At 67.6% G+C, this 101,978-nt stretch carries 59 protein-coding genes; 36 read left to right on the top strand and 23 right to left on the bottom strand.

Features of this window, described 5'->3' with window-relative positions; translation table 11 throughout:
- Positions 1–37 precede the first annotated feature (37 nt).
- A complete protein-coding gene (locus MT490_RS02260; protein WP_297383892.1) occupies positions 38–5,401 on the top strand; it encodes a LysM peptidoglycan-binding domain-containing protein in 5,364 nt (1,787 codons plus the stop codon).
- A 352-nt stretch (positions 5,402–5,753) separates the two neighbouring features.
- Here MT490_RS02260 and MT490_RS02255 read toward each other — a convergent pair whose 3' ends face one another.
- Together MT490_RS02255 and MT490_RS02250 are read right to left on the bottom strand one after the other, a co-directional pair.
- Positions 5,754–7,748 carry a sensor histidine kinase gene (locus MT490_RS02255; protein WP_297383890.1) on the bottom strand — a complete coding sequence of 665 codons (1,995 nt, stop codon included), beginning with the start codon at positions 7,746–7,748 and terminating at the stop codon, positions 5,754–5,756.
- Positions 7,749–7,750: 2 nt separating this feature from the next.
- Positions 7,751–8,419 carry a response regulator transcription factor gene (locus MT490_RS02250; RefSeq protein ID WP_297383888.1) on the bottom strand — a complete coding sequence of 223 codons (669 nt, stop codon included), beginning with the start codon at positions 8,417–8,419 and terminating at the stop codon, positions 7,751–7,753.
- 244 nt (positions 8,420–8,663) lie between these two features.
- On the opposite strand from MT490_RS02250, the gene MT490_RS02245 reads away from it, so the two are divergent.
- From MT490_RS02245 to MT490_RS02215, 7 genes are all read left to right on the top strand, one after another.
- A complete protein-coding gene (locus MT490_RS02245) occupies positions 8,664–9,797 on the top strand; it encodes a hypothetical protein (RefSeq protein ID WP_297383887.1) in 1,134 nt (377 codons plus the stop codon).
- Positions 9,798–10,308: 511 nt separating this feature from the next.
- On the top strand, positions 10,309–12,018 hold the full coding sequence (locus MT490_RS02240) for a ShlB/FhaC/HecB family hemolysin secretion/activation protein (protein ID WP_297383885.1): 1,710 nt from the start codon (positions 10,309–10,311) through the stop codon (positions 12,016–12,018).
- 11 nt (positions 12,019–12,029) lie between these two features.
- Complete coding sequence (locus MT490_RS02235) at positions 12,030–27,410, top strand: YDG domain-containing protein (RefSeq protein ID WP_297383883.1); 15,381 nt, start codon at positions 12,030–12,032, stop codon at positions 27,408–27,410.
- Between the two features lie 465 nt (positions 27,411–27,875).
- Complete coding sequence (locus MT490_RS02230) at positions 27,876–28,274, top strand: hypothetical protein (protein WP_297383881.1); 399 nt, start codon at positions 27,876–27,878, stop codon at positions 28,272–28,274.
- Complete coding sequence (locus MT490_RS02225; RefSeq protein WP_297383879.1) at positions 28,271–29,545, top strand: efflux RND transporter periplasmic adaptor subunit; 1,275 nt, start codon at positions 28,271–28,273, stop codon at positions 29,543–29,545. Before MT490_RS02230 ends, MT490_RS02225 begins: the two co-directional genes overlap by 4 nt.
- 169 nt (positions 29,546–29,714) lie before the next feature.
- Complete coding sequence (locus MT490_RS02220) at positions 29,715–32,897, top strand: multidrug efflux RND transporter permease subunit (RefSeq protein ID WP_297383877.1); 3,183 nt, start codon at positions 29,715–29,717, stop codon at positions 32,895–32,897.
- A 129-nt stretch (positions 32,898–33,026) separates the two neighbouring features.
- Positions 33,027–34,427, top strand: a complete 1,401-nt coding sequence (locus tag MT490_RS02215) for a TolC family protein (protein ID WP_297383876.1) — start codon at positions 33,027–33,029, stop codon at positions 34,425–34,427.
- A 130-nt stretch (positions 34,428–34,557) separates the two neighbouring features.
- Here MT490_RS02215 and MT490_RS02210 read toward each other — a convergent pair whose 3' ends face one another.
- On the bottom strand, positions 34,558–35,748 hold the full coding sequence (locus MT490_RS02210; protein ID WP_297383875.1) for a dipeptidase: 1,191 nt from the start codon (positions 35,746–35,748) through the stop codon (positions 34,558–34,560).
- Positions 35,749–36,057: 309 nt separating this feature from the next.
- On the opposite strand from MT490_RS02210, the gene MT490_RS02205 reads away from it, so the two are divergent.
- From MT490_RS02205 to MT490_RS02190, 4 genes are all read left to right on the top strand, one after another.
- Positions 36,058–39,090, top strand: a complete 3,033-nt coding sequence (locus MT490_RS02205) for a TonB-dependent receptor (RefSeq protein WP_297383873.1) — start codon at positions 36,058–36,060, stop codon at positions 39,088–39,090.
- 80 nt (positions 39,091–39,170) lie between these two features.
- Entirely contained in the window at positions 39,171–40,682 is a 1,512-nt protein-coding gene (locus MT490_RS02200; protein WP_297383872.1) for a tryptophan halogenase family protein, read from the top strand.
- Entirely contained in the window at positions 40,679–42,214 is a 1,536-nt protein-coding gene (locus tag MT490_RS02195) for a tryptophan halogenase family protein (protein WP_297383871.1), read from the top strand. The genes MT490_RS02200 and MT490_RS02195 overlap by 4 nt, the downstream gene beginning before the upstream one ends.
- Positions 42,215–42,225: 11 nt before the next feature.
- Positions 42,226–42,885 (top strand): hypothetical protein, encoded by a 660-nt coding sequence (locus tag MT490_RS02190; RefSeq protein WP_297383870.1) that lies wholly within the window; start codon positions 42,226–42,228, stop codon positions 42,883–42,885.
- Between the two features lie 142 nt (positions 42,886–43,027).
- Here the strand turns inward: MT490_RS02190 and MT490_RS02185 are convergent, their stop codons facing one another.
- Positions 43,028–44,632 carry a DUF5597 domain-containing protein gene (locus MT490_RS02185; RefSeq protein ID WP_297383868.1) on the bottom strand — a complete coding sequence of 535 codons (1,605 nt, stop codon included), beginning with the start codon at positions 44,630–44,632 and terminating at the stop codon, positions 43,028–43,030.
- Between the two features lie 14 nt (positions 44,633–44,646).
- Complete coding sequence (locus MT490_RS02180) at positions 44,647–45,963, bottom strand: L-fuconate dehydratase (protein WP_297383866.1); 1,317 nt, start codon at positions 45,961–45,963, stop codon at positions 44,647–44,649.
- A 257-nt stretch (positions 45,964–46,220) separates the two neighbouring features.
- Here MT490_RS02180 and MT490_RS02175 point away from each other — a divergent pair, with 257 nt between their 5' ends.
- The 3 genes from MT490_RS02175 to MT490_RS02165 are packed head-to-tail and all read left to right on the top strand — an operon-like array spanning position 46,221 to position 48,327.
- On the top strand, positions 46,221–46,556 hold the full coding sequence (locus MT490_RS02175) for an L-rhamnose mutarotase (protein WP_297383864.1): 336 nt from the start codon (positions 46,221–46,223) through the stop codon (positions 46,554–46,556).
- A complete protein-coding gene (locus MT490_RS02170; protein ID WP_297383862.1) occupies positions 46,553–47,599 on the top strand; it encodes an aldo/keto reductase in 1,047 nt (348 codons plus the stop codon). The genes MT490_RS02175 and MT490_RS02170 overlap by 4 nt, the downstream gene beginning before the upstream one ends.
- Positions 47,596–48,327 (top strand): SDR family oxidoreductase, encoded by a 732-nt coding sequence (locus tag MT490_RS02165; protein ID WP_297383860.1) that lies wholly within the window; start codon positions 47,596–47,598, stop codon positions 48,325–48,327. The genes MT490_RS02170 and MT490_RS02165 overlap by 4 nt, the downstream gene beginning before the upstream one ends.
- A gap of 165 nt (positions 48,328–48,492) precedes the next feature.
- Here the strand turns inward: MT490_RS02165 and MT490_RS02160 are convergent, their stop codons facing one another.
- Positions 48,493–49,281: an IclR family transcriptional regulator gene (locus MT490_RS02160; RefSeq protein WP_297383859.1), complete on the bottom strand. Its 789-nt coding sequence runs from the start codon at positions 49,279–49,281 to the stop codon at positions 48,493–48,495.
- Positions 49,282–49,518: 237 nt separating this feature from the next.
- On the opposite strand from MT490_RS02160, the gene fucP reads away from it, so the two are divergent.
- Both fucP and MT490_RS02150 read left to right on the top strand, forming a co-directional pair.
- A complete protein-coding gene (fucP, locus tag MT490_RS02155; RefSeq protein WP_297383899.1) occupies positions 49,519–50,742 on the top strand; it encodes an L-fucose:H+ symporter permease in 1,224 nt (407 codons plus the stop codon).
- Positions 50,739–51,515 (top strand): amidohydrolase family protein, encoded by a 777-nt coding sequence (locus tag MT490_RS02150; RefSeq protein ID WP_297383857.1) that lies wholly within the window; start codon positions 50,739–50,741, stop codon positions 51,513–51,515. The genes fucP and MT490_RS02150 overlap by 4 nt, the downstream gene beginning before the upstream one ends.
- Before the next feature lie 204 nt (positions 51,516–51,719).
- Here MT490_RS02150 and MT490_RS02145 read toward each other — a convergent pair whose 3' ends face one another.
- From MT490_RS02145 to lldD, 3 genes are all read right to left on the bottom strand, one after another.
- On the bottom strand, positions 51,720–53,927 hold the full coding sequence (locus tag MT490_RS02145; protein ID WP_297383856.1) for a hypothetical protein: 2,208 nt from the start codon (positions 53,925–53,927) through the stop codon (positions 51,720–51,722).
- 128 nt (positions 53,928–54,055) lie between these two features.
- A complete protein-coding gene (locus tag MT490_RS02140; RefSeq protein WP_297383854.1) occupies positions 54,056–55,510 on the bottom strand; it encodes a Gfo/Idh/MocA family oxidoreductase in 1,455 nt (484 codons plus the stop codon).
- A gap of 51 nt (positions 55,511–55,561) precedes the next feature.
- The gene (gene lldD / locus MT490_RS02135) at positions 55,562–56,719 is read right to left on the bottom strand and encodes an FMN-dependent L-lactate dehydrogenase LldD (RefSeq protein ID WP_297383853.1); all 1,158 of its coding nucleotides are present in this window, start codon (positions 56,717–56,719) and stop codon (positions 55,562–55,564) included.
- A 381-nt stretch (positions 56,720–57,100) separates the two neighbouring features.
- Between lldD and MT490_RS02130 the strand changes: the two genes are divergently transcribed.
- The 4 genes from MT490_RS02130 to MT490_RS02115 all read left to right on the top strand — a co-directional run bounded on the left by MT490_RS02130 (position 57,101) and on the right by MT490_RS02115 (position 63,606).
- On the top strand, positions 57,101–60,250 hold the full coding sequence (locus tag MT490_RS02130) for a TonB-dependent receptor (RefSeq protein ID WP_297383851.1): 3,150 nt from the start codon (positions 57,101–57,103) through the stop codon (positions 60,248–60,250).
- Between the two features lie 124 nt (positions 60,251–60,374).
- Complete coding sequence (locus MT490_RS02125; RefSeq protein ID WP_297383849.1) at positions 60,375–61,091, top strand: SapC family protein; 717 nt, start codon at positions 60,375–60,377, stop codon at positions 61,089–61,091.
- Positions 61,092–61,096: 5 nt separating this feature from the next.
- Entirely contained in the window at positions 61,097–62,116 is a 1,020-nt protein-coding gene (locus MT490_RS02120; protein ID WP_297383897.1) for a cupin-like domain-containing protein, read from the top strand.
- Entirely contained in the window at positions 62,113–63,606 is a 1,494-nt protein-coding gene (locus tag MT490_RS02115; protein ID WP_297383847.1) for a tryptophan halogenase family protein, read from the top strand. The genes MT490_RS02120 and MT490_RS02115 overlap by 4 nt, the downstream gene beginning before the upstream one ends.
- Before the next feature lie 23 nt (positions 63,607–63,629).
- On the opposite strand, the gene MT490_RS02110 is transcribed toward MT490_RS02115, so the two are convergent.
- Both MT490_RS02110 and MT490_RS02105 read right to left on the bottom strand, forming a co-directional pair.
- Positions 63,630–63,953, bottom strand: coding sequence for a hypothetical protein (locus MT490_RS02110; protein WP_297383845.1), 324 nt, complete (start codon positions 63,951–63,953; stop codon positions 63,630–63,632).
- Positions 63,954–63,967: 14 nt separating this feature from the next.
- Positions 63,968–65,437, bottom strand: a complete 1,470-nt coding sequence (locus MT490_RS02105; protein WP_297383895.1) for a L,D-transpeptidase family protein — start codon at positions 65,435–65,437, stop codon at positions 63,968–63,970.
- Positions 65,438–65,773: 336 nt separating this feature from the next.
- On the opposite strand from MT490_RS02105, the gene MT490_RS02100 reads away from it, so the two are divergent.
- The 7 genes from MT490_RS02100 (at position 65,774) to MT490_RS02070 (ending at position 74,780) form a co-directional block, all read left to right on the top strand.
- Positions 65,774–66,496: a GDSL-type esterase/lipase family protein gene (locus MT490_RS02100; RefSeq protein ID WP_297383843.1), complete on the top strand. Its 723-nt coding sequence runs from the start codon at positions 65,774–65,776 to the stop codon at positions 66,494–66,496.
- 68 nt (positions 66,497–66,564) lie between these two features.
- The gene (locus MT490_RS02095; RefSeq protein ID WP_297383841.1) at positions 66,565–68,595 is read left to right on the top strand and encodes a glycoside hydrolase family 97 protein; all 2,031 of its coding nucleotides are present in this window, start codon (positions 66,565–66,567) and stop codon (positions 68,593–68,595) included.
- A 207-nt stretch (positions 68,596–68,802) separates the two neighbouring features.
- Positions 68,803–69,249, top strand: coding sequence for a cupin domain-containing protein (locus MT490_RS02090; RefSeq protein ID WP_297383839.1), 447 nt, complete (start codon positions 68,803–68,805; stop codon positions 69,247–69,249).
- 10 nt (positions 69,250–69,259) lie between these two features.
- Entirely contained in the window at positions 69,260–70,417 is a 1,158-nt protein-coding gene (locus MT490_RS02085; protein WP_297383837.1) for a Gfo/Idh/MocA family oxidoreductase, read from the top strand.
- 157 nt (positions 70,418–70,574) lie between these two features.
- Complete coding sequence (locus tag MT490_RS02080; RefSeq protein ID WP_297383835.1) at positions 70,575–71,924, top strand: Gfo/Idh/MocA family oxidoreductase; 1,350 nt, start codon at positions 70,575–70,577, stop codon at positions 71,922–71,924.
- A gap of 130 nt (positions 71,925–72,054) precedes the next feature.
- Entirely contained in the window at positions 72,055–73,080 is a 1,026-nt protein-coding gene (locus tag MT490_RS02075; protein WP_297383833.1) for an oxidoreductase, read from the top strand.
- Positions 73,081–73,178: 98 nt separating this feature from the next.
- Positions 73,179–74,780, top strand: coding sequence for a response regulator (locus tag MT490_RS02070; protein ID WP_297383831.1), 1,602 nt, complete (start codon positions 73,179–73,181; stop codon positions 74,778–74,780).
- Here MT490_RS02070 and MT490_RS02065 read toward each other — a convergent pair.
- The 3 genes from MT490_RS02065 to MT490_RS02055 form a co-directional block, all read right to left on the bottom strand.
- On the bottom strand, positions 74,777–76,828 hold the full coding sequence (locus MT490_RS02065) for an NAD(+) synthase (protein ID WP_297383829.1): 2,052 nt from the start codon (positions 76,826–76,828) through the stop codon (positions 74,777–74,779). The two genes, MT490_RS02070 and MT490_RS02065, sit on opposite strands and share 4 nt — an antisense overlap.
- Entirely contained in the window at positions 76,828–77,331 is a 504-nt protein-coding gene (locus MT490_RS02060) for a CinA family protein (RefSeq protein WP_297383828.1), read from the bottom strand. Before MT490_RS02060 ends, MT490_RS02065 begins: the two co-directional genes overlap by 1 nt.
- Positions 77,332–77,393: 62 nt before the next feature.
- On the bottom strand, positions 77,394–78,050 hold the full coding sequence (locus MT490_RS02055; RefSeq protein WP_297383894.1) for a murein L,D-transpeptidase catalytic domain family protein: 657 nt from the start codon (positions 78,048–78,050) through the stop codon (positions 77,394–77,396).
- Positions 78,051–78,371: 321 nt separating this feature from the next.
- Here MT490_RS02055 and MT490_RS02050 point away from each other — a divergent pair, with 321 nt between their 5' ends.
- On the top strand, positions 78,372–79,079 hold the full coding sequence (locus MT490_RS02050) for a L,D-transpeptidase family protein (RefSeq protein ID WP_297383827.1): 708 nt from the start codon (positions 78,372–78,374) through the stop codon (positions 79,077–79,079).
- Between the two features lie 71 nt (positions 79,080–79,150).
- Here MT490_RS02050 and MT490_RS02045 read toward each other — a convergent pair whose 3' ends face one another.
- Together MT490_RS02045 and MT490_RS02040 are read right to left on the bottom strand one after the other, a co-directional pair.
- Positions 79,151–79,816, bottom strand: coding sequence for a hypothetical protein (locus tag MT490_RS02045; RefSeq protein WP_297383825.1), 666 nt, complete (start codon positions 79,814–79,816; stop codon positions 79,151–79,153).
- An 88-nt stretch (positions 79,817–79,904) separates the two neighbouring features.
- The gene (locus MT490_RS02040) at positions 79,905–81,053 is read right to left on the bottom strand and encodes an aminotransferase (RefSeq protein ID WP_297383823.1); all 1,149 of its coding nucleotides are present in this window, start codon (positions 81,051–81,053) and stop codon (positions 79,905–79,907) included.
- 84 nt (positions 81,054–81,137) lie between these two features.
- Here MT490_RS02040 and MT490_RS02035 point away from each other — a divergent pair, with 84 nt between their 5' ends.
- The gene (locus MT490_RS02035) at positions 81,138–81,377 is read left to right on the top strand and encodes a hypothetical protein (protein ID WP_297383821.1); all 240 of its coding nucleotides are present in this window, start codon (positions 81,138–81,140) and stop codon (positions 81,375–81,377) included.
- Between the two features lie 9 nt (positions 81,378–81,386).
- Complete coding sequence (locus tag MT490_RS02030) at positions 81,387–82,049, top strand: sulfite oxidase-like oxidoreductase (protein WP_297383819.1); 663 nt, start codon at positions 81,387–81,389, stop codon at positions 82,047–82,049.
- A 6-nt stretch (positions 82,050–82,055) separates the two neighbouring features.
- Here MT490_RS02030 and MT490_RS02025 read toward each other — a convergent pair whose 3' ends face one another.
- Both MT490_RS02025 and MT490_RS02020 read right to left on the bottom strand, forming a co-directional pair.
- On the bottom strand, positions 82,056–83,162 hold the full coding sequence (locus tag MT490_RS02025; protein WP_297383817.1) for a trypsin-like peptidase domain-containing protein: 1,107 nt from the start codon (positions 83,160–83,162) through the stop codon (positions 82,056–82,058).
- A 44-nt stretch (positions 83,163–83,206) separates the two neighbouring features.
- Positions 83,207–83,974, bottom strand: a complete 768-nt coding sequence (locus MT490_RS02020) for an HdeD family acid-resistance protein (RefSeq protein ID WP_297383815.1) — start codon at positions 83,972–83,974, stop codon at positions 83,207–83,209.
- Between the two features lie 122 nt (positions 83,975–84,096).
- Here MT490_RS02020 and MT490_RS02015 point away from each other — a divergent pair, with 122 nt between their 5' ends.
- The gene (locus tag MT490_RS02015) at positions 84,097–84,477 is read left to right on the top strand and encodes a hypothetical protein (protein WP_297383814.1); all 381 of its coding nucleotides are present in this window, start codon (positions 84,097–84,099) and stop codon (positions 84,475–84,477) included.
- A gap of 33 nt (positions 84,478–84,510) precedes the next feature.
- Here the strand turns inward: MT490_RS02015 and MT490_RS02010 are convergent, their stop codons facing one another.
- The 4 genes from MT490_RS02010 to MT490_RS01995 all read right to left on the bottom strand — a co-directional run bounded on the left by MT490_RS02010 (position 84,511) and on the right by MT490_RS01995 (position 90,404).
- Positions 84,511–85,461, bottom strand: a complete 951-nt coding sequence (locus MT490_RS02010; RefSeq protein ID WP_297383813.1) for an aldo/keto reductase — start codon at positions 85,459–85,461, stop codon at positions 84,511–84,513.
- Positions 85,461–86,180 (bottom strand): hypothetical protein, encoded by a 720-nt coding sequence (locus MT490_RS02005; protein ID WP_297383812.1) that lies wholly within the window; start codon positions 86,178–86,180, stop codon positions 85,461–85,463. Before MT490_RS02005 ends, MT490_RS02010 begins: the two co-directional genes overlap by 1 nt.
- A 56-nt stretch (positions 86,181–86,236) precedes the next feature.
- Complete coding sequence (locus MT490_RS02000; protein WP_297383811.1) at positions 86,237–86,629, bottom strand: DUF6491 family protein; 393 nt, start codon at positions 86,627–86,629, stop codon at positions 86,237–86,239.
- A 118-nt stretch (positions 86,630–86,747) separates the two neighbouring features.
- Positions 86,748–90,404: a TonB-dependent receptor gene (locus MT490_RS01995; protein WP_297383809.1), complete on the bottom strand. Its 3,657-nt coding sequence runs from the start codon at positions 90,402–90,404 to the stop codon at positions 86,748–86,750.
- Positions 90,405–90,832: 428 nt separating this feature from the next.
- Here MT490_RS01995 and MT490_RS01990 point away from each other — a divergent pair, with 428 nt between their 5' ends.
- On the top strand, positions 90,833–93,901 hold the full coding sequence (locus tag MT490_RS01990) for a sugar-binding domain-containing protein (protein WP_297383807.1): 3,069 nt from the start codon (positions 90,833–90,835) through the stop codon (positions 93,899–93,901).
- A 21-nt stretch (positions 93,902–93,922) separates the two neighbouring features.
- On the opposite strand, the gene MT490_RS01985 is transcribed toward MT490_RS01990, so the two are convergent.
- Positions 93,923–94,645: a FadR/GntR family transcriptional regulator gene (locus MT490_RS01985; protein WP_297383805.1), complete on the bottom strand. Its 723-nt coding sequence runs from the start codon at positions 94,643–94,645 to the stop codon at positions 93,923–93,925.
- A gap of 155 nt (positions 94,646–94,800) precedes the next feature.
- Here MT490_RS01985 and MT490_RS01980 point away from each other — a divergent pair, with 155 nt between their 5' ends.
- The 3 genes from MT490_RS01980 to MT490_RS01970 are packed head-to-tail and all read left to right on the top strand — an operon-like array spanning position 94,801 to position 101,863.
- Positions 94,801–97,188: a DPP IV N-terminal domain-containing protein gene (locus MT490_RS01980; RefSeq protein WP_297383804.1), complete on the top strand. Its 2,388-nt coding sequence runs from the start codon at positions 94,801–94,803 to the stop codon at positions 97,186–97,188.
- An 8-nt stretch (positions 97,189–97,196) separates the two neighbouring features.
- Positions 97,197–99,935, top strand: coding sequence for a DUF5695 domain-containing protein (locus tag MT490_RS01975; protein ID WP_297383802.1), 2,739 nt, complete (start codon positions 97,197–97,199; stop codon positions 99,933–99,935).
- Positions 99,936–99,952: 17 nt separating this feature from the next.
- On the top strand, positions 99,953–101,863 hold the full coding sequence (locus MT490_RS01970) for an Svx/AvrXca family virulence/avirulence protein (RefSeq protein WP_297383800.1): 1,911 nt from the start codon (positions 99,953–99,955) through the stop codon (positions 101,861–101,863).
- Positions 101,864–101,978: the final 115 nt, after the last annotated feature.

Raw genomic sequence — 101,978 nt, 5'->3', positions numbered from 1 at the left:
CGGCGGCTATTCGGCATCGACTTCAGCCTCGGATCGGGTGACCGAGTTCGAATATGACAAGATGGGCCGGCGGCGGAAGGAGAAGCGGCTCGCTGTCGAGGCCTGGTCGCTCAATACCGCGAACGGGCAGCTCGCCTCGGCGACCGGCACTTCGATCGTCCAGTACAGCTACAATGCGCTCGGCCAGGTCACGCAGAAGATCGAGGCGACCGGCGAGGCGATCAGCTACCTCTACGACAGCGCCGGGCGATTGACGGCGGAGCATCGCGCCAGCTTCGTCGACTTCCTGGGCAGCACGGTCACGCCGTCGGTCCGCTATTATTACAACAGCCTCGATGGCCTGGTGCGCACCGAGCAGGGCGGCTCGGCCGCCAGCTCCGCCGATCGCGTCACGATGAACGTCTATGGGGCAGGCGGACGGCTGCTCTCCACGACCGACGCGGCCGGCAATGTGCGCAGCTACATCTACGATGCCGCGGGACGGAAGGCGGGTGAATACTATACCCGCGATCTCGGGCGTGACCTGGCCGCGTCGGGCGGGTTGGTCACCGAAGGCCTGGGGTTCGAATATGATCGCGCGGGCAACCTGACGCGCCAGTCGGTCAACACGATCGCCTCCGGCACGTGGAGCGAGATCAGCTACACCAAATCGGCCTACAACGCCCATGGCGAGGTCACCGATCGCGGCGTCAATGGCTGGCAGGAGCAGTTCGCCTATGACGGCGCCGGCCGGCTGATCCGCAGCAATTCCGGCGACGGGATCTGGCGCCATTATGTCTACGACGCCGCCGGCCGCCAGACGCTGGTGATCGAGAGCGAGGGCGCCGCCGTCTCGGGATGGAGCCAGGCGACCGCGGTCGCCAATGCCGCTGCCTCGGACGTCAACGCGACCGTCACGCGCTACGACGCGCGCGGGCAGGCGCTGGAGATCATCCAGCGGCTGCGCGAGACCGGGGTCGGCAGCGCGCGCCAGGACATCGTCATCGATCGCGACTACAACGCGTTCGGCGAAATGGTGCGGGAGGAGGACCCCTACAACCGGCGGACCGACTATAGCTACAACAGCATGGGCCGGGTGACGCAGATCCAGCGGCCGACCGTCACCGTCACTGCCGAGAACGGCACCCAGTCGACCGTCCGCCCGACCGAGAAGCTCTTCTACGACATCTCGGGCCGCCTGATCGGCACCCAGGACGCCAACAGCGTCGCCGCCGGCGCATCGTACAAGACCACGCGCCAATTGCTCGCCGGCACCGGCTATGGCGACGGCGAGGCGATCGTCGTCAAGGAATGGCACCCCGACGGCGGTTCGCCGGTCAACAAGTACGACGTGTTCGGCGATCTCCGGACGGCGATCGACGAGGTCGGCCGCACCACTTGGATGAACTATGACAAGCTCGGTCGCCTCCTCCAGCAGACCGACCCCGAGAGCCGCACCCAATATTACGCCTATGACCTGCTCGGCAACCGCACCGGGCATTGGAACAATGTGGTGGGCTATGCCGGGCGCGAGCGCACCGAATATGACGCGCTCGGCCGCGTCACGCTCCAGGTCGGCTATGGCGACGACAATGTCGGTCGCGACACCATCACCACCAGCTATGCCTGGGAAACGGGGTTGGCCACGTCGGGCATGGGGACGTTCGGCGGCTGGCTCGCCACCACCACCTATGTGAATGGCCTCTACAGCCAGGAGCGCACCGACATGTTCGGGCGCGAGACCTGGAAGCGCGATCTGGGCGGGCACATCACCACCACGGCCTATGATCTCGCCGGGCGCATCGCGAGCAAGACGGTCACCGATCCGGCCAACGGCGCGACCGACACGATCAGCTATACCTGGCTCAACACCGGCCAGGTCGGCCAGGTCACGATCGGCGTCGACACGTCCGCCTCGCAGGGCAATTTCACCCAGGACCGGACGAGCTACACCTACGATCTGTCCGGCAACCGGCTGACCGAGGTGTTTACGCGGCTCACCGGTGCGATGGTCGACTACGGCTATTGGGAATACGACTATAGCTACGGCTATCCGGACCAATATTGGGTCTCGGACTGGCAGTACGAGACCTCGCTGGTCACCATCTCGAGCCAGTCCGCCAGCTATGACGAGCTGGGCCGGCTGACCTATTGGTCCGCCGCGGCCACGAGCACCATGCCGGCGGCGAGCACCAATTATTATTACGACGCCAATTCCAACATCCGGCGCAGCCTGGCGAGCTTCAGCTGGCTCGACCAGAACGGCACCGCCTATTCGTCATCGGGCTCGCAGGATTACTGGTACCGCTATGACAGCATGAACCGGGTGGTGACCGCCAAGGGCGTCCAGACCGGGAGCGGCATCGTGCGCGGCGGCCAAGGCCTCGACATCGCCTATGACGCCGCCGGGCAGCGGACCCAGGCGCTCAGCACGACCACGGCCTGGGGGCAGGTCTATGTCGAGGTCTACGATCCCGACATGTATGACGGCTGGGGCGGCTATACCTGGCAGTATCAGGACGTTTCCTACGAGGCCGACAACCGCGAGGACTATACCTATTGGGGCGACGGCCAGCTCAAGGACGTCCGCGTCGCGCAGAGCGGCTACACCGACAATGGCGACGGCACGATCACGGTGACTGCGCCCGCGGCGACCGGGCTGCGCAAGGCGGACTATTGGTACGACGCGCAGGGCCGGCTCGAACGTCAGATCGACTGGGGCAGCGTCGATCCGGACATCTATGGCAACGGGGCGGTCGATTCGGCGCTCTACGACCGGAGCCTCACATACAATGCCAAGGGGCAGGTGACGTTCGAGCGACTGTTCCAGCGCCAGGGCGGGATCACCCAGACCAACGATACCACCAGTCTCTACGGCTCGGGCTCCAGCTATGCGCTCGGCGCGGTGGTCAGCGTCACCACCCAGGCCTGGCGGAGCGACGTGCCCTATTCGGTCTCGACCACCAACAACACGTACAAATGGTATGACGGCGCCGCTTTGGCCTCGACGCAGGTCACCGGCACCACCAGCGGCACGACCACCTACAATTACAACAGCTTCGGCCAGCTGGTCAGCGCGTGGATCTCGGACGGGCGCTCGCGCAGCATCTTCTTCACCAACGACGCCAACGGCCAGGCGATCCGCCGCGACGAGCAGGACTATGTCGGCCAGGGCGACCCGCACGAGGTCTGGTACCGCTTCGCCGGCCGCGAGATGGGCTATACCGGCAACAACGGCACGCTCGAGACCGATTATGTGAGCTCGGTCGCCAGCCGCCCGCTGACCCCGGGCAACGGCGCGTTCCGGGGCGGGGCGACCTACGGCGCGGCCCACGCCGATTTCGACCAATTCTACAATCCGGTCACGTCCCACGAGCAGGGCGGGGCGGGCGGCAGCTACACCGTCCAGGGCGGCGAGAGCCTGTCCTCGATCGCCGCCCAGCTCTGGGGCGATTCGAACCTCTGGTACCGCCTCGCCGAAGCCAACGGCCTCTCCGCCGGCTCGGCGCTCGCCGAGGGCCAGCGCCTGACCATCCCCGCGGGCGTGATGCGCTCGTCGTACAACGCCTCGACCTTCGCCCCCTACGACCCAACCGCGGCACTCGGCGACACCAGCCCGACCACGCCGACTCCCCAGGCGCCGCGCAAGGCTAAGGGGAATAATTGCGGGGTGTTTGGGGCGATCCTCATGGTCGCGGTCGCGGTGGCGGTGACGGCCGTGACTGCCGGAGCCGCTGTAGCTGCGATGACGCCGGGCCTTTCGTTGGGGCAGGGGATCGCTGTCGCCTTCGGTAGTTCGGTGACGATCGGTGCAGGCGCCAGCGCCACCGTTGTTAGCGCCACGACAGTCGGCCTCGCGGGATTCGGCGCTCTAGGCGCAGCGGCGGGGAGCCTCGCCAGCCAAGGCGTGGGTATTGCGTTGGGAATACAGGATCGGATCAACTGGAAGGGCGTGGCGCTGGCTGGTCTCTCGGGCGGGATAAGCGGCGGCCTTGCCGGAACCGGCGCGTTCAGCGGTCTCGGCAAGGTTGCAGGTGCGGGTCTCCGCGGCGCGCTTGCCAACGCTGCCACACAAGGGATCGGCGTTGCGACCAAGCTCCAGTCCAAATTCGACTTCGCTGGCGTCGCCGCAGCTGGTGCGGGAGCAGTGGCGGGGGCCTGGACCGGGGGCAAGCTCAATGCGGGCTCGCTGAGCGACTTGTCTGCGCGCAATATCGCCGCCAACGTCATGACGAGCGCCGCCGCTGGCCTCGCCAATGCCGCCAGCCGAAGCCTCATCGAAGGTTCCGATTTCGGTGACAACCTGTTGGCCGCTTTGCCGGATGTGATCGGGGGCACGATCGGGAATCTGGTAGCTGATAGGCTTGTCAGCGCTGGGAGAAGAACCGGAAAGCCGATCAATGCGTTGGCGGAAACTAAAGTACAAGAAGTTCTGGTCGGTGGCCCCGTCGCCGCAATGGCTTTCCAACAAGAGATACCCGTGGTCTCAGGTGGTGAAACTCCGAAGAGTGTTGCTGAGGCCGAGCGGATGATGGCTGAGGACCTTCAGCAAGTGCGTGGTTCAAATGCAAGTGCTTCAGAGAAAGCTATTGCTGAAGCTAAAGTAAGAGCTGCGTATATTCCTTATTTAGCAGCAGGAAGCGCTAATGGCGGTATCGATAGCTCGCTAAACCTACTCAATGGCACCGTATCAGCGCTGGATTATGCGGTTGATTATTGGGGTAATCAAATAAATTATTTGGCAAATGATTCCTTGTATGGGCAATATATTGGACGCCCTTTCGCTGAGCTCGCAGAGCCGGTGGTCGATTTCATTGGTGGCGCCTTAAGTGATCCGGAAGTTGGCCGCCAAATGATAGCAAGCGGCAATCCGCCGATCGAACTGGGTGGTCTTGCATTTTACACAATTGCTGAATTGTCTCAGGGCGCGAAGGCTGCTTGGGGTGTGCTGGCGAGATCGTTCACCGCAGGGGGAGTGAATGGCACTTCTTCCACCGTCGTAGCGGCGAGGGCGCGGCAATGGACCATGTTGCAGGATAATGTCGGATTCAACATTAGCCCCATAGCATGGGACCAATACCCTACCATTGGCCGATCTGGCACGTTCGTCACTGACCGCGCCGGCGCCATGGGATATTTTGGAGACGTTTCGGGCGTATCCAAAATTACCGTATCGCCAGCAGTTGTGGGTCGGATTGAAGCCGATATGGGTTTGGTGCCCGGCGCACTTCAGGGCGGTTTCAAAGTCCGCCAAGTGACTGGCCTTCAGGCTAGCAATCCCTATAGTCCCATGACTGGCAATCAATATTTCTTAGGGGCGGGCAACCACCTTCCCGGCGGAGCGCCGGAGATGGTGATAAACTCCATTCCGACGGTCGATAGCGGAGCGGTGACCACGGTTCTGCACGTAAAGGTTAAATGATGAAAATGCCGTCTGAAGAGATCGTTGTGGTTGACCTCGCAGGGGACGTTGTGAAGCTGTATTCAGCTTCTTATGCTCGTGATGATGAATTGTGTAAGGAGGGGTTTCGCAGGTCTGGTAGTTATTTGAATCGTGCAATTGCAAATGACGTAGATCGTAGGTGCATTGTAAAATTTCTTATAGGAATAGATGCATTATTTTCTTCTGGGCGTGATTGGAGTCCCGAGGAAATTGTCGATATGTACAATGAGCATGGCTTCGTTGATCAGGGATATCGTATCATATCGTGGATAGAGCCAGACAGGTATGTGATTTCTGCAAGGCGGTTGCCGCAGAGCGGTGGTTCTTATAATTAGGAACTATGACGACAGTTTGCTGGATCCACTAAATTCTTGTCCGCCATGTCCGCCGGCGCTCGGTCGGCCTCGGCCCGGGCTTCTCCGTCGCCATAGCCCTGGATCGGCATCAGCAAGGTGAAGCTGGTTCCGGCCGCTCCGGAGAGGAGCTCGACCCTGCCGCCGATTGCCTCCGCCCGCCGTGCCTGGTTGCCGAGGCCGCGGCCCTCGGTGGCTGCCGCGGCATCGAAACCGCGGCCATTGTCGATGATGCTGACCCGGACGAAGCCGTCGCGCGTCTCGGTCGTGACACGGATCTCGCTCGCGCCGGCATGCTTGATCACGTTGGTGAAAGCCTCCTGCAGGATGCGCAGGATATGGAGCGAATGGCGCTGGTCGAGCCAGGCGAGCGGCGGCACGTCGCGCACGTCCCAGCGCAGCCTTATGCCGGTCGCCTCGAGCCGGGGCTGGAGGCGGAAGCGCAGCGTTCCGAGCAGCAGCAGCAGGTCGGTCTCGGTCGGCTCCATCGAGTCGATCGTGAGCTTGAGGTCGTCGATGCAGCTCTTGAGCAGCTGTGCGATCTCGCTTTCGTCGATCCGGCCGTGTTCGACCACGCGCAGCGCGCTCACGAGCGACGAGCCGAGCCCGTCGTGCATGTCCTGCATCAGCCGCTGGCGCTCCTGGTGGAGCACCTCGCGCCGCTCGATCTCGCGCAGCTTCTCGTGGCTCGCGTTGAGCTCGGCCTCGCGCTCGGCCAATCGCTCGGCGAGCACGGCATTGGCACGCTCCACTTCGCTCACCGCACGCGTGTAGCGGCTCAGCATGATCTGCCAGAACGCCAGGATCAGGCCGATCGAGGCATAGATGTTGAGGAACATGCTCTCGATATCGACCAGGTTCCTCTGGAGCAGGATGTCGTAGCCGCCGAGCGACACGCTGAGCAGGCCCCAGGCGGCGAGCACCGCGCCTTCGCGCGATCCCGCCCGCCAGCTCCGGTAGAGGCCGAGGCCGAAGGCGAGGGCGCCGAGGATCGCCACGACGACATACATGATCGGCGCCAGGAGCGTGGCGTCGAACGTCCCGGCGAAGAGGGGCAGGGTCAGCAGGCCGAACACCAGGCACGTCGCGGCGATCGCGATGGTGAGCAGCGGCTGGCGATGATGGTGGAGGCGGACCAGGAACAGCTGGACGATCAGGACCATCCATCCGATCGAATTGACCGTGAACCAGCCGAACCAGGCATCCGATATCGGCAGCCGGTCCATGCCCAGATAGCTGTGCATCACGCGGAGGAAGGTCACGACGGTCATCGCCGCGAAGAGCAGGTAGAGCGTCTCGTGCCGTCGCCGGAGCCAGACGAAGAAGGCGAAGACCCCCGTCGCGAGGAACATCGCCGAGCTGATGTACGGCAACTCGGTCTGCAGGAAGGTGCGCAACATCTGTGCCGCGCCGAGCTGGCCATAGTCGCCGATCCACATCGTCGAGAGCGCGCCGCCGATGCCGCGGACGTGGCGCATGCGGACCAATATCTCCCTGGGCGGCGTGGTTTCCGCAGCGTCCTCGAGCGGAATCCACAGCGGACGGTTCGATCCGTTCCACTGCAGATTGGCGTGCGACTGGTAGAAGAGCCGGCCGTCGACATAGATCGCGATCTCGCCGTCGGTCTTCCAGCGCGGGACGTAGAGATAGGAATCGGGCGGCGCCGGATGTGCGGGATCGAGGCGGAAATGATACCAGGTCGTCCGCGTGGGCAGCGCGCCCGCATCGCCCGGCGTGGTCGGGATGCCGGGCCGCGGCGCATGGGGCAGGGCGACCGTCTGCCATTGCCCCCGCAGCGTGCGCCAGTCGACATGGCGGGGCGGGGGCGGATAGCCCTCGCCGTCCTGGGCAAGCAGGTCGGCCTGGACGAGGTGGATGCCCTGCGGCCGGCTGAGCAGGTAGATGCCGGTCAGGAGCAGCGCCGCCGCGATCGCAGTGAGGAGAGGGGTGCGCAGCGCCCGGTGCAATGCCATGTCTACAGGATTCCGTGGCTGCGGGCCTCGTAGATCGCCTCGGCCTTCGAGCGCACTTCGAGCTTCTGGTAGATCCGCCGGACGAAGGTCATCACCGTGTTCCGCGAGACCTGCATCAGCTCGGCGATCTCGTCATAGCTGAAGCCTTTGGTGATGAGCTCGAGCGCCTCGCGCTCGCGCGGCGACAGCGGCGAGGTGAGCGGAGGCTCGGGCAGTTGCCGGACAGGCTCCGCGGGGCGGAAGCGCAACAGGATCTGGCGCGCGATCCGCGGGCTGATCGGGCTGCCGCCGGCATGGAGCGCGCGGATCTCGTCGACGATCTTCTCGGGCGAGCTGTCCTTGAGCAGATAGCCGGCCGCGCCCGCCTCGATCGAGGCGATGACGTGCTTCTCGTCGGCGAAGGTGGTGCTCACCATGATCCCGCATTCGGGCCAGGCCGCGTGCGCGGCGCGGATCACGTCGATGCCCGATCCGTCTGGCAGGCCGAGATCGATCACCAGCACGTCCAGCGGGTCGTTCCGGAGCATCGCGCTGGCCTGGGCGACATTGTGCGCCATGCCGATGAGCACCATGTCGCTCGCGCTTTCCAGCGCGGCGGCGAAGCTGTTCTGGAAGGCGATGTCGTCCTCGACCAGCGCGACCTTGAGCAGCGGCGGTACGGAATCGGGCATCGGGACATCCTGGAGCGGCCCGCGCGCCGGGGCGCGGCCGGATCGGCGATCGGACGAGCGTCCGGCGACGCCCCTGTTCCGCCCTTCTACCATCGGTCCCGCCAGCCGCCTGTCGCTAATAATAGCGACATACGCATGATTTCGCCAACGTTACAATTGTTCAGAAGCTATGCAGGCATTAGCCTTTCGAGCTGGTCCAGCGGAGATGAGTCGCGTAATGCCCCGCCCGGAACCCCTCACTCCCATGCTCGTGGCGGACCTGGTGGGGAGCATCTACGAGGCGGCGCTCGATCCGAACCTCTGGCGTCCGTTCGTCGAGCGGATCGAGGCGGTCTATCCGGACCTGACCATCATGCTCTTCAGCCACGAGAGCAGGGACACCGCTGCCGAGCTCAACGTCGTGGTCAATTATCCCGAGGCGGCGCTTCGCGACTATGCCGCGTATTATTTCTCGAACAGCCCATTCGTGGATTTCGTGCCGCGCAACCGGATCGGCCTGCCCACGCGCACCGAGACGATCATCAGCGAGGCCGAGCTGTTCCGGACCGAGCATTACAACGACTTCATGCGCCCGCATCGGCTCGGCCATCACGGCACCGGGATGGTGCTCGAACGCGAGCCGCAGGGCTGGACTTCGCTGTCTTTCGCCGACCGCGTGAACGACGAGGCGCGGCGCGATCACCAGATGGTGCTGCTCGGCCTGCTCGCGCCGCATCTGCGCCGCGCGCTCAAGCTCCGGCGGACGTTGATCGAGGCGCAGTCGGCGGCGATGGCGCCGCGGGCGGTCTTCGACGGGTGGACGCATGCTGCCTTCGTGCTCGATCGCGACGGCCGCGTCGCGACGATGAACCGCCGAGCCGAGCTGCTGGTCGCGCAGGATGACGGAATCACGCTCAACCGCTTCGGCCGGCCGCAAAGCTTCGACGACAAGAGCAGCCGCGCGCTCGACGATGCCATTGCCGCGTGCCGGGCGCTGCCGGACGGTGTGGTGCATAAGGATACCGGTCCCGTGGGCGTGATGCTGCCGCGGCGCCGGCGCGGCTCGCCGTTCCACGCGATGCTGTGGCCGGTCGCGAGTGCCGAGTTCGGATTGCCTGCCGCGGTGGGGCAAGTGCTGCTCGTCCTCTCGGACCCGGACGACACGCCGCCGGATGCGGTGGCCTGGATCGCGCGTCGTTTCGGCCTCTCGCCGGCCGAGGAGCGGCTGGCTGGCGAAATCGTCGCCGGCGTGCCGCTGAACGAGGCGGCGGAGAGACTGGGCATCCAGCTTTCGACGGCACGGACCCGGCTCAAGACGGTCCAGGCCAAGACCGGCTGCCGCCGCCAGCTCGATCTCGTCCGCCTGGCCATGTCGGTACCTTCGATCCGGCGGAGCTAGGTCGTATCGATATTCGGCCTTCTTGATCCTCCCCCGCAAGGGGGAGGTGGCGCGCGCAGCGCGACGGAGGGGGAGGAATCACGCCGATAGTGAGTCGCCGTCCTCCCCCTCCGTCAGCCTGCGGCTGACACCTCCCCCTGGCGGGGGAGGATTTGAATGTCGATGCGACCTGCCGTCGGTCGGCACCCCCTCCCATATGGGAGCTATCCGCTCCTTCCGCCCCTGCCTAGGCATCCAGGTCCGCGCGGCGCTGCAACGACCGACGCGGCGAAGGGAAGGGGTCGATGACACGTCGAAACATGCGGGGGAGCGCCCATGGCGCTCCTCCGAAGGACTGCGCTTGCGCGCATGAGAATCGCGCTTTCCGTAACGTCATGTCGCTGCTGTCACTATTAGTAGCGACAGACGCCCGGTTTCGCCGTCGATACAAGCCACGCGCAGGATCGCCGGCTCCGGTTCAGAGCGCGCATGGCCTTCCGCTCCCGTGTTTCCTCAGGACGAAAGCCTTTCGATGACGCGTTCCGGTCACGCCGTTTGCGGGCGAAGGCCCATTGCGGTCGCGCTGCTGCTGGCGGGTGCGGCGATCGCCGTGCAGGCCCAGGCGCAGCAGACCTTGCCTTCGCGGCAGGAACTCAATCCCGCGCGCCAGGCGCCGGTCCCCGCCGCGCCGCGCGGCGAGCTGTTCCGCGACATGGAAACGGGGCCATGCCCCTTCGCCGGCAGCGACCTGAAGTTCACGCTCGAGGGCGTCGATTTCCGCGGCGGCAACGGCAAGCTCGCTTTGGCCGACGACCGGCTGGCGCTCGCCTGGAACGATCTTGCCGGGCAGGAGCTGCCGGTGAGCGCGATCTGCACGATCCGCGACCGGGTGGCGGCTTTGTACCTGCGCCGTGGGATCCTTGCGGCGGTCAACATCCCCGAGCAGCGCATCGGCGAGGGCCGCCTGACGCTCGAAGTGACCGAGGCGCACATCGCTTCGGTCAACTATCATGGCGACGCGGGCCCTGCGCAGCGTCAGGTCACGCGCTACTTCGACAAGCTCAGGGGCCTCGCGCCGTTCGACCTCAACGTCGCCCAGCGCTATCTGCTGCTCGCCTCGGACATTCCGGGCGTGCGCGTCCAGGCCTCGCTCCGCCAGGCGGCGGCGGGCAATGGCGCGGTCGACCTCGACATCGCGATCTCGCGCATCCCCGTCACCGCGAGCTTCAGCGTCAACGACCATGGCTCGATCTCGATCGGCCGCGAGCTCGCCACCGCGCGGGTCGATTACAACAGCTTCACGCCGCTCGGCGAACGTACCTCGATCATAGGCTATGGCACGCTCGGCAGCACCGAGCAGCGCGTGCTCCAGGTCACCGAAAGCGTGAAGCTGGGCGGCGAGGGGCTTTCGCTCGACCTGTCGGGCTCGCTGGCCCGGACCAGGCCGGGCGGGGCAGTCGCCGCGCTCGATCTCCTCGGCAACAGCTTCGCCGGCAGCGCGCGGCTCAATTACCCGCTGGTGCGGCATCGCCGACACAACCTCACGCTGTCGGGCGGGCTCGAATGGATCGACCAGAAGGTCGAGTTCGGCGGCGGCATCGCGACGCTGACCGACGACAAGCTGCGTGTCCTGTTCCTCCATCTCGACGGGCATTGGGCACCGCGCGAGTTGGCCGGCCATTCGGTGGCGGCCACCGGCTCGATCGAGCTGCGCAAGGGACTGAACGGCCTCGGCGCCACACCCTTCGGCAATCCGGTCGCGTCGCGGTTCGGGGGGCACCCGGACGCGGGCGTGTTCCGCGCCGAGCTGTCGGTCGCCGGGCGGATCGCGGGGCCGCTGGTCGGCACCGTGTCGGGCAGCTGGCAATATACCGACACGCCGCTCCTCTCGTACGAGGAGTTCTCGGCCGGCAACCTGTCGATCGGCCGCGGCTATGATCCGTCCGCCGCATCGGGCGATCGCGCGCTGGGCGCGACCTTCGAACTCAGCAGCGTGGCCGTAGCACTCGGCAAGCAGGCCGCGGCCCGCCCCTATGCTTTCGTCGACGCGGTGCGGCTCACCAATATCGGTCCCGGCGCGGGCGTGGCCACGCTGCGCTCGGCGGGCCTTGGCGTGCGCGCCCAGCTTGGGCCGTGGATCGCGCTCGACGCCGCATGGGCGCACCCGTTCGACCGGCTCGCGCCCGCCACCCCGCGCCCTGCCGATCGCTTCCTCGTCAGCCTTTCCGCTTCGATCTTCTGAGGGAATCCAGCATGTCCGCTCCCCGCCGCCGCAGCCGCCTCTTCGCCACTTCGGCGATCGGCGCCATCGCGCTCGCCGCGCTCTGGGCCGCGCCTTCGCATGCGCAGCTCGTTCAGGGCGCCGCGCCCGCGCAGAGCAACGGCGCCGCGCCGGTGATCAACCAGGCGAGCGGCAACACCACGGTGACGCTCAACGGCTCGCGCACGGTGATCGACTGGGACCAGTTCGACATCAACGGCGGAGATACCGCCGACTTCGTCTTCGCCAGCCGCAGCGACATCGTGCTCAACCGCGTCGGGGGCGCGGCGAGCACGATCAACGGCAACCTCAACGGCATGATCGGTGCGGGCGGCCCCGCCGGCGGCAACATCTGGATCTACAACGCCAATGGCGTGGTGATCGGCGCCAATGCCCGGATCAGCACCGGCGGCCTGCTCGTCACTACCGCCGCGCTCGACCGCGCGACCGACAGCAGCGCGGGCGGCTTCCTCGACGGCAGCTCGACCAGCTTCGGTTTTTCGGGCGCTGCCGACGGGACCGGGATCGATGTACGTGCCGGCGCGCAGGTCAACGCGCATGGCGGCGCGATCGCGCTGATCGCGCCGATCGTCACAGCCGCCAGCGGATCGAGCGTGACGGCAAACGGCAACGGCAACGTCCTTGTCGGTTCGGCATCGAGCTACAGGGTGACCTTCCGCCCGACCGGTACCGACGATTTCGACCTGCTCAGCTTCGAAGTGGCGAACGGGGCGGACGGCGCGGGGAGCGCTGCGGAAGCGATCAACCTGGGCGGCGACATCAGCGGCAACCGCGTCCTCGTCGCGGCGGTCTCGAAGTCTGGCCTCGCCGCCAGCATCCTGAATACCGGCACGATAACCGCCACTACGGCGGCGACCGACGAGACCGGTGCGATCGTGCTCAGCGCGAACCACAATATCGTCAACGGCGCGGTGGAGGCGGCTCCGGTCGCCGGAAGCATCGGCACGGGGTTCGTCACGACGGTCGGCGGCGCGCTTGCCGGGCCGTCGGTCACCGCCGCCGCCACCGAAGGCTTGATGCTCCGGAGCGATGTGAACGCCGCCGGCGGCACCGTCGATCTGCGCAGCGACAATGGCGATATCAGGCAATTCGCCGGCGTGATCACGGCGGACACGGTCACCGCCGCCGCGCATACCGGCCTCAACTTCAACTCGTTCAGCGCCAACCGGGTCACCAGGCTGGGTGCCCTCACCACCGACACGGGCGATATCGCCTATATCGGTGACGAAGACACGCTCGAACTGACCGGCATGATCAGCGCGCCCGGCAAGGTAACACTCGGCGCGCGTGACTACATCAACACCACCACCGGCTTGATCACCGCCGGCAGCCTGGAGCTGTTCCTGGGCGGTGGCGGCGCGTTCAAGGTCAATGGCGACGCCAATCTCGGCAGCGGGCTGTCCAACGGCGCGGTGACGATTCAGGCGACCGGCAACATCACGCTGGCGAATGAGTTCAACCTGGCCCTGGGCGACCAGCTCACGCTGACCGCGGGCAATGCGATCAACGAGACCACGGGCTTCATCAGCGGCGGCGGGTCCGTTACCGCGACTGCCGTCAATGCACTCAATCTCGGCCAGGCCAATCAAGTCTCCAGCTTCACGGCGACTTCGAGCAGCGGCGGCGGCGTCAATCTGCGCGCGGGCGGCACGTTCAGCATCGTGGGCGGCGGCACCAGTGGCACCCTGGATGCGACTTCGGACACAGGCAACATCTCGGGCACCGGAGTCGACGTTTCCAGGCTCACTGCCTCGGCGGCGGCAGGCAGTATCGACTTCAGCGCCAACACGAACGCCGTCCGGGCGCTCGGCAATGTGACCGCCGGAGGTTCGGTCTGGATCTCTTCCAGCCACGGGCTCTCGCTGACGGGCAATATCAGCGGCGCCGATGTGAACCTGTCCGCACAGTCGCTCACGCAGGCCGCAGGCACGTCGATCTCGGCCGGCCATGACATCACACTCAACGCGACGGCCGGCGCGATCGACCAGGACGCGACCGCGAGCCTCCATGCGAGCAACTGGCTCGAGGCGCACGCGAACACCGACGTGCTGCTCCGCGGCACCAACGATCTGGGCTATAATGATCCGTACATCACCGCGGGGGCGGGCGCGGACGTCACCATCCGTTCGGTCGGCGGCTTCGTCTACCACTCCTACGGCACCAATGTCGGCACGTTGACGCTGATCTCCGACGCGGGCGACATCCGCCAGTTCGGCGGGCTCACGGCGACCACGCTGGTCGCCCGGGCCGCGACGGGCATCAATCTCAACGCGCCGGGCGGCGCCAGCAATGCCGTGACCACGGTGAACGAGCTGACCACCGCCAGCGGCGACATCACCTTCCTCGAAGGCAATGGCTTCGACATCGCCGGCAACATCGGCGCGCCGACCGGCACCGTCTCGCTCGGCACCAACGGCACCATCACCACCAGCGCCGGCAAGATCGATGCGGATACGCTGACGGTGACCGCCGGCGGCGGCGCCGTGCTTCGGGCCGCGGGCGACATCAAGCTCGGCGCGGTGAACACGAACAGCGGCGGGGATTTCTCGCTGACCGCCGATGGCGGGATCGACGCGACCGGCTATGTCAATGCCGGCACCTCGAACGTGACCCTGGGATCTGGCGGTGCGATCACGCGAACCGGCGGCACCTTCTCGGCCGGCAAGATCACCGCCAATGCCGTGGGCGGCATCGATATCGACAATATCGGCAACGCGCTGATCTGGGCGGCATCGACTGGCGGCGGGGATATCAACCTCAGCGGCGATTCGGATGTCTACGTCAAGATCGACACGGCGGGCGATCTCACCATCGACGCGGGCGGCTATTCCGGCAACAACGACAGCGTGACCGCGCGTTCGGTCGGGATCAACGCGGCGAACGGAATCTATCTATTCGACCAGACCGGCACGGTCGGCAGCTATCGCTATCTCACCTCGAGCGGCGGCGCGATCGACGTCGAGAACAAGGGCGACATCGTCCTCGCGGGAGATGTCACCGCGAACACCCCGGGCAACTATGTCCGCCTGAATTCGAGCCAGAACTCGCTCTTGCAGAACAGCGGCACGATCAGCAGCTATAGCGTCGAGCTGAAGGCGGCCGGGGCGGTCACCCAGTCCGCCGATGCCAGGGTTGTGACCGGCGACGCTGGTCTGAGCTTCACCGGCACGGACGTGACGCTGGCCGGCGCGAACGAGTTCCCCTGGCTCAGCCTCTATTCGGTCAGCCGCGATCTGACGCTGCGCGCGGTCGGCAATCTCGACATGAGCGGGGCCAGCAACATGGTCTCCGGCGGCCGCGACCTCACGCTGATCTCGGATACCGGCAACATCATCGGCGGCTATGTCGACGCCGACAAGCTGACCGCCACTGCCACCAACGGCAGCCTCACCTTCACCTACGGCTACAACCAGATCCGCTCGCTCGGCACGCTGACCGCGAAGAGCACCGCCGGCACCGACATCAACATCTTCACCGACACGCTGCTCGGCCTGACGGGCGACATCGCCGGCGGCGGCGTCAACATCTACGCCACGCAGGGGATCAACCAGACCGCCGGCGCGATCACCGCCGACCGGCTCGCGACCGGCACCAGCGGCAACCTGCTGCTCGGCGGCGCGAACGACTTCGGCGCGCTGACGGATTTCGGCCATGGCAACGGCACGAACGTCACGATCCGCAACCTCGGCAGCATCGTGCTGCCGACCACCCCGAACACGTTCGGCACGCTCACGCTGACCTCGGATACGGGCAGCATCAGCCAGACGGGCGGCCTGACCGCGAACACGCTCGTCGCGCACGCCGCCACCGGCATCGGCTTGAACAGCACGGCGAACGATTTCACCCGTCTAGCCGGCATCGCCACGGGTGCCGGCGACGTCCGGATCAGGGATACCGGCAGCCTCGCCGTCGACGGCAACATCACGGCGCCTGGCACGGTGCTGCTCAGCACCACGGGTGCGATCACCACCACCAGCGGCAAGATCGACGCGGACACGCTCACCGTCGTCGGCACCAACGCCACGCTGGCGACGGCGGGTGACATCAAGCTCGGCGGCGTGGGGGTCAATAGCGGATTCACCCTGACCGCCGATGGCGGCATCGAGCTCACCGACAATCTCACCGCGATCGGGGTGAGCCTGAGCGCGGTGGCCGGCGCGATCACCCAGAGCGGCGGAACCATCAGCGCCACCACCGGCGGCTTCTCGGCAGCGGGCGATGTGACGCTCGGCGCGGGCAACCACTTCACCAACTTCTTCGGCACCTCGACCGGCGGCGGCAATATCACCCTCAACAATGCCGGCGCGGGGGGCATCGTCGTCGGGCTCAACACTACCGGCAGCGCCACCGTCACCGCCGGCGGGAACCTTTCCTCGGGCGGGATCACCGTCGACAGCCTGTCGGTGAGCGCCGGGCATATCGACCTGACGAACAGCGTCGACGTGAACAGCTTCACCAACTTGGTGGCCGCCTATGGCGACGTCCTCGTCACCAACAATGGCAGCTTCACCATCGCGGGCGACGTCAGCGCCAGCAAGGCGGGCCTGCGCACGGTCGATCTTCGGGCTACTGGCGGAGCGATCTCGCAGATTGCGGGCACGATATCGAGTCACGACCTTCAGCTCCGCGCCGCCGGCGATGTGACGCAGAGCGGCACTGGACGCATCGATGCCAACGCATCGTACTTCCAGGGCGCCAATCTCGACCTGATGGGCGCCAACAGCTTCGGCACCGCCACGCCCACCGGCATCAATGTCGGCGGCACCGTGCGACTGAATGGCAGCGCGCTGCGCCTGAATTTCATGACTCCCGCGGGCGATGTTACCCTGACGTCCTCGGGCGACATCTCCACCAGCGGCGGCATCCAGGCCAGTTCGCTGACCGCCACTGCCGGCGGGCAGATCTCGCTCGAGGACCCCGCCAACCAGATCGGAACCGTGCACGGCCTGCGCGGCACCCGCGTCGCACTCGGCAGCAGCACCGGCTTCACGGTGGACGGCGACGTCACCGCCACCGCCGGCAATGTGATCCTCCAGGCGACGAGCGGCAATCTCAGCCAGACCGCGGGCACGATCTCGGGCGTCGGTGTCAGCCTGCGGGCCGATGCCGGTGCGATCCTGCAGAGCGGGACCGGCAAGGTGCTGGCGACCGCGTTCCTCACCGCCATCGCGCAGGACGACATCCTGCTCGGCGGTGCGAACGACTTCGACTACGCCGCCTCCGGCTTCAGCTATGGTGCCGGCAGCGACGTCACCATCCGCAACCGGGGCGGCATCAACTTCACGGGCGGCACCGTCGGCGCGCTCTCGTTGACTTCCGATACCGGCGCGATCACCCAGACCGGCGCGATCACCGCCGACTCGCTCGCCGCCAGCGGCGGGACGGGCGTCACCCTGGCCAACGCCGCCAACGCGTTCGCAACCATCGGCGCGATCGCCAACACCGGCAGCGGCGGCGTCAGCCTGGTCACCACCACCGGCCTGAACCTCCACGGCAACATCGCCGCCGGCGGCCAGACGGTCTCGCTCAAATCCGGCGGCGCGATCAACCAGACCGGCGGCGCGATCACCGCCGGCACGCTGAGCCTCAATGCCGCGGGCAGCATCGACCTGATCCAGAATTACGTGTCCAGGCTCGGCAAAGTGACCGCGGGCGGCACGTTCCAGACCGGCCAGATGTCGAGCGGCGTCCTCGAACTGACCGACGACATCACCGCCGGAAGCCAGATCGTCCTGACCAACAGCGCCGGGATAAATCAGACCGGCGGCAAGATCACCTCCGGCGGCAACCTGTTCCTGAATGCCGGCACGCTCACTGCGAACGGGGACAATTTCGCTTCCGGCTTCACGCGCCTCAACATCGGGAGCGGCAGCTATCGCTCGGCGGGCGATGCCCTGCTCTGGCTCGCCGCCACCGGCAACGTCTCGATCGTCTCGACCGGCAGCATCACCTTCAGCGCCAACGGCGCATCGGTCGGCGACACGCTGAATCTGGACGCGGCCAACGGCATCGGCATGGCGGGCCCGGGCGCCAGCGTCGACTTCAATCATCTCGGTACGATCATCAACCGGAGCACGGGCGGCATCACGCTCACCAGCACCGGCGCGATGGACCTGACCGGCAACGTCACCGCGGCGGGCCAGGCGGTGTCGCTCACCGCCGCCGGCGCGATCACGCAGGATGTCGTTCATTCCGCCATCACCACCGATAGCCTGCAGGCGATCGGCACCGCGGGCATTTCGCTGCTCGGCGCGAACGACGTCGGTTCGATCAATCTCGATGCGGGCGGGAACGACCTGCGCTTCCGCAACCTCGGCGACATCGTGATCGGCGTGGTCAATGCAGCGGGGCACGCGATCGAGCTGGCCTCCGATACCGGATCGGTCACGCAGGATTGGACGACCGGCGCGCTGATCGGCTCGCTGACCGTCCGCGCGGCCGGTGCCGTCAACCTGCTGGCGACGAACAACCAGATCGAGCACCTCGACGTGACTAGCGGCGGAAACGTCGGGATCGCCACCGGCGGCAGCGGCTATGGCGGTATCATGACCGTCGACCGGATCGACGCCGCGGGTCATCAGGTGTCGCTCAACAATAGCGCTGGCGCGATCAACGGCGGCAACATCACTGCGGACCTCCTCTATTTCTTCGCGCTCGGTGCCGATCTCACCACCGCCAACAACGTCCGCACGCTCAATGCGCATACGTCCAGCCTGGACCTCGCCTTCACCAATACGGGCGACCTCCTGATCGACATGATCGTGTCCCCCGGTGCCGACGTCTCGCTCCGCAGCGAGCAGGGCGCGATCACGCAGAACAGCAACGCGCTGGTCGCGCTCGGCGGGCTCACTGCCTATGGCCGCGACGGCATCGCGCTGGCCGGCACCATCGAGCGGATCGACGGGCTCTCGGCGGGCCCCGGCGCCGATATCAGCCTGTCGTCCGACCATGCGCTCGACATCGCGGGCGACATCACCGCGCGCAACGTGGAGCTCCTGTCCAACGCCGCCCCCAGCGTCACCAACCCGACCGGCGGCATGATCACGCAATCGGGCGGCGCCATCACCGCCGACCGGCTCATCGCGCGCGCGCGCGGCGATGTCGCGCTCGACGGCAGTAACGCGATCGCCGGGCTGGGCTGGACCGTTTCCACCACCGGCAATGTCCATGTGAAGACCGGCGGCGCGCTCGATCTCGGCGATCTCGTCCAGGCGAGCAACGGCACCGTCACGTTCGAGGCCGGTTCGCTCAACCAGAGCGGCGGCCATATCGAGACGGGCTCGCTCGACGTCGCCGCCACCGGCGCCGTTTCGCTCGGCATGACCAACCTGGTGGCGGCCGGCGGCACGGTGTCGCTGTCGGGCTCGGATATCGAGTTCCGGAACGACAGCAGCGTCAGGCTCGGCACGATCGCCCAGAGCGGCACGGCCGGCGGGATCGATCTGACCTCGGTCAACGGATCGATCACGCAGGTGAACGGCGGCAGCATCACCGGCGCGTTCCTGACCGCCCGGGGGATCAACCAGCTCGAACTCGCCGGGAACAACCATGTCGCTCGGATCGGGGACCTGATCGCGCAGGGCGGCGTCGTGAACTTTCTCGGTCACGGCGACTTCGCGCTCACCGGCGACATCGTCGCCGCTGCGGTGGTTCAGCTGGCCTCGGATGCCGGCACCATCACGCAGACCGGCGGCTCGATCCGGACGGGCACGCTCAACCTCAGCGCGGACAATGCGTATCTCGACCAGGCGAATGCGGTCGACGTGCTGGGCGGCATCAGCGTGGCCGGCGACTTCACGTTCCGCAATGCCGGCGACATCCAGGTCTTCAGCGACATCACGGGCCAATATGCCGGGCTGCATTCGGATACCGGCAGCATCACCCAATATGGCGGCCGGATACTGACCTCCCGGGTCGATCTCTCCGCCGACGGCAGCATCGCCCTGACCAGCAGCGGCAATGCGTTCAACTATATCGACAATGTGGTTTCGGCCCATGGCGACGTCACGCTGGTCACCAACTCGGACATCTACAGCGCCAATCTGATCTCGGCCGCGAACGGCACGGCGGACCTCACCGTCGGCCGCATCACCGCCGATGCGGTGGTGGCGAACCTGCTCAACGTCGATGCGGCGGGCGATGTCGAGATGACCGGCGACAATGTCATCGCGCATCTCGGCAATATCTCCGGCGACAACATCTCGCTGGCGGTCGGCGAGACCGACATCACCGGTTGGCTGCAAGGCACCAACAGCATTGCTTTCGTTCGCTCGGGGCTTGCGAGCGACTTCGCGCTCACCATGGTTTCCGGCGGCTTGATCACCACGCCGATGATCAGCCTCAGCAACACCGGCACCGCCGGCACGGCGACGCTGGACAACATCGCCACGCCCTCGGGCACGCTCGAGCTCAACCTCAACTTCAACGGCGATGCGTCGATCTCGGCGTTCGGCAGCGCGCTCAGCCTGAACAATGCGATCGTGGACGGCGACCTGCTTATCCGCGGCGGCAACGGCATCACCAACACCGGCGCCGGCGCCAATATCAGCGGCACGCTCGATGCCACGGCCCTTTCGGGCAATATCAGCCTGTTGTTCGGCGCCGATCGCGTCGGCCATTTCGGCAACATCACGGCGGGACCTGGCACCGTCTCGCTCAGCGCCGAAAATGTGAGCCTGGCCGGCAACGTGGTCGCGCTGGGCGGCTTCCGCGCCGATGCGACGGGCGGGTCGGTCACGCAGTCCGCCGGCTCGGTCATCACCGCCGCCAGCGTTGCGGGCTCGGCGACGGGCGGCGACATGCTGCTGGGCGGCAACAACTTGGTCGGCACGATCAACGGGCTGTCCGCGACGGGCAACCTGGCCTTCAAGACCAGTGGCGCCCTCGACATTGCCGGCGCGCTCGCCGCCGGCACTGGTTCGACCATGACGCTGACCGCGGGTGGAAACATCGGCGCCAGCGGCGGCGGGCTCTCCGGCGGCACGCTGAGCGTGACGGCGGCGGGCAGTGTCGATCTGTCGGGCGTGAACAGCAATTTCGGGTATCTCGGAGACGTTTCCGCCACCAGCTTCGCCCTCCACAACACCGCCTATCTCACCCTGAGCGGCATCCAGAACGTCAGCGGCACGATGTCGCTCGTGGTGGACAGCGCCCTCATGCAGAACAGCGGCCATGTGGTCGCCGACACGCTGAACCTGACCACGATCGGCAGCGTGTGGATGACCAATGACAACCGGGTCAACACGCTCGGCGTCTCGGCCATCCCCTCCGGCGGGTTCGTCTTCAACAACGAACAGAACCTGACCCTCAGCGGCCTGCTCGACGCGGCCAGCACGGTGATGCTGTGGGTCGATGGCGATCTCACCGCCGCGACCGGCATTCGTGCGGGCGCCGGGCTGGCGATCACCGCGAACGGCATCGACGCCGGTGCGCTCGAGGCGGGCGGCAGGCTCGAGCTCTATGGCGGCACGCATGCCGTGAACCTCGGCCACCTCACGTCAAGTGGCGACCTCTGGGTTCTCGGCTCCGGCCCCGTCACCATCGGCGCGATCGACATGCTGGGCATGGACGGTGCCGGCAACGGGTTCAATGTGCGGGTGACGGGCAGCGACATCACGCTGGGCGCCGTGGGTGCCATCACGAGCGCGAACTACCTCACCTACGCCGCGGGCATCACCCCGGGCTCGGTTTCGATCGAGGCGACCGGCAATGCGCGTGTCGCGCTCAACGATCTCAATGCGGTGACCAGCATCACCGCTTCGGGCGACGTCGACGCGCGCTCGCTCAACCAACTGCTTCTCGGCGACGTCTCGGGCGCGAACGTCACGCTCGTAGCGGGCGCAGACCTGCAGGCGAACTCGGTCACCGTGCCGGGCACCTATTCGATCACCGCCGCCGATTTCGGCGCGGGTGCGTTCAACATCCTCGGCAACCCGCTCGACATCGCGATCACCGACACGTCGGGCGACCTCAATCTGTCCGGCGCGATCGCCGCTCGCCGCGACCTCACCGTCACTGCGCAGGCAGGCGATGTGCTCGGTGCGACGGCGCGGCTCGGCGCCGGGCTCGGCGAGGACGGCACGCTCAGGGTCAACGGCGCGAACATCGCGCTGCTCGAGGCGAGCGGCCTCTATGATGTGGCGCTCGTCGCCACCGGCACGATCGATGCCCATATCGTCTCGGTCGGCCGCAACTATACGCTTTCCGGCACCAGCATCCTCGATGGCGCGCTCGCTCCGGTCGGCGCGCAGGCCGGCGTGCTGAACCTCAGCAGCGCGGGCGATCTCGACCTGGGCGGCGGGCAGCTCGTCTATGCGGGCGGCATCACGTTCAACGTCCAGGGCCTGCTCCGCAACGGCGCGCTCCGGTCGACCGGCAGCTGGGTTTCGGGCCTGGCCGACGCGGTCGATCTCGATGAGATCCGCGCCTCGGACCAGATCGACTCGCTGGCGAGGAACGGTGCGTTCCGCGTCTTCCACATGGCGTCGGACGCCGGCTTCGTCTCGGTCCGGGGCACCTCGGTCGACGTGCTGGGCAGCGTCGAGGCGGCCTCCGACATTCGGCTCGTCGGCGTGAACGGCGACGCGCGGGCCGGCTACGCCACGTGGGGCCGCGACATGGAGATCCGCGCGACGAACGGCGACGCGGTCCTGCGCCAGGCCAACCTCACCGGCGCGTTCGGTAGCCTGACGCTCCAGGCCAACGGCGGCACCGCGATCCTCGGCGCCGATACCGCCGTTGGGATCGGCACCGACCGCTGGTTCGAAAGCGCGGCCGGATCGGCCGGGTCGGCCTTCATCACGGGCGATGTCGGTGCCTTTGTGAACCTCGATCATTCCGCCGTGATCGGGAGCATCAGCGGGGCGGACGTCGCGATCACCATCGCGAATGGCGACCTGACGCTCGGTCAGCTCACGGGCACCGATGGCGGCCGTGTCCATGTCGAGAACGGCTCGCTTACCATCGGCGGCGCGACCGTGACCGGCGGCGTCCTCGACCTCCAGGCCGATGGCGACCTGGTCGCGCAGGGCGCGCTCGGCGGTCTCGCCACCTATCTCACCGCCGGGGCCTTGCTCGACACGCGCGCAGCCGCGGTCACCGGCATCAACCATCTCGAGCTGACCGGCGGCGAGATCCGCGCCGGCGCGCTCGAATCGAGCGGCGATATCGACGCGATCAGCACTGCAGGCGCGCTCAGCGCCGACAGCGTCCATTCGACTGGCGGCGATGCGATCTTCAGCGCCCATGCCGATCTCAACCTCGGCAGCGTCGTCGCCAATGGCGGGCAGCTCCAGGCGGGCGGCAACGCCACGCTGCGCGCGATCGCCGCGCCCGACGGCTTCGCGCTCGTCGCGCTCGGCGGCGTCACGCTCGGCGCCGATACGGTCGACCTGATCACCGGCGGCAACACGCTCGTCACCGGCGGCAGCCTCGGCGGCTGCGCCTGCGGCACGGGCGGCGCGACCGTGACCGCGCTCGGCGGCGACGTCCGGGTCAACCTCCTGTCCGCGACCGGGGTGTTCGACACGATCGCCTCGGCGATCGACGGCGACGCCATCGTCCATGTCGCGACCGGCGATCTCGGCATCAACGCGCTCGCCGGCCATGACATCGCCGTCACGCTGCCGGGCGGCACGCTCACCGTGATGACGCCGGTGAGCAGCGGCGGCGACTATGCGCTGACCGCGCGCGACTTCGCCGGCAATGCGCTGGACCCGAGCTTCGGCGGCACCGCGACCGCGCTCGGCAACCTCACGATCATCGACCTGCTCGGCGATCTCGGCGCGAACGGCACGCTCACTGCCGCGGGCAACATCCATGTCGAGGCACAGGGCGGGGGCCTCACCGGCACGCTCCGGCTGCTCGCCGGCGGCGATGTCGGCGTGACCGGGCAGGGCATCCGGCTCGGCGACGTCGCCGGTCGCGACGTGACGCTCGATGCGGGCAATGCCGCCATCGACCTGGTCGGCACCGCCACGGTCGATCGCGACTATAGCCTGACCGGCGGCAGCTTCTCGGTCGCCGCGCTCACCCCGGGCGGCTCGCGCACCGGCACCATGTCGGTGAACGCCGCCAATGATTTCGACCTGGCCGGGGTTCACCTCCAGTATAATGGCAACGTCTTCGTCCACAGCCTTGGCGCGGTCCGCGGCGGCGACATCAGCGCGGGCGGCGGCATCCAGCTGACCGCGCAGGGCGTCGATCTCGGTGCGCTCTCCGCCGGCACGCAGCTGGGCATCCAGGCCGGCAACGGAGGCGCCACGATCGCCAGGGCCCAGGGCGGGGACTCGATCGATATCCGCACCGCCACCGGCGATATCGGCCTGGGCGCCGCCAGCTTCACCGGCACCGTCGGCAACGTGCTGAGCCTGACCGCCGACACCGGCACCGTCCGGCTCGGCTCTGTCGATGCGGCCTCGATCACCGCCGGCAACGTGTTCACCGGTGCGGGCAGCTCGGTTCGCGCGATCCTGAACGCGGGCGGGGACCTCGTCGTCAACCTGGCGAGCTCCGGCGAGCTCTACGAACTGCGCGGCAGCAACGCCCGCATCGCGGTGCAGAACGGCGACCTTTCGATCGGCACGATCGAGGCCGGTCGGCTCGACCTCACCGCCAACGGCGATGTCGGCATCGGCAATAGCGGCATCGGTACGCTCGGGACGATCGCCGTCGCCAATGGCGATTTCTCGCTCACCAACCTCGCCTCGCTCGATATCGCCGGCACGCTCGATGTGCGGAACGGCGCCGTCGACCTCCGGCTGACCGATCCGGGCAGCAATCTCACCCAGAGCAGCGGCGTCATCCTGGCGCAGCGTCTCACCGGCAGCGTCGCCGGCATGGCCACGCTCGGCGGCGACAACGAGGTCGACACGCTCGGCGCTTTCGCCACGCGGGGCCTGGTGTTCAACAACCGCACCGCGCTCGCGATCGGCGGACTCGTCGACGGCACGACCGGCGCGGTCACGATCCGCTCCCATGGCGGCATGACCATCGACGCCGCCGGCAGCGTGCGGTCGGGCGCATCCGGCGATGCGATCCTGCTCGCCTCGGACGGCGCGTTCCGCAATCTCGCCGGTGCCGACGCGCTCGACGCGCAAGATGGCCGCTGGCTGGTCTACAGTCAGGCAGCCGGCAATGCGGGAGCCTCGGATCCGGCCAACGATTTCGGCGGGCTCGCCGGCCGCAGCTATTACGGTTCAGCCTATGATTTCGACACCGGCAGCTTCGCCGCCGCGCCGAACGCCGGCAACCGTTTCATCTATGGCTATCGCCCGGTGCTGACGGTGACCCCGGACAGCCTCCGCGTCACCTATGCGGGCGCGATCCCCGCGCTCACCGCAACGGTCACGGGGCTGGTCAATGGCGACAGTGCCGCCAATGCCTGGTCCGGCGCGGCGGGCTTCTCGGGCGCGGGCCGCAACGCCGGCAGCTACGCGGTCGACGCAACGCTCGGCTCGCTGGCGTCCGACATGAACTATGCCTTCGCCTTCGGTACCGGCACCCTTGTGATCGATCCACGCGTGATCACCGCGGCGTTGGTCGCCGACGACCGGACCTATAACGGCAATACCGACGCCACCGGTCATATCGTGCTCGCGGGCGTGCTCGGCGCCGACCAGGTGAGCGCGAGCGGCAATTATGCGTTCGACAGTCGCAACGCGGGCACCCGCACGGTCACCGCGACGGGCATCGCGCTCTCCGGCGCGGATGCGGGCAACTATGTCGTCAACGCGACCGCGACCGACCTCGCCGACATCCTCGCCCGGATCGTTACGGCCACCCTGACGGCGAATGATCGCACCTATGACGGTACGACCGCCGCCACCGGCGCGCTGGCGCTGAGCGGCGTCCTGGCGGGAGACGATGTCGCCCTCGTCAGCGGCGGCATGGTGTTCGACAGCCGCAACGCGGGCACCCGCTCCGCCACGGCCACCGGCATCGCGCTCACCGGCGCGGACGCGGGCAACTATGTGGTCAATGCGACCGCGACCGATATGGCGGACATCCTCGCCCGGGCGATCACCGCGACGCTGACCGCCAGCGACCGTACCTATGACGGCACGACCGACGCCACCGGCACGCTCGCATTGGCCGGCGTGCTCGGCGCAGATCAAGTAAGCGCGAGCGGCAACTATGCCTTCGACAGCCGCAATGCCGGCACTGGTCGCACCGTCACGGCGAGCAGCATCGCTCTCTCGGGGGCGGACGCGGGCAACTATGTGGTCAATGCAACCGCGACGGACTTGGCCGACATCCTCGCCCGAGCGATCACCGCGACATTGACCGCCAACGACCGCACCTATGACGGTACCACCGCTACCACCGGCACGCTTGCGCTCAACGGGGTGATCGCCGGTGACACGGTGGGCGTCACCAGCGGCGGCATGGCGTTCGACGGCCGCAATGCCGGCACCCGCACGGCCACGGCCACCGGCATCGCGCTCACCGGCGCGGATGCGGGCAACTATGTCGTCAACGCGACCGCGACCGACCTCGCAGACATCCTCGCACGCGCGATCACGGTGACGCTGACCGCCAACGACAGAACCTATGACGGAACGACCGGGGCCACCGGCACGCTGTCGCTCGCCGGCCTGGTCGCCGGCGACCAGGCCGGCGTCACCGGCAGCATCGCGTTCGACAGCCGCAACGCGGGCGAGCGTATCGCGACCGCCAGCGGCCTGGTGCTCACCGGCGCGGATGCGAGCAACTATGTCGTCGGCGGCACCGCCACCGATATCGCGACGATCCTGCGGCGCGCGATCACCGGCACTGCCATCGCCGACAGCCGCATCTACGACGGCACCGCGGCAGCGACGGGACGCATCGCGCTCGACGGCGTGCTGGCGGGCGACGTTGTCTCGGCGGCCGCCGCTTATGCCTTCGCCGATCCGAATGCGGGCACGAACCGTATCGTCTCGGTGAACGGACTGACGATCGGCGGCGCCGATGCCGGCAATTATAGCGTAACGCTGAGCAACAACCCGGTGACCGCCGATATTCTGCGACGTCCGGTCGCGGTCATGGCGGACGACCTCGTCAAGCTCTTCGGTCAGCCCGACCCCGCTTTCACCTGGCGCGTCACCGCCGGCTCGCTGGTCGGCGGCGACGCCTTCACCGGCGCGCTCACGCGGGCACCCGGCGAACAGCCCGGGGCCTATGCGATCAGCCAGGGCAACCTCGCGCTCTCGGCCAATTATCTGCTGACCGTCACACCCGGCAGCCTGTTCGTCCGCTTCACCTCGTCCGGCGCCGATGCGAGCGATGCGCTCAAGGAATTGCGGCCGTACCGCGGCTTCGCGACGAATGACGACCCGTCGGCCAATCTCGAGGGGGATACAGGGGAAGAATAGGGAAGGGGCGCCCCGGATATCGCATCCTCCCTCCCGACACGGTCATTTCAAGCTTGTAGAAGGGGCGAGGTAAGCTCGTAAGAAGGCGATAGCGAGCCCTGACGCGGCGAGGCGTAAAACCCCCTCGACAATAAAAATACCGGCCAGTATAGAAAGCTCTTGACGCACCGCAGCGCGATTTCTATACCAGTCGGTATGGAAGTGATCCGTCACCTTCGCAACCGGGACCAGACGAAGGAGCCGCCTATGCGTCAGCCTTGCAACCAGCGGGATCGGGCCACGGCCTGAACCATCGGCGCCTCGCGGTGCCGATCCACATTCGAGGCCAGCCTTTTCGGCGTGCGGGCATTGCCCGGGCGAGGGGAGGTCCGTGCCTTCGCGACAGCAAATCGCCGGTGATCCCGTGGTCAGGTGCCGCGGGCAGGGGAGCGGTACGTCCGCCGCCGGCAGGAAGGGAGAAGAACCATGGCCTATCTGAACTTCGCCGCGCTGCAGGGCAGCCCCGTCGCCGTGCCGACCGACGTCGCCTCGGCGCCGCGCACCCAGACCGGCTTTTCCGCGCTCGAATGGCAGGTCGTGGCGATCGCCCAGCACGATCGGCTGTCCTCGCTCGAAAGGCCGGGCCGCCTCGCCACCGCGCTCACCATGATCTTCGGCGGCCAGCGGCCCAATCCCGCGCTCGCCGATTCGCGTCTCGAGGCGCTCCGCCGTCTCGCCGTCCTCGCCTGGCACAAGGGCTATTCGGTGCCGCGCGCCGCGATCCGCGCCTTCCACGAGGCGGGCTTCACTCTCGAACAATATGAAACGCTGCTCGCCAGCATCAGCCGGGGCCGGGCAGCCCTCAATCAGGGAAATCGTGCATGAACATGATCACGCGTATCGATCCGGTCGAGCCGAACGCGGCCGAGCCGGGTCCCGTCGACGGCAAGCGCCGACCGCTCTGGCAGAAGGGCGCCTTCGTTGCGCTCCCCGTCCTCCTCGTCGCCGGTGGGGTCGGCTTCTTCAACCGCCAGGCGCCGGCGATCGCCGCGCCGCCGCCGCCCACCGTCACCGTCGCCCAGCCGCTCGTCCGCGAAGTCAATGAATGGGACGATTATGTCGGTCGCTTCGAGGCGAGCCGCAGCGTCGAGGTGCGCCCGCGCGTCTCGGGGCAGGTCGTCGGCATCCACTTCACCGACGGCGCGATCGTTCAGAAGGGCCAGCTTCTCTTCACGCTCGACGCGCGCCCATTCGCCGCGGCGCTCGCCGAGGCGCGGGCGGGTCTCGCCACCGCGCAGAGCGACCTCGCGCTCGCCCAGTCCGATCTCGGCCGCGCCGAACGGCTGGTCGCGGCCGAGGCGGTGTCGAAGAGCGATGTCGAGCGGCTCCAGGCCCGCGTCCGTGCGGCCCACGCCTCGGTCGCCGCGGCGCAGGCCCGGGTCCGCGCCCGGTCGCTCGACGTCGAGTTCACCCAGGTCCGCGCTCCGATTGCCGGCCGCATCTCGGACCGCAAGGTCGATGCCGGCAATCTGGTCGCGGCTGGGGAAGGGGCGGGCGGCTCGCTGCTCACCACGATCAACGCGCTCGATCCGATCTACTTCACCTTCGACGGATCGGAGGCCCTGTTCCTCAAGGCCAAGCGCGCGGCTGCGGCGGGCGGCAAGGAATCGCCGGTCGAGATCCGCCTCCAGGATGAGACCGACTATCGCTGGAAGGGCCATCTCGACTTCACCGACAACGGGCTCGATCCGCGCTCGGGGACGATCCGCGGCCGCGCGGTGCTGACCAATCCGGGGATGTTCCTCACCCCCGGCATGTTCGGCAACATGCGGCTCTCGGCGGGCGGCACCGCCACCGCGCTGATGGTGCCCGATGCCGCGATCAGCACCGATCAGGCGCGCAAGCTGGTGATGGTCGTCGGGCCCGACGGCACGCTCCAGCCCAGGCCGGTCGAGGTCGGGCCGGTGGTCAACGGTTTGCGCGTGATCCGTTCGGGGCTGAACCGGAACGATCGCGTCGTCATCGCCGGCGCCCAGCTTATCCAGCAGCCCGGCATCAAGCCTCAGATCAAACAGGGCAAGGTCGAGCCGCTCAAGGCGGCGGAGACCCCGGTCATCTCGGCTCCGGTCACGGGCGAAGCGACCTTCGCGCGCTGACCGACCTGCCGCCGGGCGGTCCCCAAGGCCCGGCGGCAGGACCCAAAACCTTCCGTTCGGCCTGAGCTTGTCGAAGGCCCGGTGCCGCATGCGTTGCGCGCGTGGCTAGAGCCCTTCGACAGGCTCAGGGCGAACGGATCGAATAATCCCTCCAGCGAGGAGTAGGCCCATGCGCCTCTCGCGTTTCTTCATCACGCGCCCGATCTTCGCCGCGGTCATCGCGGTGATCATCACCATCATCGGCGCGATCGCCTATGTGGGACTTCCCGTCTCGCAATATCCCGACATCGTCCCGCCGACGGTGACGGTCACCGCCTCCTATCCCGGCGCATCGGCCGAAACCGTCGCCGAGACGGTCGCCGCGCCGATCGAGCAGGAGATCAACGGCGTCGACGACATGCTTTACCAGTCGTCGCAGTCGACCGGCGACGGCAACGTCACCATCACCGTGACGTTCAAGTCGGGCACCAATCTCGATAACGCGCAGGTGCTGGTGCAGAACCGCGTCGCGGTCGCCATCCCGCGCCTGCCCGAGGAGGTACAGCGGCTCGGCGTCGTGACGCGCAAGACCACCCCGGACTTCCTGATGGTGGTCAATTTGATCTCGCCCGACAAGTCGGTCGATCGCAGCTATATCTCCAACTATGCGCTCACCCAGGTGAAGGACCGCCTCGCCCGCGTCGAGGGCGTCGGCGACGTGCGCATGTTCGGTGCGCGCGACTATGCGATGCGCGTCTGGATCGATCCGGGCCGCGCGGCGGCGCTCAACCTCACCGCGGGCGACATCGTCCAGGCACTGCGCGCGCAGAACATCCAGGTCGCCGCCGGTTCGCTCGGCCAGCCCGGTTCGACGCCCAGCGGCAACGCCTACCAGCTCAACATCGAGACGCAGGGTCGTCTCAAGAATCCCGGCGAGTTCAGCCAGGTCGTGATCCGCACCGACGCCGACGGCCGCCAGGTGCGCGTGAGCGACGTGGCGCGCGTCGAGCTCGGCGCGGCCGACTATTCTTCCAACACCTATCTCTCGAACGAGCCCACGGTGATCCTCGGCGTCTTCCAGCGCCCGGGCTCGAACGCGCTCGCCGCCGCGCAGGCGATCGAGCACGAACTCGAGGCGATGTCGAAGACCTTCCCCAAGGGCCTCGAATATCGCGTCATCTACAACCCGACCGAGTTCATCTCCCAGTCGATCGACGCGGTCTATCATACGCTGGCCGAGGCGATCCTGCTCGTCGTGCTCGTCGTCATCGTCTTCCTGCAGAAGTGGCGCGCGGCGATCATCCCGGTGATCGCGATCCCGGTGTCGCTGATCGGCACGATGGCGGTGCTGCTGCCGCTCGGCTATTCGCTCAACAACCTCTCGCTGTTCGGCCTCGTGCTGGCGATCGGCATCGTCGTCGACGACGCGATCGTCGTGGTCGAGAATGTGGAGCGCAACCTCGCGCGCGGCATGACCCCGCTCCAGGCGGCGAAGACGTCGATGGACGAGGTGTCGGGCGCGCTCGTCGCGATCGTGCTGGTGCTGCTCGCGGTGTTCCTGCCGACCCTGTTCCTCAACGGGCTGTCGGGGGCCTTCTACAAGCAGTTCGCGGTGACGATCTCGGCCGCGACCGCGATTTCGCTGCTCGTCTCGCTCACGCTTTCGCCCGCACTCGCCGCAGTGCTGCTGCACGGGCATGAGGGCGAGCCCAAGGGGCCGATCGCCCGGGTGCTGCGCCGTGGCGCCGATCTGTTCAATGCCGGCTTCGAACGGCTGAGCGTCGGCTATGCCAAGCTCACCCGCGTGCTGGTGATGCGGCCCAAGCGGATGATGGTGACCTATGTCGGCCTGATCGCCGCGACGATCGGCATGTTCTGGGTGACGCCGGTCGGCTTCATCCCGCAGCAGGACCAGGGCTATTTCCTGACCGTGATCCAGCTGCCGCCGGGCTCCTCGCTCGAGCGGACCGACGAAGTGATGCGCAAGGTCGTCGCGCGCATCCTGCCGATCAAGGGCGTCAAGGGCTCGGTGATGCTCGCCGGCTTCGACGGCCCATCGCAGACGCTCGCCCCGAACTCGGCTGCTGCGTACGTGCCGTTGCTCTCCTTCGAGGAGCGCAAGAAGCTCGGCGTCAGCTTCGAGGACATCATGGGCGAGGCGCGCAAGCGCACCGCGGACATCAACGAGGCGATGTTGCTCGTCGTGCCGCCGCCCGTCATCCAGGGCATCGGCTCGGCCGGCGGCTACCGGATGATGATCGAGGACCGTGGCGAGCATGGCTATGAGGCGCTGGGCAAGACCGCCTATGGGCTGATCGGCCAGGCCAACCAGACCGAGGGCCTCAAGCAGATCTACACCTTCTTCAACACCGCCACCCCGCGCGTCTTCGCCGATATCGATCGGCGCAAGGCCGACATGCTGGGCATTCCGCCCGAGCGGGTGTTCGAGGCGCTCAACGTCTATCTCGGCTCGGCCTTCGTGAACGACTTCAACATGCTCGGCCGCACCTATCGGGTGACCGCGCAGGCCGATGCGCCGTTCCGCGCCACCGAGGCGGACATCGCCAACCTCAAGACCCGTTCGAACTCGGGCGCGATGGTGCCGATCGGTTCGGTGTCGACCTTCGAGAACAAGACCGGGCCGTATCGCGTGACGCGCTACAACCTGTTCCCGGCGGTCGAGGTCGATGGCGACACCGCGCCGGGCTACAGCTCGGGCCGCTCGCTCGACACGATGGAGCAGCTCGCGAGCCAGCTGCCCGCTGGGTACAGCGCGGAGTGGACCGGTATCGCCTATCAGCAGAAGATGGCGGGAAGCACCGCGGGCCTCGTCTTCGCGCTGGCGGTGCTGTTCGTCTTCCTTGTGCTGGCGGCGCAATATGAGAGCCTGACCATGCCGCTGGCGATCATCCTGATCGTGCCGATGTGCCTGCTCGCGGCGATGGCGGGCGTGAACCTCCGGGGGATGGACAATAACGTCCTCACCCAGATCGGCCTCGTCGTGCTGATCGCTTTGGCCGCGAAGAACGCGATCCTTGTGGTCGAGTTCGCCAAGCAGGCCGAGGAGGAGGATGGCTTGTCGCCGGTCGAGGCGGCGGTGCGCGCCGCGCGCGATCGCCTGCGGCCGATCCTGATGACCTCGTTCGCCTTCATCCTCGGCGTGGTGCCGCTGCTGATCGCGAGCGGGGCGGGGGCCGAGCTCCGCCAGGCGCTGGGCACCGCAGTGTTCTTCGGGATGATGGGCGTGACCGCGTTCGGCCTGCTCTTCACGCCGACCTTCTACGTCGTCTGCCGCGAGCTTGGACAGCGTCTCGCGCGCAGGCGGCGTGGATCGGGCGGAGAGGCCGAACCCGTGCTGCAGCCGGCGGAGTAACCGATGTTGTCACCCTCACCCTTCCGCGGTCTTCGGCCGCTCCCTCCCTCTCCCGTCGGGAGAGGGAAGGGGCCCGCTCGCGAAGCGAGTGGGAAGGGTGAGGGCGATCGAAGCTTAAGGACGCACATCATGCGCAATTTCCTGATTACCGCCTCCGCGCTCGCGCTCGCCGCCTGCGCCGCCGGCCCTGACTATGTCGCCCCGGTCCATCCCCAGACCGCTGCCGGCAATTTCGTCGCCACCAGCCCCGCGGTCACTCCCGAGCCCGTCAAGGGCGACTGGTGGCGGCTTTACAACGATCCGGTCCTCGACCAGCTCGTCACCGACGCTCTCGCCGCGAATACCGACGTCCGCGTCGCCGTCGCGCGCATCGCCCGCGCCCGCGCGGCGCTGCGCGGCGCCAATGCCGACCGGCTGCCCCAGGCGAGTGTGAGCGGAAGCGCGAACTATGGCCGCGTCCCCGAAAGCCAGCGGCCCGTCGGCGCGCCGCGCGAGGACTGGCAGATCGATGCCGGGCTCGATGTCAGCTACGAAGTCGACCTGTTCGGCCGCGTCTCGCGCGGGGTCGAGGCGGCGCGCGGCGACGTCGCCGCGGCGGAAGCCGATGCCGATGCGGTGCGCGTGATCGTCGCCGCCGAGACTGCGCGCGCCTATGCCGACGCCGCCTCTGCCGCCGAGCGGCTCGCAGTGGCCGAGCGCATCGTCAAGCTGCTCGACCAGTCGATCGACCTGACCGAGCGCCGCCGCAATGTCGGCCTCGCTACCCGCCTCGACACTGCCCGCATCGGCGCGCTGCGCAACCAGCGCCAGGCCGAGGTCCCCGCCTTCGCTGCCGAGCGCGACGCGGCGCTGTTCCGTCTCGCCACGCTCACCGGCCGCACCCCCGCCGACCTGCCCGACACCGCCCGCGCGCGGACCGAGACGCTGCGACTCAACCAGCCGATCCCGGTCGGCGACGGCGCGGCCTTGCTCGCCCGCCGTCCCGACATCCGCGCCGCCGAGCGCCGCCTTGCGGCGAATACGGCCCGGATCGGCGTAGCCACCGCGGACCTTTATCCGCGCATCACCTTGGGCGGCTCGGTCGGCTCGACCGGCAACGACGTCGGGGAGATCTTCGGCGGCGGGCCGCTGCGCTGGCTGCTCGGCGGGCTGCTAAACTGGGCCGTGAACCCCGAACCGGCACGGGCGCGCGTGCAGGCTGCCGAGGCCGACACGCAGGCCGCGCTCGCCACCTTCGACGGGGTTGTGCTCGGCGCGCTGCAGGAGACCGAGACCGCGCTCTCGGCCTACGCCCATGCGCTCGAGCGCCGTGCCGCGTTGCAGGCCGCGCAGACCGAGGCGCAGGCCGCGGTCAACATCGCCCGCGCCCGCCAGCGCGAAGGCGATATCGACTCGCTCGCGCTGCTCGACGCCGAACGCACCTTCGCCGATGCCGAGGCGGCCCTCGCCGCTGCGGACGCGCAGATCGCCGATACGCAGGTCGATCTGTTCAAGGCGCTCGGGGGAGGGTGGCAAACCGCACGCACTTGATCGTCACCCCCGCGAAAGCGGGGGCCCATCTCCTGAGCGAGCGGCAAAATGCACCGGTGCATTTGGGGATAGCGTGGGAGATGGGTCCCCGCTTTCGCGGGGATGACGTATGGGTTGTGGCTGGCGTGGCCTACCGCCCCTTCCGCTCCTCCGCCGTCCGCAGCAGGCGCAGCACGTTCCCGCTCCACATCTTCTCGATGTCGGCCTTCGAATAACCCGCCTGGCGCAGCCGCGCGGTGACCTTGGGCAGCGCGTCGATGTCCTCGAAGCCGGGGACGCCGCCGCCGCCGTCCCAATCGGCGCCGAAGCAGACATGGTCGACGCCAGCCACTTCGATCAGGTGGAGCACCAGCCGCATATAGGTCTCGAAATCGGCCTGCTGCGACGGCGCCGTCGCCTCGATCTCGCGCAAGCGGCGGGTGAGTGCGGCGACCTGCTCGGAAGTCAGTCCCAGCTTGCCGGCGTCTTCCAGCTTGTCGGAGATCTCCGAGCGCTCGGCATTGGGGTTGGACGCGCCCAGATAGGCGGCGTTGGCGCAGATCGCCCCGCCCGATGCGGCGAGCCTGCGCAGGCGCGCATCGTCGAGGTTGCGGGCATGGTCGAAGATCGCCTTCGATCCCGAGTGCGACAGGATCACCGGCGTTTTCGATAGCGCTATCATCTGGTCGAGCACCGCGTCCGAGGCATGGCTCGCGTCGAGCACCATTCCCAGCCGGTTCATCTCGGCGACCCATTGCCTGCCCAGGGGGCTGAGGCCGTTCCACTTCGGCTTGTCGGTCGCCGAATCGCCGAACTGGTTGTTGCGGAAATGCACGGGCGAAGCCATGCGCACGCCGCGCCGATAGAATTCGCCGAGCAACGAGAGATCCTCGCCCAAGGGATAGCTGTTCTCGATGCTGATGAAGGCGAAGCGCTTGCTCGCCTTGTCGAGCCGCGCGGCGTCGCTCGCCTTGGTCGCCAGCCCGATCCGGTCCGGGAACTTGGCCAAAGTCGCGTGGATCTCGTCCGAGCGCCTGAACGCGAAGTCCTTGGCGGCGGCATAGCCTTCCGGGGTCAGAGGACCCGATGCGGTGTAGATCACGAAGAACCCGCCATCGAGGTCGCCCGCGTCCATGCGGCCCAGATCGACCTGCGCCGGATCGGTGGCATGATCGTGCCGCTCGCCGAAGCTCCAGCCGGGACGGCTGAAATGGACCGGCGTGTCGAGATGGGTGTCGAGCGTCAGCAGCCGCTTGTGCAGATCGGCATCCTCGCCCGGCGCGGCGCGCGAGGCGGCGCAGGCGGTGGTGGCGAGCAGGGCAAGCAGGACGAGCTTCTTCATCGGGTACCTCGCAGAAATCGCCCGCAGCTATGGCGTGGGCGGGGAGGGGCGTACAGCCCGCCGGAAGTGGTCTCGGCATAGCTTGGCGGAATATATCGCTCGCGCGGAGGGGCGGCTGACACCCTGTTGCTCTGGAGCCACGTTTTCGCCGGGAGCACGATTCCAGACACAATCTGTACTTGTATGTGAAAATTGTTAGCGCTAATAAACATGCATGGAACCCGCCCGTCAGAGGCGGGAAAAGCGCGGATGGGTCGAGTCGCGGCATGGGGCCGGATTCCTCCTCTGCGGATTGGGAGGGGGAATTTGATGACTGAGGTTCGTTCGGGTTTTGGCGGATCGCGCGCCGGATTGATTCGCCGCGGTGTTTCCACTCTCGCGCTGGTCGCCACCAGCTGGGCAATGCCCGCTTTCGCCGCCGATGATCCCATCGTCGCCGCCGCGCCGCCGCAGGATCAGGCCCAGCCTGCCGATCAGACGGCGCCCGCGAGCGAGGCCGCGCAGGACGACGACGTCGTTGTCACCGGCATTCGCGCCTCGCTCACCAGCGCGCGCAACATCAAGCGCAACGCCGACCAGATCGTCGACTCGATCTCCGCACAGGATATCGGCGCGCTTCCCGATCGCTCGGTCTCGGAGGCGCTCCAGCGCATCCCCGGCATCACGCTCCAGCGCACCAACGAGAATCGCGATCCCGCCCGCCTCGCGGCGGAAGGCGGCGGCGTCTTCATCCGCGGCCTCTCCTGGGTCCGTTCCGAAACCAACGGCCGCGACGTCTTCTCGGCGAACAACGGCCGCGGCCTGAGCTTCGAGGACGTCTCGCCCGATCTGCTCGCCGGCGTCGACGTCTACAAGAACCCCTCGGCCGAAATGATCGAAGGCGGTGTCGGCGGCATCGTCAACCTGCGCACGCGCAAGCCCTTCGACCAAGCCGGGCAGGTCATCGCCGTGTCGGGCGACTACAACTATGCCGATATGCGCCAGAAGGGCTATTGGTCCGCCAACGGCCTCTACAGCAACCGCTGGGACGTCGGCCTGGGCGAGATCGGCATCCTGCTCTCGGGCAGCATCAACAATATCGGCAATCGTACCGACAGCATCCAGCTCGGCACCTACACGGTGCGCGCGAACGCCGGCGCGCCGGCGGGGTTCCAGAACATCCTGGTGCCCTCGTCGCTCGGCTGGCGCCGGATCGACTGGCAGCAGCGTCGTACTTCGTTCAACGGATCGGTTCAGCTTCGTCCCGATCCCGACATGACCTTCACCTTCGAAGGCTTCGTCTCTTCGGCCGATCCGAAGGACATGGAGCATGCCGAGGGCGTCTATTCGCTCCCCGACTATGATTCGACCTATCAGGTCAACGGCGACGGCGTGCTCCAGGCGGGCACCTATCGCAACGCCAACATGGACCTCGACACGCGCTACGGCGAGTCGCACAAGGTCACGCGCGACTATTCGATCAACTGGAAATGGACCCCCGGCGATCACTGGGCGGTCAGCGCCGACGTCCAGCGCGTGCACTCGACTTCGGACGTGCTCAGCTTCACCGCCTTCAGCGAATTCGGTGTCGCGCCCGGCTTCTTCGATGCGCGCCGTCCCAATATCGCGTTCGATCTGAGCGGCAACACGCCCAGCGTCACGACCACCGAGAACGGTGCGTCGCTCGCCGGCCAGGCCAATTACTGGTGGGCCGCGGCGATGGACCACATCGAGGACAATCGTGCGGGCCAGTGGGCCGAGCGCCTCGATGTCGAGTACAAGTTCAACGACGACAGCTTCCTCAAGTCGTTCCGCGCGGGCGTCCGCGCCACCGATCGCGAGGCCGTCACCCGCCAGACCGGCTATAACTGGGGCCTGCTCTCGAACCAGTTCTGGGGCAATGGCGGCGGCGCGCCGGTCTTCCTGAACCAGACCGGGTCGCCTGCGAACCCGGGCCTGCCGGCGCAGTCGGAACAGTTCAACTACGACGATTTCTTCCGCGGCAACATCGCCGTTCCGGGCGTGGGCTGGTTCCCGTCGGTCGATCTCATGACCAACGGCACCGCCAATGCCTATGAGTATCTCAAGGCCACGGAGACGTCGGGCTGGGGCTGGACCCCGCTGACCGAGAACAGCTACGCCTCCGCCAATCCCGCAGGCGACAATCCCTCGGGCGGCATCGCCGTCCAGCGCGAGAAGACGCTGGCGGGCTACGGCATGCTGCGCTTCGGTTCGGAGGGTCCGCTGCACTTCGACGGCAATATCGGCGTCCGCGTCGTGCGTACCAAGAACGAGGCGACCGGCTATCTCAGCGTCGGCTCGATTTCGAACGCGATGACGCCTGCCGCCTGCATCGCGCAGAACGGTGCCGCGGCTTGCGCCGGCCTCATCCAGGCGCTTGCCTTCTCGAACGCGGGCGCCGGCGGCCGGCTTGCCGACCAGACCTATTCCAACGAATATACCAACGTCCTGCCGACGCTGAACCTGCGGTTCTTCGTCACCGATCAGCTCCAGCTGCGCCTCGCGGCGGGCAGGGCGATCGTACGGCCGAACTTCTCGCAGCTGCGGCCCTATGCGACGCTCGGCTTCAGCCTCGAGACCAACGGCTATCAGCTGCGCGCGCAGCCCAACGGGCTGACCGGGCAGGCGGGCAATCCGTACCTGAAGCCGACCAAGTCGGATCAGTTCGACTTCAGCGCCGAATATTATTTCGGCAAGTCGAACAGCCTGACGTTCGCGGCCTTTTACAAGGACATCAAGGACTACATCATCTCGGGCAACGCCAACGAGACCTATACCAGCAACGGCCAGTCGATGACGTTCAATGTCACGCGCGCCGTCAATGGCGAGCACGGCAAGATCAAGGGCTTCGAGCTGGCCTATACCCAGTTCTTCGACATGCTGCCCGGCGTGCTCGGCGGGCTCGGCTTCTCGGGCAACCTGACCTATGTCGACAGCACCGGCGGCGCCAACCAGCCGGTCAACACGCTCGATCCCAACCAGATCAACAACGCGAACGACACGACGCTGCCGCTCGAGGGCATGTCCAAGTGGAGCTACAACGTCGCCGCGATCTACGAGAAGTACGGGGTCTCGGCGCGGCTCGCCTATAACTGGCGGTCGGAATATCTGCTGACGACCTCGGCGGCGAACCTCAACGCCCCGGTCTGGTCGGAGGATTACGGCCAGCTCGACGGCTCGATCCTCGTCAACATCACGAACAACATCAAGATCGGCGTGCAGGGCACCAATCTGCTCAACACGCGCACGTTCCTGGACGTCGGAGGTGCGGTCCTCCATCCGCGCTACAGCTGGACGGATACCGACAGGCGCATCGCCGGTATCATCCGGGCCAGCTTCTGATCCCAGAAACTTGGCGGCGTCCCCTCGGGGGCGCCGCCATCTTTTTTCCGGGTCCCGTCGCGTCTAACCTCCGGGGCAGCATGTCCGATCAGGCGATTCAATCGATCCTCATCGTCGGCGGGGGTACCGCCGGATGGATCAGCGCGGCCGTACTGTCGCGCTTCCTCGATCCCGCGCGCTGCACGATCACGCTGATCGAGTCCGAGGAGATCGGTACCATCGGCGTCGGCGAGGCGACGGTGCCGCTGATGCAGCACCTGAACGGCCTGCTCGGGATCGACGAGCGCGAGTTCGTCAAGGCGACCCAGGGCTCCTTCAAGCTCGGCATCGAGTTCCGCGACTGGGGCACGATCGGCAACACCCATTTCCACGGCTTCGGCGACTATGGCGATGCGATCGAAGGCATCGCGCCGCACCATCACTGGCTCAAGCTGCGCGGGCAGGGCGACACGACGCCGATCGACGACTACAGCCTGCCTTACGCGATGGCGCGTCGCGGCCGCTTTGCCCCACCGTCGCCCGATCCGGCGAGCCAGCAGCATTTCTATCGCTACGCCTTCCATTTCGACGCGCTTCTCTACGCCCGCTTCCTGCGCAACTATGCCGAGAAGCGCGGCGTGCGCCGGATCGAGGGCAGGGTGGTCGACGCCCGGCTCGATGGCGAGAGCGGCCGGATCGCCGCGGTGGTCACGCAGGATGGGCAAAGCCACGCCGCCGACCTGTTCGTCGATTGTTCGGGGTTCCGTGGGCTGCTGATCGAGGAAGCGCTCGGCACCGGGTACGAGGACTGGCGCCACTGGCTGCCCTGCGACAGCGCCGTGGTCGCGCCGAGCACGCTCGCGGGGCCCCCGACGCCGCACACCGTTTCCACCGCGCGCGAGGCCGGCTGGCAATGGCGCATCCCGCTCCAGCACCGGATGGGCAACGGCTATGTCTATTCGTCGCGCTTCACCGACGATGCGCGCGCACGCGAGCTGTTCACCGCGAACGTCGAGGGCGAGCTCCTCGCCGATCCGCGCGTGCTGCGCTTCACCACGGGGCGGCGGCGGAAGTTCTGGAACGGCAATTGCGTCGCGATCGGGCTGGCGGGCGGCTTCATGGAGCCGCTCGAATCGACCAGCATCCAGCTCATCCAGACGGGGATCGCGCGGCTGATCGAGTATTTCCCCGACCGCAACTGGGATCCGCGCATCGCCGAGGAGTATAACCGCGTCACCACCAGCGAGTTCGAGCGGATCCGCGACTTCCTGATCCTCCATTACTGTCTCACCCGCCGTGACGACGCGCCGCTCTGGGATTATTGCCGCACGATGGAAGTGCCCGACACGTTGCGCCACAAGATCGAAATGTTCCGCGCCACCGGCCGCGTGCCTCTTCTCTCGGAGGAGAGCTATCAGGAGCCGAGCTGGGTCGCGATCTTCGCGGGCAACGGCTTCCTGCCCGATCGTTACGATCCCCTGGTCGATCGGCTCGATCCCGAGCGGCTCCGCGCCGGCCTCGCGCATCGCCGTCAGCAGCTCGTCCGCGCGGCCGAGGCGATGCCGCCGCACGAAATCTTCATCCGGCATTGCTGCCAGGCGGAGGCCGCATGAGCGCCGACGATCGCATCCGCTCGATCCTGATCGCCGGCGGCGGCACCGCGGGCTGGATGGCCGCCGCCGCGCTCTCCACTGCGTTCCGGCCGGACCAGTGCCGTATCGTGCTCGTCGAATCCGACGAGATCGGCACGATCGGCGTGGGCGAGGCGACGATCCCGCCGATCCAATTGTTCAACAAGATCCTCGGCGTCGACGAGCACGAGTTCGTCCGCGCGACCCAGGGCACGTTCAAGCTCGGCATCGAGTTCGTCGACTGGCTGCGTCCCGGCGAACGCTATTTCCATCCCTTCGGCCGCTATGGCGACGATTTCGGGCTCACGCCCTTCCACCAGCAATGGCTCCGCGCGCGCACATTGGGCAGCACCACGCCGCTCGACGCCTATTCGCTCACGCACCAGGCGGCGTATCGCGGCCGGTTCGAGATCGCGACGCCCCAGTCGCCGCCGGTCTTCTCGACCTTCTCCTACGCCTATCATTTCGACGCCTCGCTCTATGCCCGCTATCTCCGCGCCCGCGCCGAGGCGCGCGGCGTCGTGCGCGTCGAGGGCAAGATCGCCGAGGTGGTGCTCCGCCCCGAGGACGGGTTCGTCGATCGGCTCACCCTCGCCGACGGGCGGTCGATCGAGGCCGATCTGTTCATCGACTGCACCGGCTTTCGCGGGCTGATCACCGAGGCGCTCGACACCGGCTACGAGGCATGGACGCACTGGCTGCCCTGCGATCGCGCGATCGCGGTGCCCTGCGCGCGGGTCGAGGATCCGACGCCCTTCACGCGCTCGACCGCGCGCAAGGCGGGGTGGCAATGGCGCATCCCGCTCCAGCACCGTACCGGCAATGGCCATGTCTATTGCAGCGGCGCGATCTCGGACGACGAGGCGCATGCGATCCTGATGGCGAACCTCGACGGTGCGCCCGAGGCCGATCCGCGCCCGCTGCGCTTCACCACCGGCCGCCGCCGTCGCGCCTGGAACCGCAACTGCATCGCGCTCGGCCTCGCCTCCGGCTTCCTCGAGCCGCTCGAATCGACCAGCATCCACTTGATCCAGACCGGCATCTCCAAGCTCCTGTCCTGGTTCCCCGATCGCAACTTCGATCCGCTCCTCGCGGCCGAGTATAACCGGCTGGTCGATGCCGAGATGGAATCGATCCGCGACTTCCTCGTGCTCCATTACCAGGCCAACCAGCGCGACGAGCCGTTCTGGCGCCAGTGCGCGGCGATGCCGATCCCCGATACGCTCGCGGCCAAGATGGAGATGTTCCGCGCCAACGGCCGGCTGATCGAGCGCCAGTACGAGCTCTTCCATCCCCCCAGCTGGCTCGCGGTGCTGATGGGGCAGGGGGTCTGGCCCGCCGCGCACGATCCGCTCGCCGACACGGTCGCGCCGCAGGAGCTTGCCGCGATCCTCGGCGGCATGCGCCAGGTGATCGCACAGACCGCCGATCGCATGCCCACGCACCAGCAATATATCGACCGCTTCTGCAGCGCCGCTGCCGGGCAGCCGATCAAAGCCGCATCCGCAGGATAGGAGCCGAGACGATGAAGCTGCGCACCGCGATCTTCCCGCTGCTGCTGGCGAGCGCCGCGGTCCCGCTCACGGCGGCCGCGCTGCAGGACATCCATGCCGGGATCACCTCGACCAAGACGGCGAGCGCGGTCAGCGTCAGTGCCGACCCCGCGCTGTCGGACGGTCGGCTGGTGCTGCGGATCGCCGCGCAGAACCGCACGCGCGAGCCGGTCGCCTTCGGTCCCGCCTCGGTGCGGATCGCGACTGCCGCGGGCGAGACGATCGCGGTCCGTCCCCTGGCCGCGCTCATCCAGGACGTGCGCGCGGCGGCCGGAATGGGCGGCGCCGAGCCCACGGTTGCCGCCCAGCAGAGCGCCCCGGCGATGAACACCACCTTTTCGGGACAGAAGGACGTCAGCGGCTTCACCGGCGGCATGACCTCGGGCCCGGTCGCGCAGCCGACGGGCAAGCGTACGCGCAAGTCCGCCGATGTCGCGGCGGCCGAGCAGCAGATCGCCGCGCTCCAGGCCGGCATTCTCGCCGACACCAATATCGCCCCCGGCCAGGTCGCCGCGGGTCAGCTGGTCTCGGAGAAGATCAAGTTCCGCAACAAGCGCGAGCGCGGGCTGGTGGTCACGGTGATGGTCGCCGGCGAAACCCACAGCTTCACCTTCGACGCGCCCGCGGGGTAATTCATTAATCCTCCCTCGCCAGGGGGAGGTGGCATGCGCAGCATGACGGAGGGGGCGGAAGCACGACGGCCAATGTGTCGCTTACCTCCCCCTCCGTCGCCTTCGGCGACACCTCCCCCTGGCGGGGGAGGATTCGTGTATCTCAAGGCCAGGTCGCCAGCTTCACCTTGAGCACCTGCGGCAGGTCGGTGAAGTTCAGCCCGTAATCGGTCTGGTCGCCGTTCCACACCCGCTCGAACACCCATTTCCCGTTCTCGAAATGGCCTTCCTCGATGCGGTCGAACATCAGGTTGCGGTCCCCCGGGTTGGTCAGCGCGAACTCGACCCGCGCGTCGAAGCCGGTGAGTAGATACTCGTCCGGCCCCAGCCGCGCGATCGCTACGCCGCCCAGCGGCTCGGCATTGCCCTTGGCCGGGTCGAAGCCGAACTGCAGCCGGCCGAAGGTCACCGTCGCCTTGTGTGCGCCGAGATCGATCGTCTGGCTGTGCTTCGCCTCAGGGTCGGTCGGCTCGGCGACGCCCCAGACCTGGCCCTCGAAGGCGAGCCGCGCCCATTCGCGCTGCATCGGCCGGAACAGGCGATAGTTGCGCGCGAACAGGTCGATCGTCGCCTGGTCGAGCTTGGGCGCGCCCAGCGGGAAGTTGTAATAGCCGCTCGCGTCCATCCCGAACATCGACCAGCCGATCGCGCCGCGGCCGATCGTCGGGAAGAAATAGCGCGCATAGCCGCGGGCATTGCCCGTCTCGGGGACGAACAGCGGGTTGTCGGCGCGCGTATAGGCGTCGAGGAAGCCCAGATAGGCCTTGTGGTCGGGATTGTAGATGTCGGGGCCGACCAGGTCGAGATGCGGCGCTGCGGCCTTGTAGACGTCGATCACCGTGTGCGCCGGGCCGCCGCTGGCATAGGTATTGGGATCCTGCCAGCCGAACGGGCTGCCGGTCAGCGCCGCATTGGCGTACATCGGCAGCGGCTTGACCGCCTTTCCGGCCGCGGCGACCGCGTCGATATAGCTCGCGACGTACCAGCTGTGGAAGAACAGCTCGGCGTCGCGGCCATAGACTTGCGCCCAGCTTCCCGGCTTCTTCCCCGTCTGCTTCAGGAGCGCTGCGGGCACCGGTCCGGCGAACAGCCGGTCGGCCTCGGGCGAATGGTCGCGCGCGCTGCCATAGGTGCCGGGCTCGTTCTCCACCTGCATCATGATCACGGTGTTGCCGGGATCGCGCTCGCGCAGGTGCCGCATCAGCGCGACGAACGCCTTCTTGTCGGCCTCCAGCGTCGATTTGGCGAGCGGGGAGAAGGCATAATGGACCTTGCCCTCGCGCCCGATCATCCGCGGGAAGCGCTTGTTGTTCAACTTCACCCAGCGCGGTGCATAAGCGGTGCCGGTGTTCTTCCACGTCGCGAACCACAGCAGCACCAGCCGCACGTCATGCTCGCGCGCCTGCTCGAGCAGGGTGTCGACGAACGAGAAGTCGAACTTGCCTTCCTCGGGCTCGATCTGCTCCCAGGCGATCGGCACCTGCAGCGTGTTCGCCTTGAGCTGGTCGATCACCGGCCAGACCTTGGGCAAGGCGGCGGGATAGTTGCTCGAATTGTTGACCTGCGCGCCGAGCATCAGGAAGGGCGCGCCGTCGACCATCAGCGCATGCTTGCCGTCGCGCGAGACGATGCGCGGCACGTCCTGCGCCGCGGCAGGCACGGCGAGCAGCGCGGCGAGCGCCGCCATCAGACCCAGCACCTGCTTCATCGATCCCCCTCCCGTTATTCGGCCGCGTCCGCCGCGATCCGCCCGGGTGCTTCATCCTTGCGATAGCTGTAGGTTGCAAGGCTCGATCGCTTCATCTCGATCGAGAAGCCCGGCGCGGTCGGCGCGAGATAGGCGCCGTTCCGCACTTCGCAGGGGTGCACGAAATGCTCGTGGAGGTGGTCGACGAATTCGATCACGCGCCCCTCGGTGGTCCCTGCGAAGCAGAGATAGTCCGCCATGGCGAGGTGCTGGACATATTCGCACAGCCCGACGCCGCCGGCATGCGGGCACACCGGCAGCTCGTATTTGGCGGCCATCAGCAGTACCGCGAGCACTTCGTTGACGCCGCCCAGCCGGCACGCGTCGATCTGCACCACGTCGATCGCGCCGCGCATGATGAACTGCTTGAAGAGCACCCGGTTCTGGCACATCTCGCCGGTCGCGACGCGCATGGGGCGCACCGCCTCGCGGATCTGCCGATGCCCCTCGACGTCGTCGGGGCTCGTCGGCTCTTCGATGAACCACGGATCGGCGAAGGCGAGGGCGCCGAGATGCGCGATCGCCTCGCCGACTTCCCAGACCTGGTTCGCGTCGATCATCAGCTTGCGCGTCGGGCCGAGCGCCGCGCGCGCGATCCCGGCGCGGCGGACATCGTCCTCGACCGAGCGGCCGACCTTGAGCTTCACATGGTCGAAGCCTTCGGCCACCGCCTCGCGGCACAGCCGCTCCAGCTTGGCGTCCGAATAGCCGAGCCATCCCGCCGACGTGGTATAGGCCGGATAGCCCTTGGCGCGCAGCGTCGCCATGCGTTCGGCCTTGCCCGCGGCGCGCGCCTCGAGCAGCGCCAGGCCCTCCTCGGGGGTGATGCAATCGGTGATGTAGCGGAAGTCGATCAGCTTGATCAGCTCGGCCGGGCTCATCTCGCCGATCAGCTGCCACAACGGCTTGCCCGCGGCCTTGGCGAGCAGGTCCCAGACCGCGTTCACCACCGCGCCGGTGGCGAGATGGATCACGCCCTTCTCCGGCCCGATCCAGCGCAGCTGGCTGTCGCCGGTCACGTGCCGCCAGAAGCGCGCGCCGTCCTCGCGGATCCAGTCGAGGTCGAGCCCTTCCACCAAGGGGGCGAGCGCCTCGATCGCCGCGCAGACGATGTCGTTGCCGCGCCCGATCGTGAAGGTGAGGCCGTGCCCCTCGAGTGCCGGGTCGCTGGTCTCGAGGATGCAATAAGCGGCCGAATAATCGGGATCGGGATTCATCGCATCCGATCCGTCGAGCATCTGCGACGTCGGGAAGCGGACGTCGAGCACGCGCAATTTGCTGATCTTGGTCATCGTGTGGCGCCCGGCTCCTGGCGGGGGTGCCGATGCGTGTGCCGGCCTGTCGCGAGCGCCCTCTCAACCATCGATCCTGCTGCCCCTCTCACTCGCATGGCCCGGCGTGATATGTCCGAGCTATGGCATCGCATGTTTGCAGATGAGTAGCGTTTTCATAGGTGCGAATTGGCTGTGGCGCAAGTTTCCTGTTGTGATAAGAGCGCCGGCGAAGCGATTGGCGAGCAGATCCTTGCCAGAATCACGGAGAGAGAACCATGGCACGCCGGCACTGTTTCGCGCTCGACCTGGTGGATGATGCCGCGCTGATCGCTGAATATGAGGCACGGCACGCGCCCGGCGCCGCCTGGCCCGCGGTGCTCGCGCATCTGCGCGCCCAGGGCGTGGAGTCGATGGAGATCTGGCGGACCGGTGATCGCATGGTGATGATCGCCGAAGTGGCGGAAGATTATCCGCGCGCGGTGGAGGTCCCCCCTGAGACCGACGAATGGGAGAAGCTCATGTGGCGCTATCAGCGCGCGCTCCCGCATGCGGCCCCGGGAGAGAAATGGGTCCCGATGCAGCGCATCTTCGTGTTCGGGGACGGCGAATGATCGCGTTGCGGCGGCTCGCGGGCCGTGACCTGCAGCTACCCGAGCTCGGGTTCGGTACGGCGCCGCTCGGCAATCTGTTCCGCGCCATATCCGATGCCGATGCCGCCGCCACGATCGCCGCGGCGCTCGCCGCGGGCATGCGCTTCGCCGACACCGCGCCTTATTACGGCTTCGGCCTCGCCGAGAAGCGGCTCGGCGCCGGGCTGCGCGGCGAGCGCGCGATCGTGTCGACCAAGGTCGGGCGCCTGCTCGAACCCATCGACCCGGCGGCGCCGTTGCCGGAGGAACGCCACGGTTTCCGCTCGTCCGAGCCCTATGCCCCTGTCTACGACTATTCGCACGACGGCGTGCTCCGCTCGCACGAGGCCAGCCTGGCGCGCCTCGGCGTCGACCGTGTCGATATCCTGCTCGTCCACGATATCGGCCGGCTGACCCATGGCGCGCGCCATGCCGAGATGCTCGCGCAGCTCGTCGAGGGCGGTGGCCTGCGCGCGCTCGAGCGGCTGCGCGACGAGGGCGCGATCGCCGCGTTCGGGATCGGCGTCAACGAATGCGACGTGGCGCTCGAACTGCTCGATCGCGGCCCGCTCGACCTGATCCTCCTCGCCGGCCGCTATACGCTGCTCGAACAGGGCGCGCTCGATGCGCTGCTGCCGCGCTGCCGGGCCTTGGGCACCGGCGTGATCGTCGGCGGCCCCTATAATTCGGGGATATTGGCGGGGCAGGGCCCGCGCGCGGACGCGCATTACGATTACGGGGTCGTGCCCGCGCCGGTGCTGGACAAGGCGCGGCAGATCGCGGCGGTGTGCGCGCGGCATCAGGTCGCGCTCGGCGCGGCGGCGCTCCAGTTCGCGCTCGCGCATCCGGCGGTCGTCAGCGTCGTGCCCGGGCTCGCCGGCGCGGCCGAGGTCGCCGAGACCGCCGCACGCTATTCGGCGGTCATCCCCGCCGCACTTTGGGAAGAGCTCCGGCACGCGCGTCTGCTTCGCGCCGACGCGCCGGTACCGGGCGAAGACTGCAAATCGGAGATTCGAACGGCATGAGCAACAGGCTCGCAGGCAAGACGGCGCTGATCACCGGCGCCGCGCACGGTATCGGCCGCGCCACGGCGGAACTCTACCTCGCCGAGGGCGCGACGGTCTGGGCGGTCGATCGCGACGCGGAGGCGCTGGAGACGCTCGAGGGTTGCGTACCCCGCCGCGTCGACATCCTCGATCCCGATGCGATCGCAGCGCTCGTCGCCGAGGCGCCGCCGCTCGACATATTGTTCAACTGCGCCGGCATGGTCGCCGCGGGCACCATCCTCGACTGCAGCGAGGAGGACTGGAACGCCTCGTTCGACCTCAACGTCACCGCCATGTACCGCATGATCCGCGCGGCGCTCCCGCGCATGCTCGCCCATGGCGGCGGCTCGATCGTCAACATGGCATCGGTCGCGAGCTCGATCATCGGCGTGCCCAATCGCTTCGCCTATGGCGCGTCCAAGGCGGCGGTGATCGGACTCACCAAGGCGATCGCCTCCGATTTCGTCGCGCAGGGCATACGCTGCAACGCGATCTGCCCCGGCACCGTCGACACACCGGCGCTGCACCAGCGGCTGCGCGCCACCGGCGACTATGAGACCGCCCTGCGCGACTTCAACGCGCGCCAGCCCATGGGCCGGCTCGGCCGGGTCGAGGAGATCGCCGCGCTCGCCCTCTATCTCGGCGCGGACGAATCGGCCTTCACCACCGGCCAGATCCACATCATCGACGGCGGCTGGACGGTCTGAGCTAAGCCTTCTTGATCCTCCCCCGCCAGGGGGAGGTGGCATGCGAAGCATGACGGAGGGGGAGGAAGCACGACGGCTTGTGGGTCGCTTACCTCCCCCTCCGTCTCCTTCGGCGACACCTCCCCCTGGCGGGGGAGGATCAGAATCGGCGCAGCTTGGCCACGCCTAAACCCGGCTGTCGCCCTCGACGAGCTGCTCGGAGATCTGCGCGGCCGCCAGCCGCACCAGCTCGCCGGTCTCCTTGGGCGATACAGAGGGCTGCAGCTTCTTGAGATAGGGCACGGTGAGCGCCGCCGCGGCCATCCCGCCGCGCATCACCGGCGCGGAGATGTCGGTGACGCCCGCCACGAACTTGCTCGGCGTGAGCTCGACCTGGCGCTCGCGGATCTCGTCGGCATGCGCGCGGAACGTCGCCAGCTCCTCGTCGGACAGAGGCGGGTCGAGCAGGCTCTCCCAGCGCAGCCGCACGTCCTCGGGCTGGAAGGCGTAGAGCACGAGCCCCGACGCCGCCTGCACCAGCGGCCGCCGATAGCCGACGCGCACCGAGAAGCCGAGCTGCTCGCTCGATTCCATCCGCGCGACGACGACCATCTCGCCCTGGGTGTGCAGCGCGAGGTGGCACGACTGGCCGACGCTCGCCGCGAGCTGGCGCATCACCGGCAGCGCCGCCTCGATCAGGTTGCGCGTCCGCGGCTGCTGCATCCCCAGCGAGAACAGCCGGTCGGTGAGCCGATAGCCTTCGTTCGACGAATCCTGTTCGATATAGCCGCGGAACTCGAGCACCTGGACCATGCGGAACAGCTCGCCATGCGAGCGCTCGAGCCGGTTGACGATCGCGGTCAGCGTCATCGGCCGTGCTTCGGTCGCCAGCAGCTCGAGGATGTCGATCCCCTTTTCGAGCGCAGGGGCCCGGTAGCGCGAGTCGATCTCGCTCTTGTCTTCGGCCTTCTTCACGGCACCCCCTCATGGTGTTCCAGCCCGCACCGTGTATCTGTTGCCGGCCCCGGAATGAAGATGGGGCGCACAGAAGGCGCGGCGATACGATTGCATTCGTAGGTGAAGAATGTTTTTATATGCGCAAGCCCGAACACGGTGCCGCAAAGGAGAGTAAGCCGCATGGAAGCCCAGACTCCATTTGCCGCGACCGGCACCACGCCGCGTGGCGGCCATGTCGCCGCCGGGTTGCTCCCCATGGTGCTGATCGTGGCCCTGTTCTTCCTCTGGGGCGTCGCGAACAACCTCAACGACGTGCTGATCGCGCATTTCAAGAAGCTGTTCACGCTCAGCGACCTGCAGGCGGGGCTGGTCCAGTCGGCCTTCTACCTCGGCTATTTCTGCCTGGCGATCCCCGCCGCCTTGTTCATGCGCGCCAAGGGCTATCGCGCGGCGGTGCTGACCGGGCTCGGGCTCTACGGCCTCGGCGCCTTCCTGTTCTGGCCGGCCGCCGGCGCGCAGAGCTATCCCTTCTTCCTCGCGGCGCTGTTCGTGATCGCCGGCGGGCTCGCCTTTCTCGAGACCTCGGCCAATCCGCTGATCGCGCGCCTGGGGCCGGAGGAGACCGCGTCGCGGCGCCTCAACCTCGCCCAGGCCTTCAACCCGCTCGGCTCGATCGCCGGAGTTGCGCTGGGCAGCCAGTTCATCCTCTCGGGCGTGTCGCTCTCGCCCGAGCAGAAGGCGGCGATGGCGCCCGCGGCGCTCGACGCGTGGCGCGCGAGCGAGGCCGCCGCGGTGCAACTGCCCTATCTGCTGATCGGGCTGGTCGTGATCGGCTGGGCGGTCCTCATCCGCGTCGTGCGCTTCCCGCCGGTGGCGACCGAGAGCGACGTCGACGAAGGCGTCGGTGCGCTCGACGATTTCCGCGCGCTGCTCGCCAATCGCCGCCTGCTGTCGGGCGTGGCCGCGCAATTCTTCTATGTCGGCGCACAGGTCGGCATCTGGAGCTATCTGATCCGCTACGCCCAGGTCGCGGTACCCGGCACCGGCGAGCATCGCGCCGCCGCCTTCCTCACCGCCTCGCTGGTCCTGTTCATGGTGGGCCGTTTCGCCGGCGCCGCGCTGATGGGCCGGATCGCCGCCTTGCCGCTGCTCGCGAGCTTCGCGGGCATCGCCGCTTTGCTTTGCGTCGCCGCCACCGCGATCGGCGGCTATGCCGGCATCGGCGCGCTGATCGCGACGAGCTTCTTCATGTCGATCATGTACCCGACGATCTTCGCCGAATCGGTGGCGGGGCTGGGGCCGCGCACCAAGTCGGCGGCGGCGTTGCTGGTGATGGCGATCATCGGCGGCGCGGTGCTCACGGCGCTGATGGGCTATGTCTCCGACGTGAGCGGCTCGATCCTGTGGGCGATGCTCGTGCCCGCTGGCTGCTTCCTCGTCGTGCTGGGCTTCGCGCTGCGCGCGGGAGCGCGGGCTTGATCGACACGCACGTCCATGTCTGGCGGATCGGCGAGCATGGCTGCGTATGGCCCGGCGTCGATCTCCCGGAGATCTACCGCGATTTCGACCTGGTCGATTTCCGCGAGGCGGCGGGAGACGCGGTCGAGGGCGTGGTGCTCGTCCAGAGCCAGGAGAATGCCGCCGACACGAGCTGGCTGCTCGGCCTTGCCGATCCGCTGATTCGCGGCGTCGTCGGCTGGGCCGATCTGCAGGCGCCCGACTCGGAGCGGCAGGTCCGCGCGCTCGCGGGGCACGATCGCCTCAAGGGCCTGCGCCCGATGGTGCAGGATCGCGAAGCCGATTGGTACGACCGCGCCGACGATGCGGCGCTCGCCGCGATGGGGGAGGCGCGACTCGTCCTCGATGCGTTGGTGCGTCCCCGCCATCTCGAGTCGCTGGCACGCCTTGCCGCGCGTCACCCGGGCCTCACCGTGGTGATCGATCATGCCGCCAAGCCCGATTTCGGCGATCTCGCACCCTGGGAGCGCGCGATGCGCGCGATCGCGCGGCACACCAACGTCCATGCCAAATTCTCGGGTCTGCTCACCGAGCCCAATGCGGTGGTCGGCCATGTCTTCGGCACGCTTTGGGAAGCATTCGGCCCGGAGCGGCTGATCTGGGGGAGCGACTGGCCGGTGCTGACGCTTGCGGCGGGCTATCGCGAATGGTTGGCGATGGCGGAGGATCTGGTGCCGCCCGAGCATCATGATGCGGTGTTCGGCGCCAATGCGCGACGGGCGTACCGGCTGTAGAAGGACGGCCGGACGGCGGAAAAGGGAGTTAAACGCCGCCCGACCGCACCCCTTAGGGGGGAACCCTCCGGAGCCTAACCTTCATACTCCTGAATACGTGCTCCGAACAGTACGCAAAAACACCGTAATGGGACAATTGGGAGACAAAATTCCCTTCGTCGTCCCGCGCAGGCGGGATGACGGGTTTGAACGGAAGTCCCAACCCTAAGGCAACGGCGTGAGCCCCTCGGCGCGGACCGTCCATCCCCGCCGTGGAAAGCCGGGCGCCGCTCCCGCCGATCCGTCCCAGCCGCCGGCCATCATCCCGACGGCGAGCAGCAACGATCCGTTGGAGGGGAAATAGGTCTCGGCCGCGCGCGCATAGCCCGGTCCGTCCGGCCCGGTGCCTGCATTCGCCGCGGCAGGGCCTACCAATTGCCTCTCCGCCTCGAGATGGACGCGCGGCGTCATCCCGCTCACGCCCCAGCGGTTGTTGGGCAGGTCGCGGAACAGCCAGTCGACCGCCTTGTCCGGTTCGCCCAGCCGCGCCGCGGTCATCGCCGCCACCGGGAAGTCCCAACCCCAGGTCTGGCGCAGGTCCCAGTGCGACTCGGTCGCCTCCAGCGTGCGCCGCATCGCCGCCGAGTCGACTCGCCCGGGGATCAGCCCGAAGGCCATCAGGAACGAGGGGTGGTCGCGGTTCAGGCAGCGCGGCGGCGTCGCGTTGCGGCTGCATTCGGGCGAGGCGGCGATGCGCCAGAAGTCCGGCGCGCTCTCCACCGGCAGGACGAGCCCGTCGCGTTCGGGCAAGGGCGCGAGCCCGGCGATCACGCGATCCCATTCGGCATTGCGCACCAGCCCGCGACGTTCGCGCCAAAGCTGCGCGGTGCCGAGCGCCCAGCGATAATATTCGAGCTCGAATGCGGGGTTCACCGTGGTGAGCGGTGGGTGATTCTCCTGAACCGGGATGATCGGCGGCCCGAGCACGTAGCGACTGCCCTCCCGCCGTGGCCAGCTCGCGAGCAATTGCGCGGTCTGCTCGACCATCTCGCCATAGCGCGCCAGCACCGCGGGATCCCCGCCGCGCGCACGCCGGACCAGCTCGGCCAGATAGATCGGATGCGGCTGCTGCCACATGATGAAGGGATTGACCGTGCTCGGGCTGTTCCAGCCGTTCGGCCCGGTCATCTTGCTCCACCAGGCGCCCCGCACGCCGTGGCGCCGCGCCTGCGCCTGCGCCTGGGGCAGCATCTCCAGATACCAGCCGAGGCTGCGCTCGAGCAGCTCGGGCCGGCCCCAGCTCGCCCAATGCGCCGCGTGGAACAGCGTCATCTCCAGGTGGAACTTGCCGTTCCAGCTGTTCGAGAACAGCCCTTCCTCCTGCGGCGGGATCTCGCCCGCCTGGTTGATCGCGGCGAGATATTGCGAGAGCACCACGCGCCGCTCGAGCTCGGCCGCGCGCGGATCGGTGCTGCCGCTGAAGTCCACCGCGCCGCCACGGGTCCAATAGTCGTGCCAATGCCGCGCGACCACGCCGGCATCCTGCGCACCGGGCGGGCGCCTTTCGCGGTCGAAGCGCACCGTGACGTCCAGCCGCTCGCCCCCGCGACGCAGCGCGCGAAAGCCGTGCGGCCCGGTGCGCGTCACAATGCCGTCGAGCGCAAGGATCGCCGAGTAGTAGCGCGTCGCATCGAGGCTGCGTTCCGCCACCAACCGGTCCGGGCGCCGCTCCAGCACGCGGGTGCGGTGCACGTCGTCGCGCGTCCAGTCGGACGGGTCGGGGTTGAGCTTCGCCGAGACCCCCGGATAGCGCACATCGACGCCGATCCGGCCCGAGGCGACCAGCGGCGAGCGGATCGACACCATCACCATGTCGCGCGTCGGATGCACCCGGGTCTCGACCGTCACCGGCGCGCGATCGAACACGAAGCTGCTCGTCAGCGATCCCGACCAGAGATCGAGGTGCTGCCGCGTCGCGCTCAGGTCGGAGAAATGCGCCTGCGTCCCGTCGCGTCGGATCAACGCCAGGCTCACCCGGCCGAGCGAGAAGCGGTGCGGATTCTCGCGCAGCCATTGCAGCGCGGGGCGCTTGTCGAGCTCGGACCAGTCGCGGATCCAGGGGAAGGGCTGCTCGCCGCGGCCGGGGACGGGGACCATCACCAGCCCGTCGCGCTCGGTATAGCCGTTGGGGTTGGGAAAGCTGTGCCACGCCCATTGCGCCATGGTGAGCAGCGGCGCGATCGGCGAATATTGCTCGGGAAAGGTCTGCAGCCCGGTGATGTCCGCGGTGAAGCCGAGATTGCCGTTGCCGAGCATCAGCGGCGCATGCGGGTCGATGCGGGTGAGGGTGACATTGTGGCGCGTCACCAGCGCGTGCCGGTCGATCGGCTGGGCGGGGGCGGGGGAGGTCGCGGCCAGACAAAAAACCGTCATCCCCGCGAAAGCGGGGACCCATCTCCTGGGCGAGCAGCGGAATGCGCCGGTGCGATTGTGGATAGTCCGGGAGATGGGCCCCCGCTTTCGCGGGGGTGACGGAATAGGAGCGGGCGCGTCCACCAACCCTAGCCGCGCACCATCCGCGGCGGCTGCGTCACCGGGTCCTTGTGCCCCGGCATCTTCGGATAGTCGGGCCAGTCGAGCCCGGTCACCAGCTCGGCGATCTTCACCGGCTTGCCCGTCTCGAAGCAGCGATTGGCCGCCACCCCGACCAGGATCGACGCCGCGCCGCCGCGTTCGTCCGCCGCGCGCAGCAGCGGGTCCTTCGGCGCATTCGGATCGAAGATGTCGGCGAGCATCACCGCGTCGCCGCCGCCATGCCCGCCCGTGCCGGTCGCGGGGACCACGTCGCGCGGATTGCCGCGCATCGGCACGATCCGCGTCTTGATCCGGTCCTCGTCGCTATGGCCGCTCGCGCCCGCGACGCCGGCCTGCTCGATCACGCTGTGCTCGAGCCGTCCCTTCGTCCCGTTGAAGGCGATGTGATAGCCTTCCCACGCGTTGAACGCGTTGAGGCTGTAGCTGAGCGTCGTGCCGCCGGCATAGCCGACCACGACGTTCATCGTGTCCTCGATGTCGATCGTCGGCCGCCAGACGCACTGGTCGCGGAAATAGCCGTCATATTTCTCGTTATCGAGGTAGAGCGCCTTGAGCCCCGGATCGGCGGCGAGGTCGAAGAAGAAGCTGCACTTGGCCTTCTCCGGGCAGGTCCGGCAGCGCTGGTGCGGGCCATCGAGGCCGAAGCGGCGCGCCATCTCGGGGGTGTAGAATTCGCGCTTGCCGGTCGCGGCGACGCTCACCGGCAGGTCCGAGAGCCACCAGTTGACCAGGTCGAAATGGTGCGTCGCCTTGTGCACCATCAGCCCGCCCGAAATGGCCTTGTTCGAGTGCCAGCGGCGGAAATAGTCGGCGCCGTGGACGGTGTTGAGCAGCCATTGGAAGTCGACAGACAGCACGTCGCCGATCTCGCCCGCCATCAGTAGCTCCTTCACCTGGCTGCGGAAGGGCGAGTAGCGATAGTTGAAGGTGACGCGGATATGCCGCCCGCTGCGCCGACAAGCATCCAGGATGCGCTGCGCTTTGGCGGCGGTGGTCGTCATCGGCTTCTCGGTGATGACGTCGCAGCCGGCGTCGAGCGCGCGGACGACATAGTCGTCGTGAAAGGCGTCGGGGGTGGTGACGATCACGGCGTCGGGCTTCAGCTCGCGCAGCATCTTGTCGAAATCCGCGGCGAGGAAGGGCTTGGGCGGCTTGACGCCCGCCTGGATCGCGCGCTGGGCGACATGATCGAGCCGGCCGGGATTGGTGTCGCAGGCGGCGATCAGCGCGCCATGCGCCTTGTGCGGCCCCCAGAGCGCGTCCTGGAACATGCGGTTGCGGCTGCCGACGCCGACTGAGACGTAGCGCTTGCGCGTGTCGACCGTTGCATTGGCGTCGAGCGCAGCCGCGAGCGCGGTACCCGCCGCCAGCCCGCCGAGAACGTCACGCCGCCGGACGGCGGTCCCTTCCGTACGATCCATGCTCCATCCTCTCCTGGCCGGGCTTTGTGCCCGAGCTTTTCTCTTCGAACGTCAGCCGCGCGCCGTCTCCACCAGCGCGTCGCGGCTGATCTGGTCGACGCTGGTGCACCCGGTCAGCGCCATCGCGACGCGCATCTCGGCCTCGACCAGCTTGAGCATGTGGCTGACCCCGGCTTCGCCCTGCGCCGCGAGCGCATAGGCCCAGGCGCGGCCGAGCAGCACGCCCTTGGCGCCGAGCGCAAGCATCCGCACCACGTCGAGCCCCGATCGTACCCCGCCATCGGCGAGTACGGTCAGCCGGTCCCCCACCGCGTCGGCGATCGCGGGGAGGGCGTGCGCGGTCGAGGGCACGCCGTCGAGCTGGCGCCCGCCATGGTTGGAGACGACGATCCCGTCCGCGCCCAGCTCGGCGGCGGAGCGCGCGTCCTCGGCGTCGAGGATGCCCTTGATGATCAGCGGTCCGCGCCAGCGCTCGCGGATGAAGTCGAGGTCGCGCCAGCTCACGCTCGGATCGAAATTGTTGCGCATCCAGGCGAAGAAGTCCTCGAGCCCGGTATTCTTGCCGAGCACCGGCGCGACATTGCCCAATTGGTGCGGGCGGCCGTGCACGCCCACGTCCCATGCCCAGCCCGGACGCTTCATCGCCTGCCATGTGCGGCGCAGCCCGCCGGCCATGCCGCTCGCGCCGGCGAGGCCCGAGCGATAGTCGCGGTAGCGAGAACCCGGCACCGGCATGTCGACGGTGAACACCAGCGCATTGCACCCCGCCGCGGTCGCCTGGTCGAGCAGTTCGCGCATGAAGCCGCGATCGCGGATCATGTAGAGCTGGAACCAGAAGGGCACGCTCGTGCCGCGTGCGACTTCTCCGAGCGGACAGGCGGAGACGGTGGAAAGGCAGAAGGGCACGCCCGCCTTCTCCGCCGCGCGCGCCGCCTGCACCTCGCCGCGCCGCGCGTTCATCCCCGCCAGCCCGATCGGCGCCAGCGCCACCGGCATCTTCAGCTCCTGCCCGAACAGCCGGGTCGAGAGGTCGAGCGCCGAGACGTCGCGCAGGATGCGCTGGCGCAGCGCGATCGCCGCGAGATCCTCGACATTCCGGCGAAGCGTCACTTCGGCGTACGAGCCGCCGTCGATATATTCGAACAGGAAATGCGGCAGCCGCCGGCGAGCGAGCTCGCGATAGTCAAGGGTGGAAGCTGCTCGTCTCATCGCGTGATATGCCATGCCATAAAATGGAACCGATAGTCGAGCAAGCTTCGGCGCTCGCGCCTCCCGCCGCAACCCCTCGGCCATGGCCGCCCTCGACAGGTTCGGGTGCGAACGCAACCCGGACCGCGCGACTCCGGATGTTACGCGAACACTGTGCCATTTTTATCGCAGCTGACGAGTTTCGTTCTTGTTGCAATGCAGCAATGTAATCAAGCTACTGAGAATCAGTAGATATCGCCAATAGAATTGAAATGTCCAAGTTGGCTGCGCACCGGTTGACAACGTGAGACAAGTTGGTAGCGTTAACATCGGGCGGCAACCACGCCGACCCATATAAAAAACCATGCGGTGCGTGTGAGCGCGCTGACGAGGAGGGGATAGATGACTAGGATTCGGCTAACGCCGGCGCTCGCGCGCTCGGCTTCCGCTCTCGCTATCACGGCGTGCCTGATGATGCCCGGCCTGGCGCTGGCACAGGAAGTCGCGCAGGCGGAGCAAACCCAGGCGGAGGACCCCGGCGAGGATATCGTCGTCACCGGCATCCGCGCCTCGCTCGATCGCGCGATCGACATCAAGCGCAACTCGAGCGGCGTCGTCGATGCGATCTCGGCCGAGGACATCGGCAAGTTCCCCGACACCAACCTGGCCGAATCGCTCCAGCGCATCCCCGGCGTCTCGATCAACCGCGTCAACGGCGAAGGATCGGAAGTCACCGCGCGCGGCTTCGGCGGCGCGTTCAACCTCGTCACCCTCAACGGCCGCACGCTTCCCGCGGCGAACGTCGTCGCGGTGGGCGGCGACCAGAGCGTCGACTTCGGCCGCGCGACCAGCCGCTCGTTCGACTTCTCCAACCTCGCCTCCGAAGGCGTGAGCCGGCTCGAGGTCTACAAGACCGGCCGCGCGGCGATTCCCTCGGGCGGCATCGGCGCCTCGATCAACGTCGTCACCCGCAAGCCGCTCGACGGCAGCGAGAGCGGCTTCCGCGGCAGCGTCGGCGCCAAGGCGTCGATCGACACCAGCGTCGATCGCGGCGACAAGGTGACGCCCGAAGTCTCGGGCCTGGTCAGCTGGTCGAACGAGATCGACACGGTCGGCGTCTCGCTGTTCGGCTCCTACCAGAAGCGCGACAGCGCCGCCGCCAGCGCGACCTCGAACGCATGGAACATCATGCGGGGCAGCACCTTCCTCGCGCCCGGCACCTATGTCCGCACCGACGGGACCACCCAGGTCACCAACGCGCCCGGCGCGAACGACCTGATCGCCGTGCCCAACGACAGCCGCTACCACTTCTCCGAATCGGAGCGCGAGCGCATCAACTTCTCGGGCGTGCTGCAATTCCGCCCGTTCGACGGGCTGACCATCACCGGCGACGCCTTGTGGGTGCAGAACAAGAGCAACGAGGCGCGCACCGACCAGACCAACTGGTTCAACCGTCCGTTCAACCAGGTCCGCTTCGACGGCAATGACGTCGTCTCGACGACCGAGTTCCTCCAGGAGAACATCGCCGGGGTGAAGGACACCGGCTTCGAACAGCAATATCGCGCGACCAAGGACAAGCTCGAATCCTACGGCCTCAACGCGATCTGGGATCTCACCGACACCTTCTCGGTCAAGCTCGACGGCCACATCTCGACCGCGCGAAGCGATCCCGATGCGCCCAACGGCACCAGCGCGACTCTGGTCAGCCTCGGCGCGCCGGTCATCGCGGCGCATTCGGTCGACTTCAGCAGCGGCTTCCCGGTCCAGTCGATCACGATCAACGATGCGCTCCGCGGCAACAACAACGGCGTGCTCGATGTCGGCGATCTGGGCAGCCAGGTCGCGCGCACCAACGCGTCGGCGCAGCGCCAGCGCATCAAGGAAGCCCGCCTCGAATTCGGCTGGGATGCCGGCGGCGGCAGCCGCTTCGACTTCGGCGGCAACTATATCGATTCGTCGATGACCAGCACGCGCACCCAGACCCAGCAGACGCTCGGCGACTGGGGCATCACCTATCCGGGCGACATCGCCCTGCTGGCGCCGGGCCTGGTCGAGCAGTTCTGCCTCACCTGCAAGTTCGATCACTTCGATCCGGGTTCGACCGGCGCGTCGCTGATCGCCTTCCGCGGCAACGCCGTCGATCTCTACAACGCGCTCTCGCCGGCCTTCGCGGCGGACCAGAACCCGTTGGTGGCGGGCGTGCAGACGCCGGTGCGGCCGGTCAGCGTCACCGGCAACGACTATGACAATGTCCGCGAGAAGACCTGGGCGATCTTCGGCCAGGTGACGTGGAACGGCGAGATCGCCGGCATGAAGACCAACATGGTCGCCGGCGTGCGCTACGAGAAGACCGACGTCACGTCGCTCGCGTTGCAGGCGCTGCCGACGGGGATCGTGTGGGTCTCGGACAACGACTTCACGCGCAGCTTCTCGGCTACCGTGCAGCCGGTGACGGGCTCGGGCAGCTACGACAATCTGCTGCCCGCGTTCGACTTCTCGATCGAGCCGTTCGAGAATTTCAAGGCGCGCGGCTCGTTCAGCCGCACGCTCGCCCGGCCCGAATATGGCAATCTGTTCGCGTCGACCACCGCAGGCGCTCCGGGCCGCCCGACCGCGCTCGGCGGCGAGGCGACCGGCTCGACCGGCAACCCCGGGCTGCTGCCGCTCATCTCGGACAATTTCGACGTCTCGCTCGAATGGTATTTCGCGCCGTCGAGCTACGTGTCGGCGGGCTATTTCGAGAAGCGCGTCCGCAACTTCGTCGGCAGCGGCCAGAGCCGCCAGAACCTGTTCGGGTTGCGTGACCCGAGCTCGGGGGCGGCGGGCAGCCGCTCGGGAACCGCGCGCACGGCGCTCACGGGCATCAACGCCAATCTGAGCGACGTGAACCTGTTCACGATGACTGCGCTGATCATCCAGAACAACGGCAATGTCGGCGCCGCGACCACCCAGTTCCAGGCGAACCAGGGGCCGAGCGGAGACCTCAACCAGGGCTTCGTCGACTCGGTGCTCGCCGCGGTCGACATCACCGCCGATGCCAATGATCCGCTGTTCAACTTCGTGGTGACCTCGCCGATCAACAATCGCGAGGCCAAGATCCACGGGTTCGAGCTCGCCGGCTCCTACTTCCTGGGGAATACCGGCTTCGGCATCGCGGGCTCGTACACGATCGTGCGCGGCGACGTGCAGATCGATCCGGGCGCCGATCCCAGCATCGATCAGTTCGCGCTGCTCGGGTTGAGCGACAGCTTCAACATCACGGCGATCTACGACAAGGGCGGGATCTCCGCGCGCGTCGCCTATAACTGGCGCGACAAATATCTGTCGGCGACCAACCGTGACGGCTCGAACCGCAACCCGGTGTTCGTCGCGCCGTTCGGCACGCTCGACGTCAATGTCAGCTGGGACGTCACCGACAATATCGCGCTGTCGTTCGAAGGCATCAACCTGACCGGCGAGCCGGTACGGACCTATGGCCGCACCGAGACCAACCTGTACTTCGCGCAGGAGCTCAAGCCGCGTTACCTGCTGGGTGCGCGCTTCCGCTTCTGACGGTCCGGCCGATTGGGATAGGAGGGGGAAGGGCCGCTGTTCGCAGCGGCCCTTTTCCTGCCCGGCGGTTGAGTGCTCGGGCGCTTTGTTTCATATCCGGCCCGCGTGGCCCGGAGCTTTCCAGATGACCAGGACGGTACAGCTCAACAATGTCGATCACCACGATCTGCGGGTGATCACGCGCCACGCCGCCGAATTTGGCGACGCGGTCAACCAGGTGCTGATCTTCCCGACCGAGTTCGAGGAGATCCAGCGCGAATATCCGATCTTCTTCACGTTCGACGCGAGCGGCGATCTCCAGGCGGTGGCGCTGCTGGGGCTCGATCGCGACGAGAATCTCTTTCTCGACGATATGGGCTGGCAGGCGCGCTACGTGCCCGCGGCGCAGCAGCGCGGCCCGTTCGTGATCGGCATGGGCGAGGAGGGCGGCGAGCCGATGATCCATGTCGATCCCGAGCACGCCCGCGTCCGCCGCGGCGCGGGCGAAGGCCAGCCCCTGTTCCTGCCGCATGGCGGCAACGCGCCCTATCTCGAGCATGTCGCGGGGGTGCTGCGGACGATCTATACCGGGCTCGACCTGATCCGGCCGATGTTCGAGGCGTTCGAGGATGCCGGGCTGATCGAGCCCGTGGCGGTGCAGGTCCAGCTCAGCGACACCGAGCAATATGACCTGCCCGATTACAGCACCATCTCCGCCGAGCGGCTGGGCGCGCTGGACGGCGCGGCGCTCGAGCGGCTGCACCGGTCGGGCTTCCTCTACGCCGCGTTCCTCGTCGTGGCTTCGACCGCCAATGTGAACCGGCTGATCGAGCGAAAGCTCGCGCTGGCCGCCGCCGGGTGACCGCCCTGCGCGCGACGAAGGAGATCGGCGGGATCGCCCCCGACGCGATTCCCTATGCCGCGCTGCTCGAGGCGCAGGAGCCGGCGATCCTCAAGGGCGTGGCCCGCCATTGGCCGCTCGTGCAGCGCGGGCTCGAAGGCGCCGAGGCGGCGATCGCCTATCTGGCGGGCTTCGACGGGGGCGCGCGCATCACGGGCTTCACCGGCGCGCCCGGGATCGGCGGCCGCTTCGCTTATGCCGACGATCTGACCGGCCTAAACTTCGCCAGCGAGCGCGTGCTCCTGGCCGCGTTCCTCGATCGGATCCGCGCGCATCTGGACGACGCGGCGCCGCCGTCCTTCTATGTCGGCTCGACCGATCTCGACGCCTATCTGCCCGGCCTGCGCGCCGGGAACGATCTGGTGCTGAACGATCCGATGTTCGCGGCAAATCCGCCGCTGGCGAGCATCTGGATTGGCAATCGCACCACCGCCGCGGCGCATTACGACATGTCGAACAACCTGGCCTGCTGCATGGTCGGGCGGCGGCGGTTCACGCTCTTCCCGCCCGAACAGGTCGCCAATCTCTATCCCGGCCCGCTCGAGCCCACGCCGGGCGGGCAGGTGGTGACGATGGTCGATTTCCGCGCGCCCGATTTCGATCGCTTCCCGCGCTTCCGCGAGGCGCTCGACGCCGCGCAGGTCGCCGAGCTCGAGCCCGGCGACGTGCTCTTCTATCCGGCTCTCTGGTGGCACCAGGTCGATGCGCTCGACCCGTTCAACGCCATGATCAACTATTGGTGGAACACCTCGCCGGCCTTCATGGACACGCCGCAGAACACGCTTCTCCATGCCCTGCTCAGCCTGCGCGACCGGCCCGAGGCGGAGAAGCGCGGGTGGCGGGCGCTGTTCGATTATTATGTCTTCGGGCCCGCGGATCGTGCCGGCGCGCATCTCCCCGAACATGCCAGCGGCGCGCTCGGCCCGCTCGACGAAATGAAGGCGCGCCGCTTGCGGGCGCAGCTGCTCAACAGGTTGAATCGATGAGCGAACAGATCGTGAAGCGCGTCGTCATTGCCGGCGGCGGCACCGCCGGCTGGGTCGCGGCGGCGGCCCTGGTCAAGCAGCTCGGGCCGCTGATCGACATCACATTGGTCGAGTCCGACGAGATCGGGACGGTGGGGGTAGGGGAATCGACCATCCCCACCTCGCGTAGCTTCCATGAGCTCCTCGGCATCAACGAGCCGGCGTTCATGCGCGCCACCCAGGCGACCTTCAAACTGGGGATCGCCTTCGAGAATTGGGGCCAGATCGGCGACCGCTACATCCACAGCTTCGGCGAGATCGGCAAGCGCTCGACCTGGATGGCCGATTTCCACCATTTCTGGCTGGAGGCGCAGGCGCAGGGCTTCGGCGGCAGCCTCGCCGATTATTGCTTCGAGCTCCAGGCGTCCGCGGCTGGCAAATTCGCCAAGGCCGACGGCCTCGCCATCAACTACGCCTATCACTTGGATGCGACGCTCTACGCCCGTTTCCTGCGCGGGCTGGCCGAGCCCGCGGGCGTGCGCCGGGTCGAGGGCAAGATCGCGCAGGTCGAGCAGCATCCGGAAACCGGGTTCATCGAAGCGCTGGTGCTCGAATCGGGCGTGCGCGTGGAAGGGGATCTGTTCCTCGACTGCACCGGGTTTCGTGCCCTGCTGATAGAGCAGACTCTTCATAGCGGATATGAGGATTGGTCGCGATATCTTCCGACCAACAGCGCTTTCGCCGTGCAGACGCGCTCGACGGGGCCCGCGATCCCGCTGACCCGCGCGATCGCGCACGAAGCCGGGTGGCGCTGGCGGATTCCGCTCCAGCATCGGGTCGGCAACGGCATCGTCTTTTGCAGCGACTTCATGTCGGATGAGGATGCTCGTACGAAGCTTCTCAACGACATAGAGGGCGATGCTCTGATCGAACCTCGGCTGATCCGCTACCAGACCGGCGCTCGGCGGAAAGTGTGGAACAAGAACTGCGTCGCGCTGGGTCTCGCCAGCGGCTTCATCGAGCCGCTCGAGTCGACGAGCATCCATCTCGTCAAGGTGGCGGTGACGCGGTTGGTCCAGCTCTTCCCCTTCGGCGGCTGCGACGAGGCGGTCGCCAACCGCTTCAACGCCCAGTCCCGCCACGAGCTCGAAGGCATTCGCGACTTCATCACGCTGCATTACCATCTCACCCGGCGCGACGATTCACCCTTCTGGGATCGCTGCCGGACGATGGAGATCCCGGACAGCCTCGCCGAGCGCATGGCGTTGTTCCGCGACGCCGCGCACGCCTATCAGGAGGGCAACGATCTGTTCCGGGTGGATAGCTGGGTGCAGGTGCTGCTCGGCCAGGGGCTCGCGCCGGCGAGCTATCATCGGCTGGCCCGGATGATGGACCCGGGCGAACTCCGGGGCGCTCTGGCGGCGCTCAAGTCGAACATCCAGGCCGCGGTCGCGCGGATGCCGTCGCACCAGGAGTTCCTGGCGCAATACTGCCCCGCCGGCGACGCCTGACGCCGCCGCCAGCGGGGAAGGGATCATTGCGCCGGCTGGGCCTCGTTGCCGCCTTCGTCGCGCGAGACGCGGGCGGTCATGCCGGTCGCGTCGGCGTCGTCCTGCGTCTGCTCGTCCGGGCTGAGCGTGGAGGGCGTCGGCTCGACATCGGTCGTGGCGGCGAGGTTGTCGGTCGGGGCCGCGGCCGGGGTCTCGATCGCCACCGGGCTCTCGTTCGTCACTTCGATCGGCGTCATGTTCTCGACATTGCCCGTCGGCGCGGTCGCCTCGTCGTTCCCGCCCGAGCACGCGCCCAGCGCAAGGGCGCCGGCCGCGGAGGCGAGCAGCGCGATACGCTTGATGTTCATCGAATTCTCCCTTTTCAACGTGCGGCGACGGCGGTGATCGCCGAGCGCCTTTCGATCTTGGCCGCGAGCGTCTTGTCCCAGCTATAGGGATCGCCGCGGAAGTTCATCGTCCCGTTCGCGCTCGCGAACGCGGTCCAGTAGAGCAGATAGACATGGACCTGGTCCTGCGGCTGCAGCTGCACGCGCTGGGTCTTGCCCGTCGAGAGCGCCGTCTGGATCTCGTCGGGCTGCCAGGCGGGGTCGTTGCGCAGCAGCAGCTGGGCGAGCGGGCCCGGCTTCTCCAGCCGGACGCAGCCATGGCTGGCGAGGCGGCTGAAGCTCGAGAAGGTCGATTGCGACGGCGTGTCGTGGAGATACACGGCATAGGGGTTGTCGAAGTCGAACTTGTAGAGCCCGAGCGCGCTCTTCGGGCCCGGCTGCTGCTGGATGCGGCGGCCCGCGCCCGTGCCGATGATCTTGTAGTTGTTGCGCGCCAGATAGGCCGCGCCCTTGGGGAACAGCTCCTTGGCCGCGATCCCCGCCGGCACGTTCCAGGGCGGATTGAGCACGATCGAGTGGATGCGCGACTGGAGCATCGGCGTCTCGTTGCCCGGGCGCCCGGTCACCGCCTTCATCGACGCGATCGGGGCGTCGCCCTCGAACACCGTCAGCACCGCCGCGGCGATGTTGACCTGGATGCGCTTGGCGGGGAGCTCGGCCGGCAGCCAGCGCCAGCGCTCCATGTTCGCCATGATCTGGCGGACGCGGTCGCCCGCCGGCACGTTGAGCGCGCCGAGCGTGCCGGTGGAGACGACGCCGGTGGGGTTGAGCCCGTAGCGCTTCTGCGCGCGGACCACCGCGTCCTTGAGCTCCGCGTCGAACTTGTTCCCCGTGGCCACGACTTCGCCGTCCTCGACCGCGAGCCGCTTGCGCAGCGCCGCGACGCGCGGGCCGCTGGCGCCGACGGTCATGTCCGGACCCGCGGGAAGCGTCGCCCAGCCCCCGTTCGCCTCGATCTTGCGATAGGTGGCGAGCCCCTTCTGCAGCCCGTCATAGCCCGAATAGGGCGGGGGCAGCGAACGGAACCAGGCGGCGATCCGATCGCGCTTCACCGCATCGGCGAAGGCGGGGAGGGGGTCGTAGGCGGCGGGCCGCAGGCCCCAGTCCTGCTGGAAGTCGCTCGCGTCGAGCCGCCCCGAATGCACCGCATGCGCATAATCGAGCGCGGCGCGGACCAGGGCGTCGTTGCCCTGCGGACGCGGCTGCGCGGTGCCGTCGTGGCGCAGGCCCTGCGCGAAGCCGGCATCGGCGAGCAGCTGGCCGAGCTGCTCGGCCTGGCTGGCGCTGAGCGTCGGCGGCGGCACCAATTGCACGGGGGCGACCGGCGGGACCACCTGCACCATCGGGTGCGCAGGCGGAATCTGCTGCTGCGCCACGCCGGGCGCGCGGGGGGGCTGCTGCTGCGCGAAGCCGGGCGCGCTCGCCAGGCCGATCGTCCCGGCCATGGCGATGCCCAGTCCCACCGACTGCCCCAAAGTCGCTCGCGATATCACACTCATTACTCCTGCCCGACTGTCCGCCCCCCGGCGCATCAGTTGAATCGAGGTGCTAATAGGCGAATATCGGGTGCAAGTGCGAGCAACTATTGACCCGCGGCCAAGATATGCCGGCCGCGGGTCAAACAGGGGCGCGGATCGCTGTCCGAACCCGAGCCCGGAACCCGCGCCCGATCGGGCTCCTCCTCAAGAACGACCGGCATCGCGCGCGCTTGCCAGCTTTCTTCGCGTCCCGCTAAGCTCGCCCGGAATGCGGGGTCCCCGCCCGCCGAGACAGGAGAGACCATGAACCCGATCGTCCGCCGCGGCTTCCTCGCCGGCGCGCTCGCATTGCCCTTCGTCGCCCGCGCCCAGCCGCAGGAGAGCTGGGAGGAGAAGCGCCAGCGCCAGCTCCGCGAGGATTGGCCCTGGCTCGAACGCTATGCCGAGGAGGACCGCAAGCTCCTCGCCTCGGGGGCGAAGACCAACATCGTCTTCATGGGCGATTCGATCACCGAGGGATGGCGCGGCCAGCGGCCCGATTTCTTCAAGCCCGGCCGGGTCGGGCGCGGGATCAGCGGGCAGACCACGCCGCAGATGGTGCTCCGGATGATGGCCGACGTGGTCGCATTGAAGCCGCGCTACGTCCACATCATGGCGGGGACCAACGACGTCGCGGGCAATACCGGCAAGATCACGCTTGCCCAGACCTGCGACAATTTCCGGATGATGACCGCGATCGCCCAGGCGAACCGCATCGAGGTGCTGATCGCCTCGGTGCCGCCCGCGGATCACTTTCCCTGGCGGCCGGGCCTGGCGACGGTCGAGCCGATCCGCGCGATCAACGCCTGGCTCAAGGGCCATGCCAAGACCGCCGGCGCCACCTGGATCGACTATTGGCCGGTGCTCGCCGACGAAAAGGGCGCGATGAAGCCCGGAATGGCGACCGACGGCGTCCACCCGACCGAGCAGGGCTATGACAGGATGGCGACGGTGATCGAACCGTTCCTGCGGGCGCGGAAAATATGAAGGCATTCCTTTTCCCCTCCCTGCAAGGGAGGGGATCAAGGGGTGGGTCCAGCGGCAGGCGGGGCTCGATGCCCCGTCTGGCGCTTCTTTTGGCGGGCGCAGGGCGCGGCTGGCGCCGCGCACCCACCCCCATCCCCTCCCTTGCAGGGAGGGGAGCGCTTCTTGCGGTCGTCCTCGCCCTGGCAACCCCCGCCGCCGCCCAGCGGCTCGAACTCGCCTCTCCCGACGGCACCAACCGCATCACCCTCCAGGTCAGCGCCACCGGTACCCCGGTCTACACCGTCGCCCGCCGCGGCGCGCCGGTGCTGGCACCTTCGCCGATCCTGCTCGATCTCGACAATGATACGCTGGGCTATAACCTCGCCATCACCGGCTCCGAGCAGGCGAGCGGCGATACGCGCTATCCGATCGTCGCGGGCAAGGCGGCCGAAGGGCGCGACCAGTACAACCAGCTCACCGTCCACTTGCAGGAGAAGGGCGGAGCGAAGCGCAAGCTCGACGTGGTGCTGCGCGCCTATGACGACGGCGTCGCCTTCCGCAGCGTGATCCCGGTCCAGCCCGCCACCGCCGCGGCGATCATCCGCTACGAGCGCACCGGCTTCTACTTCCCTGAAGCGTACAAATGCTGGGGCTTCAACGTCGGCAAGTTCGGCTCGAGCCACGAAGGCGAGTTCGACCCCGTCGACACCAGTCGCATGCGCGACCACAATCTGTTCGACCTGCCCTTCGCCTGCGAGACCGGCAGCGCGGCGTTCGCGCTCGCCGAGGCCGATCTGATCGATTTCGCCGGTATGTATTTGACCGGGCGCGGCGACGGCGGGCTCGGGCTGCAGCTCAAGCTCTCGCCCTCGCTCGACGATTTCCGCATCGCGGTGCACACCCGCATCGGCAGCCCGATCGTCACGCCGTGGCGCGTGGTGATGCTCGCCGACCAGCTCGGCAAGCTCAGCGAATCCACCCTGCTCACCAACCTCTCCAGCCCGAGCCGGATCGAGGACACCGGCTGGATCAAGCCCGGCATCGCCAGCTGGGACTGGTGGAACGGCCCGGTCATCGCCAGCCTTCCCGGCCAGCGCACCAGCACCGCGGTCGCCAAGGCGTTCATCGACTTCGCCGCCGCCAACGGCCTGCCTTATGCGATGATCGACGAGGGCTGGTATGCCGGCGCGGGCGGGGGCGGGGTGCGCCGCCCGGGCGTCGACGTCACCAGATGGTCCGACGCGATCAATCTCCAGGAAGTCGTCGACTATGCCAGGGCGAAGAAGGTCCGGCTGTGGCTCTGGACCCATTGGCAGGCGCTCGACGAGCAGATGGAGGACGCGCTCGCGCTCTACGAAAAGCTCGGCATCGCGGGGATCAAGGTCGATTTCATGGACCGCGACGATCAGTGGATGGTCAATTGGTACACCAAATTGCTCGGCGCGGCGGCGCGACACCATCTGATGGTCGACCTGCACGGCGCCTATCCGCCGCGCGGGACCACGCGGACCTGGCCCAATTTCATGACGCAGGAAGGCGTGATGGGCGCCGAGTACAACAAGTGGAGCCGCCGGATCACCGCACGCCACAACGTCATGCTCGCCTTCACTCGCGGGCTGCTCGGGCCGATGGACTATACCCCCGGCGGCTTCCGCAACGTGACGCCGGCCGAGTTCAGGATCCGCAATGATCTGCCCTTCGTCCAGACGACGCGCGCGCACGGGCTGGCGATGTACGTCGTGTTCCTCTCGCCGCTCGGCAGCGTCGCCGACAGCCCCGACACCTATGCCGCGAGCCCCGCGGGGTTCGACTTCGTCAAGCAGGTCCCCGCGGCCTGGGACGAGACGCGCTTCCTCGCCGGCGAGACGGGCGAGTATATCGTCCTCGCCCGCCGCAAGGGCACGCGCTGGTATCTCGGCGCGATGAACGGCGAGACCGCGCGGACGGTGCGCGTGCCCCTCGGCTTCCTCGGCCGAAAGCCGGTGACCGCGCGGATCTGGACCGATGGCGACAAGGCCGATTCCGTCACGCTCGCCAGCCGCAAGGTGACCAGCGCCGATACGCTCGAACTGCCGCTCGCGGCGAGCGGCGGCGCTGTGGCAATATTCTCAGACAAATAGGGTTCACAGCTTCGGCTTTTCGATTAGGGTGGGTCCTCAAATCCTCCCCCGCCAGGGGGAGGTGGCAGCCGCAGGCTGACGGAGGGGGCGGAAGCACGACGGCCATTTGGTCGCTTACCTCCCCCTCCGTCGCCTTCGGCGACACCTCCCCCTGGCGGGGGAGGATAGGAATCGGCGGCGCAGACCGCGCATTCTGGGAGAGCGACGATGAGGATCACGCGTCGGGACGTGGCGGTGGCGCTGGGCGCGATATCGGCCACCTGCGCGATGGGCGCGGTCGCGCAAATCGCTCCCGCGACGCTCGGCCCGGCGGTGTTCGACTGGACGAAGATGGAAGCGAAGCCGACCGATGTCGGCGCGATCCGCAACCTCGTCCGCCAGCCCACTGCGACGCTCGACGAGCTCGAGATGCACATCACCACGCTCAACCCCGGGCTCGCCTCGCATCCGCCGCACACGCATCCCAACGAGGAATTGGTGATCGTCCGCGAAGGCACGGTCGAGGTCCTGAACGGCGGCGCATGGAAGCGCCTCGGCCCCGGCTCGGTGATCTTCAACGCGTCCAATTCGCCGCACGCGCTCCGCAATGTCGGCGACACACCTGCGACCTATCACGTGATCAACTGGAAGACGGCGGCAACGCCCGCGAACTGAGGAGAACCGAATGCACCGCCGCACGATGCTCACCGGGGCGGGGATGGCCGGGCTCGCCGCCGCCTTGCCCGCCGACGTCCTCGCCCAGTCCCAGTCGCAGGGGAATGCGGTCTCGGCCGACGCGGCGCCGGCCGGGCCCGAGCCGACGGCGAAGCATCGTATCAAGTTCGGCGTGATCGGGCTCGACCATGCGCATATCTACGGCATGACCGATGCGATGATCCGCGGCGGCGGTACTCCGGTCGCCTTCTTCGCGACCGATCCGAAGCAGATCGCGACCTTCCAGACGCGCTACGGCAATGGCGTGAAGCTCGCCCGCAGCGAGGACGAGATCCTCGGCGACAAGGCGATCCAGCTGATCGTCGGTGCGCCGATCCCCGATCTGCGCGCGCCGCTCGGCATCCGCGCGATGCGGGCGGGCAAGGACTATCTCGGCGACAAGCCCGCGATCACCAGCCTCGATCAACTCGCCGAGGTCCGCCGCGCGGTGAAGGAGACCAGCCGGAAGTTCGCGATCATGTATTCGGAGCGGCTCGAGGTGCGCTCGGCGGTCCATGCCGGCGAGCTCGTCGCGCAGGGCGCGATCGGCAAGGTGCTCCAGACGGTCAATCTCGCCCCGCACCGCGTCAGCGCGCCCAGCCGCCCCGACTGGTTCTGGGACAAGGCGCGCTATGGCGGCATCCTCACCGATATCGGCAGCCACCAGGCGGATCAGTTCCTCTTCTACACCGGCTCGACCTCGGCGCAGGTCGTCGCCTCCCAGACCGGCAATCTCCATTGGCCCGACAAGCCGAAGTTCGAGGATTTCGGCGACATGATCGCCACCGGCAACGGCGGGACCGGCTATATCCGCGTCGACTGGTTCACCCCTGACGGCCTGCCGACCTGGGGCGACGGCCGGCTGTTCCTCGTCGGCACCGAGGGGTCGATCGAGCTCCGGAAATATGTCGACGTCGCGGGGCGGCCGGGCGGCAACCACCTCTTCCTCACCGACAGGAAGGGCGTGCGCTATATCGACTGCTCGAAGGTCCACCTGCCGTTCGGACCGCAATTCGTGACGGACGTGGTCGAACGCTCGTCGATCGCGCAGGACCAGGACCAGGCGCTGCTCGCTGCCGAACTCGTCCTGACCGCCCAGAAGAACGCCACTCGGCCGAAGCTGGGGTGATCTTCGTTCATCGCCACACTCTTTACCGTCATCCCCGCGAAAGCGGGGACCCATCTCCTGCCCGTGCCAGGTGCCCAACAGCGGTGGGTCAATGTGGCGCGTCCGGGAGATGGGTCCCCGCTTCCGCGGGGATGACGGAGTTTTTAGGAGAGAGAAGATGCTTTCCAGACGCACCATCCTCAAGACCGGCGCCATGATCGCCGCGCCGACGATCGTCCCCGCCACCGTCTTCGGCCGGAACGCGCCTTCGAACCGCGTCGTCATCGGCGCGATCGGCGTGGGGCGCATCTCGCGCATCCACGACATGAAGGAGATTCACAAGCACGCCGACGCGCAGATCGTCGCCGTGTGCGACGTCGATACGATCCGCCTCGGCGCGGGCAAGGAGCTGGTCGATGCGCGCTACACCGCCAGCACCGGCAAGCCCTATTCCGGCACGCGGATGTACACCGATTATCGCGAGCTGCTCGCGAACAAGGAGATCGACGCGGTCCTGATCTCCACGCCCGATCATCACCACGCGCCGCAGGCGGTGCACGCGGTGCGCGCAGGCAAGCACGTCTATCTCCAGAAGCCCGCCGCGCTGACCATCGCCGAGGGCCGCGCGATGGCGGATGCGGTCAAGGCGAGCGGGCGCGTGCTCCAGATCGGCTCGCAGCAGCGCGCGCAGGATCCCTGGCCGCAATTCCACCGCGCCTGCGAGTTGGTTCGCAACGGGCGCATCGGCAAGCTCCGCCATGTCGAAGTGGGCTTGCCCGGCGATCCCTCGGGCCCCGAGGCGCCGCCGATGCCGGTGCCGTCCAATCTCAATTACGACGCCTGGCTCGGCACCACGCCCGAGGTGCCCTATACCGAGATCGGGGTCCATCCGCAGGGCGCGTTCGAGGATCGTCCGGGCTGGCTGCGGATCGAGCAGTACGGCGCGGGGATGATCACCGGCTGGGGCTCGCATCATATCGACACCGCCCATTGGGGCATGGACATGGAGCATTCGGGGCCGGTCGAGGTCTGGGGCAAGGCCGAGTTCCCCAGGAGCGGGCTGTGGAACGTCCATGGCGCGTTCGAGACGCATGCGCGTTATGCCAACGGCGTGACGATGACCGTGTCGGGCGCCTTGCCCAACGGGGTGAAGTTCATCGGCGACCGGGGGTGGATCTTCGTCACGCGCAGCGGCGCCGTGACCCCTTCGGACCCCAGCGGGCCGCAGATCGATCCGCTCCAGGCGAGCGACCCCAAGATCCTCGGGAGCGTCATCGGTCCGGACGAGGTCCATCTGCTCAAGGTGCCCGAGCAGCATCGCAACTGGCTCGACGCGATCCTGACCGGCGCGCCGTTGAGTGCGCCCGCCGAGGTCGGACATCGCGCCTGCTCGACCTGCCTGCTCCACTGGACCGCGATGAAGACCGGGCGGCGGCTCAAATGGGATCCGAAGGCCGAACACTTTGTCGGAGACGAAGAGGCCAATGCGATGCTCAGCCGTCCGCAGCGGGCCCGTTACGCGATCTAGCCCCTGTTCCACTTGCCCGGCCGAATGTGGAACCGCTCGGCGCGCGCGGTGCCAACATCGGCGTCGACATGTTCCACGATTTGCCCCCGCGCCCCAGCAACGTGTAACCGGCCCCAAAGGAGCCCATTTTATGATCCGCACCGGACTGATCGGCTATGGCCTGGGCGGCATGGCGTTCCACGCGCCGCTGATCCATGCGGCGCCCGACCTGGAGCTCGCGGCTATCGTCACCTCGCGCGCCGATGCGGTGCAGGAACGCCATCCGCAGGTGTCGGTTGTGCCCGAAGTCGCCACGCTGCTGGCCGATCCCGGGATCGAGCTGGTGACGATCTCCACCCCCAACGACACCCATTTCCCCCTGGCGCGGGCGGCTTTGGCGGCGGGCAAGCACGTCGTGATCGACAAGCCCTTCGCGACCAGCGTCGCCGAGGCCGAGGTGCTGGTCGCGCTCGCCGAGGCGCAGGGCAGGGTGCTCAGCGTCTTCCACAATCGCCGCTGGGACAGTGACTTCCTGACTGTGCGGAAGCTCCTCGATCAAGGGGCGCTCGGCGAGATCACCCTCTACGAGGCCCGCTGGGACCGCTTCCGCCCCGCGCTGCGCGGCAACTGGCATGAGGATGCCGGTCCGGGCGGCGGCGTGCTGATCGACCTCGGCCCGCACCTGATCGACCAGGCGCTGGCGCTGTTCGGTCCGCCGCAGTCGATCACCGCCGACATCGCCGCCCAGCGCGAGGGATCGCAGGTCGACGATTATTTCGAGCTGACCTTGCATTACGGCCGGATGCGCGCGGTGCTGTCCTCGGCCTCGATCGTGCCGGCCCCGCGGCCGCGCTTCGCGGTGCACGGAACCAAGGCGAGCTTCGTCAAGCACGGGCTCGATCCGCAGGAGGTGCAGCTGCGTGACGGCGGTCGCGCCGATGCGCCCGGGCATGGGGTCGAGGACCCGGCGCAGCACGGCGCGCTGATCGGCGCCGACGGCACGCGCCGGACGGTGGTCTCGGAGCGCGGCGACTATCGCCGCTTCTACGCCGGCATCGCGCAGGCGATCGGCGAGGGTGGTGTGGCTCCGGTCTCGCCCGCCGATGCGCTGGCGGGGCTCAGGATCGTCGAGCTTGCCCGCCAAAGTGCGCGCGAAGGCCGATCGTTACCGTTCTGATATGATCGCACTCGGGCATTTCCCTTAGGTTCGGCGATGCTGGAATGCGCCTACACCAAAGTGTTTCGGCGGCCGCGGCCGTAGATTAGGGATCTTGCATGCTGAGCCTCCTGGCTGCGTCGTCGAACGCCAGCTACGCGCCGCACGGAGCATCCATGGCGTGGCAGCCCGAATTGCTCTGGGCGCATGTCGCAGGCGACGCGATTCTGGCGCTCGCCTATTTCTCGATTGCCCTGGGGCTCGCGATGCTTATCCGGCGCCGGCCGGATTTCGCCTTCGGCTGGATGTTCCGTTGCTTCGCCTTCTTCATCATGGCGGGCGGCCTGCTCCATGTGCTGAGCATCGTGACGCTCTGGCATCCGATTCATGGCGTCGTCGCCGTGCTGAAGGCCTTGACCGCGGTTGCGTCCATCGCAACGGCCGTCGCGCTCTGGCAGCTCATGTCCAGGGTGATTTCCTTGCCGTCTCGCGCACAGCTGGCTGCCGCCAATGCCGAGCTGGAAGTATTGATCAAGGAGCGCGATGCGGCGTTCGAGGAACTGCGCGCTCATAGCCAGCAGCGCCAGGAGCTCGAGGCGGCTTTGCTCCAGTCGCAGAAGCTCGAGGCGATCGGGCAGCTTACCGGCGGCATCGCGCACGACTTCAATAACCTGCTCCAGGCCGTCGCCGGTAATCTCGAACTGATCGCGCGCAAGCCGGACGACATCGACCGCGTGGTCGGCTGGAGCGCGAGCGCGCTCAACGCGGTCGAGCGCGGCCGTGCGCTGACCGGTCAGCTGCTCGCTTTCTCCAGCAAGCAGCGGGTGGACCTCAGCTCGGTGCGGCTGGTCGAGCTGGTCGGCGGGGTCAAGGATCTGCTCGAGCGTGCGGTCGCGCCGCTCGCTCAGGTGCGTGTGGAACGCATCGATCCGAGCCTCAATGTCGAAGTCGATCCGCTCCAGCTCGAGCTGGCGCTGCTAAACCTGGCCTTCAACGCGCGCGATGCGATGCCCGAAGGCGGGACGCTGACGGTCTCCGCCGAGCGCCGCAGCGGCACGGTCGCCGCCGATCTGCCGGCGGGCGACTATGTGGCGCTGACGCTGGCCGATACGGGCGTAGGCATGTCTCCGGAAGTACGCGCGCGCGCGGCGGATCCGTTCTTCACGACCAAGGGCCCCGGCAAGGGCACCGGCATGGGGCTCGCAATGGCGATGGGCGTGATGCGCCAGTCGGGCGGGTCGCTTGCGATCGAGAGCGAAGAGGGCCGGGGTGCCGCGATCACCTTGTACCTGCGCGTCGCGACCAGCCAGCCGCGGCGCGTGGTGGGCGACGATGCCCGCTCCGACGCGCGCGTCAATCTCGCCGGTTGCACGATCGCGCTTGTCGATGACGACGAGCAGGTCCGCGGCTCGCTGCGCGACACGCTCACTTCGGCGGGGGCGACCGTGAAGGAAGCGGCGGAGGGCGGCGCGGGCATCGCGCTCGTACGCAGCCTTCGCCCGGATCTGCTCATCGTGGATTTCGCTATGCCGGGGCTGACCGGCGCCGAGGTCGTCCGCCAGATGCGCGAGGAGTTTCCTGACCTGCCCGTGGTGCTGGTCACCGGCTTCGCCGAATCGGCGACGCTGGACGCCGTTACGGGCCCGCAAGTGGCGGTGTTGTGGAAGCCCTTCGAGGCGCAGGAATTGCTGCGCAAGGTTTCCGGCCTGCTCCACCGTTAGGGGAGCGCGCGGCGCAGTTCCTCGATCCACGCCGTCGCCACGCTGTCCGAGGGCGCGCGCCAGTCGCCGCGTGGGCTGAGCGCACCGCCCGCCGAGACCTTGGGCCCGTTGGGCAGCGCCGAGCGCTTGAATTGACTGGTCTGGAAGAAGCGGAACAGGAAGGCCTCGAGCCACTTCGCGATCGTCGCGAGATCGTACTCGTTCCGTCCGGCCTCCGGAAAATCGATCGGCCAGAGCCCCGCCTCGCGATCGCGCCAGGCGTGCCAGGCGAGGAAGGCGATCTTCGAGGGCCTCAGGCCGTGCCGCACGACATAGTGCAGGAAGAAGTCGTGAAGCTCATAGGGGCCGATACGGTCCTGCGTGCTCTGCATCTTGCCCTCGGCGTCGGCGGGGACGAGCTCGGGGGAGATCTCGGTGTCCAGTATCTCATTCAGCGTCGCGGCGGCGTCGCCGGTGAACTGGCCGGTCTGCACGGTCCAGCGGATGAGATACTGGATCAGCGTCTTCGGCACACCCGCATTGACGCCGTAATGGCTCATCTGATCGCCGACGCCATAGGTGCACCAGCCGAGCGCCAGCTCGGAGAGGTCACCGGTACCGACGACGAAGCCCTGGCGCTGGTTGGCGAGGCGGAAGAGATAATCGGTCCTCAGCCCAGCCTGGACGTTCTCGAAGGTCACGTCATAGACCGGCTCGCCCTCGGCGAAGGGATGGCCGAGATCGGCGAGCATCTGGCGCGCGGTGGGCCGGATGTCGATTTCCTCGCCGGTGACGCCCAATGCGCGCATCAGCGCCCAGGCATTCGCCTTGGTCGCCTCGCCGGTCGCGAAGCCGGGCATGGTGAAGCCGAGTATCTCCGAGCGCGGGCGACCGAGCCGGTCCATCGCCTTGCACGCGACGATCAGTGCATGGGTGGAATCGAGCCCGCCCGAGACGCCGATGACCAGGTGCTTGCTGCCCGTCGCTTCGAGGCGCTTGCGCAGCCCCTCGACCTGAATGTTGAAGGCTTCGTAGCAATCTTCCTCGAGCCGCGACGGCGTGTTGGGCACGAAAGGGAAGCGGCGCAAGGGGCGGACCAGCCCGCGATCGGCCATGTCGGGCTGGTGTTCGAAGGCGATGCGGCGGAAGCGCGTCTCGGGATGGCCGGCGTGGCGCGCGCCGTCGTTGAAGGTGCCGTTGCGCATCCGCTCGAGCCGCAGCCGCTCGAGGTCGAGATCGGCATAGACGATCCCGGTGGTCAGCTCGAACCGTTCGGAGCGGGCGAGCAACTCGCCGAATTCGTAGATCAGCCCCTGACCGTCCCAGGCGAGATCGGTCGTGCTCTCGCCCGGACCCGAGGCCGAATAGAGATAGGCCGAGAGCATCCGCGCCGATTGCGAGGCGCAGAGCAGTTCGCGCTCGCGCCCCTTGCCGATGACGATGTTCGAGGCGGAGAGGTTGCACAGCACCAATGCGCCGGCGAGGGCGCCATCGGTCGAGGGCGGAGTGGGCGCCCAATAGTCCTCGCAGATCTCGATATGGAAGACGAAGTCCTCCAGGTCGGACGCGGCGAAGATCAGGTCGGAGCCGAAGGGGACGGTCTGCCCCGCGACGGTGATGTCGAGACCGGCCAGTCCGAGACCCGAGGCGAACCAGCGCTTCTCGTAATATTCGCGGTAATTGGGCAGGAACTGCTTGGGCACCACGCCGAGGATGCGGCCGCGCGCGATCGCCAGCGCGCAATTGTAGAGCCGGCCGTTGCGCCGAAGCGCCGCACCGACGAGCAGCACGGGCCTCAGCTTCGTGCTCGCCTCGACGATCGCGGCAATGCCCGCCTCGGTCGCGTCGAGGATCGCGTCCTGCAGATGGAGATCGTCGATCGCATAGGTGGTGACGTTGAGCTCGGGGAAGACAAGCAGGTCGGCGCCCTCGGCATCCCCTTTCTTCGCCAGCTCGATCGTCGCCGCGGCATTGGCGGCGGGATCGGCGACCGTCACTGAGGGCGTGCACACGCCCGCGCGGATCATCCCCTGGCGGTGGAGCGAATAAAAGGGGTGGGACTTCGCCATCACAGCGCCTCCGAAAGCATTTCCAGTCCGACGCGCAGGCATTCGATCCGCACGGGACCCCGGCCGATATCGCCGAAATGTTCTTCACGGTGCAGGGTAGGGCGCCCTTCGCGCGCGCAGGCGAAGTGGACAAGCCCCGCTTCGTCCCCCGGCGCGCCGGCACCGGCAAAGCCCGTCACCGCCAGCGCGATCTGCGCCTTGCTGTAGCGCAAGGCCCCTTCGGCCATGCGCCGTGCGACTGCCTCGCTGACGGCGCCCTCGGCGTCGATCAGGTCGGGCGGCACGCCGAGCATCTCGGCCTTGGCTTCGTTGGTGTAGACCACGAAGCCGCGCTCGAATGCGCGGCCGGCCCCTTCGACATCGGTGAACAGCGAGGCCAGTAGCCCGCCGGTGCAGCTCTCCGCGGTGGCGATCGACAGGTCCTTGTCGCACGCGTGCTCGAGCAGCTTGCGCACTGCGGCGTCGACCTCCTGCGGGAGGGCCGGCGAAAGCGTTTCGGTCATGCAAGGGTCCTAGTCCGGGGCAGGGGCTAATGCCAACCCGGTGGACCCGCTTTCGATCCGCGTCAGACCTTGGCGGAGTAGATCATCCGGCCGGGGCCGAGGCGCTCGAAGACCTTGGCGAGCTCGTTCTCGCCTACCGCGAAGCAGCCCTGGCTGCGGCCGAGCTTGCCGTGCTTCGCGACCATGTCGGTGTTCGAATACCAGGCCGAATGGACCACGATCGCGCGGTCGAAGGCATTGTTGTTGGTCGGATCGAGCCCGAGCAGGCGCTGCGAATCGCCGTGCTTGCCGACATAATAATCGGCGGTGAGGAAGGCGCCTTCGCTGGTCGCCTCCGAGTTGATTTCGTTCGAGAAGCTGTGGAGCAGGCCGGTATGCTCGGGATCGGAGCCGATGCCGTGCGCGACGAGGAAGCTCTGCACTTCGCCGCTGCCGAGGTTCACGATGTGGAAGCGCGGCCGATAGGAAGGCGTCGCGAAATCGGCGATGGCGATGCGATCGTGCGACGGCACCCGGATCGAATGACGATCGAGCGCGGCGACCGCGCGCTTGAACAGCTCGGGACGGATGTTGCCGGGCACCTTGCGGGGGGCGGCCTTCGCCACCTGCGGCGCGGCGGGGATCGGTTGGACCGGAGCGGGCACGGGAACCGGGAGCGGCGCTGCCGCGATGCTCATCGTCCGCGTGGCGCAGGCAGAAACCACCGCCCCGCTAGCCATGACAAGCGCCGACCTGATCAGCGCACGGCGCGTCTGCACCGAATTCGGATTCTCAGTCACTCTATGCCCAACCCGCTGAACTCATGCCCCTGAATGTATATCAGAGGTCCTTTCATATGGGATGAACATCGACCCCTTCGGGCGCGATTCGCCGTATCTGCTACCCGTTTCGCCGACTTAAGCCCCGGATGGGGAAACAAAATCACTTCAACGACACCCGGATGCCCCGCGATTCGCATCGCGCGCGGACGCAGTTTATGCTTAATTATGTTTAAGCGACGTGCGGGCGAAGCGCCTGCCGGTTTCGGAAGGGCGATGACGATGATCTCTGGTCTCCGCGGCGCTCTGTTTCTGGCGGCTTGGGCGCTTGCCCCGGCGGTGCCCGCGGCCGCGCAGGCGCCGGGCGAAGCCGTCCGGCCCGCGATCCCCAGCCTCAAGGCCGGGCAATCGATCTGGTTCGAGACGCCTCAACTGGTGAAGGCGAGCACCGTCGGTACGCCGATCAAGGTGGTTGTCGCGATCCGGCAGCAGCAGGCGCTCGTCTATCAGGGCAATCGGCTGCTCGGGGTGACCACGGTCTCGACGGGAGCGCCCGGTTACGAGACGCCGCTTGGCGAGTTCACCATCCTTGAGAAGAAGGTGTTCCACCGCTCGAATCTCTACAGCAACGCGCCGATGCCGCATATGCAGCGGCTCACCTGGGGCGGCGTCGCGCTGCACGCCGGGCAGCTTCCGGGCTATCCCGCCTCGCACGGCTGCATCCGGCTTCCCCGGGATTTCGCGAGGCAGCTCTATGACCTCACCGCGATGGGCGGCACGGTTATGGTGGTCGACGACGTGGCCGATGCGCCGCTCTATCTGCCGCCGGAGCCGATGCTCATGGCGGATACGGGCAGTCTGAACACGTCGGCGACGAGCTATACCGCGCCCCTGCTTGCGGCGGACATGCGTGACCTGGGCGGCGCGGCCTATGACGTGCTGACGATGGGCGGCGATCCGCCGCCGGCCGGGCAGCGCCGTTCGCGTTAGAATTTCGGAGAAGAGGGACCTCGGGCGTAGCCGCCCGGCGACGTAATGCCGCCGGGCGGAGCCGGCCCGCCTCAATAGGGCTTGGTTTCGACCGTGGTCGTGGTGGTCGTGGTGCTGGCCGGGCGCGCGGGCGTGGCCTTGCGCGTCGTGCGGCGCACCGTGGTCTTCTTGCGCGGGCTCGAATAGCTGCGCGCCGGCGCGGTCGTGGTCTGCTCGACCGTCGTCACGGTGGACGCCTGCTGGGCAGCGGCAGCACGGGCCGCCGCGGCTTCCGCGGAAGCTGCGGCGGTGGCGGCCGCTTGCTGCGCCTGCGCCGCGCGCGCCTCTGCCGAGGCGGCGGCATCCTGCGCGGCGGCGCGCTGGCTGGCTTCGGTCGCGGCCTGCGCCTCGGCGTTCAGCCGGGCGTCGCGCTCCATAGAGGCGGCCTCGGTCTTGTTGCGCTCGGCCATCGTCAGCGCCTCGTCGGCCAGGCCGGAGGCGCGGCGCGCCTCGTTGATCGCCGAATCGCGATGGTCTCGCGCGAGCTGGTCGCGGGCGACGCGCAGCGCTTCCTGCGCGCGCGCCATCGGTTCGGACGCATAGGTGGTCGCGCCGACCTTCTCGGCGGCTTCGACCTTGGCGGTCGCCTCGGCGACGGCGGTGCGCGCGCGGTCGATCCGGCTCTGGGCCAGCGACGGCGTCGCGATCAGCAGCGCCGAAATTCCGACGCCGCGCATGATGACTCCCATGTATCGCATGTCTGCAACTCCTTGGTTGCCCCACTAGCGAACGGCTGCGTGCGACAAGCGGTTGCCCAAACGGCGGCGAGCCGGGGCAGGCCGTCGATCAGGCGAGCCCGGCCGCGGCGATGCGTGCGATTGCCGCGTCGAGCGTCGCCTGCTGCTTGACGAAGCAGAAGCGCACGATGCTGGTCACCGGCGCCTCGGCATAGAAGGCCGAGACGGGGATGGCGACCACACCCGCGGCGTCGATCAGGCGCTCGCAGAAGGCCGTATCGTCGAGCGCGATGCCTGAGGCGGCGAGGTCTACAGAGAGGAAATAGGTGGCGGCGCTGGGCAAAACGACGAGGCCCGACGCGGAGAGGCCGGCGGCGAGCCGGTCGCGGCCCTGCTGGAAGCGATGGCGCGCCTCCTGCACCCATGCGTCCTGCGTCGCGAGACCCTCGGCGACCGCCCATTGCAAGTTGGGCGGCGTGGTGAAGGTGAGGAACTGGTGTGCCTTGGCGAGCACGCGCGCGAGCGGCGGCGCGGCGCACATCCAGCCGACCTTGAACCCGGTGAGCGCGAAGATTTTGCCCGCGCTGCCGATCTTGACGGTGCGCTCGCGCATGCCGGGGAAACCGATCAGCGGGAGATGGCGCGCGCCGTCGAAGGTGACGTGCTCCCAGACCTCGTCGCAGATCGCGACCAGATCGTGCGCGACGCAGAAATCGGCGATCGTGGCGAGTTCGGCGGCGCTGCACATCGTGGCGGCGGGATTGAGCGGATTGTTGAGAACGAGCAGCCGCGTGCGCGGAGTGACGGCGGCCTCCAGCGCAGCCGCGTCGATCCGCCAGTGCGGCGGCTCGAGCCGGACGAAGCGGGGGACTCCGCCCGCCCGACGGACCAGCGGGACATAGGCGTCGTAGAGCGGCTGGAAGAGGAGGACCTCGTCGCCGGGCTCGATCAGCGCGAGCAGCGCCGCGGCCAGCGCTTCGGTCGCACCCGAGGTGACGATCACTTCCTCGGGCGCGAGGTCGAGCCCCTGGTGGCGGAGATAATGATCGGCCACCGCCTGGCGGAGCTCGGGCAGGCCGGCCATGGGCGGGTATTGGTTCGATTTCTCGATCAGCGCTCGCGCCCCGGCCTCGAGCACCGCGTCGGGGCCGCGATCGTCGGCGAAGCCTTGGCCTAGGTTGATAGCGCCGGTTTCGCGGGCGCGCGCCGACATTGCCTCGAAGATCGTCGTGCCCATCTGCGCGTATAGCGGGTTCATCCTCGGATTCTGGCCGCTTGCAACCAACCACGCAACCGCCGCATTAGCATGCTCGTTGAAACATGGCGCATCAGAAGGAAGACCATGACCAGAAAGCCGCCGGTACCCGCCGAGAACCAGTCTCCCTATCCGATCGAGGAGCCGCCGCACGATCAAGTTCAGGACAATGAGACCGTCGCGGCGGTGCGCGAAATCGCCGCGGCCAAGGCGCGTCGTGCGCCGAGCGCGCGCCAGCTCGGGATCGGCGCCGCGGTGGGCATCGGCTCGGCCGCGATCGTCGCGGGGCTGCTCTTCTGGCGAGGCAATCGCAGGGACGGGAAATAAGCCACGCCCATGGCCGAGGACGCGCCGCCCGAAGACAGCAAGCTCACGCGCTCGAAGCGCAATTGGGCTGAGCAGGGCAAGTTCCTCACCGGCCACGCGGTCTCGCCCGAGGCACAACGGCTTCCGCCCGGCCAGCATCTCGTCCGCGACTGGCCGGTGCTCGATCTCGGCCGTCAGCCCGACGTCGCGACGGCGCGCTGGCAGTTGAAGATCGACGGGCTGGTCGAGCGCCCCGCCACGCTCGACTGGGCAGCGTTTCAGGCGCTGTCCCAGAGCGAGCGGACCAGCGACATCCACTGCGTCACGACCTGGTCGCGCTATGACAATCGCTGGCAGGGCGTGGCGACCCATGACCTGCTCGACCTCGTCCGGCCCAAAGCGGAAGCCGTGGCGGTGATGCTCCACGCCTATGACGGCTATACCACCAACCTGCCGCTCGCCGACTTCGCTGACCCCGACGCGCTGCTCGCCCATCATTGGGAGGGCAGGCCGCTCGCGCGCGAGCATGGCGGGCCGGTGCGGCTGGTGGTGCCGCACCTCTATTTCTGGAAGAGCGCCAAATGGATCTCGCGGATCGAGTTGCTCGGCCGCGACCGGCCCGGCTTCTGGGAAGCCAATGGCTATCACATGCGCGGCGACCCTTGGGTGGAGCAGCGCTATTCGGTGGAGTGAGGGGAATCAGCCCTCGATCGGCACCGTAACATCGAGCGTGTTCGAACCGCGGCGCACCCTGAGCACGAGATTGGTGCCGATCTCGGTGCGGCCCACGAGATCACGAAGCGCCGATGCCGTCGGGGTCGCCTTTCCACCCGCCGAGACGACGACGTCGCCCCGGCGGAGCCCTGCGCGCTGCGCGGCCGACCGCGCCTCGACCGAGGCGATCAGTGCGCCCTGGGCCGGTGCATTGGTCCCGGTTCCGGCGACCGCGGCAGCATCGAGCAGGCCGACGCCGAGGCGCCCGCGGCGGACCGTGCCGTGCCGCAGGATCTCGTTCATGACGAAGCGGGCGGTGCTCGCCGGCACTGCGAAGCCTATCCCGACATTGGCACCGGGCCCGAAGAGCGCGCTGTTGATGCCCACTACCGTGCCCCCCATGCCGATCAGCGGGCCGCCCGAATTGCCCGGATTGATCGCGGCGTCGGTCTGAATGTAGCTCTCATAGCCTTCGCGGCTGAGCCCGCGCCCGAGCGCGCTGATGATCCCCGAGGTCACCGTCTGGCCGAGGCCGAAGGGATTGCCGATCGCGAGGACCTGGTCGCCTACCCGGGCCGCGTCGGAATCGCCCAGCGGGAGCTGCGGGAGGTTCGACGCGGGCAGACGGAGCAGGGCGATGTCGGACGGCTCGTCGCTGCCGAGCTTTTGCGCCTCGAACCGGCGCTGGTCGGGGAGCACCACTTCGATCGTCCGGGAATCGGCGACGACATGGTGATTGGTCAGCACGAGCCCGCGCCCTCCGTCGACGATGACGCCCGAGCCCGAGGACAGGCGCACCTGGCCGGCGTCGGGGACGTTGAAATAGCGCCGGAAGAACGGATCGCGCAGCAGCGGATTCTGCTCGGCCGGGGCGGCCTGGACCACCGCGATGCTCACTACCGCCGGCGCCGCCTTGTCGACCAGCGCGGCGAAGCTCGCCGCGTTGCCCGGCGCGGCGATCCGCGTGTCGGAGGTCGGTGTCGGCGCAGGCGAAGGCTGCCGCTCGTTCGTCCCCGAACGGCACGAGCCGGCAAGGGCAGCGACCGCCACCATTGCCAGGAGGATTCCGCCAGGCTTTTGCGCTCCGCGCATCTCGGCACTCCTTTCCACGCTTCGCCCGAATGGCGGGACGGCGATCAATCGGCGGCGGTGGAGCCGGCCGCTTCACCAGCGTCGGGATCTTCGCGCTTTTCCGGTGCGGGCTCGGGGGCCGAGCGCCCGCCTTTCCCGACGCCGATCGCCATGAAGGCGAAGCCTTCGAACAGCAGCGCGATGCCGAGCGCGACACCCGGAATGAAGAATCCGGCGATCGGCAGGCGCAGCAGCAGCCACATGCCGCCGACGAGGGCCACGAGACCCGAGAAGAGCAGCCATCGCCAGCCGCTCTCGGGGCGGATGCGAAAGGCCAGCAGAACCTCGCCCGCGCCGGTGATCAGCAGCAGCCAGGCGAGGAGCATGGTGATGGCGATCGCGCCGATGAACGGGCTCAGCAGGAACGCAGCGCTCGCTGCGAGGTAGATCAGCCCGAGCAGGATGTTGAGGAAGAAGCCCTTCCAAGCGGGCGCGCGGAACGCCTGGATCACCTGCGCCACTCCGGCGATCGCCGCGGCAGTGCCCACGATCACCGTCGTGGCCAGCGTCGAAAGCAGCGGCGCGAGTACCGCGAACGCGCCGCACAGCGCCAGAACGATGCCGAGCAGAACGAACCACAGCTGTTGCCCCGCGCGCGAGTCGAAGCCGGTGAGGGGCGAGGATTTGAGAGTGGAGCTGATGGGCATCGCGAACTCCCGCAATGAGCGGCCGGCAAAGCGATCGCGCGCCGGCCGCTCTCGGGAAGGTTCATAGATGGGGGCCAGTCCGTCGGGGTATCGAGAAAAGTCCCGATACCAACTCGGGATAGCCATCTCCTATTCTGTGCGTATCGAATGCTCGGCGGCAGTCCCGGTACCATTCATCCGGACAAACCCGTAAGCATCGCACTTGCCGATGCGCTGCCGCGGAGGATCTGTTCAACAGGAGAAACGCCGTGCAAAGTATCGCGCTCTTGATCGGATTGTCGATGGTCGCCACGACGGGTCCCGCCGAGCCGCAAAGCGGCCGCTGGATCACTCTCGGCACCACCACGCTCCGGCTCAATTCCAGCCAGGGCATGGTCCGCGTCCGCGGTACCGATCGCTATCGCGAGGTGCGGCTGTGCGTCGAGCGCCGGCCCGTCAGGATCAACAGCGCGAGGATCGAGTTCGCGCGCGGCGGACCGCAGGTGCTGCCGATCCGGCGTGTGGTCGACTCCGGCAATTGCACCGGCCCAGACGCGCTCGCCCGTTCCAACATGCGGACCGTGCGCGTTGATTTCGAACGCCTGCGTTCCGGCGCGCGGCCCATCGTCTCGGTCCAGGCGCGCTGGTGAGCCAAGCGCGGCGCCGGTCGCCGCCGTCCATTCTCAGCTCAGCCATTTGTGACCGGCGAGCGACGCGCACTTGCTCGCGTCGAGGGAGCCGTGGCGCAACGCCTCGATATTGGCTTCGACCTGTTCGCGCGTGCGCATGCCGACCGCGACGGTCGAGACCGCCGGGTGCGACAGGCAGAAGCGCAATGCCAGGTCCGACAGCGAGCGATCGGGCGGCTCGACCTCATGCGCCAGTCGCCGTACGCGTTCCTCGGTCTCGCGCCGGTGCGCATCGAAGAAATAGGCGCTTCGCCAGTCCTCGGGGGGAAAGTCGCGCATATCTCCTCCCCGGGACGAGGCGAGCGCGCCGAAATAGAGCGGTGACCGGGCGATAACGCCGACGCCATGACCCTGGCACAGGGGGAGCAGCGCGGTGGCGGCGCTCTGGTCGAAGATATTGTACATCACCTCGACCGCATCGATCGTGCCGCTTGCGGCGATTTCCAGCCCGGCCTCGACGTCGTGATCGAACAGCGAGACGCCGAAGCCGGCGATCTTCCCCTCCGCGCGCAGCCGCTCGAACGTCTCGTGCCAATCGCCCTCGCCGCGCCATTCGGGACAAAAGGCATGCAATTGCTGGAGTGCCAGCCGTTCCACGCCGAGTATCGCGAGCAGCGTCTCGGTCTCGGCGCGGATATGCGCGCCGGGATAGGCCTGTTGCGCCGGAACGTGCGGGGAGGGGAGATCGAACCGCACCAGCGAGGAGGCGCGGGCGATCACGTGGACCTGGTTGCGGGCCCCTTCGCGCCGGAGGATCGCGCCGAGCAGGCTGGCCGCGTCGCGATCACCGGCGTCGATCTCGACCGCGTTGACCCCGAGTTCGAGCGCGAGCGCAAGCGCCGCGCTCGCCTCGCGCATGTCGCTTGCCAATGTGGCGAGCGTCGCGGTGCCGATCGTCAGTTCGGAGACGTCGAGGCCGGTTCGCCCCAGCCGTCGGAGCCGCATCACGAGTCCGACGCCGCGGTGATCACGACCTGCAGCCCCGGCGCGTGGCGATTGGCCCAGGACGAGCGATGCCAGGTGCCCGGCTGCCCGGGGGTCTGGACACGGTGGATGCTGGCCGCGCCGGGGGTGATTTCCCACTCCAGCCCGGGATCGCGAAGGAAGGGGAAGCGCCCCGACGCCATCGCCTCGAGCTGCGCGGGCCGATGCGCCCAGAGCCGCTCGACCGGCTCGCCGGTGCGCATCACGCGCGTGTCGAGCCGGCAGAGCTGGGGATATTCCCTGCGCATGAACGCGCGGTAGACGTCGGGATCGATATTGTCGGCACGCGTCACGCGCATACCGGCGGGACGGCCGATCGGCCAGACCAGGCGGAAGGCGGTCCGCTCGTTGACTCGATCGACATGCCAGACGAGATCGCCGGGAGCGAAATAGGTGCGGATCGCGATTGCGGGCCACGCACCCGCCAGTTCGCCCACGAAGCGGGCGAGCGCGGCGATGTCGGCGGCGAACGACGCTCGGGCGTTCTGGAAAGCGTCAGGCCCGAGAAGACGGTCGCACACCAGCGCGATCGCCGCGTCGGGATCGAGTCGGTTGAAATCGAGCTTGAAGCCCTGCCTGCCGAGCAGGGCATCGACCAGATCGCGATAAGGCAGTTCGCCGAGCGGTGGACGAGGAAGCTCGACCGTCCCGAGTGGCGAGTGGTCGAGCAGGCTCCGCACGGCAGCAGGCGCCGCGTCCGGCGCGGGTTGCGGGATGGGTCTGTCGAGGTCCGCGATCACTTGGCGGGTGTTCGCCCGCGCGCGGCAGCGGCTTCCTCGGGCGAGAGCCTACGGACATTCTGGACAAGGCAGCGCCGAAAGCCGCTGCCGCTCGCGTTCGGGACAAACAGGTCCGCCGGCCGGCCGGGGCAGATGCGTTCGCCGCCGCGTGCGCGGATGCCGATGTCGAGCGCCCAGTTCACATCGGGGCAGCCCGGCGCGACCGTCAGCTCCCAACTCTCGCGCTGGCCGATGTTGAGGATCGCGCGGTCGGGTCCGGCGTCGCTGAAGCCGGTGACCTGCGAGCCCCAGAAGCATGCGCGGTCTGGCTGCGGCGGGGTGATGGACGGACTGGGTGTGCAGGCGGTTGCCGCGAGCAGTGCAGGCGGCAGCAGGCAGATCCGGTGCATCACGACCTCTCCCGGCTAAAATGACACAGCCCGGAGCACGTGGCTCCGGGCTGTGCAGCCTAGCATGATAAGCGGTGGCGCTGCAGCTTCCCTCCCGAGCACGGGCGGGAATGCCTGCTCACTTCTTCCCGCCAAACTGGATGCGAACGCCGCCCGCGACGCGGCGACCGCCATAGGACATGCGCATGATCTTCGGCGCGCCTTCGGCAAAATTCTCGTAGCCGCCGGTCGAGGTGATCTGCGACTCGCGGGTCAGGTTACGGCCCTCGAGATAGACCTGGAAGTTCCGGTTGATGTTATACGAGATCTTGGCGTCAATGAAGGTCGTGCCGTCGAAATAACGGGGCACACCCGGATTGTAGGGCAGTCGAACGCTGGTCCATTGCTCGCCTGGATAATTGTTGCTGTTGGAGCCGTTTCCGTTGGCGCTGCACGGCGAGATGCAGGAGAACCGCTCGCTACGCTTCTGATAGGCGACGCGGATGTTCAGATCGCCATCGTCATACCAGAGCGATGCGTTCCAGAAATCCCTGGATTCGCCCGCCGGCGGCATGATGTCCCCCGTCAGCGGATCCTGCTGGCCCGTGGTCGCGGCCGAGGCCAGTCGCGAATAGTTCACGTCGGCGCCCGTATATTTCAGGAACCAGGGCAGGAAGGTGAAGGCGGTCTTGGCCTGAAACTCCCAGATGCTCCGCTTGTAGCCGGGACCGTTTTCCCAGGTCGGGACGTTGAACACGATGTCGCTAAGCGGCTGGCCGGTCACCGGGTCGGTGACCGAGCTGCCCTCGAATGGCCGGTACTCCCGGGTCACCGCGATCGCGTTGCCGACCTTCACGTCGAGCTTGCCGTAAGTCACCGAGAGCAAGGTATCCTTGTTGGGATACCATTCGAGGCTGGCGTTGTAGTTCCAGGCGGTGAAGGGCTGGAGCCCCGGATTGCCGACGCGTCCGGTGCAGCCATACACGTCGTCTTCGTCAGTGTTCAGCAGTATCTGCTCGTCGATGACGCAGGTGCCGCCCGGCATTAGCCGGCTGATGGGCTGGCGTGCGATGGTCTTGCCGCCATAGAGACGCAGCGCGACCGACTCGTTGAATCCCCAGAGGTTGAGGTTCACCGTCGGCAGCCAGTCCGTCGTCGAGGCATTCAGTGTCGCATTCTGGCGGAATATCTGGCTGACCGTCACCGTGGGGTTGCTTCGATCGGGAACCTGGATCGTCTGCAGTGTGAGCAGGCCGTCCGCCTTGACCGTGGAGAAGACTCCGCGGATGCCGACGTTGCCGTTGAACAGCAGGCCCCAGGGCAGTTGCTGCTCGAATTCGGCCATGGCGTAGAGGTTCTTGATCGTCTCCTCGGTATGCGTCTTCGGCTGCTCGTACATCTTCCCGTCGCTGCCCATGCAGACCTTCAGGCAGTCGAAATTCATGAACTGATACGCGCCGAGCTGCTCGAAAAGCTTGTCGGTGCGGATACCGCTCCAGGCGTCAGGCAGGGTGCCGCGGTTCGGCAGGTCGCCGAAATATTGCGAAGTGGGCGCCTCGAACGTGCTGGAGAAGAGATCGAGCAACTGCTGGGGAGTTACCGTGTCGACGCCATAGCGAACGCGCCCGAGGCTCGTGCTCGGGACGAAGCCATAGTTGCACGAAACCGTCGAAGTGGCGGTCGGCTGGCATGCGCGCAGCGAACCGCGGACGAGCGCCGTCGGCACGACGATCGGCGGCTGATAGTCGGGATTGGGGTTGCCGTTCGCCAACAAATAGTTGCCGACCGCCTCCTTAACCATGTAGCCGTCATTGCCGTTGCCGGCCCAGCGATCGATCACGGCCTTGCGATACTGGCCGCCGACCTTGACCCGAGTGATGAACGGAATCAGCCCGTCGGTCTTGTAGGAGAGGTCGAGCTTGGCGAGGCGTTCCGAAGTCTCGGCGAGCGAGGGCGAATAGGAGACGCTGAAGTTCGGCGTGGTGAGCGGCAGCTGATTGGATGTGTAATTCGGACTCGCCGGGTTGTTGACGGTGGCGGTCACCGCCCGCTGCGCGATGCAGGTTGCCGGATTGGTGCCGCCCGCGATGCACGGCGCCGCGCTGAGCTGCACGAAGTTGGCGGGATTGGTATCGTCGTAATTGGCCGGAAGCTGGATATCCCACAGCCCGTTGTCCTGCAAAGTGAGGACGGCGTCGCCATAGGCCGAGTTGCGCGAGGTACGCATATCGGCGCGAGTCGATTCGGCCAAGGTCAGGCCGGCAAAGCCTTCGATCTGGAGCCGCTCGCCGCTATATTCGAAGCCCGTCTGCGCGAACTTGGTTCGCGTATTGAACTGGTTCTCGATCTGATCGATGCCGACCCTGTTGTTGGTTAGCGTCATCTGCGTGACGTTGTGCTTGTCGTCCACGGTCACGCTGGCGGGATTGACGTTCAGCGTTGCGCCGTTCGTCAGGAAATCGGTGTTGCCGATGCGGACGAGGCTGACCGCGTCGTACATATAATAGCCCGCGGGCGCGTTGGACGAAAGCGAGCGGACGCGTGGATAGCCGGTGGTCGAATCCTGATATGTGCCGGCGACGTTCGCGTCGAGCAGCGACACCGGAGTGCGACTGCGATTCTGGTCGTGCACGTTGCGCCCGCTATAGGTGCCCTTCACGAACACCGTGAGATTGTCCATCAACTGATAATCGAGCCGCGCGTCGAACGCATAGCGCTCGTCGGTCTGCTCGTTCATGAAGTTCCGGATCAGCGACGGCGTATAGTCGTTCCACTGATTGAGGCAGGATTGCAGCTCGTTCAGCTTCTGCGACTTGGCCGCATTGCTGCCGTTTTGAGCGGGCTGTGGGAAGGCGGCGTAACAGTCGGCCTTCGTCTGCGCCGCGATCGACTTGGTGAGGACCGAGCGCGGCGTCTCGGTGCTGTTTGCGAAGACGGTATCGGCCATGTCAGTGCCGAGCGTTTCGAGATTATACTCGAACGTCTTCTCAGGCGAATTGTCGAAATCGAACCGGCGGTCATAGTTGAGGCTGTTGCTGGTCGTCTGCTCGTAAAGGTGGCCGTTGTTCTGGAGCTTCGTATAGCTGCCGCTGACGATCACGCCGAGCCGGTCGCCGAAGAACTTGCGCGAGGCGACGCCGTTGAAGTCCGGCATCCAGTCCTTGCCCAGCGAGTTCATGTTCGCGCCGGCCCGCAGCGTGAAATAGGGCTTGGAGAAGTCGAGGCCGGTGCGGGTCTTGATCTGGATCGTGCCGCCCAGCGAGCCTTCGGTCATGTCGGCGGTCGAGCCCTTGACCACATCGATGCTCTTGACGAGGTCGGCGGGCAGTTCGCGCAGATCGGCGCTACGGGCGCCGTCGCCGCTGATCGCGAGGCCGGTGGTGCTGGTCATGCCGACGCCGTCGAGCTCGACGCGGGTGAGGTCGGGGCCGTTGCCGCGGATGGAGACGTCGGCGCCTTCGCCATATTCGTTGCGGCCCAGCGCGACGCCCGGGATGCGCGAGATCGCCTCGGCGACGTTGCGGTCGGGGAAGGAGCCGATGTCGTCGGCGACGATCGAATCGGTCGCGGTCTTCGCGCCCTTCTTGCGCGCATTCGCCGATTGCTGGCTGGCGCGCGAGCCGACGACGACGATCGTGTCGCCGGCCAGGGAAACGCCGTCGGCGTCCTGCGCTTCTTGCGCATCGGGCTCGGGTGCGGTCTGCGCCAGCGCGCCGTTGGAGGCCAGCAGCAGCCCCAGAACCGCCCAGGAAGCGGTCGCGCCGATACGGATGCGCGAATTCGATCGTTTTGCCATGATTTCCCCTCTCCACCGTGTTGTTCACGCACTGGCCCGGCGCGGGTCCCGGCTGTTGCCGATGTCCCCGATCGGGCTTCTTTTTCGGGAGATCCGGAGCGCCCCGCTCCAATCTCCCACAATATGAAACGCTAATTCAGCTTTTAGAATTACCAGCTTTTTCCGTCCGCGCAAGCGGGAGCGAAACTGGCCAATTTTGCGTGCCCCATGGCGGCACAGAACTACGACGGACGGCGGGGGCCGGGATGCTCCGGATGATCTCGCGCCTGCCCGCTTTCGTTGCCGAATTTGGTAAGGCCAATACGAGAGGATCGTCAAGAGTGGCTTGACCAGTTTCGTCCACATATTGTACTCAAAGGTCAGATAGTAGAACGGTGCGAGTTGGCGGTCCGCCGGTCGCTCGCGCTTCCCTGGGGAGGAGATTCCATTTGAGAGCGCGCAGCATTGCCCTTGCCACCGTGCTGGTCGCGGCGTTCGGATCGAACCCCGCCATGGCGCACGACGCCTCCCTCGTCGTCGCCTCGCCGCGCAGCACCTGGAATCTCAATCCCGACTGGCGCATGGCCACCGGCGAGCAGCAGGGAGCCGAGCGCGAGGGGTTCGACGATCGCGGCTGGACCAGCGTCACGCTGCCGCATGCCTTCAACGAGAAGGAGGCTTTCGCGCGCGACATCAAGGCACTGTCCACGGGCATCACTTGGTATCGCAAGCGGATCGTGCTGCCCGCACGGCCGGCCGGCGGACGCGCTTTCCTCGAGTTCGAAGGCGTGCGTCAGGCGGCCGAGGTCTGGGTCAACGGCCAATCGGTGGCGCTTTCGGAGAACGGCGCGATGGCGTTCGGCGCGGACATCACCGCGGCGCTCAGGCCCGGCGAGAATTTGATCGCGGTGCGCGTCGACAATGACTGGAAGTACAAGGAACGCGCCACCGGCAGCGGCTTCCAGTGGAACAACAACAATTTCAACGTCAATTACGGCGGCATCACCAAGAACGTCCGGCTGCACCTGACCGGCCCGGTCTACCAGACGCTGCCGCTCCAGGCCGGGCTGGGCACCACGGGGCAATATGTCTGGGCCGACGGGTTCGACCTCGTGCGGCGCAGCGCGACGGTGCACGCCGAGACCGAGGTGCGCAACGCGGGCACGACTCCGCGGCGGATCGGCTATCGCGTCGAGCTGCGCGACCGGAGCGGGAGGATCGTCGCACGGTTCGACGGCGGGACGGCGAGCATCGCCCCGGGCGAGACGCGGACGCTGGCCGCGGCAGGGCGCGTGGCAGGGCTCCATTGGTGGAGCTGGGGTTATGGCTATCTCTACACGGCGACGACCAGCCTGATCGAGAATGGCAAGGTGATCGACAGCGTCGATACCCGCACGGGCTTCCGCCAGACCAGGTTCGCCGACGGGATAGTGACGCTCAACGGGCGTGCGATCCAGATGCACGGCTATGCGCAGCGCACCTCGAATGAGTGGCCGGCGGTGGGCGTCTCGATCCCGCCCTGGATCAGCGATTTCTCCAATGCGCTGATGGTCGAGAGTGGCGGCAATCTGGTGCGCTGGATGCACATCGCGCCATCGAAGCAGGACGTGGAATCGGCCGACCGGGTCGGGCTGATCCAGGCGATGCCCGCGGGTGATGCCGAAAGCGACGTCACCGGCCGGCGCTGGGAGCAGCGCAAGGAGCTGATGCAGGCCGCGATCGTCTACAATCGCAACAACCCCTCGATCCTGTTCTACGAGGGCGGCAACGAGAATATCAGCGAGGCGCACATGGCCGAGCTGAAGGTGATCCGCGACCGATATGATCCGCATGGCGGCCGCGCTATCGGATCGCGCGAGATGCTCGACAGCCGCGTCGCCGAATATGGCGGCGAGATGCTCTACATCAACAAGAGCGGGACCAAGCCGGTCTGGGCGATGGAATATTCGCGCGACGAGGGCGCGCGGCTCTACCAGGACGCGCTGACCCCGCCGTTCCACAAGGACTCGCCGGACTACAACCGCAACCAGGACAGTCATGCGATCGAGGACGTTCGGCGCTGGTGGGACTATTATCGCGTGCGGCCGGGGACGGGCAAACGCGTCAGTTCGGGCGGGGTCAACATCATCTTCTCGGACTCGAACACCCATTATCGCGGGGACAACAACTACCGTCGCTCGGGCGAGGTCGACGCGGTGCGGCTGCCCAAGGAAGGGTTTTTCGCGCACAAGGTGATGTGGAGCGACTGGGTCGACAGCGTGACGCCCGCGACGCACATCATCGGGCATTGGAACTATGCGGCGGGCACCACCAAGGACGTCAGCGTCGTTTCGAACGGCGAGAGCGTCGAGCTGTTCCTGGGCGGTCGCTCGCTGGGCAAGGGCGAGCGGAGCAGCGGCTTCCTGTTCAACTGGAAGAATGTGCAATGGGCGCCCGGGACGCTCCGCGCGGTCGCGACGCATGCCGATGGGCGGAAGTCCGAATATAGCGTCGAAACCACCGGCGCGCCGGTGGCGCTGCGCCTGACGCCACATGTCTCGCCGCGCGGCTTCGTGATGGACGGCGCGGATCTGGCGCTGGTCGATGTCGAGGTGGTCGACGCGGCAGGGCGGCGCGTGCCGACTGCCAACGACAAGATCGCCTTCGCGCTCGACGGCCCGGCCGAATGGCGCGGCGGCATCGCGCAGGGGGATTCGTCGGGCAAGCCGCGCGCGGAAGTCGCGACCGGCCCGGCCGAGCCGACCAAGCCCGCGGGCGCCGACCAGACTACGCAATATGCCGGCACCGCGCGCGAGGAGGACAATTACGTCCTCTCGCGTGACCTGCCGGTCGAAGGGGGCGTAAACCGGGTGCTGCTCCGCGCGGGAACGCGGACCGGGGCGGTGCGAGTGACCGCGACCGCGGCGGGGCTGAAAAGCGCCACGCTGACGATCGGGACCGTACGGCCTGCCGCGACGGCGGGCGGTCTTTCGCGTGACTTTCCAGAGAACCATCAGCCGGGGCTGCTCACGCGCGGGCCCACGCCGGCGAGTCCGTCGTTCCGGCCGAGCCGGACGACCATGGTGCCCGCATCGATCGTCGCGGGCTCGAACCAGGCCGAGGCGCAGCACAGCGTGGACGACAACGAACTGTCGCGCTGGACGAGCGACGGCCGGCCGGACTCGGCATGGATCGAATACCGCTTCGATGCTCCGGCGACACTGAGTCAGATCGACCTCAAGCTCGTCGGCTGGCGCTCGCGCAGCTATCCGCTCCGGATCACGCTCGACGGGCGGGTCGTGTGGGAAGGGCAGACCGAGCGGCAGCTCGGCTATGCCAATGTGGCGTTCCCCGCGGCGACCGGGCGCGTGCTGCGCATCACGCAGATCGGCCCGGTCGAGGATCGCGACGGCTTCGGCAAGATCGTGGAGCTCGACACGGCGCGGAAGGCCGGCGACACCGGCGCCGACGCGGTTCCGCCGGGCTGGCGGCTGGGGATCGTCGAGGCCGACTTCCACGGACCCGCCGGAGTGAAGTGAGGCAGCCGGATGGCTTCCGCCTCACGCGTCGGTGATCGATATCTCGGTATCGGCATGCGCCAGGCGGACCAATTCGGTCATCGCCGCGCGCGCCGCTTCGGGATCGGCGGCGGCGATGGCGTCCAGCAATGCGCGATGCTCGGGAATGGGGTCGCGCGGCAGCGCGCGCTTGCGCTGCTTGTAGATGGTCGTCCAGGCGATCGCCGCCATGATCGAACTGGCCAGCGCGATCACCGCGTCATTCTGAGTCGCCTCGAGCATGATCATGTGGAAGCGCTGGTCGGCGTGGCGGCCCGCTTCGGTCGAGAGGCCGTGCGCCGCCATCGCCGCGAGCGCCTCGCGCATCTGGGTCACATGCGCGGCGGTGCGGCGCTCCGCGGCGAGCGCGGCCGCGGACGGCTCCACGAGCAGGCGCAGCTCGAACAGGTCGCTGAGGAATTTGAGGCTCGGCTCGGCTTCGAACTGCCATGCCAGCAGGTCGGGATCGAGCAGGCTCCACTGGCGCCGCGGCGTCACCCGCGTGCCCGCCTTGGGGCGGCTCTCGACCAGCCCCTTGGCGGCGAGGATCCGGAGCGCCTCGCGCAACGCCGAACGCGAGATGCCGAGCTGGTGGGCATAATCGATCTCGCTCGGGAAGACATGTCCCTCGGGGAGCTCGCCCGAGAGGATCTGGACCGCGAATTGCTGGGCCAGCGACATCTTCAATCGCCGCCCGCGCGAACTCCGGATCAGGGACCCGGCCATCGCAGGGGCGCCTGGCTTGGGCAGTGGCACGTCGTTCCTCTCCATCCCTTGCACCGCTAGGATAGCAGTGAGCCCGTTTAGCGTCGTACAATATACCGTATAATTTATCTTGAGACCGATCTTAGCACAGAGTATGCGTCCATCGGGAGGCGCAAATGCAACATAGTTCGGGTGGCAAGCGCAGGGCAAAGGCGGGTGCGCTGCCTGCGATGGCGTTGTTCCTGGTCGCAAGCGTGCAGGCGCCGGATCCAACCGCTACTCCCGCGCCGTCTCTGTCGACCGCCGAACGCTACGATCGCGCCGATCGCTATCTCGGGGCGGAGCTCGAGAAGCGCATCGCCAACGGCGATGTTCGCGCCACCTTCACGCGCGACGGGGCGGGCATCCTCTATCGGCTCGGCACGCTGGGGCAGCGGGAGATCATGTATTTCGATCTCGCTTCGGGCCAGTCGCGCGCGATAATCGGCGAGCCCGCGCTCGCGAAACTCCTCGCCGTCGCGACCGGCGAGGAGGTCGATCCGCTGAAGCTGCGGATCGAGGACCCCGATTATGCCGCGAAGGACGCCAGCCTGACCTTCGGGGTCGGCGAACGGCGATGGACCCTCGACGCCGCGGGCACGCTGGCGAAGGCGAAGAAAGGGCCCCCCGACGGGGAAGGGGCGGTGTCGCCCGACGGCCGCTACGAGATACTGGCGCGCGACTACAATCTGATCGCGCACGACCGGAAATCCGGGCGCGAAGTCGCATTGACCAGCGACGGGACGCGCGAGCAGCCCTATGGCCGCGGCATCCCGCAACTCGCCGACATCCTCAAATCGGGGACTGCCGAACCCAAGATGCCGGTCTCGGTGCGCTGGTCGCCCGACAGCCGCCGCATCCTCACCTGGCGGCTCGATACGCGTGACGTGGCGCGGCTGTCGATCACGCAGGAGAACCCGCCCGGCAGCCTGTACCCGCGCAGCTTCGAATATATCTATCCGCTGGCGGGCGCCGCGCGGCTGCCGCAGGCGACGCGCTATGCTATCGATGTCACGGCCGCGCTGGAGCGTCGCCGCGCCCGGCTCATCCCGCTCGACATCCCCAGCGAATCGCTGCTCTACCCGGCGGATCCCGATATCGGCTGGGCGGGGGACAAGGCGCGCGCGCAATGGACCGAGCGCGGCTACAAGCAACTGGTCGTGTACGAGGCGGATCCGGAAACCGGCAAGTCGCGGATCGTCGCGCGCGAGACGGGGAAGCCGGTGGTGACGGTGACCTCCAGCTTCCTCCAGCCCGCGCCTGAGCTGGGCGGCGAATTCAACGTGTCGGAGCGCTCCGGATGGGCGCAGCTCTATCTGGTCCGCCCCGACGATCCGGACGGGGGCATCCCGCTCACGCGCGGCGCCTGGGAAGTGCTCGGCATCGACCATGTCGACGCCGGCGCGCGCACGATCCTGCTGACCGGGGTGGGGCGCGAGCCCGGCCGCAATCCCTATTACCGGTCGTTCTATCGCGTGCCGCTGGACGGCACCCAGCCCGTGCTGCTCACGCCCGAGCCGCTCGATCACGAGACCAGCGTCTCGCCGGACGGCAAATGGTTCGTCGATGCGATGTCGAGCCCCGACACGCCGACGCGGACGGTGGTGCGCGACGCGCGGGACGGCAGGATCGTCGCCGAATTGGCCAAGGCCGATGCGAGTGCGCTGTTCGCCACCGGCTATAGCCCACCCGAGCCGTTCCGCGGCGTAGCGGCCGACGGCAAGACTCCGCTCTACGGCATGATCTGGCGGCCGGCGAACTTCGATCCCAGCCGTCGCTACCCGATCATCGAAGAGGTCTATACCGGCCCGACGACCACCAACGTGCCGACATCGTGGCGCGAGACCATCACGGCGGGGGCGGGGAGCGTGGCGCAGATCGGCGCCATCGTCGTCAACATCGACGGGCGCGGCACTTCGCGGCGCGGCCAGGCCTTCCGCATGCCGGCCTACCAGAATCTCGGCGAGGTCGGGCTCGACGACCATATCGCGATGATCCGGCAGATGGCGGCGAAATATCCCTATATCGATGCCGATCGGGTGGGGGTCTATGGCGGCTCGGCCGGGGGCTATGACGCCGCGCGCTTCGTCCTCCGGCGGCCCGGCTTCTTCAAGGTGGCAGTGGCCTCCTCGGGCAATCACGACCTGCGGCTGGACAAGGCCTGGTGGCCCGAAGTCTCGATGGGCAATCCCGATCCCTCGGTGTGGGAGCGCAACTCGAACATGTCGGTTGCCAGGAACCTGGTCGGCAAGCTGTTGCTGATCCATGGCGACATCGACGACAACGTCCCGGTCACCGAGAGCATGCGGCTCGCCAACGCGCTGATCACCGCGGGCCGCGACGTGGACCTGGTGATCCTGCCCAACACCACGCACCGCGTCGCCCAGCCGTTCTACTGGCGCAAGCTGCGCGACTATTTCACGCGGCATCTTCTCGACGAGAAGCCGCCCGCATTGCCACTGCCGAAGCCCGAACCGGCGCCGGTTTCCCCTTCCCCGAATGCCGCGGGCGCGGCCCTGAAATGAGAAATCCGATGATCCGAACCCGACGCCTTGCCCGTGCAGCCCTGGTCCTCGCCGTCCTCTCGGGGGCGAGCATGCCCGCCCTGATGGCGCAGGAGCAGCCCAAGCCGGTCTACGCTCCGATCTCCACCAGCGAGCATCGCGTCGGCGCCTTCCACGTCGCGCTGCGCACGGACACGCAGACGCTGGCGCGCCTCTCCCCGACCGGCGAACCGGCGTTCAGCTTCGTGCCCACCGCGCGTGAGCCCGAACGCGCCGGGGATGGCTACAACCATGTCGGCGACCTGAACCTGCGCGTCCGCAATCCGGGCGGGGAGTGGCGCGACTTCGCCTCGGCGCATGCGCGGCGGCCGATCCGTGTCCTGCCCGCCGGAGGGGCCACGATCGCCGCGGCCGACATCACCGCGAGCATGGGGGAGGGCGCCCCCTTCAAGGTCGAGCGCCGCTGGGTGAACGAAGCGGGGCGCCTCGCGCTGCGCTTCCGCATCACCAATAGTTCGAGCCACAGCCTCGAGATCGGCGCGCTCGGCATGCCGATGGTGTTCGACAACGTCATCACCGATCGCACGCTCGACCAGGCGCATGCCGAGGCGAGCTTCGTCGATCCCTATATCGGCCGCGACGCCGGCTATCTCCAGGTCACGCGGCTCAACGGCAAGGGATCCGCGCTGCTGGTCCTGCCGGAGAAGGGCACGCCGCTCGAAGCTTATGCGCCGCTCAAGAACCCGCGCGAAGCTGTGGGCTCGATCTTCACCGACAAGAGCCAGCGCGGCCAGACGTCCGAGGGGTTCTACGATTGGACCGTGCATTCGGCCGGCTATGCGGATCGCGAATGGAAGAATGCCGGCGAGCAGTGGAACGCGCCCACCAGCCGCACGCTCGCGCCGGGCGAGGCGCTTGAGATCGGCTTGCAGCTGGTCCAGGCACCGTCGATCCGCACGATCGAGAGCACGCTCATCGCCAACCGTCGCCCCGTCGCGATCGGGCTCCCCGGCTATGTCGTGCCGACCGACCAGACCGCCTCGCTGTTCGTCAGGGCGCCGAGCCCGATCGCCAGGATCGAAAGCTACCCGGCGGGCGCCATCGAGGCGACGCGCGCGGGCACCGCAAAGGGTTGGACCAAGCTCGCGATCCGTACCCGGGGATGGGGGCAGGCGCGGCTGTCGATTACCTATGCCGACGGCCAGGTGCAGACGGTCAGCTATTTCATCACCAAGCCGCTCGACCAGGCGATGGCCGATCTCGGCCGCTTCTCGACCACCAGCCAATGGTATGAGGGCAAGGGCGATCCGTTCGGCCGTTCGCCGGCGATCCTCACTTACGACAACGAGGCGAAGAAGATCGTCGACGTCGAGCCGCGCGTGTGGATCGCCGGCATGAGCGACGAGGGCGGCGGCGGCAGTTGGGTCGCCGCGACGATGAAGCAGCTCGACAATCCCGATCCGGCGGAGGTGGCCAAGATCGAGCGGCTGGTCGACGAGACCGTGGTCGGCAACCTCCAGGTCGCCGAGGGCGCGCAGGCCGGAGCGGTCAAGAAGAGCCTGTTCTATTACGACCCGGCCAAATTCCCGAACCTCTACGCGGATCCCGACAAGTGGAAGTCGTGGACCTCGTGGAAGGAGAAGGACGCGGGGGATCTCGGCCGCGCCTACAACTATCCGCACGTCGCGATCGGCCATTGGGTGCTTTACCGGACCGCGCGCAACCATCCGGGGCTGGTCACGCGGCACGACTGGCGCTGGTATCTCGATCATGCCCACGCGACCGTGGTCGCGATGATGCGCGACGCGCCTTATTATGCCGAGTTCGGGCTGATGGAAGGCGACGTCTTCGTCGACATCCTCAAAGACCTGAAGCGCGAGGGACTGACCGATCAGGCGGCCGAGATGGAGCGGCTGATGAAGAAGCGCGCCGAGCATTGGCGCTCGCTCCGTTACCCTTTCGGCTCGGAAATGCCGTGGGATTCGACCGGCCAGCCCGAAGTCTACGCCTGGATGCGCTATTTCGGCTACCAGCCCCAGGCCGACGTCACCCGCGAGGTGATCCTGGGCTACGACCCCACGATCCCGAGCTGGGGCTATAACGGCAACGCCCGCCGCTATTGGGATTTCCTCTATGGCGGCAAATATCCGCGCATCGAGCGCCAGATCCATCACTACGGCTCGACGCTGAACGCGGTGCCGCTATTCGACGCCTATCGCCAGAATCCGGCGGACACGCATCTGCTCCGCGTCGCTTATGGCGGGCTGATGGGCGGCATCACCAATATCGACCAGACCGGTTTTTCGTCGGCGGCCTTCCACGCCTGGCCCGACATGATGAAATGGGACCCCTATAGCGGCGACTATGGGATGGGCTTTTTCGGGCACGCTTATGCCGCGGCCACCTATCTGGTGAACGACGCGACCTTCGGATGGGTCGGCTATGGCGGCAATGTCAGCCAGGCGCGCGGCAGCATCCGGATCGAGCCGAAGGATGGCGCGCGTGCGCGGCTGTTCGTCGCGCCGGCGGGGGCTTGGATCACGCTCGAGGCGGGCAAGATCGCCAGCGCGAGCTATGCGCCCGCCACCGGCCGGATCACGCTCACGCTCGATCCCGCCTCCACCGCGACGCCGGCCGCGCGGCTGTTCGTCGAGACCACGACCGCGGGCGGGCGCAAGCTGGCACCGTCCACCGGAACGTTCGAGCGCGGCGGCTATACCATCGCGCTCGGCGCGGCGCCGACGAGCGTCACCCTCACACCACGCTGACCTCAAGGAACCGCGACGTGCGTCTTCGCTCCTCCACCGCAATGGCCGTCATCCTGCTTGCCGGTTGCGGCGGGGGAGGTGCGACCGGCTCGGGCGCGACGCCCACGGCATCGTCGCCCACGCCTTCTCCCGCACCCACGCCCACCCCGACACCGGGCGTCGCCGGCGCACCGTGCGTCGCGGGCACCTGGACCGCGGTGGCGGCCGATCCCGGCGACCGCGTGAACGCCGCGCTCCCACGCCAGTATGAGACGCAGCACTTCGCCTTCCACTGGACGACCGGGCTGGTGTCGGACGCCGACGCCAAGGCCGCGGGCGATCATCTCGAATATGTCTGGACGCAGTTCATCGGCACGATCGGATTCCCCGAGCCCGATTGCACGAACGCGACCAAGCGCAAGGCCAACATCTATGTCGGCGCGGACTACGGGCTGAGCGGCGGCGTCGACGGCATCGGCAACATGGGGATGTGGATCGGACCGGGCGGGATGCGCGACCGTTTCGGGCTGGCGCATGAATTCACCCACGCGCTCCAGGGCTCGACCGGCGCGTTCCGCGACACGCCCTATGGCGGCTGGCTGTGGGAGAGCCACGCCAACTGGATGGCGGTCCAACTCCCCGAATTCCGCGCGAACACGCATTGTTCGGTGCTGTCGGTGAACTATCCGCACCTCTATTTCGGCTCGACCCGGGTGCGCTACTGCAACTGGCAGTTCCTCGAGCACATCAAGAACCGGTTCGGCTACCAGGCGATCAACGACCTGTGGCGCAACGCGCCCAAACAGGGCGCCGCCGGCGCCGCCATCGCCGATCCGATGGAAGTGCTGATGCAGAACCGCGGCTGGAACGTCGCGGAGCTCAACGATGCGTTCGGCGACTGGGCGCTGCACAATGCCAATTGGGATTATATCAATCCCGACGGATCCGATCAGGGCGCAGTCTATCGTCGCGAATATGGCAATTACGAACCGCAACTGGGCGACCGGCTGCTGCGCACCACCGCGCTTGACCCCATTGATCTCGCCCAGCGCCGCTTCGCCGTGCCCGCGGCCTGGGCGCCGCAGCGTTGGGGCTACAATCTCGTCAGGCTCCACGCCGATGCCGGAGCGGCCGGCGTCACGGTCACTTTCCGCGGCGTGACCCAATCGGCTTCGGCCGCCGCGACGCTGCCCGGCCTCGCCGACGAACCGGCCGCGATCCCCGCGCCCGCCTCGGACTGGCGTTGGGGGCTGGTCGCGGTCGATGCGGCAGGCAAGAGCCGCTACACCGCGCTCCAGCGCGGCGCCGACGGCAGCGCGACCATCGCGATCCAGCCCGGCGATACCGGCCTGTACATGATCGTGATGGGCGCGCCGTCGCTGTTCCAGCACATCCGCTGGGAACAGCCTTATTATTCGATCTATCGCTATCCCTGGATGGCGCAGTTCGCCGGGGCGATGCCGGCGGGGTACCAGCCCGGCGCGCCCGATCCGGTCGCAGGCGGCCACAGGCACCCGAACGGCGGCGGCTGGGTGGCGCCCGGTGCCACGGTCGACGCGAGCGCCTATGTCGGCCCCTTTGCGCGCGTGCTCTCGGGCAGCGTGCGCGGCAATGCGCGGATCGAGGACCATGCAATGGTCTATGGCGGGCAGGTGCTCGGGGATGCCCGTGCGAGCGCGCTCTCGGTGATCCGCGGCAACACGATCCTGCGCGACCAGGCACGGGCGGCGACGGTCTTTCTCGGCCTCGGCGAGCTCGAGCAGAACATCGTGCTCTCGGGCACGGCGCAGCTTATCGGCGATGTCGAGCAGCGCGGCGCCTCGTTCGACAAGGGCGCCTATTACGGTTTCGTCGACCAGGCGGCCGGAAGCGATGCGTCGCGCGGCGCCAACCTGCAGGGCGCCGTGCCCGAGGTGACGGCGGCGCCCAACTACACCTGGCGGCCCTGAGCTAGAGCGTTTTCCGAGCGACGTGAATCGTTAGGGATTCCCAAGGGCGTAGTTTTCTGATTCACGCTTCCTGCTGGTGAAGGAGGCCGGCGTGGATGGGTCGGATGCTTTCGCA

The organism is Sphingomonas sp., assembly GCF_026460985.1.
GTDB lineage: Bacteria > Pseudomonadota > Alphaproteobacteria > Sphingomonadales > Sphingomonadaceae > Sphingomonas.
The sequence above is the reverse complement of the archived record's forward strand: the minus strand, read 5'-3'. Positions and strand labels throughout refer to the sequence as shown.

Excerpts from the sequence above, each read along its gene's own strand:
- MT490_RS02125 (WP_297383849.1), top strand. The coding sequence starts at position 60,375 with ATGACCAGGACGGTACAGCTCAACAATGTCGATCACCACGATCTGCGG.
- MT490_RS02215 (WP_297383876.1), top strand. The coding sequence starts at position 33,027 with ATGCGCAATTTCCTGATTACCGCCTCCGCGCTCGCGCTCGCCGCCTGC.
- MT490_RS02105 (WP_297383895.1), bottom strand. The coding sequence starts at position 65,437 with ATGGCCGGGACGATCGGCCTGGCGAGCGCGCCCGGCTTCGCGCAGCAG.
- MT490_RS02130 (WP_297383851.1), top strand. The coding sequence starts at position 57,101 with ATGACTAGGATTCGGCTAACGCCGGCGCTCGCGCGCTCGGCTTCCGCT.
- MT490_RS02140 (WP_297383854.1), bottom strand. The coding sequence starts at position 55,510 with ATGGATCGTACGGAAGGGACCGCCGTCCGGCGGCGTGACGTTCTCGGC.
- MT490_RS02170 (WP_297383862.1), top strand. The coding sequence starts at position 46,553 with ATGATCGCGTTGCGGCGGCTCGCGGGCCGTGACCTGCAGCTACCCGAG.
- MT490_RS02175 (WP_297383864.1), top strand. The coding sequence starts at position 46,221 with ATGGCACGCCGGCACTGTTTCGCGCTCGACCTGGTGGATGATGCCGCG.
- MT490_RS02070 (WP_297383831.1), top strand. The coding sequence starts at position 73,179 with ATGCTGAGCCTCCTGGCTGCGTCGTCGAACGCCAGCTACGCGCCGCAC.
- MT490_RS02165 (WP_297383860.1), top strand. The coding sequence starts at position 47,596 with ATGAGCAACAGGCTCGCAGGCAAGACGGCGCTGATCACCGGCGCCGCG.
- MT490_RS02000 (WP_297383811.1), bottom strand. The coding sequence starts at position 86,629 with ATGCACCGGATCTGCCTGCTGCCGCCTGCACTGCTCGCGGCAACCGCC.
- MT490_RS02075 (WP_297383833.1), top strand. The coding sequence starts at position 72,055 with ATGATCCGCACCGGACTGATCGGCTATGGCCTGGGCGGCATGGCGTTC.
- MT490_RS01985 (WP_297383805.1), bottom strand. The coding sequence starts at position 94,645 with ATGGCCGGGTCCCTGATCCGGAGTTCGCGCGGGCGGCGATTGAAGATG.
- MT490_RS02245 (WP_297383887.1), top strand. The coding sequence starts at position 8,664 with ATGCTCGTGGCGGACCTGGTGGGGAGCATCTACGAGGCGGCGCTCGAT.
- MT490_RS01995 (WP_297383809.1), bottom strand. The coding sequence starts at position 90,404 with ATGGCAAAACGATCGAATTCGCGCATCCGTATCGGCGCGACCGCTTCC.
- MT490_RS02250 (WP_297383888.1), bottom strand. The coding sequence starts at position 8,419 with ATGCCCGATTCCGTACCGCCGCTGCTCAAGGTCGCGCTGGTCGAGGAC.
- fucP (WP_297383899.1), top strand. The coding sequence starts at position 49,519 with ATGGTGCTGATCGTGGCCCTGTTCTTCCTCTGGGGCGTCGCGAACAAC.
- MT490_RS02195 (WP_297383871.1), top strand. The coding sequence starts at position 40,679 with ATGAGCGCCGACGATCGCATCCGCTCGATCCTGATCGCCGGCGGCGGC.
- MT490_RS02115 (WP_297383847.1), top strand. The coding sequence starts at position 62,113 with ATGAGCGAACAGATCGTGAAGCGCGTCGTCATTGCCGGCGGCGGCACC.
- MT490_RS02235 (WP_297383883.1), top strand. The coding sequence starts at position 12,030 with ATGTCCGCTCCCCGCCGCCGCAGCCGCCTCTTCGCCACTTCGGCGATC.
- MT490_RS02190 (WP_297383870.1), top strand. The coding sequence starts at position 42,226 with ATGAAGCTGCGCACCGCGATCTTCCCGCTGCTGCTGGCGAGCGCCGCG.
- MT490_RS02050 (WP_297383827.1), top strand. The coding sequence starts at position 78,372 with ATGATCTCTGGTCTCCGCGGCGCTCTGTTTCTGGCGGCTTGGGCGCTT.
- MT490_RS01980 (WP_297383804.1), top strand. The coding sequence starts at position 94,801 with ATGCAACATAGTTCGGGTGGCAAGCGCAGGGCAAAGGCGGGTGCGCTG.
- MT490_RS02240 (WP_297383885.1), top strand. The coding sequence starts at position 10,309 with ATGACGCGTTCCGGTCACGCCGTTTGCGGGCGAAGGCCCATTGCGGTC.
- MT490_RS02085 (WP_297383837.1), top strand. The coding sequence starts at position 69,260 with ATGCACCGCCGCACGATGCTCACCGGGGCGGGGATGGCCGGGCTCGCC.
- MT490_RS02080 (WP_297383835.1), top strand. The coding sequence starts at position 70,575 with ATGCTTTCCAGACGCACCATCCTCAAGACCGGCGCCATGATCGCCGCG.
- MT490_RS02095 (WP_297383841.1), top strand. The coding sequence starts at position 66,565 with ATGCCCCGTCTGGCGCTTCTTTTGGCGGGCGCAGGGCGCGGCTGGCGC.
- MT490_RS02035 (WP_297383821.1), top strand. The coding sequence starts at position 81,138 with ATGACCAGAAAGCCGCCGGTACCCGCCGAGAACCAGTCTCCCTATCCG.
- MT490_RS02210 (WP_297383875.1), bottom strand. The coding sequence starts at position 35,748 with ATGAAGAAGCTCGTCCTGCTTGCCCTGCTCGCCACCACCGCCTGCGCC.
- MT490_RS02185 (WP_297383868.1), bottom strand. The coding sequence starts at position 44,632 with ATGAAGCAGGTGCTGGGTCTGATGGCGGCGCTCGCCGCGCTGCTCGCC.
- MT490_RS02205 (WP_297383873.1), top strand. The coding sequence starts at position 36,058 with ATGACTGAGGTTCGTTCGGGTTTTGGCGGATCGCGCGCCGGATTGATT.
- MT490_RS02110 (WP_297383845.1), bottom strand. The coding sequence starts at position 63,953 with ATGAACATCAAGCGTATCGCGCTGCTCGCCTCCGCGGCCGGCGCCCTT.
- MT490_RS02030 (WP_297383819.1), top strand. The coding sequence starts at position 81,387 with ATGGCCGAGGACGCGCCGCCCGAAGACAGCAAGCTCACGCGCTCGAAG.
- MT490_RS02145 (WP_297383856.1), bottom strand. The coding sequence starts at position 53,927 with ATGACGGTTTTTTGTCTGGCCGCGACCTCCCCCGCCCCCGCCCAGCCG.
- MT490_RS02230 (WP_297383881.1), top strand. The coding sequence starts at position 27,876 with ATGGCCTATCTGAACTTCGCCGCGCTGCAGGGCAGCCCCGTCGCCGTG.
- MT490_RS02100 (WP_297383843.1), top strand. The coding sequence starts at position 65,774 with ATGAACCCGATCGTCCGCCGCGGCTTCCTCGCCGGCGCGCTCGCATTG.
- MT490_RS02225 (WP_297383879.1), top strand. The coding sequence starts at position 28,271 with ATGAACATGATCACGCGTATCGATCCGGTCGAGCCGAACGCGGCCGAG.
- MT490_RS02060 (WP_297383828.1), bottom strand. The coding sequence starts at position 77,331 with ATGACCGAAACGCTTTCGCCGGCCCTCCCGCAGGAGGTCGACGCCGCA.
- MT490_RS02220 (WP_297383877.1), top strand. The coding sequence starts at position 29,715 with ATGCGCCTCTCGCGTTTCTTCATCACGCGCCCGATCTTCGCCGCGGTC.
- MT490_RS02025 (WP_297383817.1), bottom strand. The coding sequence starts at position 83,162 with ATGCGCGGAGCGCAAAAGCCTGGCGGAATCCTCCTGGCAATGGTGGCG.
- lldD (WP_297383853.1), bottom strand. The coding sequence starts at position 56,719 with ATGAGACGAGCAGCTTCCACCCTTGACTATCGCGAGCTCGCTCGCCGG.
- MT490_RS02055 (WP_297383894.1), bottom strand. The coding sequence starts at position 78,050 with ATGGCTAGCGGGGCGGTGGTTTCTGCCTGCGCCACGCGGACGATGAGC.
- MT490_RS02065 (WP_297383829.1), bottom strand. The coding sequence starts at position 76,828 with ATGGCGAAGTCCCACCCCTTTTATTCGCTCCACCGCCAGGGGATGATC.
- MT490_RS02180 (WP_297383866.1), bottom strand. The coding sequence starts at position 45,963 with ATGACCAAGATCAGCAAATTGCGCGTGCTCGACGTCCGCTTCCCGACG.
- MT490_RS01975 (WP_297383802.1), top strand. The coding sequence starts at position 97,197 with ATGATCCGAACCCGACGCCTTGCCCGTGCAGCCCTGGTCCTCGCCGTC.
- MT490_RS02090 (WP_297383839.1), top strand. The coding sequence starts at position 68,803 with ATGAGGATCACGCGTCGGGACGTGGCGGTGGCGCTGGGCGCGATATCG.
- MT490_RS02200 (WP_297383872.1), top strand. The coding sequence starts at position 39,171 with ATGTCCGATCAGGCGATTCAATCGATCCTCATCGTCGGCGGGGGTACC.
- MT490_RS02020 (WP_297383815.1), bottom strand. The coding sequence starts at position 83,974 with ATGGCTATCCCGAGTTGGTATCGGGACTTTTCTCGATACCCCGACGGA.
- MT490_RS02010 (WP_297383813.1), bottom strand. The coding sequence starts at position 85,461 with ATGCGGCTCCGACGGCTGGGGCGAACCGGCCTCGACGTCTCCGAACTG.
- MT490_RS02255 (WP_297383890.1), bottom strand. The coding sequence starts at position 7,748 with ATGGCATTGCACCGGGCGCTGCGCACCCCTCTCCTCACTGCGATCGCG.
- MT490_RS02045 (WP_297383825.1), bottom strand. The coding sequence starts at position 79,816 with ATGCGATACATGGGAGTCATCATGCGCGGCGTCGGAATTTCGGCGCTG.
- MT490_RS02040 (WP_297383823.1), bottom strand. The coding sequence starts at position 81,053 with ATGAACCCGCTATACGCGCAGATGGGCACGACGATCTTCGAGGCAATG.